General features: G+C 69.4%; 105 protein-coding genes, 3 tRNA genes and 1 pseudogene (2 of these 109 only partly in view). 55 read left to right on the top strand and 54 right to left on the bottom strand.

All coding sequences use genetic code 11. The features are described 5' to 3' along the window. Window positions 1–464, top strand: the 3' portion of a protein-coding gene (locus G6N60_RS26035) for a class I SAM-dependent methyltransferase (protein WP_163742812.1). The gene continues 253 nt to the left of window position 1, outside the view; only the last 464 of its 717 coding nucleotides appear in the window; its start codon lies off the left edge, out of view; the stop codon is at window positions 462–464. A gap of 4 nt (window positions 465–468) precedes the next feature. Next, window positions 469–1,539: an MMP endo-(1,4)-3-O-methyl-alpha-D-mannosidase gene (locus tag G6N60_RS26030; RefSeq protein ID WP_163742810.1), complete on the top strand. Its 1,071-nt coding sequence runs from the start codon at window positions 469–471 to the stop codon at window positions 1,537–1,539. A gap of 18 nt (window positions 1,540–1,557) precedes the next feature. Here the strand turns inward: G6N60_RS26030 and G6N60_RS26025 are convergent, their stop codons facing one another. Next, window positions 1,558–2,553 (bottom strand): GGDEF domain-containing protein, encoded by a 996-nt coding sequence (locus G6N60_RS26025; protein WP_163742808.1) that lies wholly within the window; start codon window positions 2,551–2,553, stop codon window positions 1,558–1,560. 205 nt (window positions 2,554–2,758) lie between these two features. Here G6N60_RS26025 and G6N60_RS26020 point away from each other — a divergent pair, with 205 nt between their 5' ends. After that, window positions 2,759–3,523 carry a DUF2127 domain-containing protein gene (locus tag G6N60_RS26020; protein WP_163742806.1) on the top strand — a complete coding sequence of 255 codons (765 nt, stop codon included), beginning with the start codon at window positions 2,759–2,761 and terminating at the stop codon, window positions 3,521–3,523. Here the strand turns inward: G6N60_RS26020 and G6N60_RS26015 are convergent. Further along, window positions 3,520–4,194: a class I SAM-dependent methyltransferase gene (locus G6N60_RS26015; protein WP_163742804.1), complete on the bottom strand. Its 675-nt coding sequence runs from the start codon at window positions 4,192–4,194 to the stop codon at window positions 3,520–3,522. The genes G6N60_RS26020 and G6N60_RS26015 overlap by 4 nt on opposite strands. 53 nt (window positions 4,195–4,247) lie before the next feature. Between G6N60_RS26015 and G6N60_RS26010 the strand changes: the two genes are divergently transcribed. After that, the gene (locus tag G6N60_RS26010; protein ID WP_163742802.1) at window positions 4,248–4,817 is read left to right on the top strand and encodes a TetR/AcrR family transcriptional regulator; all 570 of its coding nucleotides are present in this window, start codon (window positions 4,248–4,250) and stop codon (window positions 4,815–4,817) included. Here the strand turns inward: G6N60_RS26010 and G6N60_RS26005 are convergent. Next, a complete protein-coding gene (locus G6N60_RS26005) occupies window positions 4,814–5,419 on the bottom strand; it encodes a TetR/AcrR family transcriptional regulator (RefSeq protein WP_163742800.1) in 606 nt (201 codons plus the stop codon). The two genes, G6N60_RS26010 and G6N60_RS26005, sit on opposite strands and share 4 nt — an antisense overlap. Before the next feature lie 100 nt (window positions 5,420–5,519). On the opposite strand from G6N60_RS26005, the gene G6N60_RS26000 reads away from it, so the two are divergent. Beyond that, complete coding sequence (locus G6N60_RS26000; protein ID WP_372510959.1) at window positions 5,520–6,881, top strand: cytochrome P450; 1,362 nt, start codon at window positions 5,520–5,522, stop codon at window positions 6,879–6,881. Between the two features lie 13 nt (window positions 6,882–6,894). Here the strand turns inward: G6N60_RS26000 and G6N60_RS25995 are convergent, their stop codons facing one another. Further along, the gene (locus G6N60_RS25995) at window positions 6,895–7,935 is read right to left on the bottom strand and encodes a bifunctional methionine sulfoxide reductase B/A protein (protein ID WP_170312579.1); all 1,041 of its coding nucleotides are present in this window, start codon (window positions 7,933–7,935) and stop codon (window positions 6,895–6,897) included. 69 nt (window positions 7,936–8,004) lie between these two features. Between G6N60_RS25995 and G6N60_RS25990 the strand changes: the two genes are divergently transcribed. Beyond that, window positions 8,005–8,511 (top strand): nuclear transport factor 2 family protein, encoded by a 507-nt coding sequence (locus G6N60_RS25990; RefSeq protein ID WP_163742797.1) that lies wholly within the window; start codon window positions 8,005–8,007, stop codon window positions 8,509–8,511. Then, window positions 8,508–9,527, top strand: coding sequence for an NAD-dependent epimerase/dehydratase family protein (locus G6N60_RS25985; protein ID WP_163742796.1), 1,020 nt, complete (start codon window positions 8,508–8,510; stop codon window positions 9,525–9,527). The genes G6N60_RS25990 and G6N60_RS25985 overlap by 4 nt, the downstream gene beginning before the upstream one ends. A gap of 29 nt (window positions 9,528–9,556) precedes the next feature. Here G6N60_RS25985 and G6N60_RS25980 read toward each other — a convergent pair. The 3 genes and pseudogenes from G6N60_RS25980 to G6N60_RS25970 all read right to left on the bottom strand — a co-directional run bounded on the left by G6N60_RS25980 (window position 9,557) and on the right by G6N60_RS25970 (window position 13,340). Beyond that, a pseudogene (locus G6N60_RS25980) lies at window positions 9,557–10,024 on the bottom strand (DUF4262 domain-containing protein). Between the two features lie 235 nt (window positions 10,025–10,259). Further along, entirely contained in the window at window positions 10,260–12,815 is a 2,556-nt protein-coding gene (locus tag G6N60_RS25975; RefSeq protein WP_163742795.1) for a DEAD/DEAH box helicase, read from the bottom strand. Window positions 12,816–12,881: 66 nt separating this feature from the next. Beyond that, window positions 12,882–13,340, bottom strand: a complete 459-nt coding sequence (locus tag G6N60_RS25970) for an SRPBCC family protein (protein ID WP_163742794.1) — start codon at window positions 13,338–13,340, stop codon at window positions 12,882–12,884. Between the two features lie 99 nt (window positions 13,341–13,439). On the opposite strand from G6N60_RS25970, the gene G6N60_RS25965 reads away from it, so the two are divergent. Both G6N60_RS25965 and G6N60_RS25960 read left to right on the top strand, forming a co-directional pair. Next, window positions 13,440–13,811 carry a DUF427 domain-containing protein gene (locus tag G6N60_RS25965; protein ID WP_163742793.1) on the top strand — a complete coding sequence of 124 codons (372 nt, stop codon included), beginning with the start codon at window positions 13,440–13,442 and terminating at the stop codon, window positions 13,809–13,811. Window positions 13,812–13,868: 57 nt separating this feature from the next. Then, on the top strand, window positions 13,869–14,729 hold the full coding sequence (locus G6N60_RS25960) for a DNA-3-methyladenine glycosylase family protein (protein WP_179969821.1): 861 nt from the start codon (window positions 13,869–13,871) through the stop codon (window positions 14,727–14,729). Here the strand turns inward: G6N60_RS25960 and G6N60_RS25955 are convergent. Beyond that, complete coding sequence (locus G6N60_RS25955) at window positions 14,726–15,373, bottom strand: DUF2461 domain-containing protein (RefSeq protein ID WP_163742790.1); 648 nt, start codon at window positions 15,371–15,373, stop codon at window positions 14,726–14,728. The two genes, G6N60_RS25960 and G6N60_RS25955, sit on opposite strands and share 4 nt — an antisense overlap. A 78-nt stretch (window positions 15,374–15,451) precedes the next feature. On the opposite strand from G6N60_RS25955, the gene G6N60_RS25950 reads away from it, so the two are divergent. From G6N60_RS25950 to G6N60_RS25935, 4 genes are all read left to right on the top strand, one after another. Then, the gene (locus G6N60_RS25950; protein ID WP_163742789.1) at window positions 15,452–16,009 is read left to right on the top strand and encodes a Dps family protein; all 558 of its coding nucleotides are present in this window, start codon (window positions 15,452–15,454) and stop codon (window positions 16,007–16,009) included. Between the two features lie 165 nt (window positions 16,010–16,174). After that, window positions 16,175–16,333, top strand: a complete 159-nt coding sequence (locus G6N60_RS25945) for a hypothetical protein (RefSeq protein ID WP_163742788.1) — start codon at window positions 16,175–16,177, stop codon at window positions 16,331–16,333. A gap of 367 nt (window positions 16,334–16,700) precedes the next feature. Beyond that, window positions 16,701–21,317, top strand: coding sequence for a glutamate synthase large subunit (gene gltB, locus G6N60_RS25940; RefSeq protein ID WP_163742787.1), 4,617 nt, complete (start codon window positions 16,701–16,703; stop codon window positions 21,315–21,317). After that, on the top strand, window positions 21,310–22,776 hold the full coding sequence (locus tag G6N60_RS25935) for a glutamate synthase subunit beta (protein ID WP_163742786.1): 1,467 nt from the start codon (window positions 21,310–21,312) through the stop codon (window positions 22,774–22,776). The genes gltB and G6N60_RS25935 overlap by 8 nt, the downstream gene beginning before the upstream one ends. A gap of 364 nt (window positions 22,777–23,140) precedes the next feature. Here G6N60_RS25935 and G6N60_RS25930 read toward each other — a convergent pair whose 3' ends face one another. Genes G6N60_RS25930 through G6N60_RS25915 form a run of 4 tightly spaced genes read right to left on the bottom strand, consistent with a single transcriptional unit; the run spans window position 23,141 to window position 27,524 of the window. Beyond that, window positions 23,141–24,094 (bottom strand): DMT family transporter, encoded by a 954-nt coding sequence (locus G6N60_RS25930; RefSeq protein ID WP_163742785.1) that lies wholly within the window; start codon window positions 24,092–24,094, stop codon window positions 23,141–23,143. Beyond that, the gene (locus G6N60_RS25925) at window positions 24,091–25,086 is read right to left on the bottom strand and encodes an N-acetylglucosamine kinase (protein WP_163742784.1); all 996 of its coding nucleotides are present in this window, start codon (window positions 25,084–25,086) and stop codon (window positions 24,091–24,093) included. Before G6N60_RS25925 ends, G6N60_RS25930 begins: the two co-directional genes overlap by 4 nt. Continuing rightward, complete coding sequence (locus tag G6N60_RS25920; RefSeq protein ID WP_163742783.1) at window positions 25,079–26,218, bottom strand: SIS domain-containing protein; 1,140 nt, start codon at window positions 26,216–26,218, stop codon at window positions 25,079–25,081. The genes G6N60_RS25925 and G6N60_RS25920 overlap by 8 nt, the downstream gene beginning before the upstream one ends. Continuing rightward, entirely contained in the window at window positions 26,211–27,524 is a 1,314-nt protein-coding gene (locus G6N60_RS25915) for a D-tagatose-bisphosphate aldolase, class II, non-catalytic subunit (protein WP_163742781.1), read from the bottom strand. The genes G6N60_RS25920 and G6N60_RS25915 overlap by 8 nt, the downstream gene beginning before the upstream one ends. Window positions 27,525–27,622: 98 nt before the next feature. On the opposite strand from G6N60_RS25915, the gene G6N60_RS25910 reads away from it, so the two are divergent. Then, the gene (locus G6N60_RS25910) at window positions 27,623–28,408 is read left to right on the top strand and encodes a DeoR/GlpR family DNA-binding transcription regulator (protein WP_163742779.1); all 786 of its coding nucleotides are present in this window, start codon (window positions 27,623–27,625) and stop codon (window positions 28,406–28,408) included. Window positions 28,409–28,414: 6 nt separating this feature from the next. On the opposite strand, the gene G6N60_RS25905 is transcribed toward G6N60_RS25910, so the two are convergent. Together G6N60_RS25905 and G6N60_RS25900 are read right to left on the bottom strand one after the other, a co-directional pair. After that, window positions 28,415–29,260 carry an LLM class F420-dependent oxidoreductase gene (locus tag G6N60_RS25905; protein WP_163742777.1) on the bottom strand — a complete coding sequence of 282 codons (846 nt, stop codon included), beginning with the start codon at window positions 29,258–29,260 and terminating at the stop codon, window positions 28,415–28,417. A 51-nt stretch (window positions 29,261–29,311) separates the two neighbouring features. Next, a complete protein-coding gene (locus G6N60_RS25900; RefSeq protein WP_246241322.1) occupies window positions 29,312–29,647 on the bottom strand; it encodes a ribbon-helix-helix domain-containing protein in 336 nt (111 codons plus the stop codon). A gap of 337 nt (window positions 29,648–29,984) precedes the next feature. On the opposite strand from G6N60_RS25900, the gene G6N60_RS25895 reads away from it, so the two are divergent. Next, on the top strand, window positions 29,985–30,995 hold the full coding sequence (locus G6N60_RS25895; RefSeq protein WP_163742775.1) for a PHP domain-containing protein: 1,011 nt from the start codon (window positions 29,985–29,987) through the stop codon (window positions 30,993–30,995). On the opposite strand, the gene dinB is transcribed toward G6N60_RS25895, so the two are convergent. After that, entirely contained in the window at window positions 30,992–32,200 is a 1,209-nt protein-coding gene (gene dinB / locus G6N60_RS25890; RefSeq protein ID WP_163742772.1) for a DNA polymerase IV, read from the bottom strand. The two genes, G6N60_RS25895 and dinB, sit on opposite strands and share 4 nt — an antisense overlap. 95 nt (window positions 32,201–32,295) lie before the next feature. Continuing rightward, a complete protein-coding gene (locus G6N60_RS25885) occupies window positions 32,296–32,934 on the bottom strand; it encodes a TetR/AcrR family transcriptional regulator (RefSeq protein ID WP_163742770.1) in 639 nt (212 codons plus the stop codon). 76 nt (window positions 32,935–33,010) lie between these two features. On the opposite strand from G6N60_RS25885, the gene G6N60_RS25880 reads away from it, so the two are divergent. Next, complete coding sequence (locus tag G6N60_RS25880; protein WP_163742768.1) at window positions 33,011–34,480, top strand: flavin-containing monooxygenase; 1,470 nt, start codon at window positions 33,011–33,013, stop codon at window positions 34,478–34,480. An 82-nt stretch (window positions 34,481–34,562) separates the two neighbouring features. Here G6N60_RS25880 and rraA read toward each other — a convergent pair whose 3' ends face one another. From rraA to G6N60_RS25860, 4 genes are all read right to left on the bottom strand, one after another. Further along, window positions 34,563–35,045 carry a ribonuclease E activity regulator RraA gene (rraA, locus tag G6N60_RS25875; RefSeq protein ID WP_163742766.1) on the bottom strand — a complete coding sequence of 161 codons (483 nt, stop codon included), beginning with the start codon at window positions 35,043–35,045 and terminating at the stop codon, window positions 34,563–34,565. Continuing rightward, complete coding sequence (locus G6N60_RS25870; protein ID WP_163742764.1) at window positions 35,042–35,503, bottom strand: hypothetical protein; 462 nt, start codon at window positions 35,501–35,503, stop codon at window positions 35,042–35,044. Before G6N60_RS25870 ends, rraA begins: the two co-directional genes overlap by 4 nt. A gap of 105 nt (window positions 35,504–35,608) precedes the next feature. After that, a complete protein-coding gene (locus G6N60_RS25865; protein WP_163742762.1) occupies window positions 35,609–36,265 on the bottom strand; it encodes a DUF6474 family protein in 657 nt (218 codons plus the stop codon). Window positions 36,266–36,328: 63 nt separating this feature from the next. Further along, complete coding sequence (locus tag G6N60_RS25860) at window positions 36,329–37,018, bottom strand: hypothetical protein (RefSeq protein ID WP_163742760.1); 690 nt, start codon at window positions 37,016–37,018, stop codon at window positions 36,329–36,331. Window positions 37,019–37,022: 4 nt separating this feature from the next. On the opposite strand from G6N60_RS25860, the gene G6N60_RS25855 reads away from it, so the two are divergent. The 3 genes from G6N60_RS25855 (at window position 37,023) to G6N60_RS25845 (ending at window position 39,178) form a co-directional block, all read left to right on the top strand. Beyond that, window positions 37,023–37,496 (top strand): hypothetical protein, encoded by a 474-nt coding sequence (locus tag G6N60_RS25855; RefSeq protein ID WP_163742758.1) that lies wholly within the window; start codon window positions 37,023–37,025, stop codon window positions 37,494–37,496. A 72-nt stretch (window positions 37,497–37,568) separates the two neighbouring features. Continuing rightward, window positions 37,569–38,060 (top strand): ImmA/IrrE family metallo-endopeptidase, encoded by a 492-nt coding sequence (locus G6N60_RS25850; RefSeq protein ID WP_163742756.1) that lies wholly within the window; start codon window positions 37,569–37,571, stop codon window positions 38,058–38,060. After that, window positions 38,057–39,178, top strand: coding sequence for a hypothetical protein (locus G6N60_RS25845; RefSeq protein ID WP_163742754.1), 1,122 nt, complete (start codon window positions 38,057–38,059; stop codon window positions 39,176–39,178). Before G6N60_RS25850 ends, G6N60_RS25845 begins: the two co-directional genes overlap by 4 nt. Before the next feature lie 45 nt (window positions 39,179–39,223). On the opposite strand, the gene G6N60_RS25840 is transcribed toward G6N60_RS25845, so the two are convergent. From G6N60_RS25840 to G6N60_RS25830, 3 genes are all read right to left on the bottom strand, one after another. After that, window positions 39,224–39,622, bottom strand: coding sequence for a helix-turn-helix domain-containing protein (locus tag G6N60_RS25840; RefSeq protein WP_163744574.1), 399 nt, complete (start codon window positions 39,620–39,622; stop codon window positions 39,224–39,226). Between the two features lie 476 nt (window positions 39,623–40,098). After that, a complete protein-coding gene (locus G6N60_RS25835; RefSeq protein ID WP_163742752.1) occupies window positions 40,099–40,632 on the bottom strand; it encodes a peptidase in 534 nt (177 codons plus the stop codon). 130 nt (window positions 40,633–40,762) lie between these two features. Next, the gene (locus tag G6N60_RS25830; RefSeq protein ID WP_179969820.1) at window positions 40,763–41,041 is read right to left on the bottom strand and encodes a S24/S26 family peptidase; all 279 of its coding nucleotides are present in this window, start codon (window positions 41,039–41,041) and stop codon (window positions 40,763–40,765) included. An 85-nt stretch (window positions 41,042–41,126) separates the two neighbouring features. Between G6N60_RS25830 and sodN the strand changes: the two genes are divergently transcribed. Continuing rightward, window positions 41,127–41,549: a superoxide dismutase, Ni gene (gene sodN, locus G6N60_RS25825; RefSeq protein WP_163742750.1), complete on the top strand. Its 423-nt coding sequence runs from the start codon at window positions 41,127–41,129 to the stop codon at window positions 41,547–41,549. Between the two features lie 76 nt (window positions 41,550–41,625). Here sodN and G6N60_RS28210 read toward each other — a convergent pair whose 3' ends face one another. After that, window positions 41,626–41,781, bottom strand: coding sequence for a hypothetical protein (locus G6N60_RS28210; protein WP_170312578.1), 156 nt, complete (start codon window positions 41,779–41,781; stop codon window positions 41,626–41,628). Between the two features lie 384 nt (window positions 41,782–42,165). Between G6N60_RS28210 and G6N60_RS25820 the strand changes: the two genes are divergently transcribed. From G6N60_RS25820 to G6N60_RS25810, 3 genes are read left to right on the top strand one after another with little or no spacing between them, the layout of a single operon-like run. After that, window positions 42,166–42,507 (top strand): rhodanese-like domain-containing protein, encoded by a 342-nt coding sequence (locus tag G6N60_RS25820; protein ID WP_163742748.1) that lies wholly within the window; start codon window positions 42,166–42,168, stop codon window positions 42,505–42,507. Window positions 42,508–42,527: 20 nt separating this feature from the next. Next, window positions 42,528–43,565, top strand: a complete 1,038-nt coding sequence (locus G6N60_RS25815; RefSeq protein WP_163742746.1) for a DUF4328 domain-containing protein — start codon at window positions 42,528–42,530, stop codon at window positions 43,563–43,565. A gap of 4 nt (window positions 43,566–43,569) precedes the next feature. Then, window positions 43,570–44,403 (top strand): glycerophosphodiester phosphodiesterase, encoded by an 834-nt coding sequence (locus G6N60_RS25810; protein WP_163742744.1) that lies wholly within the window; start codon window positions 43,570–43,572, stop codon window positions 44,401–44,403. On the opposite strand, the gene G6N60_RS25805 is transcribed toward G6N60_RS25810, so the two are convergent. Both G6N60_RS25805 and G6N60_RS25800 read right to left on the bottom strand, forming a co-directional pair. After that, window positions 44,400–44,945, bottom strand: coding sequence for a ferritin (locus tag G6N60_RS25805; RefSeq protein ID WP_163742742.1), 546 nt, complete (start codon window positions 44,943–44,945; stop codon window positions 44,400–44,402). The genes G6N60_RS25810 and G6N60_RS25805 overlap by 4 nt on opposite strands. A gap of 136 nt (window positions 44,946–45,081) precedes the next feature. Next, window positions 45,082–46,017: an LCP family protein gene (locus G6N60_RS25800; RefSeq protein ID WP_246241320.1), complete on the bottom strand. Its 936-nt coding sequence runs from the start codon at window positions 46,015–46,017 to the stop codon at window positions 45,082–45,084. Between G6N60_RS25800 and G6N60_RS28730 the strand changes: the two genes are divergently transcribed. Continuing rightward, the gene (locus G6N60_RS28730; RefSeq protein ID WP_246241337.1) at window positions 46,017–46,193 is read left to right on the top strand and encodes a hypothetical protein; all 177 of its coding nucleotides are present in this window, start codon (window positions 46,017–46,019) and stop codon (window positions 46,191–46,193) included. The two genes, G6N60_RS25800 and G6N60_RS28730, sit on opposite strands and share 1 nt — an antisense overlap. A gap of 74 nt (window positions 46,194–46,267) precedes the next feature. On the opposite strand, the gene G6N60_RS25795 is transcribed toward G6N60_RS28730, so the two are convergent. Further along, window positions 46,268–47,038, bottom strand: a complete 771-nt coding sequence (locus G6N60_RS25795; protein WP_163742738.1) for a CPBP family intramembrane glutamic endopeptidase — start codon at window positions 47,036–47,038, stop codon at window positions 46,268–46,270. 27 nt (window positions 47,039–47,065) lie between these two features. Then, window positions 47,066–47,881 (bottom strand): DUF2470 domain-containing protein, encoded by an 816-nt coding sequence (locus tag G6N60_RS25790; RefSeq protein ID WP_163742735.1) that lies wholly within the window; start codon window positions 47,879–47,881, stop codon window positions 47,066–47,068. Window positions 47,882–48,018: 137 nt separating this feature from the next. On the opposite strand from G6N60_RS25790, the gene pheA reads away from it, so the two are divergent. Together pheA and G6N60_RS25780 are read left to right on the top strand one after the other, a co-directional pair. Then, window positions 48,019–48,954, top strand: a complete 936-nt coding sequence (gene pheA, locus G6N60_RS25785; protein ID WP_163742733.1) for a prephenate dehydratase — start codon at window positions 48,019–48,021, stop codon at window positions 48,952–48,954. Beyond that, window positions 48,951–49,631: a histidine phosphatase family protein gene (locus G6N60_RS25780; RefSeq protein ID WP_163742730.1), complete on the top strand. Its 681-nt coding sequence runs from the start codon at window positions 48,951–48,953 to the stop codon at window positions 49,629–49,631. Before pheA ends, G6N60_RS25780 begins: the two co-directional genes overlap by 4 nt. Window positions 49,632–49,637: 6 nt before the next feature. Here the strand turns inward: G6N60_RS25780 and G6N60_RS25775 are convergent, their stop codons facing one another. The 3 genes from G6N60_RS25775 to G6N60_RS25765 are packed head-to-tail and all read right to left on the bottom strand — an operon-like array spanning window position 49,638 to window position 51,724. Next, a complete protein-coding gene (locus G6N60_RS25775; RefSeq protein WP_163742729.1) occupies window positions 49,638–49,841 on the bottom strand; it encodes a hypothetical protein in 204 nt (67 codons plus the stop codon). Between the two features lie 54 nt (window positions 49,842–49,895). Continuing rightward, complete coding sequence (locus tag G6N60_RS25770) at window positions 49,896–50,246, bottom strand: metallopeptidase family protein (RefSeq protein WP_163742727.1); 351 nt, start codon at window positions 50,244–50,246, stop codon at window positions 49,896–49,898. Window positions 50,247–50,251: 5 nt separating this feature from the next. Next, complete coding sequence (locus G6N60_RS25765) at window positions 50,252–51,724, bottom strand: septum formation family protein (protein WP_163742725.1); 1,473 nt, start codon at window positions 51,722–51,724, stop codon at window positions 50,252–50,254. A gap of 102 nt (window positions 51,725–51,826) precedes the next feature. Between G6N60_RS25765 and serS the strand changes: the two genes are divergently transcribed. Genes serS through G6N60_RS25750 form a run of 3 tightly spaced genes read left to right on the top strand, consistent with a single transcriptional unit; the run spans window position 51,827 to window position 54,878 of the window. Beyond that, on the top strand, window positions 51,827–53,080 hold the full coding sequence (serS, locus tag G6N60_RS25760) for a serine--tRNA ligase (RefSeq protein WP_163742723.1): 1,254 nt from the start codon (window positions 51,827–51,829) through the stop codon (window positions 53,078–53,080). Continuing rightward, window positions 53,077–53,889: a DUF5718 family protein gene (locus tag G6N60_RS25755; protein ID WP_163742721.1), complete on the top strand. Its 813-nt coding sequence runs from the start codon at window positions 53,077–53,079 to the stop codon at window positions 53,887–53,889. Before serS ends, G6N60_RS25755 begins: the two co-directional genes overlap by 4 nt. 2 nt (window positions 53,890–53,891) lie before the next feature. After that, window positions 53,892–54,878, top strand: a complete 987-nt coding sequence (locus G6N60_RS25750; protein ID WP_246241047.1) for an MOSC domain-containing protein — start codon at window positions 53,892–53,894, stop codon at window positions 54,876–54,878. Here G6N60_RS25750 and G6N60_RS25745 read toward each other — a convergent pair. Further along, window positions 54,875–55,201 carry a hypothetical protein gene (locus tag G6N60_RS25745; RefSeq protein WP_163742718.1) on the bottom strand — a complete coding sequence of 109 codons (327 nt, stop codon included), beginning with the start codon at window positions 55,199–55,201 and terminating at the stop codon, window positions 54,875–54,877. The two genes, G6N60_RS25750 and G6N60_RS25745, sit on opposite strands and share 4 nt — an antisense overlap. Then, a complete protein-coding gene (locus G6N60_RS25740; protein WP_163742716.1) occupies window positions 55,198–56,742 on the bottom strand; it encodes an MBL fold metallo-hydrolase in 1,545 nt (514 codons plus the stop codon). Before G6N60_RS25740 ends, G6N60_RS25745 begins: the two co-directional genes overlap by 4 nt. 72 nt (window positions 56,743–56,814) lie before the next feature. Here G6N60_RS25740 and G6N60_RS25735 point away from each other — a divergent pair, with 72 nt between their 5' ends. The 3 genes from G6N60_RS25735 to G6N60_RS25725 are packed head-to-tail and all read left to right on the top strand — an operon-like array spanning window position 56,815 to window position 59,140. Next, window positions 56,815–57,582: a lysophospholipid acyltransferase family protein gene (locus tag G6N60_RS25735; protein ID WP_163742714.1), complete on the top strand. Its 768-nt coding sequence runs from the start codon at window positions 56,815–56,817 to the stop codon at window positions 57,580–57,582. A 5-nt stretch (window positions 57,583–57,587) separates the two neighbouring features. Beyond that, window positions 57,588–58,328: a lysophospholipid acyltransferase family protein gene (locus G6N60_RS25730; protein WP_163742712.1), complete on the top strand. Its 741-nt coding sequence runs from the start codon at window positions 57,588–57,590 to the stop codon at window positions 58,326–58,328. Next, entirely contained in the window at window positions 58,328–59,140 is an 813-nt protein-coding gene (locus G6N60_RS25725; RefSeq protein WP_163742709.1) for an HAD family hydrolase, read from the top strand. Before G6N60_RS25730 ends, G6N60_RS25725 begins: the two co-directional genes overlap by 1 nt. Window positions 59,141–59,228: 88 nt before the next feature. Here G6N60_RS25725 and G6N60_RS25720 read toward each other — a convergent pair whose 3' ends face one another. Continuing rightward, window positions 59,229–60,158 (bottom strand): hypothetical protein, encoded by a 930-nt coding sequence (locus G6N60_RS25720; protein ID WP_163742706.1) that lies wholly within the window; start codon window positions 60,156–60,158, stop codon window positions 59,229–59,231. Between the two features lie 174 nt (window positions 60,159–60,332). Here G6N60_RS25720 and glf point away from each other — a divergent pair, with 174 nt between their 5' ends. From glf to G6N60_RS25655, 13 genes are all read left to right on the top strand, one after another. Next, on the top strand, window positions 60,333–61,559 hold the full coding sequence (glf, locus tag G6N60_RS25715; protein ID WP_163742702.1) for a UDP-galactopyranose mutase: 1,227 nt from the start codon (window positions 60,333–60,335) through the stop codon (window positions 61,557–61,559). Further along, window positions 61,556–63,508, top strand: a complete 1,953-nt coding sequence (locus tag G6N60_RS25710) for a glycosyltransferase (RefSeq protein WP_163742699.1) — start codon at window positions 61,556–61,558, stop codon at window positions 63,506–63,508. Before glf ends, G6N60_RS25710 begins: the two co-directional genes overlap by 4 nt. Then, the gene (locus tag G6N60_RS25705) at window positions 63,505–64,026 is read left to right on the top strand and encodes a phosphatase PAP2 family protein (protein WP_163742697.1); all 522 of its coding nucleotides are present in this window, start codon (window positions 63,505–63,507) and stop codon (window positions 64,024–64,026) included. The genes G6N60_RS25710 and G6N60_RS25705 overlap by 4 nt, the downstream gene beginning before the upstream one ends. 5 nt (window positions 64,027–64,031) lie before the next feature. Further along, window positions 64,032–64,946, top strand: coding sequence for a decaprenyl-phosphate phosphoribosyltransferase (locus G6N60_RS25700; RefSeq protein ID WP_163742694.1), 915 nt, complete (start codon window positions 64,032–64,034; stop codon window positions 64,944–64,946). Beyond that, window positions 64,924–66,951: a terminal beta-(1->2)-arabinofuranosyltransferase gene (zomB, locus tag G6N60_RS25695; protein WP_281355782.1), complete on the top strand. Its 2,028-nt coding sequence runs from the start codon at window positions 64,924–64,926 to the stop codon at window positions 66,949–66,951. The genes G6N60_RS25700 and zomB overlap by 23 nt, the downstream gene beginning before the upstream one ends. 220 nt (window positions 66,952–67,171) lie before the next feature. Continuing rightward, a complete protein-coding gene (locus G6N60_RS25690; RefSeq protein ID WP_163742691.1) occupies window positions 67,172–68,152 on the top strand; it encodes an esterase family protein in 981 nt (326 codons plus the stop codon). Window positions 68,153–68,310: 158 nt separating this feature from the next. Further along, the gene (locus G6N60_RS25685) at window positions 68,311–69,207 is read left to right on the top strand and encodes an alpha/beta hydrolase-fold protein (protein WP_246241045.1); all 897 of its coding nucleotides are present in this window, start codon (window positions 68,311–68,313) and stop codon (window positions 69,205–69,207) included. Window positions 69,208–69,277: 70 nt separating this feature from the next. Beyond that, on the top strand, window positions 69,278–69,766 hold the full coding sequence (locus tag G6N60_RS25680; RefSeq protein WP_246241043.1) for a DUF732 domain-containing protein: 489 nt from the start codon (window positions 69,278–69,280) through the stop codon (window positions 69,764–69,766). A gap of 23 nt (window positions 69,767–69,789) precedes the next feature. Continuing rightward, complete coding sequence (culp6, locus tag G6N60_RS25675) at window positions 69,790–70,806, top strand: carboxylesterase Culp6 (protein ID WP_163742688.1); 1,017 nt, start codon at window positions 69,790–69,792, stop codon at window positions 70,804–70,806. Window positions 70,807–70,995: 189 nt separating this feature from the next. After that, window positions 70,996–72,885: a long-chain-fatty-acid--AMP ligase FadD32 gene (gene fadD32 / locus G6N60_RS25670; protein WP_163742685.1), complete on the top strand. Its 1,890-nt coding sequence runs from the start codon at window positions 70,996–70,998 to the stop codon at window positions 72,883–72,885. Window positions 72,886–72,949: 64 nt separating this feature from the next. Further along, complete coding sequence (pks13, locus tag G6N60_RS25665; protein ID WP_163742682.1) at window positions 72,950–78,289, top strand: polyketide synthase Pks13; 5,340 nt, start codon at window positions 72,950–72,952, stop codon at window positions 78,287–78,289. A gap of 4 nt (window positions 78,290–78,293) precedes the next feature. Continuing rightward, window positions 78,294–79,868 carry an acyl-CoA carboxylase subunit beta gene (locus G6N60_RS25660; protein WP_163742679.1) on the top strand — a complete coding sequence of 525 codons (1,575 nt, stop codon included), beginning with the start codon at window positions 78,294–78,296 and terminating at the stop codon, window positions 79,866–79,868. Between the two features lie 268 nt (window positions 79,869–80,136). Continuing rightward, window positions 80,137–82,377, top strand: a complete 2,241-nt coding sequence (locus tag G6N60_RS25655) for an HNH endonuclease signature motif containing protein (RefSeq protein WP_163742676.1) — start codon at window positions 80,137–80,139, stop codon at window positions 82,375–82,377. Between the two features lie 37 nt (window positions 82,378–82,414). Here G6N60_RS25655 and G6N60_RS25650 read toward each other — a convergent pair whose 3' ends face one another. The 9 genes from G6N60_RS25650 to pdxR are packed head-to-tail and all read right to left on the bottom strand — an operon-like array spanning window position 82,415 to window position 99,228. Continuing rightward, window positions 82,415–85,573 carry an arabinosyltransferase domain-containing protein gene (locus G6N60_RS25650; RefSeq protein ID WP_163742674.1) on the bottom strand — a complete coding sequence of 1,053 codons (3,159 nt, stop codon included), beginning with the start codon at window positions 85,571–85,573 and terminating at the stop codon, window positions 82,415–82,417. Then, the gene (locus G6N60_RS25645; protein WP_246241041.1) at window positions 85,570–88,833 is read right to left on the bottom strand and encodes an arabinosyltransferase domain-containing protein; all 3,264 of its coding nucleotides are present in this window, start codon (window positions 88,831–88,833) and stop codon (window positions 85,570–85,572) included. The genes G6N60_RS25650 and G6N60_RS25645 overlap by 4 nt, the downstream gene beginning before the upstream one ends. A 57-nt stretch (window positions 88,834–88,890) precedes the next feature. Beyond that, window positions 88,891–92,112, bottom strand: a complete 3,222-nt coding sequence (locus G6N60_RS25640) for an arabinosyltransferase domain-containing protein (RefSeq protein WP_163742667.1) — start codon at window positions 92,110–92,112, stop codon at window positions 88,891–88,893. 51 nt (window positions 92,113–92,163) lie between these two features. Then, window positions 92,164–93,984, bottom strand: a complete 1,821-nt coding sequence (locus G6N60_RS25635; protein WP_163744562.1) for a galactan 5-O-arabinofuranosyltransferase — start codon at window positions 93,982–93,984, stop codon at window positions 92,164–92,166. A gap of 35 nt (window positions 93,985–94,019) precedes the next feature. After that, window positions 94,020–94,802, bottom strand: coding sequence for a decaprenylphospho-beta-D-erythro-pentofuranosid-2-ulose 2-reductase (locus G6N60_RS25630; RefSeq protein ID WP_163742664.1), 783 nt, complete (start codon window positions 94,800–94,802; stop codon window positions 94,020–94,022). Between the two features lie 3 nt (window positions 94,803–94,805). Next, on the bottom strand, window positions 94,806–96,167 hold the full coding sequence (locus tag G6N60_RS25625; RefSeq protein ID WP_163742661.1) for a decaprenylphosphoryl-beta-D-ribose oxidase: 1,362 nt from the start codon (window positions 96,165–96,167) through the stop codon (window positions 94,806–94,808). 22 nt (window positions 96,168–96,189) lie between these two features. After that, a complete protein-coding gene (locus tag G6N60_RS25620) occupies window positions 96,190–96,585 on the bottom strand; it encodes a GtrA family protein (RefSeq protein WP_163744560.1) in 396 nt (131 codons plus the stop codon). 24 nt (window positions 96,586–96,609) lie between these two features. Beyond that, window positions 96,610–97,797: a hypothetical protein gene (locus G6N60_RS25615; RefSeq protein WP_163742658.1), complete on the bottom strand. Its 1,188-nt coding sequence runs from the start codon at window positions 97,795–97,797 to the stop codon at window positions 96,610–96,612. A 33-nt stretch (window positions 97,798–97,830) separates the two neighbouring features. Then, the gene (gene pdxR / locus G6N60_RS25610) at window positions 97,831–99,228 is read right to left on the bottom strand and encodes a MocR-like pyridoxine biosynthesis transcription factor PdxR (protein ID WP_246241039.1); all 1,398 of its coding nucleotides are present in this window, start codon (window positions 99,226–99,228) and stop codon (window positions 97,831–97,833) included. 49 nt (window positions 99,229–99,277) lie between these two features. On the opposite strand from pdxR, the gene G6N60_RS25605 reads away from it, so the two are divergent. Next, a complete protein-coding gene (locus tag G6N60_RS25605; RefSeq protein ID WP_179969745.1) occupies window positions 99,278–99,718 on the top strand; it encodes a carboxymuconolactone decarboxylase family protein in 441 nt (146 codons plus the stop codon). A gap of 9 nt (window positions 99,719–99,727) precedes the next feature. On the opposite strand, the gene G6N60_RS25600 is transcribed toward G6N60_RS25605, so the two are convergent. After that, on the bottom strand, window positions 99,728–101,128 hold the full coding sequence (locus tag G6N60_RS25600; protein ID WP_179969819.1) for an alpha/beta hydrolase: 1,401 nt from the start codon (window positions 101,126–101,128) through the stop codon (window positions 99,728–99,730). Window positions 101,129–101,264: 136 nt separating this feature from the next. Between G6N60_RS25600 and G6N60_RS25595 the strand changes: the two genes are divergently transcribed. Then, window positions 101,265–102,023 (top strand): class I SAM-dependent methyltransferase, encoded by a 759-nt coding sequence (locus G6N60_RS25595; protein ID WP_163742650.1) that lies wholly within the window; start codon window positions 101,265–101,267, stop codon window positions 102,021–102,023. Here the strand turns inward: G6N60_RS25595 and wzm are convergent. From wzm to G6N60_RS25570, 5 genes are read right to left on the bottom strand one after another with little or no spacing between them, the layout of a single operon-like run. Beyond that, the gene (wzm, locus tag G6N60_RS25590; RefSeq protein WP_163742648.1) at window positions 102,011–102,841 is read right to left on the bottom strand and encodes a galactan export ABC transporter permease subunit Wzm/RfbD; all 831 of its coding nucleotides are present in this window, start codon (window positions 102,839–102,841) and stop codon (window positions 102,011–102,013) included. The genes G6N60_RS25595 and wzm overlap by 13 nt on opposite strands. Beyond that, the gene (glfT1, locus tag G6N60_RS25585; RefSeq protein ID WP_163742644.1) at window positions 102,841–103,734 is read right to left on the bottom strand and encodes a galactofuranosyltransferase GlfT1; all 894 of its coding nucleotides are present in this window, start codon (window positions 103,732–103,734) and stop codon (window positions 102,841–102,843) included. Before glfT1 ends, wzm begins: the two co-directional genes overlap by 1 nt. Then, on the bottom strand, window positions 103,731–104,534 hold the full coding sequence (gene wzt, locus G6N60_RS25580) for a galactan export ABC transporter ATP-binding subunit Wzt/RfbE (protein ID WP_163742642.1): 804 nt from the start codon (window positions 104,532–104,534) through the stop codon (window positions 103,731–103,733). Before wzt ends, glfT1 begins: the two co-directional genes overlap by 4 nt. Before the next feature lie 2 nt (window positions 104,535–104,536). Continuing rightward, window positions 104,537–105,046, bottom strand: a complete 510-nt coding sequence (locus tag G6N60_RS25575; protein ID WP_163742639.1) for a bacterial proteasome activator family protein — start codon at window positions 105,044–105,046, stop codon at window positions 104,537–104,539. 3 nt (window positions 105,047–105,049) lie between these two features. Continuing rightward, the gene (locus G6N60_RS25570) at window positions 105,050–106,996 is read right to left on the bottom strand and encodes a DUF6541 family protein (protein ID WP_163742636.1); all 1,947 of its coding nucleotides are present in this window, start codon (window positions 106,994–106,996) and stop codon (window positions 105,050–105,052) included. A gap of 109 nt (window positions 106,997–107,105) precedes the next feature. On the opposite strand from G6N60_RS25570, the gene G6N60_RS25565 reads away from it, so the two are divergent. After that, the gene (locus G6N60_RS25565) at window positions 107,106–108,302 is read left to right on the top strand and encodes a cysteine desulfurase-like protein (protein WP_163742633.1); all 1,197 of its coding nucleotides are present in this window, start codon (window positions 107,106–107,108) and stop codon (window positions 108,300–108,302) included. Window positions 108,303–108,311: 9 nt separating this feature from the next. On the opposite strand, the gene G6N60_RS25560 is transcribed toward G6N60_RS25565, so the two are convergent. Then, window positions 108,312–109,295, bottom strand: coding sequence for an NAD(P)H-quinone oxidoreductase (locus G6N60_RS25560; RefSeq protein ID WP_163742630.1), 984 nt, complete (start codon window positions 109,293–109,295; stop codon window positions 108,312–108,314). Between the two features lie 44 nt (window positions 109,296–109,339). Here G6N60_RS25560 and G6N60_RS25555 point away from each other — a divergent pair, with 44 nt between their 5' ends. Both G6N60_RS25555 and G6N60_RS25550 read left to right on the top strand, forming a co-directional pair. After that, window positions 109,340–109,852, top strand: coding sequence for a MarR family winged helix-turn-helix transcriptional regulator (locus G6N60_RS25555; RefSeq protein WP_163742627.1), 513 nt, complete (start codon window positions 109,340–109,342; stop codon window positions 109,850–109,852). 19 nt (window positions 109,853–109,871) lie between these two features. Beyond that, a tRNA-Ser gene (locus G6N60_RS25550) sits at window positions 109,872–109,958 on the top strand. A 3-nt stretch (window positions 109,959–109,961) separates the two neighbouring features. Here the strand turns inward: G6N60_RS25550 and G6N60_RS25545 are convergent. From G6N60_RS25545 to G6N60_RS25530, 4 genes are read right to left on the bottom strand one after another with little or no spacing between them, the layout of a single operon-like run. Beyond that, complete coding sequence (locus tag G6N60_RS25545) at window positions 109,962–110,786, bottom strand: crotonase/enoyl-CoA hydratase family protein (protein WP_163742624.1); 825 nt, start codon at window positions 110,784–110,786, stop codon at window positions 109,962–109,964. 33 nt (window positions 110,787–110,819) lie between these two features. Continuing rightward, complete coding sequence (locus G6N60_RS25540; RefSeq protein WP_163742621.1) at window positions 110,820–111,179, bottom strand: hypothetical protein; 360 nt, start codon at window positions 111,177–111,179, stop codon at window positions 110,820–110,822. A gap of 17 nt (window positions 111,180–111,196) precedes the next feature. Next, window positions 111,197–111,682 (bottom strand): DUF4334 domain-containing protein, encoded by a 486-nt coding sequence (locus tag G6N60_RS25535; protein WP_163742618.1) that lies wholly within the window; start codon window positions 111,680–111,682, stop codon window positions 111,197–111,199. 16 nt (window positions 111,683–111,698) lie between these two features. Continuing rightward, the gene (locus G6N60_RS25530; protein ID WP_163742615.1) at window positions 111,699–112,760 is read right to left on the bottom strand and encodes a pyridoxal phosphate-dependent aminotransferase; all 1,062 of its coding nucleotides are present in this window, start codon (window positions 112,758–112,760) and stop codon (window positions 111,699–111,701) included. Between the two features lie 118 nt (window positions 112,761–112,878). Between G6N60_RS25530 and G6N60_RS25525 the strand changes: the two genes are divergently transcribed. The 5 genes from G6N60_RS25525 to G6N60_RS25505 all read left to right on the top strand — a co-directional run. Next, window positions 112,879–112,970: transfer RNA gene (locus G6N60_RS25525), tRNA-Ser, on the top strand. 40 nt (window positions 112,971–113,010) lie between these two features. After that, a tRNA-Arg gene (locus G6N60_RS25520) sits at window positions 113,011–113,086 on the top strand. Window positions 113,087–113,275: 189 nt separating this feature from the next. After that, window positions 113,276–113,527 (top strand): hypothetical protein, encoded by a 252-nt coding sequence (locus tag G6N60_RS25515; RefSeq protein ID WP_163742612.1) that lies wholly within the window; start codon window positions 113,276–113,278, stop codon window positions 113,525–113,527. Between the two features lie 26 nt (window positions 113,528–113,553). Then, window positions 113,554–113,943 carry a nuclear transport factor 2 family protein gene (locus G6N60_RS25510; protein ID WP_163742608.1) on the top strand — a complete coding sequence of 130 codons (390 nt, stop codon included), beginning with the start codon at window positions 113,554–113,556 and terminating at the stop codon, window positions 113,941–113,943. A 40-nt stretch (window positions 113,944–113,983) separates the two neighbouring features. Then, window positions 113,984–114,242, top strand: partial view of a metallophosphoesterase family protein gene (locus tag G6N60_RS25505; RefSeq protein ID WP_163742605.1) — the 5' portion only. Its footprint extends 233 nt past the window's final position; only the first 259 of its 492 coding nucleotides appear in the window; it begins with the start codon at window positions 113,984–113,986; its stop codon lies off the right edge, out of view.

The raw sequence follows: 114,242 nt of genomic DNA, 5'->3' as shown, positions 1-114,242 counted from the left end.
GCGCGTTCGACTTCGTCATCGCCTCGGAGATCCTCGAGCACGTCCCGCAGGACGACCGTGCCATCGCCGAGTTGGTCCGCGTGCTGAAACCCGGTGGGCGCCTTGCCGTCACGGTCCCGCGCTGGCTGCCGGAGAAGGTCTGCTGGCTGCTGTCGGACGAGTACCACGCCAACGAGGGCGGCCACATCCGGATCTATCACGCCGACCAGCTGCGCGACAAGATCACCGCGCGGGGACTGCGATTCGACCATCAGCACCACGCGCATGCGCTGCACGCGCCGTTCTGGTGGCTCAAGTGCGCGGTCGGCGTCGACAAGCCCGACCATCCCGCCGTGACCGCCTACCACCGAATGCTGGTGTGGGACATGATGTCCCGACCATGGTTGACGCGCCACGCGGAATCCGTGCTCAACCCGCTGATCGGCAAGAGCGTGGCGCTCTACTTCGAGAAGCCGGCGGCCTGAGGTCGTGCGGCGTCCCGAGATTCCCGGCGTACCCGGCGTTCTGACGCCCGAGCAGTGCCGTCAGACGGCGGAGTCCATCGCCGCGACACAGGAGTCGTCGGGTGCGCTGCCGTGGTTCCCCGGTGGTCACACCGACCCCTGGGACCACGTCGAGAACGCGATGGCCCTGACCGCCGCCGGACTGTGGGAACCGGCGCGCGCCGCGTTCGACTGGTGCGTCGATCAGCAGCGGGCCGACGGCTCGTGGCCCATCCAGCTGCGCAACGGCGTGCTCGAGGACGCCAACAGCGACAGCAACTTCTGCGCCTACGTGGCCACCGGGGTGTGGCACCACGTGTTGATCACCGAGGATCGCAGTTTCGCCGAGGCCATGTGGCCGGTCGTCAGCCGCGCCATCGACTTCGTCCTGACCATGCAGCTCGATGGCGGCCAGATCGCTTGGGCCAGAAGCGAAGCCGGCATTCTGCCCGAAGCGCTGCTGACCGGGTGCGCCAGCATCTACCACAGCATCAGGTGTGCCTTGGCGCTCGCGAACTACCTCGGCGAATCGCAGCCGGAGTGGGAGGTCGCCGTCGGTAGTCTCGGCCATGCGATCGCCGCGCACCCGGAGTCGTTCCTGCTCAAGGATTCTCACTCGATGGAGTGGTACTACCCGGTGCTCGGTGGCGCCGTACGGGGAGAGGCGGCCAGGGCGCGGATCGACGCGCGCTGGGACGAGTTCGTCGTTCCCGGTCTCGGCATCCGCTGCATCGACCACCGGCCGTGGGTGACGGGAGCCGAGACCTGCGAGCTGGTGCTGACGCTCGACGCGATGGGTGATTCGGTGCGCGCCCACGAGCAGTTCGCCGCGATGCACCACCTGAGGGAGACCGACGGCTCGTACTGGACGGGTCTGGTGTTCGCCGACGGCAAGCGGTGGCCGGTCGAGCGCACCACGTGGACGGGTGCGGCGATGATCCTGGCCGCGGACGCGCTGTCGTCGACGACGCGCGCCAGCGGCATCTTCCGCGGCGACGACCTGCCCCGCGGTCTCGAGGGCGAGTTCGACTGCGCGTGCGCCTCCAGCGGTCGCTGACCGTTCTCCCCGGGGTGTTCAGTCCAGCCGACTGAAGTGCTGAAACCTGTTGCCGCCGCTGCGCTTTGCGCGGTACATGGCCTTGTCGGCAGCGCCGACGAGATGGTCGAGCAGCGCCTGATGCTGGCGGGTCGGGGTGCCGTCGAGCGGGGCGCAGGCCGTGCCGACGCTGGCGGTGATGGACACCGGCAACTCGGCGATGGCCCGGCAGATCCCCTGCGCGAGGGGGGCCGCGTTCCCCTCGGGCGACGTGTCGGCGACGATGAACTCCTCGCCGCCACTGCGCGCGATGACGGCGGAGGCGGAGGTGCACGACCGCAGCGCGGCGGCCACCTCGACCAGCACGCGGTCGCCGGCCAGATGCCCGTGGCGGTCGTTGATGGCCTTGAAGTCGTCGAGGTCGATCACCGCGACGAGGAGGAAGGCCTCCGAGGTGGGACGGGCCGTCACCAGGGCGAGCGCCTCCAGCTGAAAGGCCCGCCTGTTGCAGAGATTGGTGAGCGGATCCAGGTCCGCCCGCACCAGGTCGTTGCCCAGCGCGCGGATCATCACCTGGATGGCCAGCGGCACCGCCATGTTGACCTGCAGCACCAGGAACAGGTCCACCCCGGCCAGCGCCAGGTGACCGTGTGCCGCGAGCCGGACCGCCGCGTCGAGCGCGACGCCCGCCGCCACGACGAAGTTGTACACCACGTACTTGGAGGTGTGGAAGAAGGCGATGTAGCCACCGCTGGTCGCGAAGGCGATGCAGCCCATCATGGCGGCCATCGGATCCGGGTGTGCCAGACAGGCGAGGGCAATGGACGTGTTGGTCGCCATGGCGAACGCCTGAGATTGGCGCGGAGTCGGCCACCGCGCGCTCCACAGCACGACGCCCGCCACGCCCCCGGCGAATGCCGTCCACGTCATCGCGACGGGCACCGCGCCGTGCGGGCCGTCGACACTCATCAGCAGCGCCACCAAACACAGTGCTAGCGACGCCGATATCCCTGCCATCATGATGCGGGTGGCCATGCCGAGGCCACGCGCGTGGAGGTATCCGCTGAGCCAGTCATAATGACTGGGCTGCAGCCACCACCGTCTGAATGGCGTAGGCAAATCGACTCCCGATGTCGTTGAGCAAATTATGCATGATCGTCAGTTCTTAGGGGTGCGGCGTTGCGGACCACCAGCGCGGACGGGGCTCGGTAGCGTCACTCGAAAAAGTGAGGAGCACACGATGGCCGAACGTCGGAACCGCAACCGGTGGGAGTTGTGGACGTGTGCGCGCCGCGGCCACGTGACCTACGCGCCCGACGACGAGCGGCTGGCGCAGCGGCTCAGCGGGACGACCGGCCTCGGCGAGGTCTGGCGCTGTCTGCGCTGCGGTGACTTCGTCGTGGGCAGCCCGCACGGCCGGGGGTCCGCCGACGACGCGCCCCTGGTCATCCGCGGCAAGGCCCTGCGGCAGGCCCTCATCGTGCGGGTGCTGGCAGTGGAACGCTGGATCCGGGCGCTGCTGATCGCGCTGGCCGCGTGGGCGGTGTGGAAGTTCCACGGTGCGCAGGGGTCGATCCAGGCGACGTTCGATCGCGACCTGCCGTTGCTGCGCAACGCGGGCATCAAGGTCGACCAGATGACGGCCATCCACGAGTTGGAGCGGGCGCTGGCCGCCAAGCCGTCGACCCTCACCCTGCTGACGCTGGCGTTGGTCGCCTACGCCGTGATCGAACTGATCGAGGGCATCGGTCTATGGCTGCTCAAGCGGTGGGGCGAGTACTTCGCCGTGATCGCGACGTCGGTGTTCCTGCCGCTGGAGGTGCACGACCTGCTCAAGGGCGTCACGCCCACGCGCGCACTGACGTTCGCGATCAACGTGGCCGCGGTGGTCTACCTACTGGTCTCCAAGCGACTGTTCGGCCTGCGCGGCGGCCGCGCGGCATACGATGCCGAGCGACGCGGGGAGCAACTCCTCGACGTCGAGAAGGCGGCCGCGGGGTCCTAGTCCAGCGCCTCGCCAGGGGTGCCGGACGTCCGCTCCAGGATGCGCATCGATCCCATCGCGGAGACCTCGCGGAACGCGCCGGTGTCCAGGGCCCGGCGGTAGACGCGGTAGGGCGCCTGGCCGCCGTCGTTCGGGTCGGGGAACACGTCGTGGATGACCAGCGCGCCGCCGACGCTCACCCACCGGGCCCACCCGTCGAAGTCCTGCTGGGCCGCGGCATCGGTGTGGCCGCCGTCGATGAACAGGAACCGCAGCGGCGTGCGCCACGACCGCGCGACCACCGACGACTTGCCCACCACGGCGACGACGTGATCGTCGAGGCCCGCGGCGTCGAGGGTGTGCCGCAGCGTCGGCAGCGTGTCGAAGAGTCCCGTCACGGCGTCGACCATCGAGGTGTCGTGGTACTCCCAGCCGGGTTGGTGTTCCTCGGACCCGTGGTGGTGGTCGATCGTGTAGAGCACGCCGCCGGTCTGCTGTGCCGCGGCGCCGAGCATGACCGTCGACTTGCCGCAGTACGTCCCGATCTCCACGCCGACGCCGTCGCGCAGGTACCCGACCGCGGCGTCGTAGAGCGCGCGTCCCTCGTCGGCGGGCATGAACCCGGTGACCTGCTCGGCGAGCGCGAAGAGTCGCGCGGCGGGCGGCGGCAGGGCAGTGTCGGGAGCGGTCATGACGGTCAACTTACCGTTGCTGGTCACGGGCGGTTGTAGTAGCGTCCGGACATGTGTCCGATCCGGCTCTGGAGTCGACTCGGCGCCGTCTGACCGCCAAGCAGGCCGACACCGTCGACCGCCTCGGCCGAGCCGCGGTCGACCTGCTCAACCGGGAGGGCTTCGCCGGGCTGACCGTGCGCCGCGTCGCCGCCGAGGCGGGGGTCGGAGCGGCCACCGCGTACACCTACTTCTCGTCGAAGGAACACCTCGTCGCCGAGGTCTTCTGGCGTCGGCTCGCGGGTGCGCCGCCGGTGCCGCACGCGTCGGAGGACCGCGCGGCGCGCGTGATCGACGTCCTCCAGCACGTCTCGCTGCTCGTCGCCGACGAACCGGAGTTCGCGGGTGCGGTGACCAGCGCGCTGCTCGGCAAGGACCCGGACGTCGAGGTGCTGCGTCAGCGCATCGGTACCGACATCAGGGCCCGTCTGTCGGCGGCGTTGGGCCCCGAGGTCGACGACGACGTCCTCGACGCCCTGGAGATGCTGTACTCCGGTGCCCTGGTCCGCGCCGGCATGGGATACGCGACCTACCCGGAGATCGCGCGGCGGCTGGAGACGTCGGCGCGCCTCATCCTCGGCTAATCGGCCGGCAGGCCCAGGATTGCGCGCGCCGCGGTGACGGCCGGCGCGACGATGCCGCGGACGTCCTCGCCCTCCTCGACGAGCAGGGCGGTCAGCTCGCGCAGGCCGCCCAGCAGAATGAGCGCCAGCGGCCGTGAGATCGGTGCGAGCCCGGCCCGCGCGAACCCCGGGCTGGTGCTGATCGCGACTAGCATGTCCGTGAGTTGTTGCATCGCAAGACGATTCAGCGGGCGGGCCAGGTCGCCGAGGGCGGGTGCCTCGCGGATCCAGCTCAGCGTGATGGCGGGCCGCGATTCGATGTGCGCGACGTAGGCGCCGACCGCGGCGTCGATCTGGTCCGGTGGCGTGCTGTCGGGCGCCACCGCGGCGGTGATGCGGGCGACCAGGTCCTCGTTGTTGGCCCGCAGGAGTTCGACGAAGGCCTCCTCCTTGCTGGCGAACTCGTCGTAGAAGGTCCGCTTGGAGGTCTTGGCGTGGCGCACGACGTCGGCGACCGTGCTCGCCCGGTAGCCGCGCTCGGTGATGGAGTCGGCCAGGCCGTCGAGCAGTCGGCGCCGGAACGCGGGCGTCGCATCCTGCATGGCGGCAGCCGCGGTGCTCATCCGACGTCGCCTCCCACTCTTGCGCAGCTCTGGTACCAAGCGGTACCGTACTACTTCACGACCTGGTACGACGTAGTACCGAGACAGTCTGGAGCGTGCAGTGTCCGAAACCACCCTCACCGCCGGCCCGTCCGCCGGTTCCTCGGGCGGGTCGCGCCCGGTTCGCCTGCCGCCCAAGGCGCGATTGCCCGAGTTCGTCGTCGCGGCATGCTTCGTCCTGTCGCGACGCCGGACGGTGGACTGGATGACGCGCCGTCACGGGGAGGTCTTCTCGCTCAAGGTCCCGGTGTTCGGGGCCGCGGTGACCGTCGCCGACCCGCAGATCGCCAAACAGCTGTTCTCCGCCAACGTCGACGACGTCGGCAACATCCAGCCCAACCTGAGCCGTCTGCTCGGCTCCGGTTCGGTGTTCGCCCTCGACGGCGCCGAGCACAAGCAGCGGCGCAAGTTGCTGACGCCGCCGTTCCACGGCAAGAGCATCAAGAACTACGAGGCGATCTTCGAGGAGGAGACGCTGCGGGAGGCGGCGTCGTGGCCGCAGGGCCGGGAGTTCGCCTCGCTCGAGCCGATGATGCGGATCACCCTCAACGTCATCCTGCGCGCGGTCTTCGGCGCCGACGGCGAGCAGCTCGACGAGTTGCGCCGCATCATCCCGCCGTGGGTGACCCTGGGTTCCAAGCTCGCCGTGCTGCCGTCACCGTCGCGCACCTACGGCCGCTTCAGCCCGTGGGGCAGGCTGGCGCAGTACCGGCGCCAGTACGACGCCGCCGTGGACCGGCTGATCGACACCGTGCGCGCCGACCCGAACTTCGAGACCCGCGACGACGTCCTGACCCTGCTCCTGCGCAGCAGCTACGAGGACGGCTCGGCGATGTCGCGCCGGGACATCGCCGACGAGTTGCTCACCCTGCTCGCCGCGGGGCACGAGACCACCGCCGCCACGCTCGCCTGGACGCTGGAGCGCGTCACGCGTCACCCCGAAGTGCTGCACCGGCTCGTCGAGGAGGCCGCGACCGACGACAACGAGTACCGGCAGGCGACCATCCTCGAGGTGCAGCGGTCGCGCACCGTCATCGACTTCGCGGGCCGGCACGTCTACGCGCCGACGTTCGAACTCGGCGAGTGGGTGATTCCGCGGGGCTACTCGATCTTCGTCGCGATCGACCACATCCACGCTCGGGCCGAGGACTTCCGCGACCCGCTGCGCTTCGACCCCGACCGCTACGTCGGCCAGCGCCCACCGACGTTCGCGTTCATCCCGTTCGGCGGCGGGGTGCGACGCTGCGTCGGCGCGGCGTTCGCCAACGTCGAGATGGACGTCGTGCTGCGAACGGTGTTGCGCCACTTCGTGATCGACACCACCACCGCGCCCGACGAAAAGGTGCACTCGCGCGGCGTGGCCTACACGCCGAAGGCCGGCGGGCGCGTGGTGCTGCGCCGCCGGCCAACGCCGCTCGCGTGAGGCGCCCGCCGGACTACTGCGACGCGGTCTCGCGCTTCGGCAGCTTCCAGCCCGCCCGCGGGAAGTGGCACGTGTACCCGTTCGGGTAGCGCTCCAGGTAGTCCTGGTGCTCGGGCTCGGCCTCCCAGAACTCCGCGGCCGGGGTGACCTCGGTGACGACCTTGCCCGGCCACAGACCGGAGGCCTCCACGTCGGCGATCGTGTCCAGCGCGACCGCCTTCTGCTCGTCGTCGAGGTAGAAGATCGCCGACCGGTAGCTGCTGCCGACGTCGTTGCCCTGCCGGTCCTTCGTCGTCGGATCGTGGATCTGGAAGAAGAACTCCAGCAGCGCGCGGTAGTCGGTACGAGCGGGGTCGTAGACGATCTCGATGGCCTCGGCGTGCCCCGGGTGCTTGCGGTAGGTCGGATGGTCGTTCTGCCCGCCGGTGTAGCCGACGCGCGTCGACACCACGCCGGGCTGCTTGCGGATCAGATCCTGCATGCCCCAGAAGCATCCGCCTGCGAGTATCGCGGTCTTGGTCGTCATTCCCGTGCCTCCTGTGTGTCCCCGGTCAGCGGTCTCCCGCCCACCGGCTTGGTCTGCGAAGAGCGTCCGGTATTCGCCGTAGCCCTCGGCCTCGAGGTCGTCGAGGTGGATGAATCTCAGCGAAGCCGAGTTGATGCAGTAGCGCAACCCTCCGGCCTCGCGGGGCCCGTCCTTGAAGACGTGCCCGAGGTGACTGTCGCCGTGCGTCGACCGCACCTCGGTGCGCAGCATCAGATGGCTGAAGTCGCGCTTCTCGACGACGTGATTCGAGCCGTCCGGGGTCTGGATGGGCTTGGTGAAGCTCGGCCATCCCGATCCGCTCTCGAACTTGTCGGTCGAGGCGAACAACGGCTCACCCGACACCACGTCGACGTAGATACCCGGTTCGTGGTTGTCCCAGTACTCACCGGTGAAGGGGCGCTCGGTGCCGTTCTTCTGCGTCACCTGGTACTGCTCGGGAGACAGGGCGTGCACCGCCGCGGGGTTCTTGTCGTATTGCTTGGCCACTGGTCCTCCTAGTGTTGGCATTCGTACAACCCCTCGCACCGCCGGGAAGTTCCTCGACAAACCCCGGTAGAACGTGTTCTAGTTCTGGACGTGACGGTGAGTGCGTACAGCCGCGACGAGCTGATCGCGGCCTTCGCCGGGTTCGAGGCGACGGTCGATCGTGCGGCCCGGACCCGCGACTGGGATCCATGGGTCGACCAGTACAGCGACGACGTCACCTACGTCGAGCACGCGGCGGGCACGATGCACGGCCGCGAACAGGTGCGGTCCTGGATCTGGAAGACCATGGAGACGTTCCCCGGTAGCTACATGACGTCGTTCCCGTCGCTGTGGACCGTCGTCGACGACGCCCGCGGCCGCGTCATCTGCGAGCTGGACAATCCGATGCGCGACCCCGGCGACGGCACCATCATCAGCGCCACGAACATCTCGATCGTCACCTACGCCGGTGACGGTAAGTGGTGTCGGCAGGAGGACGTCTATAACCCCCTTCGCTTCGTCGCCGCGACGGTGAAGTGGTGCCGGAAGGCCGAAGCGCTCGGCACACTGCCCGACGAGGCGGCGGCGTGGCTACGCCAGTACGGGGGCGACCGGTGACGGCACTCGTCATCGGGGCCAACGGCTACCTCGGCTCGCACGTCACCCGTCGGCTGGTGGCCGACGGACAGGACGTTCGCGTCATGGTGCGCGCCGGCGCCAACACGATCGGCATCGACGACCTGTCCGTCACCCGCTTCGTCGGCGACATCTGGGATGACGCGGTCCTTCGCGAGGCCATGACCGGCTGCCAGGTCGTCTACTACTGCGTCGTCGACACCAGGGGTTGGCTGCGAGACCCCGCCCCGCTCTTCCGCACCAACGTGGAGGGCACCCGAAACGTGCTCGAGGTCGCCTGTCACGACGACGTGGCGGCCGGTCTCGAGCGCTTCATCTTCACCAGCAGCTACGCGACGGTGGGACGTAGGCGGGGCCATGTCGCCACCGAGGCCGACCGCATCGTCGACCGCGGGCTGACGCCGTACGTGCGGTCGCGGGTGCAGGCCGAGGACCTCGTCATGCAGTACGTCCGCGACCGCGGGCTGCCCGCCATCGCGATGTGCGTGTCGACGACCTACGGCGCCGGCGACTGGGGTCGCACGCCGCACGGCGCGATCATCGCCGGTGCGGCCTTCGGCAAGCTGCCGTTCGTGATGAGCGGCATCGAACTGGAGGCCGTCGGGATCGACGACGCCGCCGCGGCGCTGGTCCTGGCCGCCCAGCATGGCCGCGTCGGCGAGCGGTACCTCGTCTCGGAGAAGATGATCAGCAATGCCGACGTGGTCCGCATCGCCGCCGAAGCCGCGGGTGTTCCCGCGCCGACCCGGTCGATTCCGCTGGCCATGTCGTGGGTGCTGGCCGTGCTCGGCAGCGCCAAGGCACGGCTGACGAAGACCGACGAGCGCCTGTCGCTGGACTCGTTGCGGCTGATGCGCGCCGAGGCGCCGGTGGACTGCACCAAGGCCAAGCGCGAATTGGGTTGGCAGCCAAGGCCGGTCGAGGAATCGATCCGCGAGGCCGCGAGATTCTGGGTGGGGCTCCGGGATACCAAGCGCGGGAGCAGCCAGACCGGCTGACCGCGCAGCCGCTCCGATGCCCGGCCTCGTCACGGCTGCCCGGCCCGGATGCCCAGGACGGGTTGGATCCGGCACCCGTCGTCGAAGTTCGGCGCCCACGGCCATCTGCCGCGGTCGTCGGCCCACACCAGTTGCAGCGCGGTGATGTCGCCGCCCTCGATCGCCGTGGCCATGCCCATGTGCGCGTCGGGTCGGCCGACCTCGGTCAGCTCGACACGCGTACCCGCGGGCAATGAGACCCGTTAACCTGCAACGGGACTGGGTCCGCGCAGCGTGCGCTTGGCGAAGGTGTCCAGTAGCCACTGCGCCTGCCGGGGTTCCAGACCGGTGACGAGCAACTCGGGCAGGCTCCGCGCGTGCAGTCCGATCGTGTACGCGAAGGAGTGCCTGCCGCCCTCGACGTATTGCACGACCCATCCTCGCCGCCGGATCTTCGCGCGAAGGAGGTCGAGATAGTCCCCGAGCGTCCTATCGGGGTGATCGCACAACCAGCACATGTCCTGCCCGCCTTTCCGTAAATGACTGGCCTGAGTCTCGGTCTCACCTCCGACGCCGACGGGCCCGACGACGGCGCGACACGGAATCCATCCACAGGCGGTCGTTCATCCACAGGTGCTGCCGCCGGCGGGCCGATCGGACGGCACGGCGGTGGTCGTCGGCGGTAACTTCGCCGCCGTGTTCAGTCGTCTTCTGAAGTCACTGGCGGATCGTCTCCGTCGGCGAGATCAGCGCTCAGCCAAGCAGTCCCGCGTCGACGAGGCGGATGACCGGGACGCCCTCGTCGTCGGAGCGCGCGAGATCGACCTCGACGTCGAGACCCCAGTCGTGATCACCCGCGGGGTCGTCGAGGATCTGCCTGATCCGCCAGACGTCCGGATGCCGATCGATGATCAGCAGCGCGGGACCTCGGGCGTCGGCGCCGGTACCGACCTCGTCGTGCTCGGTGAAGTACTCCTCCCCGACGTCCTGCCACCGCTCGGAGGTCCACCCGGAGGCGCCGTCGAGTTGGCCGAGGTCGTACCAGCGGCGCCGGGCGAACAGCTCGACCCGCCGGAAGAGCGCATTGCGCACCATGGCGGTGAACGCGCGCTGGTTGCCGGTCAGCGGCCGTGGCCGGGCGGGCACCGCGACGGGCGCGTCCAGCGGCTGGTCGGGGCTGGTCAGCTGCTCCCACTCGTCGAGCAGGCTGGAGTCCACCTGACGGACCAGCTCGCCGAGCCATTCGACGACGTCGGTGACCTCCTCGGTCCTGGCGCCCGCGGGCACACCGGACCGCAATGCCTTGAACGCGTCGGACAGGTAGCGCAGCACCGCACCCTCCGACCGGGTCAACCCGTAGACGCTGACGAACTCACGAAAGGTGAACGCGCGCTCCCACATCTCGCGCACGATGGACTTGGGGGACAGATGCCCGTCGGCGGCCCACGGGTTGCTCTGCAGGTACACGTCGAAGGCCTGGCCGAGCACGTCCTCGAGCGGCTTGGGGTACGTGACGTCGTCGAGCAGCGCCATGCGCTCGTCGTATTCGATCCCCTCGGCCTTCATGGCCGCCACGGCCTCGCCCCTGGCCTTGTCCAACTGTGCAGCCAGAATCTGCCGGGGATCCTCCAGAGTCGCCTCGATCACCGAAACGACGTCCAGCGCATGGGTTTCCGAGCCGGGGTCCAGTACGTCGATCGCCGCGAGCGCGAACGTCGACAGCGGTTGGTTGAGAGCGAAGTCCGGCGGCAGGTCGACCGTGAGTCGATAGCGCCGCCCATCGGGCTCGGGGTGGTCGAGCCGCTGCAGCACGCCGGCCTGCAGCAGCGAGCGGGCGATCCCGACCGCCTCGCGGATCAAGCGCAGCTGGCGTGCGCGCGGTTCGTGGTTGTCGGTCAGCAGCCGGCGCATGGCGAGGAACGGGTCACCGGGTCGGGCCACGACGTCCAGGATCATTCCCGTCGAGATGCGCATGTGGCTGACCAGGGGTTCGGGGGTGGCCGCGACGAGGCGGGTCATGGTCGACTCGCTCCACGGCACCATGCCCTCGGGTACCTTGCGGCGCACCAGCTTTCGACGCTTCTTCGGATCGTCGGCAACCTTGGCGAACTGCTTGAGGTTCTCCACCTCGTGCTCGGGCGCCTGCACGACGACGGTGCCCGCCGTGTCGTAACCCGCTCGGCCCGCCCGGCCGGCGATCTGATGGAACTCACGGGCGTTGAGCAGCCGCGTGCGGGTGCCGTCGTACTTCGACAGCGCGGAGAACAGCACGGTCCTGATCGGCACGTTGATGCCCACACCCAGGGTGTCGGTGCCGCAGATGACCTTGAGCAGCCCGGCCTGGGCCAACTGTTCGACGAGGCGTCGGTACTTGGGCAGCATGCCGGCGTGGTGCACGCCGATGCCGTGGCGGACCAGGCGCGACAGCGTCGCACCGAAGGCGGACGAGAAGCGAAAGGCGCCAATGAGATCGGCGATGGCCGCCTTCTCCTCCCTGGTGCTCACGTTGACGCTCATCAACGCCTGGGCCCGCTCCAGCGCCGAGGCCTGGGTGAAGTGCACGACGTAGATCGGCGCCTGCGACGAGTCGAGCAGGTCCTGGATCGTCTCGTGCATCGGCGTCGTCGCGTAATAGTGGTGCAGCGGAACGGGCCGTTCGGCGCTCGCGACCAGGGCCGTGGGTCGGCCGGTTCGCCGGGTCAGGTCCGCCCGCAGGAAGGTGACGTCGCCGAGCGTGGCGGACATCAGCAGGAATTGGGCGCGCGGCAGTTCGAGGAGCGGCACCTGCCAGGCCCAGCCGCGGTCGGGGTCGCCGTAGAAGTGGAACTCGTCCATGACCACCAGCTCGACGGGCGCGTCGGCGCCCTCCCGCAGGGCGATGTTGGCCAGCACCTCGGCGGTGCACGCGATGATCGGCGCTCCTGCGTTGACCGACGCGTCGCCGGTCAGCATCCCGACGTTGGCCGCACCGAACACGTCGCAGAGCGCGAAGAACTTCTCGCTCACCAAGGCCTTGATGGGCGCGGTGTAGTAGCTGCGGCGGCCATCATCGGAGGCCCGCGCCAGCGCGGCGTACAGCGCACCCGTCGCCACCAGCGACTTGCCGGAACCGGTCGGCGTCGCCAGGATGACGTTCGCGCCGCTGACCAGTTCGATCAGCGCCTCCTCCTGTGCCGGGTACAGCACGGTGCCGTTGGCCTCGGCCCAGGCGGCGAAGGAGGTGAACAGCTCGTCGGCGTCGTCCCCGATCGCGCGCACCTGCGACAGGTCGTGGGGATCGAGGAGTGGGTGCGCGGGCGGGCTGGACATCGTGGGTACCAGCGTGCCCGACGGTCCGCGCCGTACCGGGGTCGACCCGGCCCGAGCGCGGGTCGGTCAGCCCTCGGCCCTGGCCTTGAGCCGCTGCAGCGTCAGCTCGATGTGCTTGGCGTTGGCGCCCGTCCGGTCGCTGACCCCGGTCGCGATGCCCGCCGGCTTGCGGAACCATCCCGGTCGGCGGTCCCAGGTCTGCTCGGTGACCCGGCAGCCGCCGTCGACGGGCGTGATGTCGTAGCGCCAGTGGGCGACCGGGACGACCGTGTGGGTGACGTCGAAGGCGAAGACCCGCCCGGGTTCGGCGTCGGTGACCGTGCATCTAGTGGTCCACGTCTTGCGGCCGTTGGCGTTGCGGCCCTTGAACACCGCGCCGGGCCGGGCGGCGTCACCCTTCGTCCACTCCATGGCGTCGGTCTCCTCGGCGAGCGTGGCCATCGTCGTGAGGTCGGTGATGAGTGCGTACACGTCGGCACAGTCGGCGGCGATGGTGACGGAAGCCTGTGCCGAGGGGGCGCTCATGGCGTGATCGTAGCTACCGCCAACCGCCGATCCGGGCGCTTGCCGGGAAATGTTCTCGGCCCGGGTAAGGACGGGCCCGCCGCGCGCGTTGACTCCCACATGTCCGAACGCACCGTTCTTCAGCCCACTGCCGAGCACCCCATCACCGTCACGCCGACGGGCCGACACGTCGTCGTCCGCGTCGGCGGCCAGGTCGTCGCCGAGACCGACCACGCCCTGACACTGCAGGAGTCGACCTACCCGGCCGTGCAGTACGTCCCGCTCACCGACGTGGTGTCCTCCGCGTTGGTCAGCAGCGACACCACCACGTACTGCCCGTACAAGGGCGAGGCGAGTTACTACGGCGTCACCGCGGCGGGTCAGACCGTCGACGACGTCATCTGGACCTACGAGCAGCCGTATCCCGCGGTCGCGGAGATCGCAGGTCACGTCGCGTTCTATGCGGACAAGGCGGACGTCGCGGTCGGTTAGCCTGGGCCGGTGTCACGGTCTGCCAGCGTCACCTTCGCCGGGCCCGCCAGCCCGACGATGACGCTGTCCCCGCAGCGCCGCGGTCCCGGTGATCCCTGCTATCAACTCGTCGACGGCGCGATCTGGAAGACCAGCCTGCTGCCGAGCGGGCCGGTGACCGCGCGGATCGACCGCGTCGGCGCGCGCACCGTGACGTGCGAGGCGTGGGGCGACGGCAGCGCCGAGTTCCTCGACCGGCTGCCCGCGTTGCTCGGTGCGTTCGACGACGCGGCGGCATTCACGCCCGCGGAACCGACCATCGCCGCGGCCCATCGCCGCGTCCCCCATCTGCGCCTCGGGCGCACCGACCGCGTGCTGGAGGCGTTGGTGCCGGCGGTGCTGGAGCAGCGGGTGGCGGGCAAGGACGCCTTTCGTGCGTGGCGGTTGCTGGTCACCAAGTTCGGCGCTCCGGCGCCAGGTCCGGCTCCCGAGCGGATGCGGGTCCCACCGCCCGCCGATGTATGGCGCCGCATCCCGTCCTGGGAGTTCCACCTCGCGAACGTCGACCCGGGCCGCGCCAGGACCGTGGTCGGCTGCGCGCAACGGGCCGACGCCCTGGAGCGGTTGTCGGCGCGACCGCCGGAGGCGGCACGGTCGGCGCTGATGACCCTGCCCGGTGTCGGGGTGTGGACGGCGGCGGAGGTCGCCCAGCGCGCGTGGGGTGACGCCGACGCCCTGTCGATCGGCGACTACCACCTGTCCAACGTGATCGGGTCGACTCTGCTCGGGCATCGGATCGACGACGACGAGATGGTCGAACTGCTGGAGCCGCTGCGTCCGCATCGCTACCGGGCGGTGCGCCTCCTCGAGGTCAGCGGCATGGCGCGCAACCCGAAATTTGATGCGCGCCAAGCAATTCCGAACCTGCGCGCGATCTAGTCGCCGAGGCGTTCGGCGACCCACTCGACGAGTGACCGAGTGGCCTTCCAGTCCGCGCGGACCGCGTCGAGGAGATCCGCGGTGTGGATGATCGGGTCGAAGCCGTAGTCCCTGCTGACCGTCAGGGTGCGGTGCCGCAGGAGCTCGATGCGGGGATGGTCGGCGTCGTAACCCCGGGGTGAGGTCTTCAGTCGGTCACCGCCGACGGTGAAACCCGCCCGCACCAGCTTGGCCAGGATCTTCTCCAGCCGGTCCCCGGTGAGCTCGTTGGCGATCGACGCCCGGATCCGGGCGAGGTCCGCCGAGCTCGCATCGTAGAAGCCCGCCCCGGTGCGCAGGCCGCGCGCCGCGATCTCGACGTACCACCCGCAGGTACGCCCGACCGCGACGTACGCCCCCTGGTGCGTCTTGTACGGCGTCTTGTCCTTCGCGAACCGGACGTCGCGGAATGGCCGGAACACCTTGCCCGTGCCGAAGTCCGGCTCGAGCGCCGCGATCAGGGCGGTCATCGGCGCCTTGACGCTGGTCTGATAGACGGATTCGTGGGCCTTCCAGAAGGACTTGGTGTTGTCGACCTCGAGATCGTCGTAGAAGTCGAGCGCGGCCTCGGGGAACCCGTCGAATCCCGGTGCGATCTCGCTCACGCACCGAGCCTAACGGGGTGTAGGTCGCGGCGGACCCGGGTACGGCACTAGGCAAGCAAGCAAAGAGGAGGCAGTTCCATGGCAGGTTTCACCATTCCCGGGATCTCGGAGAAGGACGCCCTCGAGGTGGCCAATCTCCTGCAGAAGCAACTCAGCACCTACAACGATCTCCACCTGACGCTCAAGCACGTGCACTGGAACGTGGTGGGCCCCAACTTCATCGGCGTCCACGAGATGATCGATCCGCAGGTCGAGCTCGTGCGCGGCTACGCCGACGAGGCCGCCGAGCGCATTGCCGCGTTCGGGGTGTCGCCGCAAGGCACTCCCGGCGCCATCATCAAGGACCGGACGTGGGACGACTACTCGGTCGGCCGGGACACCGTCCTGGCGCACCTGTCCGCTCTCGACCTGGTCTACACCGGAGTCAACGAGGACACGCGCAAGGCGATTCACACCCTCGAGGACCTCGACCCGGTGTCGCAGGACATGCTCATCGGCCACGCCGCGGAACTCGAGAAGTTCCAGTGGTTCGTGCGTGCGCACCTCGAGAACGCCGGCGGCGAGCTGGCCAACGAGGGTGCCTCCACCGAGAAGTCGGCAGCGCGTTCGGTCAAGGAAGACACACCCGCGCAGTAACCATCCATAGATTCGGACCCGCATTCCCGTCAGGGGTGCGGGTCCGTTTCGTTGTGGGCCGTTGGGTCCCGAGGTTGCGGCGGCGCTGCCGTCTGAGAGATAGGTCTCGTGCCCGACGGGCTCCGTGGGCTGGCGCGCGTCCGCCGCGTCGGTCGGCACCGCAGAGTGACGCTCGAAAACGCCTGCAGCACAACCACCTTCGACGACGAGCAGATCCAGGAGCCGGTTGTCGCCGTCGCCGGCCGGGCGCAGCCGCCCCAGGCGACCGCCGGCCCGGTGTCTAAGAATCCGATCAGGCTTTTCAGCAAACAACTGATTCCGTAGACAACCACATCGAGACCGTGCAAAACGCGGACAGCAAACAACTGACCGGCACTGGCGCAAATGTGCGTCGCAGGGGTGCCCAGACCCTTTACGGGGGCGCGTCACCACTACGGCACGGCCGCAAGTGTTTTCGTCATCACGAACTGCTGTCGCGCCACGGCCCGAATCAGACTGTGCAGCCCGTGGTTAGGTCGTACTAAGTTGGCATGTCAGGCGGGGTTTGTCATATCGTTTCAAGCATTCGAGGCGAGTGGGGCAGTCCCGTCGTTCAGTGCTGCACGCAGACACTCCGTCGCCCGCCGGCAGTGGCCGTCCCAGACGGTCGCCAGCATCAGGCGTTCATGACGGTGTGAAGGGGCAGGTGGGAATGGCGCCCAGCAACCAGGGGTCCGGGCAGGGCCAGGCGCAGGGGTTGTACAACCCGGCGTACGAGCACGATTCCTGCGGTGTCGCGATGGTTGCCGACATGCACGGGCGGCGCAGCCGCGACATCGTCGACAAGGCCATCACCGCGCTGCTCAACATGGAGCACCGCGGCGCTCAGGGCGCCGAGCCCAACACGGGCGACGGTGCGGGCATCCTGCTGCAGGTGCCCGACGAGTTCCTGCGCGCGGTCGTCGACTTCGAACTGCCCGAGCCGGGCAGCTACGCCACGGGCATCGCCTTCCTGCCGCAGTCGTCCAGGGACGCCGCGGCCGCCTGCGAGCAGGTGGCCAAGATCGTCGAGGCCGAGGGCCTGACGTTCCTCGGCTGGCGTGACGTGCCGATCGACGACTCCTCCCTCGGGGCGCTGGCGCGCGACGCGATGCCGACGTTCCGGCAGGCGTTCATCGGCGGCGCGTCGGGCATGGATCTGGAGCGGCGGGCGTACGTCATCCGCAAGCGGGCCGAGCACGAGCTGGGCACCAAGGGTCCGGGCCAGGACGGTCCCGGCCGCGAAACCGTATACTTCCCAAGCCTTTCCGGTCAGACGTTCGTCTTCAAGGGCATGCTGACCACGCCGCAGCTGAAGGCGTTCTACCTCGACCTGCAGGACGAGCGGCTCACCAGCGCGCTGGGCATCGTGCACTCGCGGTTCTCGACCAACACGTTCCCGTCGTGGCCACTGGCGCACCCGTTCCGCCGCGTCGCCCACAACGGTGAGATCAACACCGTCACCGGCAACGAGAACTGGATGCGGGCGCGTGAGGCCCTCATCAAGACCGACGTCTTCGGTAGCCACTCCGACGTCGACAAGATCTTCCCCGTCTGCACGCCGGGCGCCTCGGACACGGCCCGCTTCGACGAGGTGCTCGAGCTGCTGCACCTCGGCGGCCGCAGCCTGCCCCACGCGGTGCTGATGATGATCCCCGAGGCGTGGGAGCGGCACGAGTCCATGGACCCGGCCCGCCGGGCGTTCTACGAGTACCACTCGTCGCTGATGGAGCCGTGGGACGGACCCGCCGCGGTCTGCTTCACCGACGGCACCGTGATCGGCGCCGTGCTGGACCGCAACGGTCTGCGCCCCTCGCGCATCTGGGTGACCGACGACGGTTTGGTCGTGATGGCGTCGGAGGCCGGCGTGCTCAACCTCGACCCGTCGACGGTCGTGCGCAAGATGCGCCTGCAGCCGGGCCGCATGTTCCTGGTGGACACCGCGCAGGGCCGCATCGTCTCCGACGAGGAGGTCAAGGCCGAGCTCGCCGCCGCGCAGCCGTACCGAGAGTGGCTCGAGGCGGGCCTGTTCCACCTCGGCGACCTGCCGCCCGGTGACTACGTCCGGATGCCGCACAACCGCGTCGTCCTGCGTCAGCAGGCGTTCGGGTTCACCTACGAGGAACTCAACCTGCTCGTCGCGCCGATGGCCCGCACGGGCGCCGAGGCGCTGGGCTCGATGGGCACCGACACCCCGGTCGCCGTCCTGTCCGCGCGGCCGCGGATGCTCTACGACTACTTCCACCAGCTGTTCGCCCAGGTGACGAACCCGCCGCTGGACGCCATCCGCGAGGAGGTCGTCACCAGCCTGCAGGGCACCGTCGGCCCGGAGGGCGACCTGCTGAACCCGAACGCGGACTCCTGCCGGCAGATCGTGCTGCCGAACCCGATCCTGCGCAACGCCGAGCTGTCCAAGCTCATCTGCGTCGACCCGGACCACGAGATCCGCGGCCACAAGCACGGTCTGCGGGCCGCGGTCATCCGCTGCCTCTACCCGGTGGCGCGCGGCGGGCAGGGACTCAAGGAGGCCGTCGACGACGTGCGCGCCAAGGTGTCGGCCGCCATCCGCGACGGCGCCAGGATCATCGTGCTGTCCGATCGCGAGTCCAACGAGTCGCTGGCGCCGATCCCGTCGCTGCTGAGCGTCGCCGCCGTGCACCACCACCTGGTCCACGACCGCACCCGCACGCAGGTCGGCCTCGTCGTCGAGGCGGGTGACGCCCGCGAGGTGCACCACATGGCTGCCCTGTGCGGCTTCGGCGCGGCGGCGATCAACCCCTACATGGCGTTCGAGTCCATCGAGGACATGTGCGACCGCGGCGTCATCGCCGACATCTCCAGCGACCAGGCCAAGGCCAACTACACCAAGGCCGCGGGCAAGGGCGTGCTGAAGGTGATGTCGAAGATGGGCATCTCCACGCTGGCGTCCTACACCGGCGCGCAGCTGTTCCAGGCCATCGGCATCAGCCAGCAGGTGCTCGACGAGTACTTCACCGGCCTGTCCTGTCCCACCGGCGGCATCGACCTCGACGACATCGCCGAGGACGTCGCGGCCCGCCACGCGCTGGCCTACCTGGACCGGCCCGACGAGCGCGCGCACCGCGAACTCGAGGTCGGCGGCGAGTACCAGTGGCGCCGCGAGGGTGAGTACCACCTGTTCAACCCGGACACGGTCTTCAAGCTGCAGCACGCGACCCGCACCGGCCAGTACTCGATCTTCAAGGAGTACACCAAGCTGGTCGACGACCAGAGCGAGCGCTTCGCGTCGCTGCGTGGTCTGTTCACCTTCCGTACCGGTGACGACGCCCTGCGACCACCTGTTCCCATCGACGAGGTCGAGCCTGCGACGGAGATCGTCAAGCGCTTCTCGACCGGCGCGATGAGCTACGGCTCGATCTCGGCCGAGGCGCACGAGACGCTCGCGATCGCGATGAACCGCCTCGGTGGCCGCTCCAACTCCGGTGAGGGCGGCGAGAACGTCAACCGCTTCGCCTACGACGAGAACGGCGATTGGCGCCGCAGCGCCATCAAGCAGGTCGCGTCGGGCCGCTTCGGGGTGACGAGCCACTACCTGACGAACTGCACCGACATCCAGATCAAGATGGCCCAGGGTGCGAAACCCGGTGAGGGCGGCCAACTTCCGGGTCACAAGGTGTATCCGTGGGTGGCCGAGGTCAGGCACTCCACGCCGGGCGTCGGCCTCATCTCGCCGCCGCCGCACCACGACATCTACTCGATCGAGGATCTCGCACAGCTGATCCACGATCTGAAGAACGCCAACCCCAGCGCCCGCGTGCACGTGAAGCTGGTGTCGGAGAACGGCGTCGGCACCGTGGCGGCGGGCGTGTCGAAGGCGCACGCCGACGTGGTGCTCATCTCCGGGCACGACGGCGGCACCGGCGCCACCCCGTTGACGTCGCAGAAGCATGCCGGCGCACCCTGGGAGCTGGGTCTGGCCGAGACGCAGCAGACGTTGCTGCTCAACGGACTTCGCGACCGCATCGTCGTGCAGGTCGACGGCCAGCTGAAGACCGGCCGCGACGTCGTCGTGGCGGCGCTGCTCGGCGCCGAGGAGTTCGGGTTCGCGACGGCTCCGCTGGTGGTCGCGGGCTGCATCATGATGCGGGTGTGTCACCTCGACACGTGCCCGGTCGGCGTGGCGACCCAGAACCCGCTGCTGCGGGAACGCTTCACGGGCAAGCCGGAATTCGTCGAGAACTTCATGATGTTCATCGCCGAAGAGGTCCGGGAACTCATGGCGCAGTTGGGTTTCCGCACGATGAACGAGATGGTCGGCCAGGTCGGCGCATTGAACACCGCGCGGGCGGCCGAACACTGGAAGGCCCACAAGCTGGACCTGTCGCCGGTGTTGCACGAACCGAACTCGGCGTTCATGAACCAGGACCTGTACTGCAGTTCGCGTCAGGACCACGGTCTCGACAAGGCGCTCGATCAGCAGCTGATCGCCCAGAGCCGCGAGGCGATCGACCACGGCACCCCGGTGCGGTTCTCCACGACGATCGCGAACGTCAACCGCACGGTCGGCACCATGCTGGGTCACGAACTCACCAAGGTGCATGGGGGGCAAGGCCTTCCGGACGGCACCATCGACATCACGTTCAACGGCTCGGCAGGCAATAGCTTCGGGGCGTTCCTGCCCAAGGGCATCACGCTGCGGGTGTACGGCGACGCCAACGACTACGTCGGCAAGGGTCTGTCGGGCGGACGCATCGTGGTGCGGCCGTCGGACGACGCGCCCGCCGACTTCGTCGCCGAGGACAACATCATCGCGGGCAACGTCATCCTGTTCGGCGCGACCAGCGGGCAGGCGTTCCTGCGCGGTCAGGTCGGCGAACGCTTCGCGGTGCGCAACTCCGGTGCCCACGCGGTGGTCGAGGGCGTCGGCGACCACGGTTGCGAGTACATGACGGGCGGCAAGGTGGCCATCCTCGGCCCGACCGGCCGCAACTTCGCCGCAGGCATGTCGGGCGGTATCGCGTACGTGTACGACCTGCACGGCACGCTGAACGACAACCTCAACGCCGAGATGGTCGATCTGGAGCGCCTCGACGCCGACGACGTCGACTGGCTGCAGGGCATGCTCGTCGCGCACGTCGACGCCACGGATTCCGCCGTGGGTCGACGGGTGCTGTCCGACTGGGAGTCTCAACTGAAGCACTTCGTGAAGGTGATGCCGCGCGACTACCGGTCGGTGCTCACCGCGATCGCCGAGGCCGAACGCAATGGCGAGGACGTCGATACCGCGATCATGGCGGCGGCTCGTGGCTGACCCGCGCGGCTTCCTCAAGTACACCCACCGCGAGACGCCTCAGCGCCGCCCGGTGCCGCTGCGCCTGCGCGACTGGAACGAGGTCTACGAGGACTTCTCCCACGACGCGCTGCGCGACCAGGCCGCCAGGTGCATGGACTGCGGTATTCCGTTCTGCCACAACGGATGTCCGCTGGGCAACCTGATCCCGGAGTGGAACGACCTGGTCTTCAAGGACCGCTGGCGCGAGTCGATCGAGCGGTTGCACGCCACGAACAACTTCCCCGAGTTCACCGGGCGGCTGTGCCCGGCGCCGTGTGAGGCGTCGTGCGTGCTCGGCATCAACCAGGACCCGGTGACGATCAAGCAGGTCGAGGTCGAGATCATCGACAACGCCTTCGACAACGGCTGGGTGGTCCCGCTTCCGCCGGACCGCCTCACCGGCAAGAAGGTCGCCGTCGTCGGGTCCGGACCGGCCGGCCTGGCTGCCGCGCAGCAGTTGACCCGGGCCGGGCACACCGTCACGGTGTTCGAGCGGGCCGACCGCATCGGCGGACTGCTCCGCTACGGCATCCCCGAGTTCAAGATGGAGAAGCGCCACATCGACCGTCGGCTCGAGCAGATGCGGGCCGAGGGCACGCACTTCCGTGCCGGGGTCAACGTCGGCGTCGACGTCACGGCTGCGCAGCTGCGGCTCAACTACGACGCCGTCGTGCTCTGCGGTGGTGCCACCGCGTTCCGCGACCTGCCGATCCCCGGTCGTGAACTCGCGGGCATCCACCAGGCGATGGAGTACCTGCCGTGGGCCAACCGCGTGCAGCAGGGCGACGACGTCCTCGGCGACGACGGCGAACCGCCGATCACGGCGAAGGGCAAGCGCGTCGTCATCATCGGTGGCGGTGACACCGGCGCCGACTGCCTCGGCACCGCGCACCGCCAGGGTGCGGTCAGCGTCCACCAGTTCGAGATCATGCCGCGGCCGCCCGAGGAACGCGCCGACTCGACGCCGTGGCCGACCTACCCGCTGATGTACCGGGTGGCCTCCGCCCACGAAGAGGGCGGCGAGCGCGTGTTCTCGGTCAACACCGAGGAGTTCGTCGGGTCCAACGGTCACGTCGAGCGCCTCAAGGTGCACGAGGTGGAGATGCAGAACGGCAAGTTCGTCAAGGTCGAGGGCAGTGACTTCGATCTGGATGCGGACCTGGTGCTGCTCGCGATGGGCTTCGTCGGGCCGGAGAAGCCCGGTCTGCTCACCGACCTCAGCGTCGAGCTGACCGATCGCGGAAACGTGGCGCGCAACAAGGACTTTCAGAGTTCCGTGCCGGGCGTCTTCGTGGCGGGCGACATGGGCCGCGGTCAGTCGCTGATCGTCTGGGCGATCGCCGAGGGCCGGGCCGCCGCCGCGGGCGTCGACCGCTACCTGATGGGTCAGACGGCGCTCCCGGCGCCGATCAAGCCGACGGCTGCACCCCAGCGCTAGGTCTCATTAGCCACTTCAGTCACACCAGAAACATCTGATCTTTTTGCGGCGCGCCTTCGCGTGTTAGCCAGATCACAGGTGTCTAATGGTCCCCGGGGTTCGTGCGCTAGTGTGGGCCCACGGTGATGCCAGACGCCAACCGCAGGAGTTGACACCGTGTACAGCAATCCGATCGTTCGGTCTCGAATGGGCCGTATCGCCTGGTCGATGCTTCGTTATCCCGTTCGCAACCGTGACTATCCCGCCAAGCTCGAACGGCTGGTGACGGCGGACGAGCTCGTCCGCTACGGCTTCTGAGTCGCCCGGTTCGAACCGCAATCATCGCCCGCGATAGTTTGCCGCGGCGATTACGTCGCGCGAGGGTTCAGGCCCGGCTCTTCGGCTCGGCCGCAGCCGGATCCAGGACGGCCTCGGTGAGGGCCTCTCCGCGCTTCTCGTCGCTGTAGACCATGAGCGTCGAACCGACCAGGGCCAGCACGATGCCTGCCGCACCGTAGGGGCTCGGGAGGGTCTGGTAGGCGATCAGCGACACCACGATCGTCAGCGCAGGCGCCAGCGCATTCGTGGTCGGCGCCACGATCGAGGCCTTGCCGCGGCTGAGCGCCATCACCAGGAACAGCGCGCCGACGGCGTTGAGCAGCTGCGTGCCGGCCGTCAAAGCCGGTGCCTGCCAAGGGAAGTCGGTGGGGATGCCACCGAGGGAGAACAGCGCGACGGGAATCAGTGCCAGCCCGCTGATGGCCATCCACCCGAACGTGGTGGCGTCGTTGACCCCGATCGTGGCGGTCTTTCGCATGAAGTAGGCCTGCACGCCCCATGCCACACAGACCAGGATCGCCAGCGGCAGCCACGGTCCCTTCGAGACGTCGGAGTCGCCACTGGTGATGCTGAACAGCACGATGGCGGCCAACGCCGCGATCAGCCCGACGACCGCCAGACCCGACACCCGTTCGCGCAGCAGCACCATCGCCATCACGACGGTGATCGCCGGGGAGATCGAGACGATCGGGAAGATGAGGTAGGCGGGTCCCATCGTCAGCGCCTGGAACAGCAGCAGCTGACCACCCGCGCCGGTGAGCCCGATGAGCAGGCCGTAGGCGGCGGCGCGCGGGCGCCGGTCGAAGCGCTGCCCGCGCAGCGCGAACACCGCGGGGATGATCATGGTCAGCGCCCAGATGCTGTAGATCATCTCGTCCGGGTAGCCGTACTTCGTGGAGGGCAGCGCGGAGAACGCGCCCCACACGCCCCAGAACAGGATCAGCAGCGTGGCGTAGAAGATCCAGCTGCGGGTGTGGCCGGCGGTCGGGTTCGTGGTCATGGTGTCTTCACCTCTCGAGAACTGGCGGGCGTGGTGGCGAGTTGGTGCACGGCTTCCGGGCTGAGCGGATGGCCGGTGAGCTTGGCCGCGTAGAGCGCGGCGCCGACCGCGGGGTCGAGCAGCGGCCGCCGTACGTCGTAACCGCCTGCGCGCGAACCGAGTTCGGCGAGGAAGGTGGCGAGGAAGCCGGGATCGGAGAACATCCCCCCGGAGTAGGACACCGGCACGGTGTCGGACTCGGTGAAACCGACCAGCGCCCTGGTGGTCTCGATCAGCGCGACCAGTTCGGCCGCGGCCGCGCTCAGGATGCCGACCGACACGGGGTCCCCGTCGCGGGCGGCGTGACAGACGGTGGTGGCCAGGGCGGCGATGGAGCTGCGGTTGCCCTTCCACGTGTCGATGACCAGGCTGACGGCGTCGAGATCGCCGGCCAGCTGCAGCCGGTCGCGCAGGTGCTCGTAGAGCGGACTGCGGGGCCTGCGGCCGTCGCTCATCCGGCTGAATGCGTTGAGCCCCTGCGTCGCCACCCAGTACGCCGAACCCTCGTCGCCGAACAGTTCGCCCCAGCCGCCGACGCGGTGACCGACGCCGGCGCGCTCGCCGTAGGTCATCGACCCGGTACCGCTGATGACGTTGATGCCGTCCGCGCCCGCCAGAGAGCCGGCCCATCCGCACACCATGTCGTTGTCGCAGCCGTAACGGTCGTGTCCGAGCACGCGGCCGGGGACGGCGTCGAGCTTGGCGACGTCGGCACTGGCCTCCCCGTAGCCGGGGATGCCGAAGAACGCGCCGTCGATGTCGGAGCGGTCGATGCCGGCCTGCTCGCAGATGGCGGAGATGCCCTGCGCGAGAACGCGTTCGACGACGTCGAACCCGTCGTTGAAGTAGTACGACGTCGGTGCGGTCGCGCGGGCCAGCACCACCCCGTCCGCATCGACGAGGACGAACGCGGTCTTCGATCCGCCCCCGTCGACGCCCAGAAACCTAGGCATGTCCGTCCCCGTCCATCGGGTGGATGGTGACGCCCTTGACGACGCGGCTGACCTCGCCCGACGGGAACGGATCGTCCGGCGTCTTGCCGTATTCGAGGGACGTGAACAGCGCCAGGTACTGCGCGAACACCAGATAGGGCAGCGCGACCAGGGCGTCGTCTAGCCCGTCGAGGCCGGGCAGCACGACGGCGGGTCCGAGGGCGGCGGGGATCGGTGCGGTGCTGAGCACGGTGACGGCGTCCTGCCCCAGCTGCGCGCGGATCTCGGCGACGATGTCGAGGTCGTAGAGCCGGGTGTGCGGATCGGTCGACAGGTACACCACGACGAGGGTGTCCGCGTCGAGCACCGACTTCGGGCCGTGCCGGAAGCCCAGCGGGGAGTCGTAGTACGTCACGACCTCACCGGCCGTCAGCTCGAGGAGCTTGAGGGCCGATTCCCTGGCCAGTCCCTGCAGCGGGCCGCTGCCCAGGTAGACGAACCGCTGGCGCTTGGTCTGGGCGAGCGCCCGGGCATCGGCCTTGCGGTTGATGACGAATTGTGCTGCGCGCGCCAGTGTTTCGCCGTCGTCGGCCCTGGCCGGCCCGAGCAGCAGGAGACACGACAGCAGCATCGAGGTCAGGCTCGACGTCATCGCGAAGCCGACGTCGTTGGTGCGCTCCGGCATGTCGACGACGAGGGAGTTCGCCCGACCCCGGTGGGCGCGCCCGAGCTGCCCGTCGCGATCGCAGGTCAGCACCAGATGCCAGACGTCGTGCACGAGTTCGTCGGCGAGCACCGTGGTCGCCAGGCTCTCGGGGCTGTTGCCCGACCGGCCGAACGACACCAGCAGCGTGGGGACGTCGGGTTCCAGGTAGTCGCGCGGGGACGCGACGATGTCGGTGGTGGCGATGGCCTCGACGCGTCGGCCGAGGTGGCGCCGCAGCGCCGGTGCGGCAATCTCGCCCGCAAAGGCCGAACTGCCTGCGCCCGTGAGGATCACGCGCAGATCGGGACGATCCAGCACATCGCGCAGGAACGTCGTCGCGCTCTCGGTGATGCCGGTGGCGACCTCGCGCCACGCACCGGGCTGCTGTTCGATCTCGAGAATCGTGGCGCCGCCGTCTGCTTGGGCGGGGACGGGGGTGTTAGTCATGAACCTCTCCAGTGCTGCGGCACGCGTGAGCGTAGGGACGTAGGGCGTCGCGGACCCGGTCGAGGACCAGGGTCTGCGGGGTGGGGGTGAGCTCGCCGGCCCGGACCCGGTGGTACTGGTCGGGTAGGAACTGGCTGATCAGCGGCAGCGGGATGCCCACGCGATCGAGGTTGTCCAGCAGCGTCTTTCGCGCCGCTTCGACCTCGGGGTCGGCCCAGTAGTAGCGCAGTCGGTCGCTGTAGCTGTAGCGACGGGCGACGCGCTGGGCGAGCGCATCACCGGTGTAGTACCCCTCCCAGTAGCCGGGCTCGGCGAGCATCCTGCGCTCGACGACGTCGACGAGATGGGATCGCAGGGCGGTCTCGACGAGTTCGTTCTCGATCATCGCCAGCGCGAACAGCGCCTCGCGCATCGCGAACGTCAGGCCGGGGCCGACCTTGAGGATCGCCCAGTGGTCCTCGACGAGCTCCCGAAGACGTTCTGGCCGTTGATAATCGGTGGAGTGTGCCTCGAAGACGAGTCCCTCGCCGTCCAGGACCCGGCGCAGTTCGGCGGTCGCCGTCCTGTCGTAGTCGATGACCTGCTGGTGGTCGAATTCGACGCCGGGCTGCACCACCAGGGCGATCACCCGCGGCCAGACTGACTCGAGCCCGAGCTCGGCGAAGGCGGTCCGGTGGGCGGCGATGGTGGTGCGGGCGCGATCGGCCGGGGTGGGCACGAGCTGGCCGAGGGTCTCGTGGGCGCCGCCGGGCACGGGCACCTCGGTGCCGATCACGTAGACCGGGGCCGTTTCAACGCGCCGCGCGCTGTCCTCGGCGACCCGCAGCAGCCGCGCCGAGCGGCTCGCGACGATCTCGTCGGGCAGGACGTCGGGGTCGTCCGCGCAGGACATGCTGCAGTCGAGGTGGATCTTGCGGTACCCGGCCTCGACGTAGGCCGCGATCAGCACCTCGGCCTTCTGCATTGCCGCATTGGATGATTCACCCTGCCAGCGGTTGGGTCCGAGGTGGTCGCCACCGAGGACGACCCGGTCGCGGGGAAAGCCCCGCTCGTCGGCGATGCGGTGCACCAGGTCGCGGAAGTCGGCGGGCCGCAGCCCGGTGTAGCCGCCGAACTGGTCGACCTGATTGGACGTCGCCTCGATCAGCACGTAGCCGCCGTCGGCCGCGGCCTGGTCGATGGCGGCCTGCACCACGGTGGGATGCGCCGAGCACACCGAGTAGACGCCCACCGGTTGGCCGAGTCGATGGCGCGCGATGGTGTCGGCCAGTCGGTCGACTACCGGTGCGTGTGACGTGGGGGACATCGTTCGATCATGAGAAGCTCGCTCAAAGCGCGCAATGCATGGCGCCAAAGCGATCAGGAAAACTGATCGCGGCCACCATCGTCTGAGGGAGTTCCGCGATGTCGATCAAGCGCACGGACCGGATGCGCGAGGTGCTCTCACGGCTGCGCGACCGGGGCGAGGTGGCGTCCCAGGTGCTGTGCCGGGAGCTCGGCGTCTCGCCGGCGACGTTGCGACGCGACCTCGCCGACCTCGAAGAACAGGGCCTGCTGCTGCGGACCCACGGCGGCGCGAGGGCCCTCGATCCGAGCGGCAGCGAGATCCCGGTCCGGTTGCGCGACCACCGCATGGTCGCGATCAAGCGCCGGATCGCCCAGCATGCCGCCGCGCTGGTGCCGGCGGGACCGCAGGCCGTGGCGCTCACTGGCGGCGTCACGACCGGCGAGGTGGCCAGATCGCTCAAGGGCCGCGCGCACATGACGATCGTGACGAACTCGCTGACGATCGCCGCGGACTGCGCGGTCGACGCCCACCTGAAGGTGATCATCACCGGCGGGCTGGTGCGCGCCAACTCCCTGGAGGCCGTCGGCCCCATGTCCGAGCACGCGTTTCAGGTCATCACCGTCGGGACCGCCATCCTCGGCGCCGACGGGATGTCGGCCGAGATCGGCGCGACGACGTTCGACGAGGCCGAGGCCCGCACCGCCATCGCCATGGCGGCCAATGCCCAGCGCGTCGTCGTCGCCGTGGACGGCTCCAAGATCGGCAAGGTGACCCTGGCGAAGATGGTGCCGCTCAGCCGGATTCACCATCTGGTGACCGACTCCACGGCGAACGACGAACAGCTGCAGGCGATTTCGGCAGCGGGCGTACGCGTCCACGTGGTGGACGTCGCCGGGGTGTGACGGGGCTTAGGTCAGCCCGGAGTCGCGAATGGCCTCGGCCAGCGGCTCCAGCACGGCCGGGTCGTACGGCGGCGGCAGGTAGATGATCGCCAGATCGAGGCCCTCCTTGCCGAGCGCGCCGGCGTCGGCGACCACCTTCGCGTAGTCGCGGTCCTCGCCGAGCCGCACGTGGGCCGAGAGGGTGATCTCCTTGGGATCGCGGCCGATGTCGGCGCAGCGGGCGTGCAGCACGTCGCGCTTGTGCGCGAACTCCTCCGGGGTGCCACCGACGAAGTTCCAGTGGTCGGCGTACTTCGCCGTCAACGGCAGGGTGCGCTTCTCGCCGCTGCCGCCGATGCAGATCGGCGGGTGCGGCTGCTGCGGGCCCTTCGGCTCGTTGCGCGCGTCCTTGAGCTGGTAGTACTTGCCGTCGAACGTCGTCGTCTCGTTGGTGAGCAGGCTGGTCAGCACCTCGCACGCCTCCTCGAAGCGGTCGAAGCGCTCCTTGATGCTGCCGAGTTCGATGCCGTAGGCGCCGGATTCCTCCTCGTTCCAACCCGCACCGATGCCGAGCTCGAGGCGGCCGTGGGAGATGACGTCCAGCGCGGCGGCCATGTTGGCCAGCACTGCCGGGTGCCGGTAGTGGATGCCGGTGACGAGCACGCCGACGCGCAGGCGCTTGGTGGCCTGCGCCAGCGCGGTCAGCGTGATCCACCCCTCCAGGCAGGGCCCGGTGGAGTCGGAGAAGATCGGATAGAAGTGGTCGAACGTCCAGCCGGACTCAAAGACGTCGATGTCGTCGGCGGTCTGCCAGATCGGCAGCATCTCGTCCCAGGTGGTGTTCTGCGGTGAGGTCTTGAAGGCGAATCGCACTCTGTCGAGCCTAGCCCCGGATCCTGGACGGCGCCCGGAAGCGACGTCGACTCACCTCGTCAGGTATTCGATGAGTGCGCGGCGCATCGTTTCGCCTCGGCTCACGCCGTCGATCGCGGCGCGTTCGTCCACCAGCGCGGCCAAGTCGTCTGGCAGGCGCACGGAGAACGTGCTCGAGGCCTCCGGTCCAATCGATGGCCTGCCCCGGCGGCGCAGCTTCTCCTCTGGGATGCCCTCTTCGGCTTCGGTCACCAACCGGTCGATGGTGGCCTCGTCCACATCCGCGTGACCCATCGGCTTGATCATCCAGCTCGCGGGCTGCACCGGAGTAGGGCGCGAATTGTCGGCCGAATTCTTCGCACCGGCCTTGTTGGTTTGCTTGGCCATGATCAATGTCCGCTTCGAGCTCGCAGGGCTTTCGACAATTCAGATGAGCGTGCCTTCATGCAGTGAATCACCAGATCACCGCGGGCGGTATGCAGCACGATCAACTCCAATAGGGTGGCGTCGGGGGCGAACCCAAACACCCAGGTGCGAGGCGGGTCGTCGTCGACTACGTCGTAGTCGATGTGTACGTGCTCCAGTGCGTGAAGGATGTCACCCTCGGAGTACCCCCGCTTGAGCGCCGAGGAATGGACCCTTGCTCGATCCACGCCGAATATCGTAACACGAAAATAGCGCCGCCCCCGGCGCCGCGTCGCCCCCTAGCTGACACACTGGACCCATGGATCCGGTGACGGCGCTGCGTCAGATCGCCTACTACAAGGACCGCGCCCGCGAGGACTCGCGCCGCGTGATGGCCTACCGCAACGCCGCGGACGTCGTCGAGCGCCTCGACGACGCGCAGCGCGAGAAACACGGCAAGGCCAACAGCTGGAAGTCGCTACCCGGCGTCGGGCCGAAGACCGCGACCGTGATCGCCCAGGCCTGGGCCGGCCGCGAACCGGACGCTCTCGTCGAATTACGTTCGGCAGCACAAGATCTCGGTGGCGGGGAGATTCGCGCCGCGCTCAAGGGTGACCTGCATCTGCACTCCAACTGGTCCGACGGATCGGCGCCGATCTCGGAGATGATGGCCGCCGCGAAGGCCCTCGGCCACGAATACTGTGCGCTGACCGACCACTCGCCACGGCTGACCGTCGCGAACGGCCTGTCACCGGAGCGGTTGCGCGAACAGCTCGACGTCATCGACGAACTCCGAGAAACGTTCGCGCCCATGCGCATTCTGACCGGCATCGAGGTCGACATCCTCGACGACGGCAGCCTCGACCAGGAGGACGAGCTGCTCGAGCGGCTCGACGTCGTGGTGGCCAGCGTGCACTCCAAGCTGAAGATGGACGCGCCCGCGATGACGCGCCGCATGGTGGCCGCGGTATCGGGCGGCCAGGCCGACGTGCTCGGCCACTGCACCGGCAGGCTCGTCGAGGGCGGCCGGGGCACCAGGCCCGAGTCCACGTTCGACGCCGAGAAGGTCTTCACGGCCTGCCGCGACCACGGCACCGCCGTCGAGATCAACTCCCGGCCCGAACGCCGCGACCCGCCGACACGCCTGCTGAGGATGGCGTTGGAGATCGGTTGCGACTTCTCCATCGACACCGACGCCCACGCCCCGGGGCAGCTCGACTTCCTCGGGTACGGCGCCCAGCGCGCGCTCGACAACGACGTGCCCGTCGATCGCATCGTCAACACCTGGCCGGTGGAAAGGCTTCTGGCGTGGACGAATTCGCGACCCTAGTCGGGAAGCGTCGGCATCTCGAGGCCGGGGTCGCGGCCGAGGAGCACCCCGCGCGTCAGTGAGCCGTTGCCGAAGCGCTGGCGCACCTCGTCGACGGCGGAGTCCAGCGCGAGCCGATCCGGTTCGGCGTCGAACGACAGCTCCAGCTGCTGGGCGCCCTCGCGGTCGATGTTGGACACCGCGAACCCGACGAGCGTGAGGCCGCGCTCGGCGATCAGCGGTGCGGCGGCGGCGACGAGGGCCCTTGCGGCCGAGAGGATGACGTCGGTGGCGGCCGTCGCGCGCGGCAGGGTGTGGGAGCGGGTGACGCGGCTGAAGTCGTCGAAGCGCAGCCGCAGCACGACGGTGCGTCCGGTTCGGTCGGACTTGCGCATCCGGCGCGTGATGCGGTCGACGAGGTTGACCACGACGGCGTCGATCTCACTGTCGGACATGGTGTTTCCCGCCCGGCCGAGTGCCCGCTGCGCACCCACCGAGCGGCGCCGCACGCCGGTGACGACGCGTCGGCGATCGATGTTGTGCGATAGCGCGAACAGCTGGTGCCCCATGCCACCGCCGACGATCGAGCCGAGCATCGACTCGCTGAGTTCGGCGACGTCGGCGACGGTGCGGATGCCGTGCGCGTGCAGCTTGTCGGCGGTCTTGGCGCCGACCCCCCAGAGCCGGCGCACGGGCAGCGGGTGCAGGAACTCCAGCTCGCGATCGGGCGGCACGAGGAGCAACCCGTCGGGCTTGGCCTCCTGGCTCGCCACCTTGGCGAGGAACTTGGTGCGCGCGATGCCGACGGTGATGGGCAGCCCGACCTCGTCGAGCACGCGCTCGCGGAGCCGGGCGCCGATCTGAACGGGTGTGCCCGACACCCGGCCCAGACCGCTGACGTCGAGGAACGCCTCGTCGACCGACAGTGGCTCGACCAGGGGAGTGGTGTCGTGGAACACCTCGAAGACCGCCGCGCTGGCCTCGGAGTAGGCCGCCATCCGCGGCGGCACCACGATGGCCTGCGGACACAGCATCTTGGCCTGCCGTCCGCCCATCGCGGTACGCACCCCGAAGGCCTTCGCCTCGTAGCTCGCCGCGAGCACCACACCGCCGCCGACGATCACCGGCCTGCCGCGCAGCGAACGGTCATCGCGCTGCTCGACCGACGCGTAGAACGAGTCGAGGTCGGCATGCAGGATGTCCGCTGCGTCGGATGACACGAACACATGTTCGCATGCCCGTGCGACGAGGAGGGTGCCGAGACTGAATCTGGCGACGAAGATCGCCGTCAAACGTCGTCGGGTTCAGTCTCGCGAGGGGCCTACTGCGCCGCGCCGTAGATGCTGGTCATCCAGATGTGGACGAGCGTGTCCAGCACGCGCTCGGCGGGGATCGACGGCACCTCTCCCGCGAATGACGTCAGCATGACCTTCTCGTTGAGCAGGTTCAGGGCGGTCGACAGCTCGACCGCGGGCAGCGTCTGTGGCGCCGCGCCGCGGGCCCGCTCGACGTCGATGATGGCGGCGCTGTGGGTCACCCACTTCTGCATGAATCGCGACCAGAGTTCGCTGATCTCCTCGGTGGCCCGCGACCGCTCGGCGGCCAGGGAGACCGCGCGGTGGGTGCCGAACGTTCGGACGAAGACGTCGATGCCGTGCCGCCACAGCGCCTTGGGTTCGGCGGGCGGATCGGCGGTCAGCGCCTCCAGCGCGGAGTCTGCCTCGATGATCACGCGCTCGAACAGCGCCAGCAGCACGGCTTCCTTGGAGGGGAAGTAGAAGTAGAACGTGGGCCGCGAGAGTCCGGCGCCCTTGGCCAGGTCGTCGACGGAGATGTCGGCGAACTTCTTGTCTGCCAGCAGCCGTTCGGCGGTCGCGAGAATGGCGGCCTCGCGGTCGTCGCCGGACGGGCGGGTCGAACGGCGGGCTCGTCCGGACTTGGCCGCACTGGTCGTGGTCACGGCGTTGACTTTACTGCATGTCGAATTTTTCAACACACTGTTGACCAATTCAACACGCTGTTGATAACGTGTCGCCATGACCGAACACCTCGACGTTCTCATCGTGGGCGCTGGCATCTCCGGCATCAGCGCCGCCTGGCACCTGCAGAATCGTTCGCCCTCGAAGACCTACGCCATCCTCGAACGACGCGAGAACATGGGCGGTACCTGGGACCTGTTCAAGTACCCCGGCATTCGCTCCGACTCCGACATGTTCACCCTCGGCTTCCGCTTCAAGCCGTGGACGTCGGCCAAGTCGATCGCCGACGGCCCGTCGATCCTGAACTACATCAAGGAAGCCGCCGCCGAGAACGGCATCGACCAGAAGATCCGCTACCGCCACCAGGTGACTGCCGCGGAGTGGTCCGACGCCGACAACCACTGGATCGTCACCGTCGACACCGGCACCGAGGAGAAGACGCTCACCTGCTCGTTCCTCTTCGCCACCACCGGCTACTACAACTACGACCAGGGCTACTCGCCGACGTTCCCCGGCGCCGAGGACTTCGCGGGCACCATCGTGCACCCGCAGCACTGGCCCGAGGACCTCGACTACACGGGCAAGAAGATCGTAGTGATCGGCAGTGGCGCAACGGCTATCACACTCATCCCGTCACTGGTCAAGGGTGGCTCCGGCCACGTGACGATGCTGCAGCGCTCGCCGTCCTACATCGGCGCGCTGCCCGCCGTCGACCCCATCGCCGAACAGGTCAACAAGTACCTGCCGGAGAAGGCCGCGCACTTCGTCAACCGCTGGAAGGCCATCATCTTCAGCACCGCGCAGTACCAGCTCGCGCGCAAGTTCCCGAAGTACATGCGCAAGACACTGCTCACCATGGCGCAGCGCCGACTGCCCGAGGGTTATGACGTCGAGAAGCACTTCGGCCCGCGCTACAACCCGTGGGACGAGCGACTCTGCTTGGCGCCCAATGGCGATCTGTTCAAGACCATTCGCAGCGGCGATGCCGACGTCGTCACCGACACCATCGACACGTTCGTCCCCGAGGGCATCAAGCTCAGCTCCGGTGAGGTGCTCGAGGCCGACATCATCGTCACCGCAACGGGTCTCAACCTGCGCCTGTTCGGCGGCGCGGCGATCCGGCGCAACGGCGAGCCCGTCGACCTGACGAAGTCGATGTCCTACAAGGGCATGATGCTGTCGGGCATGCCCAACATGGCGTTCACCATCGGCTACACCAACGCGTCGTGGACGCTGAAGGCCGACCTGGTGTCCGAATTCGTCTGTCGCGTCCTCAATTACATGGACGCCAACGGTTTCGACACCGTCGTGCCCGAGCACCCCGGCAACTCCGTCGACGAGCGCCCGCTGATGGACTTCACCCCCGGCTACGTGCTGCGGGCGCTCGACGAGCTGCCCAAGGCCGGCTCCAAGGCGCCGTGGAAGCTCAAGCAGAACTATCTGCTCGACGTCCGCATGATCCGCCAGGGCAAGGTCGACGACGAAGCGCTGCACTTCACCAAGCACCGCGCGCCCGTCGGGGTTTAGTCCCTCCCGCGAACAGACGCAAAGGGCCCTGAATCACGGCGATTCAGGGCCCTTTGCGTCTGTTCGCGGTGAGGGGGCGGCGTTAGGGGGCGACGACCACGATGCCGTCGTCGTCGCAGTAGGCGATCTCGCCGGGATTGAACGTCACCCCGCCGAACGTCACCGGCACATCGCGGTCGCCCGCGCCGGTCTTGCCGCCCTTGCGCGGGTTGGTGCCGAGCGCCTTGATGCCGATGTCCATCGTGCGCAGCGTGGCCGCGTCGCGGACCGCGCCGTGCACGATCAGGCCCGCCCATCCGTTCTGCACGCCGAGTCCGGCGATGACGTCACCGACGAGCGCGGTGTGCAGCGAACCGTCGCCGTCGATCACCAGCACACCGCCGTCACCGGGTTCGGAGAGGATCGACTTCAGCAGGGCGTTGTCCTGGAAGCAGCGCACGGTGGTGATGGGCCCGGCGAACGACGTCGTCGCGCCGAAGTTCTGCAGCTGCAGGTCGCAACTCCGCACGTCGGGATGGATGTCGTCGACCAGATCGGCGGTGGCGCGGGGGGCGACGGCGGTCATGACTCGTCCGAGCTACGTCGGACCAGGAGCACCACCAGGATCGCCAGAACACCCGCGGCGACGGCGGCGGCAATCGGCAGTCGCGACGGCTCGGGACCCGGCGTCGGGATGGCGGTCGGCGCACTGGCCACGGCCGACTTCGCCAGTGCGGCAGCCTCCTTGGCGGGTGAGGGAGCGGAGCCCTCACCATCGACCGGGGCGACGGCCTCGGGTTTGGCGGCGACGGGCGGCGGAGTCGGAGCGGCCTGCGGGGGTGTCGCCTTGGCGGGCGCCTTCTTGGCGGGCGCCTTGGCCGGTGCCTTCTTCGCCGGCGCGGCCTTCTTCGCCGCCGCCTTCTTCGCTGGCGCGGCCTTCTTCGCGGGGGCCTTCTTGGCCGGTGGCGGGGGCGTGGGGACGGCGCCCGCGTCCGGCGACTGATCGGTGGGCGGCACGCCCGGTCGATCCCGTTCGTCGGCCATGGTGGCTGCTCCTTTGCACTCGACAGAGGTGCCCATCATGCCATCCGGTCGACGTAGCCAACCGGTGACGGCTGACGCCGACGGTCTAGGCCGGGGCCCGGAGGATCAGAGCACGCCGAGGCGGGCGACGAGATCAGCGTCGACCCCGTCGAGTTGCTCGGCGATCGCCGTGTGGGCGGCCCGTCGGCGCGGCGTCGGCATATTCTCCGCAGCCGTGACGGCCGCGGACAGATCGCGCAGCCGGTCGGTCATGGCCGCGACGAACTGCTTGGTCTCGGCGTCCTTCGGCTTCTTCGCCGCCACCTGCGCCAGGGTCTGCTCTGCTCCGGCGATGCGGGCCGAGAGCGCGCCCCCGACCCCGGAGTACTGCCCGACCTGACTCAGCGGCACGCCGAGCTGGTCAGCGCGTCGCTCGTCGATGAAGCCGCGGGCGGCGATGGCGACGCGGTAGGCGACCGGCACCACGACGGGCGCCAGCATGCGCGCGATCGTGAAGGTTCGGCGAATGCGCGTCGGGGACAGCAGCTTTCCCTCGCGCACCGCCTTGAGCTGCGTTTCAGCAACCTTGATGGCCGCTCGGTCGCTGGCCCGCTGCGCCTTGAGGCCCGCCTTGAGCGCCTTGACCTCGCGCTTGCTCTCGGCCTTGATGCGGCGGGTCTCGTTCCGTGCCGAGAGCCGGGCCTCCAACTTGGCCTTGGCCTTGATGGCCTTCGCTTCCGCGCGCCGGGTGGCCCGGCTCTTACGCCGTGTGAACACGCCCATCCCGGCTGCCTCCCGGTATCTCGTCGCAATCTGGTGATCGCGGCCGCTCTGTTGCAGCCAACCCTAATGCCGGTCGCGCCGACATCCCGTTCCGCCCCGTCCGAACGAAGTCGGTTCAGCGCTCCAGCAAACAATAGCGCCGCCCTGTGCGAGAATTGCGCCGGACGGGTGACGCCGCAATGCCGGCGCCACCGACGCAGCCTCGGTGGCACGGTGAGGGGTGGTGCGCATGGCGACGCAGATGCGCATCGCGGCGGCGACCTGCATGGTCATGTCCGGCCTGATCATCGGCGGTACCGGAGCCGCTCTTGCCTTTGCCGACCCCGATCCCGGACATTCCGCGGAAACGGGTGCCGGGCAGGCCGGGCAGCCGGACGGGGGAGCGGGCGCACCGGCCACGGCGCACGCCTCCACACCTCTTAAGACCGCGTCGCCCACCACGGCCACAGTGTCCCAGAGTTCGGTCACCACGCGGTCGACCGTCTCCCCCAGCAAATCTTCTGCCACGAATACCAAGACACCGTCGCAAACCACGCCGGTGGCAACTGGCGAAGAAGGATCCCCGTCGAGCGCGACGTCGAGCCAGCCCCCGACCAGCGCGACGACGAGCCAGGACCCGACCACCACGCCGCGCACCACGTCACCCAGCACGCCGCCCACCACGACGCCGACCACGACGACGGGCGCGCCGGCGCCGGGGGGCCCGTCCACGTCCACGGGCACCGGAAACGGTCGCGGCGGAATCGGCGCCATCGGCGTGCCGACGGTCCTGCCGCCGCTGCAACTCCCGGGCCTCCCGGCAGCGCCGCCGCTGCCTGCCGTCGTGCCCGAATTCGCCACGCCCGCAATCGAATTGCCGCTCGCACTCCCGGTTCCCGTGCCGCCGGTCGGGGCCCCGGGAGGCGCACCCGGACAGGTGCTGGCACCGCAACCGCCGTCGGCTCGCCCGACGCCGGGCCGTCCGGAGATCACGAGCCCACCGGCGCAGCAGGGGGTTCCGCCGCCGTCCCCGGCCGCGATCGGTGCGAGCGATCGGGTCCTCCCCCCGTCCTACCGGGCCGGTTACGGCGACTACCTGCGGACCGCGGGCGTCGGACGGATGGCCGCGGTCGCGGTCCCCGGAGTCACCGGGATCCTCGCGCTCACCGGCGCCGGCGGCCTCGTCGGCTACCGACAGGCCCGGGCTGGGCGCCTGGTGCGGGTAAACGGAACGTCACGCTTCACCGGTTGAGGGGATGGGTGGCGCAAACAAATGTCACGATGGAGGGACACGGGATAGTGGACACATCGAGAGGGGGTTCGAATGCCAGCCAGCCGTCGCGTCACACGTGCCGTCAGTGAGGTCCTCGACCTTGCCCCACGCCGGGGCGAAGTGTCGCTGGCCCGCCTGATCACCTCCGTCGCCGAGAGTCGGGGCAGGCCGATCGAGCTGACGATGGCCGACCTGCCGCCGGGAGTCTGCGGCCAGTGGCGCCAATACGCCGACCGCGACGTCTTCCTCATCCAGCACGGGTTGCCCGCCGGCGACCGCACGCTGGCGCACGAACTCGGCCATCTCGTCCTCGGCCACGAGGGCATCTCCGTGGTGGAGGCTGCCCGCGACCAGACCGAGTTCGCTAGCTCCGACCTCATCGGCTACATGCTCAACCAGCGGACCGGATGCATGGGTCCGAGCGGTGAGGAGCTCGAACAGGAGGCCGAGGACTTCGCGGCCCTGCTCATCTACCGGCTCGGCCGCCTGCCCTCCGATCGCGCGTCCATCGTGCAGGTGCGGCTCGGAGAGGCGTTTGGTTGATCATCTGGGTGATCGCCGGTCTCCTGGGACTGGCCACCGGGCTCCGCATCGGCTGGGCACTCGTCAACAAGCAGTCACTCGTCAGCGCCGCGATGATCCTGGCCCTGGGCAGCCTCGGGTTGGTGGCCGCTCTGAACTGGCAACCCCTGACGCTGCTCATCGACACCCTGGTCCGCTGGCCCAACGTCTCGACGGTCCTGAGTCAGGTGGCGCTCATCTCGTGTGCCGCGGGCAGCTGCGTGATGATCACGTCGGCCGCCTCGGAGCGGAAACCCGCGACGATCAGGCGCATCGCGATGGTCCAGTACGGCGTCGCCGCGCTGATCGCGGTCGTGACGCTGGTGGGTTTCTTCAGCGCGCCGCAGCAACCCGAGATGTCACCGGAGGAGTACCTGCGGCAGAACCTCGGAGCGGGTGCGATGAACGTGTCGTGGCTGCTCCCACTGCTGTACGTCATGCTGGCGCTGACGCTGGTCGTGTGGGCGGGCGTGCGGCACTCCAACCGCACGCGACGCGGCAGGGCGCTCTTCGTGTTCACCCTCGGGGTCGTTCTGATCGTCCTGGCCAGCGCGTTCTTCCTGCTGCGCGCGGTGGGGACGACGGACCTGATCGGGGTCGGCACCGCGGCGACCCTGCTGGGCTGCGCGATGCTGGTCGTGGCGAGTGGGTCGCTGCTGCCCAGCGTCGAGGACTGGTTCGGGGCCAAGCGTGAGCTGCGGGTCATTCAGCCCCTGCTCGACGAACTGAGCCGTCGGCATCCCAACGTCGGAATCGGCGTCCGCCCCCGCGGGCCCCTGCTGTTCCGCGTCGCCGAGCAGCTGTCCCTGATCTCCGACGCGCTCTACCTGGAGGCCACCCGCGCGCTCGACGACGACGCTGCGACCCTGCCGGGTGAGGTGTGCCAGGACTCCCCGGACGTGTCGCCGGAGGATCAGTCGCTCCGCATCGCCGAGTGGATCCATGCGGGCCGTGGCACCGACGGCGAGTCCGCGCACGCGAAGTTTCCTGGACCGCATTGGCTGCGCCAGCCGCCGTCGTACTCGGACCGTGAGTGGATCCTGGCGATCGCCGATCAGTACCGCGCCCTGAACGAGAAGACCGCGGTCACGGCCTCCTGACCATTCGCGAAACGCCGTCGAGAGGTCCGTCGGCGATCGGGTGAGCTAATCGTCGAGGTGCTCTTGGCGACGGAGCTCGTCGACCTTCTGCACGAGGTCCTGCTGGGCCTCGGGAGACAGTCCGACCGTACGCGCCGCAATCCGCCGGATGCCCTCGTCACGCATGCTCGCCAACCAGGTGAGTTCCTTGTCGAGCTTCTCGTAGTACTCGTCGTCGGTGAAGTACGCCGGCTTGATGCGGAAGAAGTTGGCAAGCGCCGCCATGGTGGCGACCGAAGGGTTGGTGCGGTTGCCTGAACGCAGCTGGGAGAGGTAGGGCGCTGACATCGTCACCCCTTCCGCCTTCAGGGCAGCGATGACTTCGGCCGACGTATGCGGCCCGCGTCCCGGCGGGTAAACGGTGTCGAACAGGCGGTTCAGCCTGGCGGAAAATGTCATGCTCATCGGTCTGTCCTCCACTTGGCGTAACGAGCGGTCCTGCTCGGTGGCGCATTTGCTGATCATCGTAGCGAGAGTTCTGCTGACAACCAAGTGCAAACCACCGGAAAGTCAGTTGCACACCTCTTGCGCACCTACCGCAGTGCCGTTTAGCAGCAATGGGCGCCTCGGCCGACCTCGCCCAAGTGCAGCGCGGCTAAGCTAAAACTAACGGAGCAGTTGTTTTGCCCCAAGCACGAGTCCGTCCGCGAGCGGCTCCAGCGATCCCCGCCAGAGCCCCCGGCAATCAGTCGGCGATCCTCGCTCGACGGCATCAGTTATTTGCTCGGTAACGAAACCACACACGCCGTGTCAGCTGGCCTTTGGGCTTTCGCGCACGTCAAATCCGAGTGCGAGCCCATGCCGGGGTGCTGTCAGTCGTTTGGCTGACAGTAGCCAATGGTTGATTACCAAGAACGCAGCGACGAATCGCGCCGCGTTGGTCAGGCCGCGAGCAACATCGCCAACACCGCGGTGTCGGGATGGGTGATGGGGTCGACGCCCACCCGGCTGACCATCGAGGTGATGGTGCCGTCGGACTCCGCCTCGACCCACGCCGCGCGGTGATCGAGGCCCAGATGCGGCAGCCCGGGAAGGAGCACGCACCCGGAGGCGGCACCTGCACACTCGGGGAGCGACGGCATGGTCTCCGACGGCGGGTGCAGCATCAGCAGGGCCGGCGGCTGCTTGAAGGCGAAGTATCCGGGCGGGATCGCGGAGTCACCCACGACGGTGCCCTCGGCCATCACCAGACCGACGGTGCCGGGGGCCGGTTCGTCCGGCAGCTCTTCGCGCACGCCGAAGATGGTGGTGGTGGAGAGCAGCCCCGGCAGCGACGCCACTCGGACCGCGACCATGAGCAACTGCGCCCACTCCTTGGTCGAATCCGGCCACCGCCCGGAGACCACGAAACCCTTCAGTGATCCACCGGAGTGGAACGGCGCGACCTCGATGGCCCCATGAGATCCGGTGTCCATCCTCGCCTCCAATCGGTGCGCTGCCTTGCCGCCCGACACGGCTGTGGGTCGATTAGGTGAGGATGCGACAGGAGGGCGCTAGCACGCAAGCGGACACGACTGCCAGTAACGCAGTGGTCATACGGCAACGTCAGCGATCCCGGCGTCCGGGCACCGTCCACACGACGCGGTAGGTGCCCGCCGCCGGTATCCAGCCGAATTCGTGGGAGTCGACGACGCCGGGTGCGTGGCGATTGTCCGACACCGCCTCGAAGATCGTGCCGTGCGAGGAGTTGAAGACGTCGCCGACGCGCTTGACGAGCCAGCGCGTCGACAGCCGCGGATCGCGGAAGAGCCGGTACTCGCCGCGTCGGGGCGCTCCGCCGCGCAGGGTGAGGAGCGCATCACCCGGCTGCAACCCCGGCCGCATCGAATCCTCGACGACGCGGAACACCCGCAACGGGCAGCCGCGAGAAGCATGGTTGTCGCCCACCCCCAAAGGGTAGGTTAAGGGCATGCTTGATCGACTCTTCCAAAACGCCACGCCCGCCCACGCTCACTGCGACCTGTACTGCGGTGTCTACGACCCCGCGCAGGCGAAGATCGAGGCACTGTCGTGCCTGAAGACGCTGAAGAAGTACCACGACTCCGACGACGAACACTTCAAGACCCGCGCCATCCTCATCAAGGAGCAGCGCGCCGAAGAGGTCAAGCACCACCTGATGGTGCTGTGGGCCGACTTCTTCACCAAGGATCACTTCGCGCAGTTCCCGAACCTGCACCAGCTGTTCTGGGACGGCGTGCACGGTGCCGGTGACGTCAAGAAGTCACTCGACGTCGCCGTCGCCGAGAAGTTGCTGTCGACGATCGACGAGATCTCCGACATCTTCTGGCAGACCGAGAAGGCGAAGGACATGGGCGTCTACCCGCCCGCCTGATCCCGACGACCTCCATCGAACGAAGGCCGACTCCGCGCAGCAGCGCCGGGTCGGCCTTCTTCGTGGGACGGGGAGGTCAGGTCAGGACGATGAGGGCGAGCACGCCGAGCAACACCAGGGCGATCACGCCGGCGCGCAGGCACGCCATGAGATGGCTGTGCGTGTAGACGCCGGCGGAGGTGTGCCATTCAGACGGGGGTACTGCACCGGGCCCCAGCGGATGCGATGCCATCAACAGCTCCTGACCTGCGCGATCAACCTTGTTCCCCCAGTGAGATCTGTCACAACCGATAGTCGTGAGCGCGATCATAACCCCTCTCGTGGGCAGCGTGAAATCGGCTGAGCAGCACGCTTCGACCTGCCAACGCGCCGGGTGCTGCGCTCACCGAACAATGGTTAGCTGACCGACGTTTTTCGCTCGCGGTGGCGAGGCCTGTTGATCACTGTGCGCGCGACCACAGCGTCATCCCCAGCCCAGTACAGCGCCGTCACAGATTGCGCGGCTCAGGGCGGTTTCCGCAGCTGTGCGCCTGTGGATGAACCTGTGCAAACTGTGCATAGGCCTCCTGTTGCTAGTTTTGCAGGGTCGGTAGGAGCGGACGACGAGAGGTGGATCATGGGTGACGATCAGGTCGGCGAGGCTCACATCGGGGACGTTCCCGTGACGTTCGACGACACGGTGGTATTGCTCGACGTGCGCGAGGACGACGAGTGGCAGCGCGGGCACGCCGAGGGGGCTCAGCACATCCCGATGGGTGACGTGCCCGCCCGCATCGCCGAGATCGACACCGACGCCACGCTCTACGTCGTATGCCACGCGGGCGGGCGGTCGCTGCGGGTGGCTCAGTACCTCGCCCGCAACGGCTACGAACCGATCAACGTCGCCGGGGGCATGCTGGCGTGGTCCCAGGCGGGTCGTCCCGTGGTCACCGACGACGGGTCCGCGGGCAGCGTCTGAGAAGACCGTAGGCTGTTTGCGTGATCCAGGTCTGTTCACGGTGCGGCACGCGATGGAACGTGCGCGACCGGCAGCGCGTCTGGTGTCCCCGGTGTCAGGGGACCCTGCTCGCACCGTCGGCCGAACCGGAGCGGCAGTGGGCCGCGCGGCCGGCCGGCGCCCCGGCGGTCACCCAACCTCCCGCCGCCGGAGTCACCCCGCCGCGACTGCCTGCGGGATACCGCTGGATCGCCGTGCGGCCGGGAGCCCCGCCGCCGCCGCGCCGGGCGAAGCAGCCGCTGGGGCCGACGCCGCGCTACTTCGGCATTCCGCGCTGGAGCCTGCAGGATCACGTCGTCGCGCCGCCTCCCGAGACGCAGGAGCACGCGGCGCCGCGGGTGTCGACGCGTATGGTGCGGCGCACGCTGGCGGTGACCCTGGTGGCGTTCGCCGCCGCCGCGTTCGTCGACGTCGTCAACTACGCGCTGTTGCTCGTCAACCGGTCCAGGCTGCTGAACCCGATTCTGGCGGGAGCCGCGACGTGGGCCGGGGTGGCGGTCAGCGTGGTGGCGTTCTTCGCGATGATCGCGACGGCCATCGTGATGACAAACTGGCTGATCGCGCGGCGGTCGCTCGCCCATGCCCGCCACGGCGTGACGGATCCGCGGCCGGTGTGGCAGCTGTGGCTCGGCTGCCTGATCCCGGTGATCGACCTGTTCTGGGCGCCGGTGTTCGTCATCGAACTGGCACGTCTCGAGGGACGCCTGACCTGGCTGCGCACCCGCATCGCCGTGTGGTGGGTCGCGTGGTGGGTGAGCTTCGCCGTGTCGGTGTTCGCCTTTGCGACGAGTTTCACCGACGATGCGCAGGGCATCGCCAACAACACCGTCGCCACGACGATCGCGTACTTGGCGGCGCTGGCGGCGCTGCTGCTGACGCTCAAGCTGTACCGCGGTTTCGAGCACGTGGCGGTCGACCGGCCCGCCAAGCGCTGGGTGATCGTTCCGGCGGATTCCCCCGACGGTGAGACGCAGTCCCCGCCTCGGGTTGAGTCCGAGCGGGACGAACCGGCAGCATAGGGCCATGACTTCCGGCGACGGGACGCTCAGCGGTCACCCGTTCGTGGTGGCCCATCGCGGAGCGTCGGCGCAGCGGCCCGAGCATACGATCGCCGCCTACGAGCTCGCGCTGCGCGAAGGCGCTGACGGAGTGGAGTGCGACGTCCGCCTCACCCGCGACGGACACCTGGTGTGCGTGCACGATCGCAAGATCGACCGGACGTCGACGGGATCCGGCGCGGTCAGTGACATGACGCTCGCCGAGCTACGCGAATTCGATTACGGCAGTTGGCATTCCAGCTGGCGGGCTGACGGTGGTCATGGTGACACCGGGCTGCTCACGCTCGACGATCTGATCTCGCTGGTCCTCGACTGGAAGCGACCCGTGAAGATCTTCATCGAGACCAAGCACCCCGTGCGGTACGGCGCGCTGGTGGAGAGCAAGGTGCTGGCGCTGCTGCACCGCTACGGCATTGCGTCCCCCGCCTCCGCCGACCTGTCCCGCGCGGTCGTCATCTCGTTCTCGGCGGCCGCGGTCTGGCGCATCCGCCGGGCCGCGCCCATGCTCCCGACGGTGTTGCTCGGGGACACGTCGCGATATCTGGGCGGCAGCGCCGCGACGACGGTCGGGGCCACGGCCGTCGGACCGTCGATCGCCACGCTGCGTGAGCATCCCGAGCTGGTCGACCGCGCCGCCGCGCACGGCAGGGCGCTGTACTGCTGGACCGTCGACCACTACGAGGACGTCCGCTACTGCCGCGACGTCGGGGTGGCGTGGGTCGCCACCAACCACCCCGGCCGCACGAAGGGCTGGCTGCAGGACGGCCTGACCGAAGCCGGCCGCGACCAACCGGACTAGAGCGTGCCGCCGGCGGCCTTGGGTGCGGTCGGGTCGGCGGTCACCGCGCCGAGTTCGCGGGCCACGAAGTCCTCGAGGTGGAACAGGTCCGCGCCGGCCCGTTCGCTGACCCGCACCAGGGTCGTCATCAGCGCGACCTCCTCGACCTGCTCCTTGAGGAACCACTGCATGAACTGCTCGCCAAGGTAGTCGTGCTCCTCGCGGGCGACGCTGGCGAGCCGGGAGATCTGCTCGGTGACGGTGCGCTCCTGCTCGAGGGCCAGGCGCAACGCCTCGGTCGGCGAGCCGAAGCTGTTGCGGACGGCGTCGATGCCGGGGATCTCCACCTCGACGTCGCGATCGACGAGGTACTGCACGAGCATCATCGCGTGGTTGCGCTCGTCGAGGGCCTGGGCATAGAAGTGCTTGGCCAGCTGCGGAAGGTCGGCGGCGTCGAAGTGCACCGCGATGGCGGTGTATTGCTGCGACGCCGTGAACTCGTTGCGGATCTGCTCCAGGAGCAGGTGGTGGAATTTCGTGTCGAGTGTCGTGGGGTCGCTCATGCCGGGAACGCTACTGCAGGTCACAGGGCCTTGTCAGCAAAGGTATGACTTATTAAGGCGAGGGTGTCCTAACGCCAAGCCGCCCGTCACCGCTCCCTCGCGCAGTTTGCTGAGCCGCTGGCAAACGAAGGGTCGGCTAAATGTTGCCCGCGGTGAGCACGTCCGCCGGGATGGCCGAATCGGTCGCCAGCGCGTGGAACAGCCGCGCGGCGGCGTCGTCGTCCCACTCGACCACCGAACCGGAGTCGTTGCCAGTGAAGTCTCCGATCGGCACCGTCGTGGTGGTCACGCCGCCGTGCAGCGCCCACGCCAACCGGGCCAGATCCCACACGTGGGTGCCGTCGTCGACGGTCACGGCGCCGGCGGCCGCGCGGGCCAGCGGGTACCAGCGCAGCGGATTGGCCCACACGGCCGGGCTCGCCGACCGGTGCACCAGGGCCGCCATGAACTTCCGCTGGTTGATCATGCGGTCGAGGTCCGCGCGCGGCGTCGCGCGGGAGCGGACGTACCCGAGCGCGGTCCGCCCGTCGAGCGTCTGGCAGCCCGCGGCGATGTCGAGGCCGGCGAGGGGATCGTCGACCGGCTCGGTGGGGCACATCGTCACTCCCCCGACGGCGTCGACCATCTCGGCGAACCCGTCGAAGCCGATCTCGGCGTAGTGGTCCAGGCGCAGACCGGTGGCCTGCTCGACCGTCTGGGCCAGCAGGGGAGCGCCGCCGAGCGCGAACGCCGCGTTGACCTTGTCCTGGCCGTGGCCCGGGATGGGCAGGTAGGAGTCACGCGGAATGGACACCATCGTGGCCGGGGTGCTCGACCCGAGGCCGGGGACGTGCACCAGCAGGATGGTGTCGGTGCGCCCGGCGCCGAGATCGCCCCCGGTGGACAGCTCCGCCTGCTGTGCCGGGGTGAGGTCCTCCCGGCTGTCGGACCCGACCAGCAGCCAGGTGGTCCCGCTGCCTGCGGCAGGCCGGTCGGGCAGGGCGGCCAGCACCGGGATGCGGTGCAGCGTCGTGTCGATCCAGATTGCCGTGCCGATCCCGGCGAGCACGACGACCACCACGAGCGCCACCAATGGCCGTCCCCAGTGCCTCGCCCGTCGGGGTCGGCGCGAGGTCGGCGGCGGTGGGGGTGGCTGCCGGGGCGGTGGCGGCGGTGGTTGGTGCCGGGGCGGCGGCGGTGGCGGCTGCCGGGGTGGCTGCCGCTGCGGTGGAGGTGGCGGCGGCCGGTAGTTGGGGTCGCGGCGGATGACCTGTGACGGTTCGTACGGCGGCCTGGCGCGCCGTGGGTCGGGGTACGTCACGGGCTCGAATGTACGGCCACGATCACCGCAACCAGCCGAGGTGACCGGCGAGCAACGCGTAGCCAACGTACGCGACCGCGTCGATCAGGCCGTGCGCGACGATGAGCGGCCACAGCCGGCGCGTGCGCCACCACGCATAGCCGAACACCAGACCCATCACGACGTTGCCGACGCCGGCGCCGAACCCCTGGTACAGGTGATACGCGCCGCGCAGCAGGCTGGAGACGAGCACGGCCTTGGTCGGTGACATCCCGAGCTGGCGCAGCCGCGTGACGAGGAACGCGACGACGACGATCTCCTCGGCCCAGCCGTTCGCGAACGCCACTGCGAGGAGGACCGGGACCCGCCACCAGGTGTCGCCGAGCTCGGACGGCACGACGGCGACGCCGATGCCCAGTGCCCGTCCCGCCAGGTACAGCCCGAGGCCGGGCACGCCGATCAGCGCCGCGAGGCCGAGGCCGCCCAGCAGATCCGGCCGCCAGCGCCACCGGCCGAGTCCGACGCTGGCCGGACCCGAGCCGCTGCGCCACAGCAGGTACAGCGCGAGCAGCCCCCACGCGACGAGCTGGAACACCGTGGCCAGGTTCAGCGCGAAGTTGATCAGGTCGATGGGGGAGAGCTTGCGGTTGAGGGCCACCTTCTGGCCGGACAGGCCGAGGAGCACCGCCTCGACGAGACTGACGATCGCGGTGTAGGCGGAGAGGCCGAAGGTGACCGCGAGGACGACCGCGATCTCGAGCCGGAGGGTCCGCTTGCCGGGGTCGGGCAGCAGGTCGTCGGTCGGCCCGGTCACCCGAGCTACGGTAGCCGCCGGCCGGGGTCAGATGCGGCGCGCCCGCAGGCCGTTGAGGAACGGGCAGCCCATCAGCATGCGGATGGCCTGGTTCAGACCGGTGGCGTCGTCGACGGGCTTGGGGAACGGCAGCCGGACGTCGTGGTCGCCGTCCGCGGCCTCGACGCGCAGCCGGACGCCGTAGCGGTCCAGCCCGAGCGGCCGGACGCGGCCGTGGCGCAGGGGTGCGGGCAATCGGTCGGCGAGGCGGTCGACGACGTCGCGGTGGGCGGACTCGAGGTGCTGCAGCCAGCACGACTCCAGCGTGGCGAACGGATCGGGGCTGGCGGCGAGCAGGTCGCCGACCCCGATGGACTCCGCGCCCGTCGAGTCGGCCACGACGACGGAGTCGATCTCCAGGCGCACCAGGGCGCAGGGGGTGTCCCCGGCCGTCGCCTCGATCGTGTCCGTATTCACTTGCAGCAGAGCGGGATTCGGGCTGCTGGTGGCGATCGCGTCGAGCAGGGGCGACACGTCGGACGGGTGCACCGTGAACAGTCGGCCGCCGAGCCACACCAGGGAGCGGACGGGTTCGCGCAGGGGCAGCGGGGCGTAGTCGGTCACCTCGAGCACCGCCTGGATGCCCGCGGCGCCCGATCCGACGATGAGACCGTTCAGCAACCCGGTGGCGGGCACCGTGATCGCGAGGGACCCGTCGTCAAGCAGGTGGTGCACGGGGGTCGGCGACGGTTCGAGGCCCTCGACCGCGAGCATGGCCGCGCCGCCGCGGGCGCACGCGCTGCGGATCCGCTCGGCCGTCGAGGGTGCCACCACTGCCGATCCCGCCGCTGCATGACTGCGCATCTGCCCGCCTTCCATCGAATGAGGTAACCCTAACTTAGGCTGCCCTCACTGAATCGCGCAAGCTCTCCGCCGAAGACGCGCAAGCTCTCCCCCGAAGACGTCGAGGCGACCGGTGAGCGAGCCGTTAGGGTTGGCCCGTGCCGCGCATCGCCTATCTGGGCCCCCAGGGGACCTTCTCCGAAGAGGCGTTGCTGCAGATGGTGGCCGGTGGGGCCGTCCCTGCGGCGCCGACGCCCGGTGACGACGACGTCACTCCGTTGCCGTGCGACAGCGCCGACGGTGCGCTCGCCGCCGTCCGCGCCGGAGCCGCCGACTACGCCTGCGCACCGATCGAGAACTCGATCGAGGGGTCGGTGGCCCCGACCATGGACAGCCTGGCGGCCGGCGCACCGCTGCAGGTATTCGCCGAACACACCCTCGACGTCGCGTTCAGCATCGCCGTCCGGGAGGGCACCCGGCCTGCCGACGTCGCGACCGTCGCCGCCTACCCGGTCGCCGCGGCACAGGTGAAGCGGTGGCTGGCCGAACACCTCCCCGCTGCCAGGACCGTGCCCGCGAGCTCCAACGCCGCCGCGGCCCACGACGTCGCGAACGGCCGCGCCGACGCAGGCGTCAGCACCGCGCTCGCCGCGCGCCGGCTGGGCCTGGCGACCCTCGCCGACGGCGTCGTCGACGAACCCAACGCCCGCACGCGGTTCGTGCTGGTGGGTCCGCCGGCGCCGCCGCCGCCGCGGACCGGGGCCGACCGCACGTCCGTCGTGCTGCGGTTGGACAACGTCCCCGGTGCCCTGGTGTCGGCGATGACCGAGTTCGCGATCCGCGACATCGATCTCACCCGCATCGAATCCCGGCCCACGCGAATCGAATTGGGCACCTACTTCTTCTTCCTGGACTGCGTGGGGCACATCGACGACGATCCCGTCGCCGAGGCACTTCAGGCGCTCCACCGTCGTTGTGCTGACGTGCGATACCTGGGTTCATGGTCGACGGGAGCCGCCGTGGGGGCGACTCCTCCGGTGACAGACGAGGCCGCCGGATGGCTGGCCGGACTTCGAGAGGGGCGCGTTCGATGACGGGTCGACTGGTGCTCGTCCGCCACGGGCAGTCTTCTGCCAACGTGGCCAGGGAGCTCGACACCCGGCCGCCGGGCGCGCCGCTGACCGACCTCGGCCATCAGCAGGCGCGCGACTTCGCCGCGCACTGGGAGCACCCGATCGGGCTGTTGGCGCACTCCACGGCGCTCCGGGCGATCGAGACGGCCGCCGACGTCGGCGCGCAGCGTGGGCTCGCCCCGATCGAGCTGCCCGGCATCCACGAGGTCCAGGTCGGCGAGTTGGAGGCCCGCTCCGACGACGCGGCCCACGAGGAGTTCAACGCCGTGTACCGGCTCTGGCACGAGGGCAGTCTCGACGTCCACCTACCGGGTGGCGAGAGCGCCAGGCAGGTGCTCGACCGCTACGTGCCCGTGGTGACCGAGCTGCGGGTGCGCTACCTCGACGACCACGACTGGACGGGTGACGTGGTGGTGGTGAGCCACGGGGCGGCGATCCGGTTGGTCGGCGCGGTGCTCGCCGGGGTGGACCCGGGCTTCGCCATCGAGCACCACCTGGCCAACACCGAGTGCGTCGTGCTCAGTCCCATCACCGACGGCCGGTGGAGCTGCGTGCAGTGGAGCACGTTCACGCCGCCGTTCGAACCCGTCGAGCACCCCGTCGACGACACCGTGCACAGCGGCGACCCGATGGGCTGAGAAACGTCAGGACGCCTGCACGTCACGGGTGACGACGACGGTCTCCACGCAGGTGCACCCGACGGCGTCGCAGTCGATGCTGAACGAGTGCCACCCCTCGGGCGTCACGCAGAACTCGGTGCACTCGACGCGCCCCGACGACGCGTGGTGGATGACGGTGCCGTGGCAGTGGTCGTGGCCCTCTCGGCAGTCGCGGCACGGATCGGTCATGACCCGTTCATACCATTGCCGCGCAACGATTTCCGGTTGCCGCGCCCGTCGGACTCAGGCCCAGCCGAGCTCGTGCAGGCGCTCGTCGTCGATGCCGAAGTGGTGGGCCACCTCGTGGATCACGGTGACCGTCACCTCGTCGACCACGTCGGCCTCGCTGTCGCAGACGTCGAGCAGAGCGTCCCGGTAGATCGTGATGGTGTCGGGCAGGGAGCCGAAGTAGGTGGTGTCGCGCTCGGTCAGCGCGATGCCCTCGTAGAGGCCGAGCAGGTCGGGTTCGTCGGGATGGCGCGCCTCGACGAGCACGACGACGTTGTCGATCGCCTTGGCCAGCTCCACCGGGATCTCGTCGAGAGCGTCGGACACCAGCTCCTCGAACCGTTGCGGGCTCATCCGCACCGCCATCGCGGCTACTGGCCCGGCGTGGATCCGGGCAGCACGGGAGCCGCGGGACCGGGGGCGGGCCCCGGGGCCGGACCCACCGCGGGCGCGGGTTCGCCGGGTGCGGGTGCGCCCTGGTCGCCGCCGGCGGGCGGGGGTCCCTGGGGTCCGTCCTGCGGCTGGCCGTCGCCGGCTCCCGGGGGCGGTCCGTTGAGGAACGTGTTGCCCTGCGGCGGCACCGCGGCTCCCGAGCTGGTCGGCGCCGTGGACGCCGAGGTCTGCGTCGGGCCGGCCTGCTGCTGGCCGGGCAGGTGGTCGTTGCCCTGCGGGAGCTGGCTGCCGGAGCTGCTGGAACTGCTGGAACTGCCCTGTCCGCTCATGTCGATCTGCGTCGAGACCTGCGACGACGTATCCACCGGGGGCAGCGGGATGGGCGGCAGGTCCAACCGCTCCGCGGGGATGTCCGGCACCGGGACCGGGGGTTGCCCATTGATCATCAGCTGACCCTTGGCGCTGTTGAGCAGGGTCGACCAGCCGCCGTTGCCGAGCGTTGCGCCGATGCTGCACGACACCTGCTTGCTGCCCGCGGTCCAGCTCGGCAGCGAGATCGTGCTGTAGATGAGGGTCAGCGTGGTCTTGCGCAGCGCGACCGGGGCCAGATAGTCGTCGGTCAGCTTCGTGCAGGTGTCCTTGACGTACTGGTCCTGGGCGCCGTCGGGCGGGACCGGGCCGGGGAACTTCTCGGCGAGGTTCACCGAGCCGGTGACCTCCATGGCGTGCGGCTTGGCGCAGTCCACCGGGATGTCGGTCGGCTGGTTGGTGGCGGGGTCGATGCCGAGGCAGGTGCCCGCGGGCCACACCTTCGACTGGTCGAGGTCGGCGACCTTGCCCGCGAACGCCAGCTGATGGTTGTCGGGCCCGGCGAGCTGCAGACCGCACAGCATGCGGCGTTCGTCGTCCTGTCGCCACGCCTTGTCCCCCGACCAGACGAGGCTCACGCTGAAGCGGCCGTTCGGGTCGTACTTCGTGCCGAGGTACTGGCGCGCGGCGGCCTGGCACTGCTCCTGGCTGATCTGCTTGATGCGGGCCTCCGACGGCGGCGCGGCGTCGGGGCCATACTCGGTGCCGGGGAAGGTCCGCATGTCGATGGCCTCGGCGACCTCGAAGCGGTGTTCGTCCTTGCAGTCGACGATCTGCGCGGCGTCGGGCACCTGCTCGGGCCAGTTCAGGCAGGACCCGCTCTGCGCATGGTCGAACGTCGCGTTGCCGCGGGCGCTGCCGAGGGACGCCGAGCCGACGTTCAGGCCGATCGGGCCGGGACCGGTGCCGGGCAACGCGGTGAGGAGACCAGCGATGAGGAGCCCTCCGAGCGCGGTCAGCAGTAGCGCGCGCCGGGTCGAGGTGGCCTGCAGACTGCGCCACCACGCGGGGGTGGCGGCCGCGTCACCCGACGGGGTCGTCTCCTGCTCCGCGGTGGTCGGTGCGTCCAACATCGGCTCCATTGTGACAGGCGCGCCACGCCGTGTGACAAGAGATGCAGTTGTAACGTTATGTGGTTGTGCCCCGGCGCACGTCGCGGCCGGGTACGAACGTAGGGTTTCCCCGTGATCGACCTCAGACTGCTGCGTGAAGATCCCGACCGGGTCCGCGCGTCGCAACGGGCGCGGGGGGAGGACCCCGGCCTCGTCGACGTGCTGCTCGACGCCGACGCCGCGCGGCGATCGGCGATCTCGAAGGCCGACGATGCGCGCGCCGAACAGAAGGCGGCGAGCAAGCGGGTCGGGGCGGCGTCCGCCGACGAGCGGCCGGCGCTGCTCGCCCACGCCAAGGAACTCGCCGAGGCCGTCAAGTCCGCCGAGATCGAGCAGGCCGCCGCGGAGGCGGCGTTCACCGCCGCGCACATGGCCATCCCCAACGTCATCGCCGACGGCGTCCCCGCCGGCGGCGAAGACGACTACGTCGTGCTCGACACGGTCGGCGAACCACCGCGGCTCGACGCCCCCAAGGACCACCTCGAACTGGGGGAGGCGCTCGGCATCATCGACATGGAGCGCGGCGCGAAGGTGTCCGGTTCGCGCTTCTACTTCCTGACCGGCTTCGGGGCGCTGCTGCAGCTCGGCCTCATGCAACTCGCCGTCCGGCTCGCCACCGAGAACGGGGCCACCCTGGTCATCCCGCCGGTGCTGGTGCGTCCAGAGGTCATGTCGGGCACCGGTTTCCTGGGCGCCCACGCCGACGAGGTCTACCGCCTCGAGGCCGACGACCTGTACCTCGTCGGGACCTCGGAGGTGCCGCTGGCCGGTTACCACTCCGGGGAGATCCTCGATCTGTCCGACGGGCCGCGGCGCTACGCCGGATGGTCGTCGTGCTTCCGGCGCGAGGCGGGCAGCTACGGCAAGGACACCCGCGGCATCATCCGCGTGCATCAGTTCGACAAGGTCGAGGCCTTCGTCTACTGCCGGCCGGAGGACGCGGAGGCCGAACACCAGCGGCTGCTCGGCTGGCAGCGCGAGATGCTCGCCAAGATCGAGGTGCCCTACCGCGTGATCGACACGGCCGCAGGCGATCTCGGGTCCTCCGCGGCCCGCAAGTTCGACTGCGAGGCGTGGGTGCCGACGCAGGGCGCCTACCGCGAGCTGACGTCGACGTCGAACTGCACGACGTTCCAGGCGCGGCGGCTGGGGACCCGCTACCGCGACGAGAACGGCAAGCCGCAGATCGCGGCGACGCTGAACGGCACGCTCGCCACGACGCGCTGGCTGGTCGCCATCCTGGAGAATCACCAGCAGCCCGACGGCAGCGTGCGCGTGCCGGAGGCCCTGGTGCCCTACGTCGGAAGGTCGGTGTTGACCCCATGAACACGAGCGAGCTGGACTTCGACGAGCTGAAGTCGTGGTTCGGCTTCGGCGTGGCAGGCAACTTCGCCGGCCATCTGGAGCAGGCCGGGGAGGCCGCCGACTTCGTCAACGTCGCGAGCGAGGGGGCCGCGCCCAAGGGCATCTTCCCGTGGTACGCCCCGGGTGCCGGGGGCCTCCTCGGCGAGTTCCCGCTGTCCCACGACGCGATCCTGTTGCCGCAGAGCGACATTCCGCTCAACCTTCAGATCGAGCCCGAGGTGGGGCTGGCCTGCGAGGTGACGTGGCAGGGCGACACCGTGGTGTCGCTGCAGCCGTTCGCGCTGGGCGCGTTCAACGACTGTTCGATCCGGCGCCCCAACGCGGCGAAGATCAGCCACAAGAAGAACTGGGGTCCGGCGTCCAAGGGCGTGGCGGCGCGGTTCTTCGACATCGGCGACCTGACCCCCGACGGACCGACGTCGACGCTGCGCCTGGTCTGTCACCTCAGGACGGCCGACGGCGCGGAACACGCCTACGGCGTGGACAGTCCGCTGCTGGGCTATTCGTACTACGGCGAGGTGCTGCTGGACTGGATCACCGAGCGGTTGGCCCACCAGAAGGGCTCGCCCGACACCCCACTCGAGGACGTCGGGGCGCTGATGGTCGCTGCGGGCCATCCGTCCCGGGTGCTGATCGGCATCGGCGCAACGCGCTACACCGAACTGGGTGAGTCGACCTTCCTGCAGCCGGGCGACGAGGCGATCGTGCGGGTCTACGACACCGAGTCCGACGCCAATTCCGAACTGCGACAAGTAGTTTCGCGGGCCTAGCGGTGAGCACCGTCGCGCAGCTGTGGCGCTTCCCCGTGAAGTCGATGGGCGGCGGCCGGGTCGACCGCCTGCGCATCGACCGGCGCGGCGTGCACGCCGACCGGCTCTGGGCGGTGCGCGACGTCGAGAAGGGCATCACCGCGTCGGCCCGCAGGCTGCCCGCCCTGCTCGGCTGCTCGGCGCGCTATCTGACCGAGCCCGGTGACGACGCCGGGCCCGGCAATGCGCCGGGCGTGGTGATCACGCTGCCGGACGGGCGCGAGCTGACCCACGACGACGCCGCCGTGCACGTCGCGCTGTCCGAGCTCGTCGGGCGCGAGGTGCGACTGACCGCGTTGCCGCCCGCCCACGACAAGAGCCAGCACCGGATGACGACGCGGGATTCCCTCGCGAACTTCTCGGCGTCCCAGGTACGCAAGGACTTCGGGCTCGACGACGCCGAGGCGCTCCCGGACACCTCGGTGTTCTCGCCCCGCGACATCGTCACGCTCGCCCGGTACTCGACGCCGCCGGGCACGTTCGTCGACCTCAGCCCGGTGCATCTGCTGAGCACCGCCAGCCTGCGCGCGCTGTCGTCCGACGGCACGCCGTACGACGTCCGCAGGTTCCGGCCCAACGTGCTGGTCGACGGCACCGATCCCGACGTCGACTTCCCCGAGGCGGCGTGGGTGGGCGGCCAGGTGCGCATCGGAACGACCGTGCTGGACGTGGCGATGCCCACCATTCGGTGCGTCGTCCCCACCCGTCCGCAGCCCGGCGTCGACCTCGACCGTGGCATCACGCGGCAGCTGCTCGAACGGACCAACCGCTTCCTCGGCGTCTATGCCGACGTCGGCACGCCGGGGGTCGTGAGCGTCGACGACGACGTGCACGTTCGGTTTTCGACTCCGCCGGGGCTACTCGAACGCGCGGTGTCCGCGGCGGGCAGGTCGGCGACCAAGGGTGTGCAGCGACTGCTGGAGGCGACGATCCTGCGGGAGAGGGACTAGCCCAACAGCTCGTCGAGCAGGGCCAGGAACTCGCCGGGTCGCACCGGGGTGCAGGCGGGCCGCGGCCGGGCGCCCGCGACGTCCAGCGTCACCAGCGTCGACTTGATCGGGCGCCGGATGTCGAGGGGGAGCCAGCGGCGCGGGTCGGAACTGCCCCACAGTTGAAACCGGTTGACCAGCAGGCCCAGTGACTCGGTCTGGTAGCCGCGGACCGAGCGCAGCGGGATCACCTTCGAGGTGCCCGACGGAAAGTGGTAGCGGCGCAACGTGATCGCGTGGCGGTCCAGCAGGACCAGCCCGTCGTCATACGTCGCGGCCGTCACGCCTTGGCGCTCCTGAGCTCGTGGCCCTTGGACGTCAGGCAGCGGCCGTTGGTCAGGTTCCACGACCAGCCGTGCAGGTTGCAGGTCAGCGTCGTGCCGTCGACGACGCCGAACTTGGACAGGTCGGCCTTCAGGTGCGGGCAGCGACGCTGAATCTCCCAGCCGTCCAACGTGATCGACGCGGAGTCGTCGTGCGCCTCGGCGAACCAGCCGTCGGCGTAGGCGATGCGCTCGTCGGTCAGGCACTTGAAGAACGTGTACAGGTATTCGTTGTAGCCACCGACGCGCCACGCCCTGAAGCGGGTCGACAGGAAGATGGTGTTGACCCAGTCCGGCTCGTCGTCGCGCAGGACGGTACGGACCAGTTCCGGTGCGATCTCGAAGCCGTAGCGGAACTTCTCGTCGGGAATCGCTTCGCGCACGGTGCGTTTCGGGAAGTCCAGCACGACGGACTCCTGGCCGAGACGCAGTTCGACGGGATAGCCGATGCCGTCGCAGATCTGGTCGCTCTGCAGCATGATCGGTTCGAGCCGGGCCCGCAGCGGTTCCAGTAGCGGCTCGCCGGCGGCGGGGGCCCAGCGGGCCTTCTCCGCGGCCAGCACCGGCGCCATCCGCCGCGCGTAGTCCGCGATGTAGTCGGCCTTGCCGGTCGTGAAGATCGACTCGGGGTCGGGCACGGGATGGGTCAGCGAATCCAGTTGGCTGCCCGTGAATTCGGCGACGGAGCCGGGGATCATCAGCAGCCCGCGGTCGTGCCCGTTGCGGCGCAGCTGGTCGAGGAACACCACCTGGTCGGGGAAGATGTTGGCCGGGTCGCCGTGATCGTCGTTGAGCTGGCGCAGGGCGTCGTCCAGGAAGCACGGCGGACCGGCCGACGGCACCACCCACGTGGCGCCGACCGCGGCGACGTACTGGCGGCAGCGGTCCATCTGGCGCTGGCGCTTCTGCACGCCGAACGCCTCCTTGGCGCGGTCGGGCATGTCGTAGACCATCGGGTACCAGATGGCCCCCGAGTACTGCAGCATGTGCACGTCGACGTGCCCGAAGTTGGCGTCGATGACGTCGAGGTCGATGGGCCGCGCGTCGTTCATGTCGAACGCGACGGTCTCGCCGTCCGAGACGATCAGGCCCGAGTCGCCAATGGGACCGTCGGCGGGGGCGCGCAGCGCGATGATCATCACGTCGAGGTCGCCCTTGGGCCCGCTGACGCGGTGCTTGACCGAGTCGGTGGTCTCGAAGAAGCGGTGGAAGCCGAGCGCTTCGAGGGCCCGGCGCAGATCGGGCACCGGGAAGTCGGGCAGCAGGACGACGGCGTCCTTGTTGACGTAGGCGGCCAGGTGCCGCGGGTCGAAGTGGTCGGCGTGCAGGTGGCTGACGTACAGGTACTCACAGTCGCCGAGGGCGTCCCAGTCGAGCTGACTGTTGTCGGGGAACGGGAACCACGAGGCGAAGTACGCGGGGTTCACCCACGGGTCACAGAGGATGCTCCCAGCGGAGGAGTCGATCCGGAAGCCTGCGTGTCCGACACTCGTGACCTGCACTCATCGCCTTCCCTGGGGAGTATGCGCCATTCCGATCCTAACCGTTCCAGCGGCAGCACTAGGCTGACCGTCGTGGAGCCGGTATACGGGACTGTCATCACCCTCGCTCGCTGCGTCTGGCGGCTGCAGGGGCTGACGTTCACCGTGACCGGCGTGGAGAATCTGCCGGCCACGGGCGGCGCGGTCGTGGCGATCAACCACACCAGCTACTTCGACTTCACCTTCGCGGGGTTGCCCGCCTTCCGGCAGGGGCGCGGTCGCAAGGTGCGGTTCATGGCCAAGCGAGAGGTCTTCGACTCGAAGGTCAGCGGGCCGATCATGCGCAGCCTGCGGCACATCCCCGTGGACCGCGACAGCGGTGCGGCGTCGTTCGCCGAGGCCTGCCAGCGGCTGGCCGACGGCGAACTGGTCGGGGTGTACCCCGAGGCGACGATCAGCCGCAGCTTCGAGATCAAGGAGTTCAAGTCGGGCGCCGCGCGGATGGCGATCAAAGCCAACGTGCCGATCGTTCCGCACATCGTCTGGGGCGCCCAGCGCATCTGGACCAAGGGGCACCCGAAGAACATGTGGCGGCCCAAGGTGCCCATCTCCGTGGCGGTGGGCGAGCCCATCGCGCCGACGCTGCCCGCGGCCGAGCTGACGGCGCTGCTGCACTCGCGGATGCAGCACCTGCTCGAGCAGGTGCAGACGGCCTACGGCGAGCACCCCGCCGGGGAGTACTGGGTGCCCCACCGCATGGGTGGCGGCGCGCCGACCCTCGCCGAGGCCAACCGCATGGACGCCGACGAGGCGGCCGAGAAGGCGGCGCGGCGTGCCCGGCAGGGCGAGTCCTCGGGGTAAGTGGCATGGAACCGGTCTTCCGAGCGCTGGAGATCGCGGGCACGACCGCGGTGCGGGTCACCGGCGCGCGGATCGACTACGAGGGCCTGGAGCACATCCCGACGACGGGCGGCGCGGTGCTGGCGATCAATCACACCAGCTACGTCGACTTCCTGCCCGCGGCGCTGGCGGCGAAGCGCCGGGGCCGGCGTCTGCGCTTCATGATCAAGGCGGAGATGCAGCGGGTGCGCATCGTCGACTTCCTGATCAGGCACACCAAGACCATTCCGGTGGACCGCAGGGCCGGGGCCGACGCCTACGCGGCGGCGGTCGCGCGGCTGCGGGAGGGGGAGATCGTGGGGGTCTACCCGGAGGCGACCATCAGCCGCAGCTTCGAGTTGAAGGAATTCAAGTCCGGCGCCGCGCGGATGGCGCTGGAGGCGCAGGTGCCGATCATTCCCCTCGTCGTATGGGGCGCCCATCGCATCTGGACCAAGGACCATCCGAAGCAATTGGGCCACAACCGAATTCCGATCACCGTCGCCGTCGGCGAGGGGTTGCCGCCGGTCGGCACGGCCGAGGAGCTGATGGACGGGCTGCGGGCGCGGATGACCGCGCTGTTGCACGGAGTGCAGCAGTCCTACGATCATCCACGGGGCGCCCACTGGGTGCCTTACAGGCTTGGCGGGAGCGCCCCGACCATGGCAGAGGCGCGCAAGCGCGAGGCGGACGAGCTCGCTGATCGCGCCCGCAAGGAGAATCACTAGTGCTACCCGCTCTGATCGCGACCGACGTCGACGGCACCCTGCTCGACGCTGACGAACTCGTCACCCCCCGCACCAAGGCCGCCGTGCGCGCCGCCGTCGACGCGGGCACCACGTTCGTGCTCGCCACGGGCCGTCCACCGCGCTGGATCCCGCCGGTGGTCGACGCCCTCGGCTTCGCGCCGATGGCGGTGTGCGCGAACGGCGCCGTGCTCTACGACTCGGCGACCGACCGGATCCTCTCGGCCAAGACGCTGTCGGTCGACCTGCTCGCCGAGTTGGCCGAGGTCGCGACCCGCGTCATCCCGGGGGCCGGGCTCGCCGTGGAGCGCGTCGGCCGCAGCGCGCACGACGCCGCGACGCCGCAGTTCCTCAGCTCACCGGACTACGAGCACGCCTGGCTCAACCCCGACAACACGGTGGTCTCGCTCGAGGACGTGCTGAACGCGCCCGCGGTCAAGCTGCTGATCCGCAAGTCCGGCGCCAGCAGCGCGGACATGGCGGCCGCCCTGGCGCCGCACATCGGGCTGGAGGGCGACCTGACCTACTCGACCAACAACGGGCTCGTCGAGGTGGTGCCGCTGGGGGTGACCAAGGCCTCCGGGGTCGACGAGGTGGCCAGGCCGCTCGGCATCGCCGCGGGGGACGTCGTCGCGTTCGGCGACATGCCCAACGACGTGCCGATGCTGCTGTGGGCGGGGCTCGGCGTCGCGATGGGCAACGCGCACCCCGACGCGAAGGCGGCGGCCGACGAGGTCACCACGCCCAACACCGACGACGGGCTGGCGCGCGTCCTGGAACGCTGGTGGCTCTAGCCCCGGTCGATCGGGGTGATGTGGCTCCCACGCGCAACGGCACCGCAGAGCCCGTCGAGGCTTCTGCGGTGCCGTTTCGGCGAGGGTTCTAGGCGCCGGGGACTGCTGCCGGGGCCGCCGCTGCGGCGGCTGCCGGTGCGGCCGCACCCTTCTGGATGGCGCCGGTGATCATCGGCATGACCATGCCCTTGAGCAGGTCGATCGCCTGGCTGGCGCCGAGGCTCTGAGCGGCGCTGCTCAGATCCCCCAGCAACCCGCCGCTCCCGCTGCTCGCGGGGGCGCCGAGGCCGAGACCGGGATCGCCACCGAGGATCGGGTAGGTGCCGCCGGGATCGGCGAGTCCGACGTCCGTCGGCAGACCGGTGCCGAGCCCGCCGGCGCCCGGCAGGCCGAGGCCGGTATTGGCGGCGGGTGTCGACAGCCCCGGCAGCGCGCCCGCCGGGTTGGTGAGCCCGGGGGTGGTCAGACCGGGATTCGTGAGCCCGGCGTCGGCGAGGCCCGGCGTGGTCAGCCCGGGGGTCGTCAGACCTGGCGTGGTGCCCGGGGTCGTCAGGCCGGGGGTGGTCAGACCGGGGGTGGCGCCGGGCGTGGTCAGCCCGGGCACGGCGGCGGCCGCCGGGTTGGTCAGCCCGGGGTTGGTCAGGCCGGGGGCCGTGAGACCGGGGTTGGTCAGGCCGGGCGTAGTCAGCCCGGGCGTAGTCAGCCCGGGGGTCAGACCGGGCGTGGTGAGCGGGCTCGTCAGCGTCGTCGCGGACGGCGCGCCGGCGCCACCGAGAATCCCGCTCGGCAACGGCGGCAGGTTGACACCGAACTGCGAAAGTCCTTGTGTCAGAGCGCCGATGAGCTGATTGGGCAGATCGGTGGACAGGTCGGCCGCAACGAACTCGCGGTGTTGCGGGGCCGCGGTCGTGGTGGTGGACAGGCTGGACAGGGCAACGACTGCGACTGGACTTGCAACGGCCAGGGCGGCGACTGCGCTCATGGCTGTCGAGAGCTTGCGTCGACGACGGTTAGGCACGGAAGTCTCCTCAGTATTTCTTGGACCGTGTACGTGATGGGGAACGAGTTCGATGGTACGGCTGAGACTGCTGTGTCTAGAGTGACGATGCGCAATCGTGAGCGAATCGCGACCTGCCGCCGCGCCCGCATCGATGGGCCGGGTGCCAAGCACCGTCGGCTACCCTTGCTGCCGATGACGGCTCCTACCTCCCAGGTCGCTGCGCACCCCACCGGCCGCTTCGACCTCCTCGTCGTCGGTTCCGGGTTCTTCGGGCTGACGATCGCCGAACGCGTGGCCACCCAGCTGGGCAAGCGCGTGCTGGTGCTCGACCGGCGGTCGCACCTCGGCGGCAACGCGTACTCCGAGGCGGAGCCCCAGACCGGCATCGAGATCCACAAGTACGGCGCACACCTCTTCCACACGTCGAACCAGCGGGTGTGGGACTACGTCCGGCAGTTCACCGAGTTCACCGGCTACCAGCACCGGGTCTTCGCCATGCACGCCGGGCAGTCCTACCAGTTCCCCATGGGACTCGGCCTGGTATCGCAGTTCTTCGGCAGGTACTTCACCCCCGACGAGGCGCGAGCGCTGATCCGGGAGCAGGCCGCGGAGATCGAGAGCGCCGACGCGCAGAACTTCGAGGAGAAGGCGATCTCGCTGATCGGGCGCCCGCTGTACGAGGCGTTCGTCAAGGCCTACACCGCCAAGCAGTGGCAGACCGACCCCAAGGAACTGCCCGCGGGCAACATCACCCGGCTGCCCGTGCGGTACACCTTCGACAACCGCTACTTCAACGACACCTACGAGGGTCTGCCGAAGGACGGCTACACCGCCTGGTTGCAGAACATGGCCGCCGACGATCGCATCGAGGTGCGCCTGGACACCGACTGGTTCGACGTCCGCGACGAACTGCGGGCCGCCAACCCCGACGCACCCGTCGTGTACACCGGCCCGCTCGACCGCTACTTCGACTACGCCGACGGCAAGCTCGGCTGGCGCACGCTGGACTTCGAGCTCGAGGTGCTGACCGACCGCGGCGACTTCCAGGGCACCCCCGTCATGAACTACAACGACGCCGACGTGCCCTACACCCGCATCCACGAGTTCCGGCACTTCCATCCCGAACGCGCCTACCCGACGGACAAGACGGTCATCATGCGGGAGTACTCGCGGTTCGCCGAGGACTCCGATGAGCCCTACTATCCGATCAACGCCGAATCCGACCGCGAACGGCTCGCCACCTACCGCTCGCGCGCCAAGGCGGAGACCGCGTCGGCCGGGGTGCTGTTCGGGGGGCGCCTCGGCACCTATCAGTACCTCGACATGCACATGGCGATCGCCAGTGCGCTGAACATGTACGACAACACGCTGGCGCCACACCTGCGCGACGGTGCGCCGCTGGAAGAGAGCCGAACATGAGTGACATCCCGTCGGGCGCGCTCGACGCCGGGCAGTCCAAGGCGGTCAGCCTGCTGTCGCGCGTCATCCTGCCCCGCCCGGGCGAACCGCTCGACGTCCGCAAGCTGTACCTCGAGGAGTCGAGCACCAACGCCAAGCGGGCCCACGCGCGGACCCGCACGACGCTGGAGATCGGCGCGGAGTCCGAGGTGTCGTTCGCGACGTACTTCAACGCGTTCCCGGCCAGCTACTGGCGGCGCTGGTCCATCCTCGAGTCGGTCGTGCTGCGCGTCGAGCTGAGCGGCAGCGCCAGGGTCGACGTGTACCGGTCCAAGGCCACCGGCGCGCGCATCACGGTGGGTGGCGCCGCGGTGTCGAGCGCCGACGAGAACAGCACCGCCGCAGTCGAATTCGAGATGGAGCTCGACCCGTTCGAGGACGGCGGCTGGATCTGGTTCGACATCACCACCGACACCACGGTGACGGTGCACCGCGCGGGCTGGTACGCGCCGCGGGAGGCGCCCAGCCGCGCCAACGTCGCCGTCGGCATCCCCACCTTCAACCGCCCGTCGGACTGCGTCAACGCGCTCGCCACCCTGACGTCGGATCCCATGGTCGACGAGGTGATCACCGCGGTGATCGTCTCCGATCAGGGCACCAGCAAGGCCAAGGACCATCCAGACTTCGCCGCGGCCGCCGCCGGGCTCGGCAACCGGCTGACGATCCACGATCAGCCCAACCTCGGGGGTTCGGGCGGCTACAGCCGCGTCATGTACGAGGCGCTGAAGAACACCGACTGCGAACAGATCCTGTTCATGGACGACGACATCCGCATCGAGCCGGACTCGATCCTGCGGGCGCTCGCCTTCAACCGGTTCGCCAAGGTCCCGACGCTCGTCGGCGGTCAGATGCTCAATCTGCAGGAGCCCTCGCACCTGCACGTGATGGGCGAGATGGTGGACCAGGCGAACTTCATGTGGACCAACGCCGTCAACACGGAGTACGACCACAACTTCGCCAAGTACCGCCTCAACGACGAAGAGGAATACCGCAGCAAGCTGCTGCACCGCCGCGTGGACGCCGACTTCAACGGCTGGTGGATGTGCATGATCCCGCGGTCGGTCGCCGAGGAGCTGGGCCAGCCGCTGCCACTGTTCATCAAGTGGGACGACTGTGAGTACGGGCTGCGCGCCGGCGAGCACGGCTATCCGACCGTCACGCTGCCCGGCGCGGCCATCTGGCACATGGCGTGGAGCGACAAGGACGACGCCATCGACTGGCAGGCGTACTTCCACCTGCGCAACCGGCTGGTGGTGGCCGCCCTGCACTGGGACGGCGGCATCGGGGGGCTCATCGCCAGCCACCTCAAGGCGACGCTGAAACACCTTCTCTGCCTTGAGTATTCGACGGTCGCCATCCAGAACAAGGCCATGGACGACTTCCTCGCCGGCCCGGAGCACATCTTCTCCATCCTGGAGTCGGCCCTGCCCGCGGTGCGCGCGATGCGCTCGGAGTACCCGGATGCCATCGTGCTGCCGAGTGCGACCGCACTGCCGACCCCGTCGGACAAGCGGTGGCGCCGCAAGGTCAAGATCCCGGTCAGTCCGCTCGCCATCGCGGTGCGGCTGACCCGCGGCGTGCTCCACCAGCTCACGCCGCACGATCCGCAGCACCACCAGCGCCCGCAGATCAACGTCGCGACGCAGGACGCGCGCTGGTTCTCGCTGTCGCGGGTCGACGGCGTGACCGTCACCACCGCCGACGGTCGCGGCGTCGTGTATCGCCAGCGCGACCGCGCCAAGATGTTCGAGCTGCTGCGCGCGTCGCTGCGCCGCCAGGCGTTGCTGGCCCGCAGGTTCAACAAGATGCGCAAGGTCTACCGCGGCGCGCTGCCCGTGCTGGCCAGCAAGCAGAAGTGGGAGACCGTACTGCTCCCCGCCACACCGACGTCAGCAGAAGTCTCCCGGTGACGGACACCCTGCGAGGCGAGGACGCGGCGCTCGTCGCCGTGCAGTCGACCCTCGCCGGGCGCCCCGGAGTGCTGCCCGGCGCACGGGCGCTGTCGCACTTCGGCGAGCACAGTGCGGGCTGGGTGGCCGTGTCGCTGCTGGGTGCGCTCGTGCAGCCGCGGCGACGCCGGGTGTGGCTGGCCGCGGGGTGGGGCGCGTTCGTCGCGCACGGAGCCGCCGTCGTCATCAAGCGCATCGCGAAGCGGGAGCGGCCCCACCACCCGTCGATCGCGGTGAACGTCGCGACGCCGAGCCGGTTGAGCTTCCCCTCGGCGCACGCCACGTCGACCACGGCGGCCGCGATCCTGCTCGGCCGCGCCACCGGACTTCCCCTGCCCTGGTTGCTGGTGCCCCCCATGGCGCTGTCGCGCCTGGTCCTTGGCGTGCACTACCCGTCCGACGTGTTGACGGGTGTGGCCGTGGGAGCAGTCGTCGCCAGGACGGTCGGAGCCGCCGTCGGACCAGAAGGAGACAGGTGAGCAGAATGAGTGAGGAAGCTCCCCCCGTGGCGGGCCCCCCGAGCAACCTGGTCAGCGGCGTCGTCAAGGCCATTCGACCGCGGCAGTGGGTGAAGAACCTGCTCGTCCTCGCGGCCCCGGTCGCGGCGCTGGGCCGCGACGTCCGCTTCGACACCCACGCCATCGTCGACGTCCTGATCGCGTTCGTCACGTTCAGCTTCGCCGCATCGTGCATCTACCTGGTGAACGACGCGCGCGACGTCGAGGCCGACCGCGCCCACCCCACCAAGCGCAACCGCCCGATCGCCGCGGGGGTCGTCCCCGTCACCCTTGCCTACGGTCTGGCGGTGGTGCTGGGGGCCGCGTCGCTCGGCCTCGCGTGGTCCGTCTCGCCGAATCTCGCGCTGGTGATGGCCATCTATCTCGCGGTGCAGCTCGCGTACTGCTTCGGGCTGAAACATCAAGCGGTGCTCGACATTTGCATCGTGTCCTCCGGATTCCTGATCCGCGCCATCGCGGGTGGCGTGGCCGCCAACATCCCGCTGTCGCAGTGGTTCCTGCTCGTCATGGCGTTCGGCTCGCTGTTCATGAGTGCGGGCAAGCGCTACGCCGAACTGCAGCTCGCCGAACGCACGGGCGCCAAGATCCGCAAGGCCCTGGAGAGCTACACCAGCACCTATCTGCGCTTCGTGTGGACGATGTCGGCGACCGCCGTCGTGCTGTGTTACGGACTGTGGGCGTTCGAGCGGGACCGCACCGGCGGCGGGTCGCTGTACGCCGTCACCATGGTGCCGTTCACGATCGCCATCCTGCGCTACGCCGTCGACGTCGACGGCGGCCTCGCCGGCGAGCCGGAGGACATCGCGCTGCGGGACCGGGTGCTGCAGTTGCTCGCCGTGGCGTGGATCGGAAGCGTCTGTGCAGCGGCCTACTTCAGCTGACCGGCTGGATGCGTCCTCGGCGTTCGTGCGCCGGCTCGCCCGCGGGCCCGCCTTCGGGTTCCACCCCACCGTGCGGATCAGCCTGTGGTCGGGCGTGCTGGTGGTCGCGGTCCTGTTCGGCTGGGGCGCGTGGCAGCGCCGGTGGATCGCCGACGACGGCCTCATCGTGCTCCGCACCGTGCGAAACCTGTTGGCGGGCAACGGCCCCGTCTTCAACGCCGGGGAGCGGGTCGAGGCCAACACCTCGACGGTGTGGACCTACCTCGTCACCGCGGGCGCCTGGGTCGGCGGCTCGGTGCAGCTCGAATACGTCGCGCTCACCCTGGCGTTGACGCTCAGCGTCACCGGGATGGTGTTCGTGATGCTCGGTACGGGCCGGCTCTACGCCCCGGGCTTGCGGGGCAGGCAGGCCCTGCTGCTGCCCGCGGGTGCGCTGGTCTACATCGCCGTGCCACCGGCCCGCGACTTCGCCACCTCAGGTCTCGAAAACGGTTTGGTGATGGCCTATTTGGGCCTGCTCTGGTGGATGATGGTGTGCTGGTCGCAGGCGCCCCGGATCAACTCGACCGAGACGTCCCCGAATGCCACCGGTGGCGTCTTCGACGGAACGTTGGCGTTCGTCGCGGGGCTGTCGGTGCTGGTGCGTCCCGAGCTCGCCCTGATCGGCGGCCTGGCCCTGGTGATGATGCTCGTCGCCGCGCACGGCTGGCGGCGCAGGCTGCTCATCGTGGTCGCCGGTGGCCTACTTCCCGTGCTGTATCAGATCTTTCGGATGGGGTACTACGGGCTGCTGGTGCCGGGCACCGCCATCGCCAAGGATGCGTCGGGGTCCAAGTGGGCGCAGGGCTTCGTCTACCTGACGAACTTCAACCACCCCTATCTGCTGTGGGTGCCGCTGGTCCTGCTCGCCGGACTCGGCCTGCTGCTGCTGGGCGTCCGAAGTCTGCTGTGGCGCAAGCGCACTGCGTCCGGTCGCACCCAGGGTCGATGGGCGGGATTGGTCCAGAGCCCCACCGCCGTCGTGGTCTTCATGGTCGTCAGCGGTGTCCTGCAGGCGCTGTACTGGATTCGGCAGGGCGGTGACTTCATGCACGGCCGCGTGCTGTTGGCGCCGCTGTTCTGCGTGCTCGCCCCGATCTCCGTCATCGCCATCGTGCTGCCCGCGGGCATGCGGTCGGTCAAGGGTCCCGGCGCTCTGCTGGCCGGGGCGACGGCGGTGTTCTGGCTGGCGGTCGTGGGATGGTCGCTGTGGGCGGCGAATTCGCCGGGCCTGGGGTACGACGCGACCAGGGTGACGTACTCCGGCATCGTCGACGAGCGCCGGTTCTACTCGCAGGCGACCGGGCACGCGCATCCGCTGACCGCCGCCGACTACCTCGACTATCCGCGGATGCGCGCCGTCATCGCGGCGATCGACAACACCCCCGACGGTGCGTTGCTGCTGCCGTCGGGCAACTACGACCAGTGGGACGTCGTCCCCGCGATGCCGCCGCCGCTGCCGCCACCCCTGCCCGGGTCGGCGCCCGTCATCGTGTCCGTCGGACACGGACCCCACACCGTCTTCTTCACCAATCTCGGCATGCTCGGCATGAACGTGGGCCTCGACGTGCGGGTCATCGACCAGATCGGGCTGGCCAATCCGCTGGCCGCGCACACCGCCCGGTTGGACGACGCCCGCATCGGCCACGACAAGAACCTCTTCCCCGACTGGGCGGTCGCCGAGGGCCCGTTCCTGACGGTGCATCCCTACATTCCGCCGTACCTCGACGAGGACTGGGTCGCGCAGGCGAAGGTGGCGCTGACCTGCCCGCAGACCGACGCGATGCTGACCGCGATCCGGGGGCCGCTGGGTCTGCGGCGCTTCGCCTCGAACGTGCTCAACGCGTGGCACTTCACCAGCTACCGGATCGACCGCGTGCCGCGCTACGAGCTGGCCCGTTGCGGCCTGCCGGTGCCGCCGCCGAAGGCTCCGCCGTACACCGGAATGCCCGCGACGGGACCGTGACGGTGCCCGCCCCGATTTGTCGGGCGACCGGTTCTTCTGCTTTGGTAACGGTTGGGCCACGTTGCGGCGATACGCAGTTCGGCGAACGCCTACTCAATGCCGAGTCGGTGACCAGCTTGGACACCCGCGGGAGAGAAAGTTTGCTCCAGCGTGTGGTTGACTACAGCGGCACGCAGCGGGTCTGTCGTGCGGCATTCAAACAGATGGGATCTACACAGGCATGAGTTTCGTAGGCAAGATGGCGCGCCGCGTCGCGGTCGCTGCCATGGCGGCGGGAACCCTGGCGGGGCTGGTCGGAGTCGTCGGAGGCTCGGCGACCGCTGGCGCGTTCTCCAAGCCGGGTCTTCCAGTCGAGTACCTGATGGTGCCGTCTGCGTCGATGGGCCGTGACATCAAGGTCCAGTTCCAGAGCGGTGGCCCCAACTCCCCGGCGGTCTACCTGCTCGACGGGCTGCGCGCCCAGGACGACTTCAACGGCTGGGACATCAACACCCCCGCCTTCGAGTGGTACAACGGCTCGGGCCTGTCGGTCGTGATGCCGGTCGGTGGACAGTCCAGCTTCTACTCCAACTGGTACAAGCCCGCATGTGGCAAGACCGGTTGCCAGACCTACAACTGGGAGACGTTCCTGACCTCCGAGTTGCCCGCCTACCTGGCGGCCAACAAGAGCGTCAAGGCCACCGGCGGTGCCGCCGTGGGTCTCTCGATGGCCGGTGGTTCCGCGCTGATCCTGTCGGCGCACCACCCCCAGCAGTTCATCTACGCCAGCTCGATGTCGGGCTTCCTGAACCCGTCCGAGGGTTGGTGGCCGGGCCTGATCAACATCTCCATGGGTGACGCGGGCGGTTACAAGGCCAACGACATGTGGGGACCGGCCGAGACCGATCCGGCGTGGAAGTACAACGACGCGATGGTGCAGATCCCGACGATCGTCGCCAACGGCACCCGCATCTGGGTGTACTGCGGCAACGGCACGCCGAGCGATCTGGGCGGCAACAACCTGCCCGCCAAGTTCCTCGAGGGTCTGACGATCCGCACCAACCGCACCTTCCAGCAGAACTACATCGCCGCGGGTGGCAACAACGGGGTCTTCAACTTCCCCGATGCGGGCACGCACGACTGGCCCTACTGGGGACAGCAGCTGCAGCAGATGAAGCCTGACTTGCAGCGGGTTCTCGGCGCGGTTCCCACCGCGTCGTAGGCAATGGCCTAGGAATGGCGTAGCAAAACTCGAACGACAGACGGCGGCGATCCTCTCAGGGGTCGCCGCCGTCCTTCGTTTCCGGCGCGGCCGCTCGCCGCGGTGTGATTCACTACGTCTCGAGCGACGTCGGCGACGTCCTTCGAGTCGATCGACAGATGGGTGACGAGGGTATGAGGCTGTTCCGGACGACGTGCGCGCTCGTGTTGGCCGTCGGCATGTGGCTGGCCGGTCCCCACGCCCCCGCCCGCGCCGCGGCCGTCGAGTACCTGATGGTCCCGTCGGCGGCGATGGGCCGCGACATCCCGGTGGCGTTCCAGGGCGGCGGGCCGCATGCGGTCTTCCTGCTCGACGCCTTCGACGCCGCGCCCGACGTCAGCAACTGGGTCACCGCGGGCAACGCGATGAGCACCCTGGCGGGCAAGGGCATCTCGGTGGCGGCCCCCGCGGGCGGCGCGTGGAGCATGTACACCGACTGGGAGCAGGACGGCAGCAGGCAGTGGGACACGTTCCTGTCCCAGGAGCTGCCCGACTGGCTGGCCGCGAACAAGGGCCTGGCCCCCAACGGTCACGGTGTGGTCGGCGCCGCGCAGGGCGGGTACGGCGCGATGGCGCTCGCGACGTTCCACCCCGACCGGTTCCGCTACGCCGGATCGATGTCGGGCTTCCTCGCGCCGGAGCGGACCGGCGTCGACGGCGCGATCACCGCGGGCCTGGCCCAGTACGGTGGCGTCGACATCCGCAACATGTGGGGGCTGCCGCAGCTCGGGCGATGGAAGTGGCATTCGCCCAACGTGCACGCGCAACTGTTGGCCGACAACAACACCCGGGTCTGGGTGTACAGCCCGGCCGCGACGGACTGCACCGACCCGCCGGCGATGATCGGCTTCTGCGACCAGGCGGCGGGCACCAACCGCTTCTTCTACCAGGAGTACCGCCACGTCGGCGGCCACAACGGACACTTCGACTTCCCCACCGGCGGGCAACACGACTGGGGTAGCTGGGGCCCGGAACTCGGCACGATGTCGAGTGACCTCGTCGCCGCGATCAGGTAGACGTACGCCGCTGCGCAGGTACAGCAAACGGTTGCCGGGGGCTGCCCGGACCAGCCGGTACGTTGGAGGCGTGCATGTGGGCGGACCTCGGACGGCAAGCGCCGCGGTGGCCTGTGCGGCGTTGATGGCCAGCGGGTGCGGCGTCGGCGACGGCGTCATGGCAACGATCGGCATGCCGCCTTCGGAGTCGTCGGCACCCGGCAGCAGCGCGCCGAGTTTCGCGCAGCCGCCGGCGCCCCCGCCGGGCCAGGAACCCGAGATGGTGGTGACTCCCGCGCAGCGGGCCTACCTCGATGCGCTCGGTCAGGCCGGCGTCCGACCGTCGAGCGAGCTGTCGGCGTTGAGCATCGGCTCCTACGTCTGTCAGGCGCGGGCGGCCCACCAGAGCGACCAGGCGGTGTGGGACTTCGTGTTGCCGATGGTGCGCGGTGACGTCAGGGACGCCGACGCCGCTCCCGTTGCCGAGGTACCCCGCTCGGGAGCCGACGCGCCCCCCGCCGGTCAGGTGAACGCCGCGACCGCCGACTACATTCGCATCGCGACCGCCACCCTCTGTTAGCGAGTAGGAGACCACCCCACGCCATGGCCAACACTCGCCGGCGCAAGCGCCACCGCGTCCTCGCCCTCACCGCCGCCGGTGCCGTCGCGGTGCTCGTCGGGCTCGTCGCCGTGGGAATCTGGATCCTGCTGAGGGCGCCCGAGCCGTCACCGCCGACCGCGACGCCCCCGACGGCACAGCCGTCGACCGGCATCACCACGCCGGGCACCACCAAGCCGCGGCCGGAGTCGCAGGACGCCAGCTGCGCGGACGTGATGTTGCTGTCGATCCCCGGCACGTGGGAGTCCTCGCCGCAGCTGGATCCCACCAACCCGACGCAGTTTCCGCTGGCGTTGCTGCTGAACGTCACGAACCCGCTGCGCCAGGCGTTCGGTCAGGACCGGCTGGCCGAGTACACCGTTCCGTACACCGCGCAGTTCCACAATCCGTTCGCCGCCGACAACCAGATGTCCTACAACGACAGCCGGGCCGAGGGCACCAAGGCCGCGGTGCAGGCGCTGAAGGACATGAACGCCCGCTGCCCGCTGACGAGCTACGTGATCGTGGGGTTCTCCCAGGGCGCGGTGATCGCCGGGGACATCGCGAGCGACATCGGCAACGGCCGCGGGCCCGTCGACGCGGACCTGGTGCTCGGGGTGACGCTGATCGCCGACGGTCGCAGACAGATCGGCGTCGGCCAGGACATCGGCCCGAACCCCGACGGGCAGGGCGCCGAGATCACGCTGCACGAGGTGCCGACGCTGTCGGCGCTGGGGTTGGCGATGACGGGTCCGCGCCCGGGTGGCTTCGGCACGCTGAACGACCGGACCAATCAGATCTGCGGGCCGGGTGACCTGATCTGCTCGGCGCCGGAGGGCGCCTTCTCGATCGTCAACCTGCCCAAGACCCTAGAGACCCTCAGCGGGGGTGCCGGCCAGCCGGTGCACGCGCTGTACAACACCCCGGAGTTCTGGGTGCTGGACGGGAAGACCGCGACGCAGTGGACCGAGTCGTGGGCCCAGGGCCTCATCGAGAACGCACCGCATCCGAAACACAGTTGAATCGTGATTTGGCCTGCGCTGGGCCGTCCCCTAACATTAAGAGAAACGTAAGAAGTAGAACGCTCGCCCGAGAAACACGGCGGGGTGTCAGACAGCAGGTCGAGCGGTTACCGACCGCGGCCCCGGTACGATCTTGAGGTTTGGCCTCGCCCGATTTCGCGGCGGGATCGGCTTCGACAGGAGAGTGACATGGGATTCCACAATCCGTTCTTGAAGGACGGCCTCGTCCGGTTTCCCGACAACGGCAACCTCGTCAAACACGTCGAGAAGTGGGCCAAGATCCGCGGCGACAAGACGGCGTATCAGTTCATCGACTTCTCGACCGAGCGCGAAGGCGTCGCCCGCAACCTGAACTGGCGCGACTTCAGCGCCCGCAACAAGGCGGTGGGCGCGCGGCTGCAGCAGGTCACCCAGCCCGGTGACCGCGTCGCGATCCTCTGCCCTCAGAACCTGGACTACCTCGTCGGCTTCTTCGGCGCGCTGTACGCGGGCCGCATCGCCGTCCCGCTGTTCGACCCCTCCGAGCCGGGTCACGTCGGCCGGTTGCACGCCGTCCTCGACGACTGCCAGCCGACTGCCATCCTGACGACCACCGACTCCGCGGAGGGCGTGCGCAAGTTCTTCCGCACCAGGCCCGCCAAGGAGCGCCCCCGCGTGATCGCCGTGGACGCGGTGCCCACCGACGTCGGCGCGACGTGGGAGCAGCCGGAGGTCACCCCCGACACGATCGCCTACCTGCAGTACACGTCGGGCTCCACGCGCATCCCCACCGGCGTCCAGATCACCCACCTCAACCTGGCGACCAACATCGTCCAGGTGATCGAGGGCATCGGCGGCGACGAGGGCGACCGCGGCGTAACCTGGCTGCCGTTCTTTCACGACATGGGTCTGATCACGGCAATGATCTCGCCGGTGGTCGGGCACTACATCACGTTCATGACCCCCGCCGCGTTCGTGCGCCGGCCCGGGCGGTGGATCCGCGAGATGGCGCGCAAGCCCGACGACACCGGCATGGTGATCTCGGTGGCGCCGAACTTCGCGTTCGACCACGCCGCCGCGCGCGGGGTGCCCAAGGACGGCGAGCCGCCGCTGGACCTGTCCAACATCCGGGCGGTGCTCAACGGCAGCGAGCCGATCTCCGCCGCGACGGTGCGACGCTTCAACGACGCGTTCGGCCCGTACGGCTTCGATCCCAAGGCGCTCAAGCCGTCCTACGGACTCGCCGAGGCCACGCTGTTCGTGTCGACGACGCCCGCCGACGAGCCGCCGAAGATCGTGCACGTCGACCGCGAGCAGCTCAACAACCATCGCTTCGTCGAGGTCGCCCACGACGCGCCGTCGGCCGTCGCGCAGGCGTCCGCAGGCAAGGTCGGCGTCGCCGAGTGGGCCGTGATCGTCGACGCGGACACCGCCACCGAGCTGCCCGACGGCCAGATCGGCGAGATCTGGATCAGCGGCCAGAACATGGGCACGGGCTACTGGGGCAAGCCGGCGGAGACCGTCGCCACGTTCCAGAACCTCCTCAAGTCCAGGATCGAGTCGTCGCACGCCGAGGGCGCGCCCGAGGACGCGACCTGGGTGAGCACCGGGGACTACGGCGCCTTCTACGACGGCGACCTCTACATCACCGGCCGCGTGAAGGACCTCGTCATCATCGACGGCCGCAACCACTACCCGCAGGATCTGGAGTACTCCGCACAGGAGGCGAGCAAGGCTCTGCGCACCGGTTTCGTCGCGGCGTTCTCGGTGCCCGCCAACCAGCTGCCCGCAGAGGTCTTCGAGAATGCCCACGCCGGGCTCAAGCGCGATCCCGAGGACACCTCAGAGCAGTTGGTGATCGTCGCCGAGCGCGCGCCGGGCGCCAACAAGATGGACCTCGAGCCGGTCGCGGACGAGATCCGCGCCGCGATCGCGGTGCGCCACGGCGTCACGGTGCGTGACGTCCTGCTGACCCCGGCGGGCGCGATTCCGCGCACCTCCAGCGGAAAGATCGGTCGCCGGGCCTGCCGCACCGGTTACCTCAACGGCAATCTGCGGAGTGGAAAGACGACCAGCGACTTCCCCGACCAGACGGACTGAGCCCGTCGTCACGGGGAGTCACGCGGTGGCCGACTCGCTCGCGCGATGAACATAGGACCTGAAGATGACTGCAGCCGAGAACAATTCGACTTCTGAGAACAAGCCGGCCCGCACCGACAAGACCGTCGCCGAGTTGCGCGAGTACCTGCGCAACTGGATCGCCGACGCCACCGGCCAGTCCCCGGACGCCATCGACGAGTCCGTGCCGATGGTCGAGCTCGGGCTGTCCTCGCGCGACGCGGTCGCGATGGCCAGCGACATCGAGGACCTCACCGGCGTCACGCTGACCGCGACGGTCGCGTTCCGGCACCCGACGATCGAGTCGCTGGCGGCCGTCATCGTCGAGGGCGAGCCCGAGGACGACGAGGCGTTCGACGACGGCGAGGACTGGTCGCGCACCGTCGACGAGGACATGGCGAACATCGCCATCGTCGGCATCGGCACCAGGTTCCCCGGCGACCTGAACACTCCCGACGAGATGTGGCAGGCGCTGCTCGAGGGCCGCGACGCCATCACCGATCTGCCCGAGGGTCGCTGGGAGGAGTTCCTCGGGGAGCCGCGCATCGCCGAGCGCGTCGCCAAGGCGCGCACCCGGGGCGGCTACCTGTCGGACATCAAGGGCTTCGACGCCGAGTTCTTCGCACTGTCGAAGATGGAGGCCGACAACATCGACCCCCAGCAGCGGATGGCGCTCGAGCTGACGTGGGAGGCGTTGGAGCACGCCAGGATTCCCGCGTCGACTCTGCGCGGTGCTGCCGTCGGCGTGTACGTCGGCGCCTCCAACAACGACTACAGCTTCCTGTCGGTGTCCGACCCCGCCGTCGCGCACCCCTACGCCATCACCGGGACGACGAGCTCGATCATCGCCAACCGGGTGTCCTACTTCTACGACTTCCGCGGGCCGTCGATGGCCATCGACACCGCCTGCTCGTCGTCGCTGGTCGCGGTGCACGAGGGGGTCAAGGCGCTGCGCGCCGGCGACGTCGACGTGGTGCTGGCCGGCGGCGTGAACGCGCTCATCACCCCGCTCGTCACGATCGGCTTCGACGAGGTCGGCGGCGTGCTCGCGCCCGACGGCCGGATCAAGTCCTTCTCCTCCGACGCCGACGGCTACGCCCGCTCCGAGGGCGGCGGCATGCTGGTGCTCAAGCGCGTGGCCGACGCCCGCCGCGACGGTGACGAGATCCTGGCCGTCATCGCGGGTTCCGCAGTCAACCACGACGGCCGCTCCAACGGACTGCTCGCGCCCAACCCCGATGCGCAGACCGAGGTGCTGCGCAAGGCCTACAAGGACGCCGGCATCGACCCGCGCAGCGTCGACTACGTCGAGGCGCACGGCACCGGCACGATCCTCGGTGACCCCATCGAGGCCGACGCCCTCGGCCGCGTCATCGGCAAGGGTCGCGCCGCCGACCGTCCCGCGCTGCTCGGTGCGGTGAAGTCCAACCTGGGACACCTGGAGTCGGCCGCGGGCGCCGCGAGCCTGGCGAAGGTCGCGCTGTCGCTGCGCAACGACAAGCTGCCCCCGTCGATCAACTACGCCGGGCCCAACCCGTACATCGACTTCGACAAGATCCGGATCAAGGTCAACGACGGTGTCGTCGACTGGCCGCGCTACAGCGGGCATGCGATCGCCGGGGTCTCCGGCTTCGGCTTTGGTGGCGCCAACGCCCACCTCGTGGTGCGCGAGGTCCTGCCGTCCGATCTGGTCGAACCCGAGGCGGTCGTGCAGCCCGTCGTCGAGGACGTGACGTCCGAGGCCGACGCCGTCTACGTCGGCGGCGTGCGGATGGACGAGTACGGCGAGTTCGTCGACGACGAGATCGGCGTCGAGGCCGTCAGCGCCGAGGCCGACGCCGAGCCCGACCTGCCGGGTCTGACCGACGAGGCGCTGCGCCTGCTCGAGATCGCGCGTGAAGAGCTGGAGTCCGAAGAACCCGCGAAACCAATTGTCCCACTGGCGGTCTCGGGCTTCCTGACCTCCCGCAAGCGGGCCACCGCCGCGGAGCTGGCCGACTGGATCGAGAGCCCCGAGGGACAGTCGGCGTCCCTGGAATCCATCGGCCGGTCGCTGAGCAGGCGCAACCACGGCCGCTCCCGCGCGGTGATCCTCGCCCACGACCACGCCGAAGCGGTCAAGGGACTGCGCGCGCTGGCCGACGGCAAGCAGAGCCCACTGGTGCTCGCCGCCGACGGCCCGGTCTCCAACGGACCCGTCTGGGTGCTCGCGGGTTTCGGTGCCCAGCACCGCAAGATGGGCAAGAGCCTGTACCTGCGCGACGAGACGTTCGCGACGTGGATCAACAAGGTCGACGCCCTGATCCAGGACGAGCTCGGATACTCGATCGTCGAGCTGATCCTCGACGACTCACAGGATTACGGCATCGAGACCACGCAGACCGTGATCTTCGCGATCCAGGTGGCGCTCGGCGAGGTGCTGAAGGCCCACGGCGCGAAACCCGGTGCGCTGGTAGGGCAGTCGCTCGGTGAGGCGGCCGCCGCCTACTTCTCAGGGGGCCTGTCGCTGGAGGATGCCACCCGCACCATCTGCTCGCGCGCGCACCTGATGGGCGAGGGCGAGGCGATGCTGTTCGGTGAGTACATCCGGCTGATGGCGCTCGTCGAGTACTCCGCCGACGAGATCAAGACGGTCTTCTCCGACTTCCCCGACCTCGAGGTGTGCGTGTACGCGGCGCCGACCCAGACGGTCATCGGCGGCCCGCCCGAGCAGGTGGACGCCATCATCGCGCGCGCCGAATCCGAGGGGAAGTTCGCCCGCAAGTTCCAGACCAAGGGCGCCAGCCACACCCAGCAGATGGATCCGCTGCTCGGTGAACTCGCCGCCGAATTGCAGGGCATCAAGGCGCTGCCGCTACAGACGCCGTACTTCTCCACCGTCCACGAGGGCAGCTTCCTGCGCGCAGGCGGCGAGCCGATCCACGACGTCGACTACTGGAAGAAGGGGTTGCGGCACAGCGTGTACTTCACGCACGGCATCCGCAACGCCGTCGACAACGGCCACACCACTTTCCTCGAATTGGCGCCAAACCCGGTGGCGCTCATGCAGGTTGGGCTGACCACGGCCGCCGCCGGGCTGCACGACGGGCAGTTGATCCCCACCCTGGCGCGCAAGCAGGACGAGGTCGACTCGATGACCTCGGCCATGGCGCAGCTGTTCGTCCACGGACACGATCTGGACTTCCGGACGCTGTTCGACAAGGGCGACTTCGCCGCGATCCCGCCGACGCGGTTCAAGCGCAAGCCGCACTGGCTCGACGTCCGGTTCTCCGCGGATGGCTCGAACATCATGCCCGGCAACCACGTCGCCATGCCCGACGGCCGCCACGTCTGGGAGTACGTCCCGCGCGGCGCCACCGACCTCGCCGCGCTGGTGAAAGCCGCTGCGGCAGTTGTGCTTCCGGACGCCAAGCTGACGGCGTTCGAGCAGCGCGCGGTGCCCGCCGACGATGCTCGCCTGGTGACGTCGCTGACCCGCCACCCCGGCGGCGCGACCGTGCAGGTGCACGCCCGCATCGACGAGTCCTTCACGCTGGTGTACGACGCGATCGTCACGCGCGCCGGCCAGGCGTCCGCACTCCCGACGGCGGTCGGCGCGGGTGCGGCGGTGACGGAAGTCGTTGCGCCGCAACCGGTACAGGTTGAGGAGGAGGCCGAGGACGACGCCGCCATCCTGCAGGACCACCTCACCGCGGGCGCGGGTCTGGCGGCCGGGTTCGCGAAGTGGTCACCGGACTCGGGGGAGACCATCGCGCAGCGCCTCGGCACCATCGTCGGCAGCGCCATGGGCTACGAGCCCGAGGACCTGCCGTGGGAGGTGCCGCTCATCGAGCTGGGTCTGGACTCACTGATGGCGGTCCGGATCAAGAACCGCGTTGAGTACGACTTCGACCTCCCGCCCATCCAATTGACCGCCGTGCGCGACGCCAACCTGTACGCCGTCGAGAAGCTCATCGCCTATGCGATCGAGCACCGCGACGAGGTCGACCAGCTGGCCGAGGTGCAGAAGACCCAGACCGACGAGGAGATCGCCGCCGCGCAGGCCGAGCTGATGGGTGGGGCCACCACGGTCGCCGAGCTCGAGGAGATGTTGGCGCAGAAGGCCGCCGAGGCCGCTCCTGCCGAGACCCCGGACGTCCCCGCGCCGCCGAGCAATCCCGCCGGCCCCGGCACGCCACCTCCGCCACCGCCACCGACGAACCCCGCCGGGCCGGGTGTCGCGGCGAGGTCGCCCAACTTGGCGGGCGCCGCTCAGGTGCTCAACCAGCAGGCGATCACCGAGGCGCTGAACTCCGACGTGCCTCCCCGCGATGCGGCCGAACGCGTGACGTTCGCGACGTGGGCGATCGTCACCGGCAAGTCGCCGGGCGGCATCTTCAACCCGCTGCGGTCCCTGACCGACGACGAGGCCGAGAAGATGGCGCAGCGCCTATCCGAACGCGCCGAGGGACCGATCACGGCGGAGGACGTCAAGAAGGCGCAGACCATCGAGGAGCTGGCCACCACGGTGCGCGAGTTCCTCGAGGCGGGTGAGCTCGACGGCTTCGTCCGCACGATCCGCAAGGCCGACTCCGACGACGACGTGCCGGTGTACGTGTTCCACGCCGCGGGCGGGTCGACCGTGGTGTACGAGCCCCTGCTCAAGCGGTTGCCCGCCGGCACGCCGATGTTGGGGCTGGAGCGCGTCGAGGGCACCATCCAGGAGCGGGCGGCGCAGTACGTGCCGAAGCTGTTGGAGCTGAACGGCTGGACGGACGGGGCGAGCGGCAAGCCGTTCATCCTCACCGGCTGGTCACTCGGTGGGGCACTGGCGTACGCCTGCGCCATCGGGCTCAAGCAGCACGGCGCGGACGTTCGCTTCGTCGGACTGATCGACACGGTCCGGGCCGGCGAGGAGGTTCCCCAGACCAAGGAGGAGACCCGCAAGCGGTGGGACCGCTACGCGGAGTTCGCGGCCAAGAACTTCAACGTCGAGATTCCCCCGATCCCGTATGAGGAGCTCGAGCAACTCGACGACGCAGGTCAGGTGCAGTTCGTGCTCGACGCCGTGCAGAACGCGGGCGTCCAGATCCCCGGCGGCATCATCGAGCACCAGCGAACGTCCTACCTGGACAACCGGGCGCTGGAGACCGTCGAGATCGAGCCGTACGACGGGCACGTCACGCTCTACATGGCCGACCGCTATCACGACGACGCCATCAAGTTCGAGCCCCGCTACGCCGTCCGCCAGCCCGACGGCGGTTGGGGGGAGTTCGTCTCCGATCTCGAGGTGGTGGCCATCGGGGGCGAGCACATCCAGGCCATCGACGAGCCGTACATTGCGAAGGTCGGCGCGCACATGAGCGAGGCGATCAACCGCATTCAGTCGGGTCAGAAGGAGAGCTAGCCAGGTGACCGCAGAAGCCGTCGAACCCGTCCGGGCCCGCACCACCGCCGAGAAGCTCGCCGAACTCCGCGAAAAGCTCGAGCTCGCCAAGGAGCCGGGTGGTGAGAAGGCGGCTGCCAAACGGGCCAAGAAGGGCATCCCCAGTGCCCGTGCGCGGATCGATGCGCTCATCGACCCGGGCAGCTTCTTCGAGATCGGCGCGCTGGCGAAGACGCCCGGTGACCCCTCCGCGCTGTTCGGCGACGGCGTCGTCACCGGCCACGGCACCATCAACGGACGTCCGGTCGGGGTGTTCAGCCACGACCAGACGGTGTTCCAGGGCACGGTCGGCGAGATGTTCGGCCGCAAGGTTGCCCGCTTGATGGAGTGGGTCGCGATGGTGGGTTGCCCCATCATCGGCATCAACGACTCCGGCGGCGCGCGCATCCAGGACGCGGCGACGTCGCTGGCGTGGTACGCCGAGCTGGGGCGCCGGCACGAGCTGCTGTCCGGTCTGGTGCCGCAGATCTCGATCATCCTCGGCAAGTGCGCGGGCGGTGCGGTCTACTCGCCGATCCAGACCGACCTGGTGGTCGCGGTCCGCGATCAGGGCTACATGTTCGTCACCGGGCCGGACGTGATCAAGGACGTCACCGGTGAAGACGTCTCGCTGGACGAGCTGGGCGGTGCCGACTACCAGGCGAAGTACGGCAACATCCACCAGGTCGTCGAGAGCGAGAAGGCGGCCTTCCAGTACGTCCGCGACTACCTGGAGTTCTTGCCTCCCAACACCTTCGACTCGCCGCCGATCGTCAACCCCGGCCTCGAGCCCGAGGTGACCCCGCACGATCTGGAGCTCGACACGATCGTGCCGGACGCCGACAACACCGGCTACGACATGAACGAGATCCTGCTGAGGATCTTCGACGACGGCGACTTCTTCGAGGTGGCCTCGCAAGCGGGCCCGGCAATCATCACCGGGTATGCCCGCGTCGACGGTCACCCGGTGGCGGTGATTGCCAACCAGCCGATGTACAACGCGGGAGCGATCGACAACGAGGAGTCGGACAAGGCGGCTCGCTTCGTCCGTTTCAACGACTCCTTCAACATCCCGCTGGTGTTCGTCGTCGACACCCCGGGCTTCATGCCGGGTGTGCAGCAGGAGAAGGCCGGAATCATCAAGCGCGGCGGGCGATTCCTGTACTCCGTCGTCGAGGCCGACGTGCCCAAGGTGACCATCACCATCCGCAAGTCCTACGGCGGCGCCTACGCGGTGATGGGCAGCAAGCAGTTGACGGCCGACATGAACTTCGTCTGGCCCACCGCGCGCATCGCGGTCATCGGCGCCGACGGCGCGGCCCAGCTGCTGGTCAAGCGGTTCCCCGATCCAACGGCGCCCGAGGTGCAGAAGATCAAGGCCGACTTCATCGAGGGCTACAACCTCAATCTGGCGACGCCCTACATCGCCGCCGAGCGTGGCTACGTCGACGCCGTCATCGAGCCGCACCAGACTCGGCTGCACCTGCGCAGCGCGATGCGGCTGTTGCGGGACAAGCAGATTCAGCGCGTGGCGCGCAAGCACGGCCTGATCCCCATCTAGCCCTTGGGTTTTGGGCTGCGTGCGCGGCTTGGCTTGGGGCACCGACGTTTTCGGTTGTGGTGGTCGGGGTTGTCCCGAGGCGGTGCTTGATACACCGGGTCACCCTCGATTGCTTCGTGGACCTGGCTCTGTTGCGCCCGGTGCGGCCTAACATGCGGCACTGACGTTTTCGGACGCGGTGGCCCGGGTTGTCCCCAGGCGGTGATTGATCCACAGGTGCGGGGATTGGTGCTGTCGGGGGTCGACGGGACGCCATAGACTCGAACACGTGTTCGACGACTTGGTGACCACGGCGCTGTGCGCGCAGGGACCGGTCGCCGTCGAACTGTGGACCCGGGTGGAGAACGCCGCCTGCGCGCACCGCCTGCACGCCATGCGGACCATGCTTGAGGCCGCCATGTCCGCCGACGGATCGGTTGATCGTGACCAATGGTGCATCGACAACTGGAGCGCGGTGTGCGCCCACATCGGCGCCGCCCAACGCCTCACCACCCGCTCGGTGTCGGCCACCCTGCTCGTCGCCCTGGCCCCGCGCGAACGCTTCCCCCGCCTGGAGGCCCTGTTCACCGACGGACGCCTGAGCTATCCGATCGTGCGGCTGATCACCACCCGCGCCTCGGCGGTCATCGACCCCGCCGTCTGGGAGGCCCTGGACATCGCCCTGAGTGCACGGTTCACCGGCACCGACTACCCCACCTCGCTCTACCGGGCGCAGAAGGCCATCGACGCCGAGATCTGGCGCCTGGACCCCGCGGCGGTGCACCGCACCCAGACGCGCGCGCAGGGCCGCCGGGTGGACGTCACCATCGACGACGAGACCGGCATCGCCCAGCTCTATGCCAGCCTGTTCGCCACCGACGGCGCCGCCTTCACCACCCGCCTGGACGCCCTGGCCGACACCGTGTGCCCGCACGATCCGCGCACCAAGGACCAACTGCGGTCCGAAGCCATCGGGGCGCTGTCCTACGGCCAGGACCGCCTGGCGTGCTTGTGCGAACGCCCCGACTGCGAGGCGTTCCTGCGCCCACCGTCGACCGGGGTCGTCATCCACCTCATCGCCCACCCCGACACCATCACCGGAGACGGGTCCTCCTCTGATCTCCCGCCGGTGGTGCCACCAGTCGTTGGGCCCCGCGGTGATGCATTGGCGGACCCCGGCATCGGGGCCGAGCCCGAACCCGAGGACGAGACCCACGACGTGCCCCAGGCCGAGGTCGAGCCCGAGGACGCCACCGACGCCGCCGACAGTGCACCGATTGAACCGGAGTCGGTAGTCGAGATCGCCCCCGCGGACGTCGACGCCGAGTGGAGGATCAACGCACCCACTGATCAGGACGCCGACGCCGCGGTCGACGCCGAAACTGAGCTTTCGCCAACGGAATCGGGCTCAGCGGTCGAAGACCTGTCCATCCTCGCGGACCGTCCCACCGCAGAATCAGCCGACGAGGGCGACGATGACACCGGCGCCGAGCTCACCGCCACGGAAGGCGTCACCGACACGGACGCCGTCGCCAACACCACCGTGGACGACGTCGTGATCGACGACACCACGGTCGACGACACCACCGACGACCTCGACGGAGTAGCAGGCATCCACGACCTCGACGGGGACGCCGCAACCGACGCAGCCAACGCCACCGCCGCGGAAACCAACAACACCGCCGCCGCAACCGAACCCACAATCCCCAACCCCACCACCGTCACCGAGCTCGCCCCACGCGCCCCCATCCCGTTCATCACCCCCGAACAGGAATGTGCCGGCCTCGACGGGGTATCGCCCCCGCTCTACGACAAACCCCTCACCCAACTCACCTGGGCCGAACTGTTCCACCCTCGACCCCACCCCGAACACCTCAGCAGTCTGTCCACCGCCACCCTCCTCAACGGCGCCAACCTCAGCGGCACCGTGCTGCCCGGAGCCATTGCGCGCCGCGCCGCCACCGGAGCCACGATCTCGGTCATCGTGCACCCCGGCCAAGCACCCCCCGAACCGCACTACCGCCCCTCACCCACACTCGTCGACTTCATCCGCTGCCGCGACCAAACGTGCCGCTACCCCGGCTGCACCAAACCAGCCAGCACTACCGACATCGACCACACCATCCCCTACCCCTACGGGCCGACGGCTGCCTCGAACCTGAAATGCCTCTGCCGTGAACATCATTTGCTCAAAACCTTCTGGAACGGCTGGCACGACCGACAGCTCCCCGACGGCACCGTCATCTGGACCACCCCGGACGGACGCACCCACACCACCCGCCCCGGCAGCCACACCGACTTCCCCCACCTGTGCGCACCCACCGCACCCATCACCGCCCACCCGCCACCACCACAACACGCCAACGAACTCAAGATGCCCACCCGACGCGCCACCCGCAGACACCAGCGACGCCACCGCGCCCTCACCGAACGCGAAGCCAACCAAGAAGCCCTCGACACCGACCAGCCCACCGCTCCGAACGCCGAATACGAGGCCATGCAACATGACTCAGACCCGCCACCGTTCTGACATGAAGCCCGCGCGAATCAGCATGTCCGCCAATAAATTACGGCTTGATGCGGATCTTCCCCGGCGAGTACAGCCCGCTGTGCGTCGCCTTGCCCAGGTCGAGGGTGGCGGGCTGCGCGTCGACGATGGTGTCGAACCTACGCAGCGAGCCCCAGTCGCGGCCCCAGTCATGCGACAGGTACGTCGACATGAGGTTCTGCCGCAGCAGCAGATCGGTGATGCCGAGCAGACCGCCGTTGAGGCCGTCCTGCCAGGTGTCGGTGTCCTTGCGCTTGGCGTTGTAGTCCGGGGTGATGCGGAACTTCGGCACTTCGGTGACACCGTCGGCATGCAGCATCGGCTGCTGGCACGGGAACGCCAGCCCGACCGCCCAGTCCATGAGCACGGGCTGGGTGGTGCCGAGGTACTGCTGCACGGTCTTGACCTCGGGCACGCGCGGCGGCGTGACGGCAAGCCAGTCGCCGGGGGTCAGCGACAGGTCCTCGGCGACGATGCGGACGGCGGAGGCGTCGGCAGGCATCAGCGAGCGGTCGAACCGCAGGTTGCGCCACGACGGGATCGGGCCGATGTCATAGGGGACCAGCCGCCCCGCGGGCACGGGCGCGCCGCCGGGGCCGGGGCGAGCGAACTCCAACTCGACGGTCTGGCCGTCGGTGTGGCCGTTGAAGACGCTGTTGCCGCTGATGCTGCCCGCAGCGGTGACGACCACGAGGGGGTGCGCGTCGTCCCGGGCGGGCAGCGAATACCACGCCGACGTCAGGCGGCTCTGCTGCTGCGCAGCGCCCGGCTGGTAGGTGCCGGCCAGCGGAACCCGCTTGGGATCCAGGCCGTAGGGCAGTGGCACGGTCGAGCCGTTGACGCCGGGACTGCTCAGCCTGACCGGCTGGGCCCAGTCGTAGTCGGTGCCCGGTGTCGGGAGATCGTTGCGGATGGCCTCGGCCACGATGTGGTCCGGCACGCCGTTCGGGCTGAACCCGACGGGACCCACGCCGCCCAACGGGCCGAGCGGACCGTAGTTCCCGGGCTGAGCGGTGAGGAAGCCGGCGTTGCTGTCCGGCTCGACGAGCACGTCGTCGGCCAAGCCGCAGCCACCGGTGAACGCCGCGAGGTTGGCCGCTCCGTTGGAGTAGGTCGGGTATTGACGCACCACGCCCGCCAGCATGGACCCCACGAACACGACGACCATCAGGCCGGCGGTCAGCGGGATGGGCGCGGCCGTCACCCACCGCACCACCTTGCTCTCGGCGCGGTCGCGGGCGAGGTGCAGCCAGAACGCCCACAGCGCGGCGATGCCGAACAGCGCGAAGAAGATCGTGCTGACGGTCACCCCGCCGACCTTGGGCATTGCGTTGTTGAACGGCACGCCGTAGCTCGACACGTACCACCAGCCGTTGGTGCTGGAGAACGTCAGCGCGACCACGAACAGCAGGGCCGCCACGAACACCATCCGGTTGCGGGCCGACCGCAGCACGAGCGGCGACACCAGCACCGTGGCCACCGCCGCCATCGCGGCGCCCACGGCGGCGAACAGACCGAAGTGGTGCACCCACTTCGTCGGCGCGAACATCAGGAAGAACATGGTCCCGAAGATGATCCCGGCGAGCCGCCACACCGGGCCGCGGGCGACACCGGGAACGCGCTTGCGGCGCAACATGATGAACAGCGTCGTGAAGAGGCACAGCGCGGTGATCATGAAACCGAACCGCCGCGACAGCGACCCGTCGACCGTCGGCAGGATCAGGTAGTAGTAGCGCAGGTTCTCCGTGTACCAGGCCTGGCTGGGTCCGATCGCCGTACGAATCCTGGTGGCTTCCATGACCGTCGAGAACGTCTGGTCGGCGAACACCGCCGTGAGGACGATGGTCCCGGCGGCGGCCAGCGGCAGGACCAACGGCCACACGCCGACGTCCCGCCGCCGGCGCACCAGGATGCGCAGCAGCGGCCGGCCGCCGGCGAGCAACGCGGCGACCGCGATCAGACCCGTCGGCTGAATGCCCAGGGTGAACGCGGCGGCGATGATGGCGAGCGCGGCCGGGGTGAGCCGACCCGAGATGATGGCCCGCTCGATGAGCACGTAGGTGATCAGCGCGCCGGTGGCGATCTGCCCCTCGGGCCGCAGCCCGTTGTTGAACGGCATCCACGCCGCCATCAGGACCAGGCCCGCCGCCCACATCGCCGACCGGCTGGACGCCACCGACGGTCCCAGCCGCGGCAGCACCTCCCGCGACAGCAGCAGCCAGCAGACCAGCGCACAGACCAGGTCGGGCAGCCGCATCCAGATGCTGGCGTCGCTGACGTGGGTCATCAGCGCGAGCACGTTGTAGAACCAGCCGAACGGATCCTCGGGGCTACCGAACCAGCGGAAGTAGTTCGACATGTAGCCGGCCCGCTCGGCAACGCGGGCCATCTGCAGGATGTAGCCGTCGTCGGAGGAGTTCGCCCCGATGACGTGCCACAGCAGGAAGCCGCCGACGACCACGACGTCCGTCGCGGAGAACGTCCGCCAGCGCGACGGGATCAACCGCTGCATGCGCCTGCCGTCACGCTGGTCGAGCCGCCACAGGGCGATCACCGCGATGACCGTCGCGACCAGGGCCACCAGCATCGCGCCGAGCTTGATGGTCGTCGGCGAGGTGGTGAACCGGGTGTCGACCGTGGCGGATAGCGAGAGCCCTTGTGGCGCAGGGCCTTTCAGTCCGGTGAAGACGCCGACGAAGTTGGGTCGCAGGTTGGGGTCGGGGAACCCGGTGCGCAGTTCCTTGCCGTCGGGTCCGGTGAGACCCACGAAGGTCGCGAACGTCCCCGACTCGTCGGACACTATGTCGATGCGCGAGCACCCGGCGGCCTTGGCCCGCGGGACGCTGGCCACCACCACGTTGCGGTCGGTGACGTCGACGCGGGAGGCGGTGACGTTGACGAACAGGGCGTTCAGCGCGGCGTCCTTGCCGTCGGCGGGCGCGGTGCCGAGCACCAGCCCGCCGCTGGGCGGCAGCTGCTGAATCATGCTGCACGGCACGGACACCTTCATCGAGACCGGCGTCAACGAGATCAGCGGCGCAGTCACGCTGTTCAGCTGACCCGCCTGCGGCCAGTTCACCGTCGCGGTGGTCTGCACCACGGGCAACAGCGGAGTCAGGACCGACAGCACGAAGCCGATCAGCCCCGAGACGATCGCTACCCACCGTGTCGTTCTCATGAGTCCGTTTCCAGGGGCAGGGCGCGGATCGGGCCGCGGCGGGTCCAGCCGTACACCGTCTGCACGCCCTGCTCGACGGCGGCGTTCGGCGCGGCGGACGGTGGCACGATGCGGTCGTAGCGCTCGATGGTGCCCCAGTCGCGATACCAATCACCGCTGAGGTAGGTCGGCACGGTCGAGGTGCGCAGCAGGGCCTGAATGTAGAGGAACGGGCCGCCGTCGTCAGCGGACTGCCACTGGTTCGACGACACGACGACCTGCTTGGCGTTGGGCAGGATCCGGTACTCGGGCAGTTCGGCGATGCCGAGGTGCTGCGTGGCCGGGTGCTGGCAGGGGAAGTTCGCACCCGTCGCGATGTCCATCAGCACCGGGGTCGACGACCCCAGGAACTGCTGCGCGGTCTGCAGGGAGGGGACGCGCGGCGGGGTGAAGGCGAACCACTGATCGGTGGACAGGTTCGGGTCGTCGGCCACGATGCGGGCGGCGTTGGCCTCCGGCGGCGCGGCGGCCAGCGGGAAGCGCAGGTTGCGCCACGCCCGCTGCGGCACCAGCGGGTCGATGGGCGGCGCCAGCCCGAGCCCGCGGAACGAGCCGTCCGAATTGCGCACGCCCCATTCGAGTTTCAGCGACTGGCCGTAGTTGAAGTTGCCCTCTTCGTCCGACGACGAGATGGCGCCCGCGGCCGACACGACGACGATGGGACGGTCGGGCGTGCGGGCCGGCAGCGCATACCAGGCCGACGTCGCCTTGGCGGCCGCGGTGTTCTCGCCGTAGCTTCCCATCACAGGGGTGCGCGCCGGGTCGAGCCCGAACGGCAGGAACACCCGCGACCCGTTGACGCCGGGCGGCCCGTAACCACCGCCGGTGCCCGCGGAGAAGCCGATGCCCGAGTTCGGCTTGTCGGGTGAGCCGGGGGAGTTGACGGTGCCGGGGTTGGCGGTGACGGGCTCGGGCGGCAGCAGGGTGTCGCTGACGCCGTTGGGGGTGAAGCCGACGGGGTCCGACCCGCCGAGTGGCCCGTCCGGACCGAACTTCTGTCCCGGAATCGGTTGCAGCAGGCCAGCATTGGGGTCGGCTTCGACGAGGACGGCGTCGGCCATCGCGCAGCTGGTCGGGCCCAGCCCCGACGTGATCGCATCGACGTTGGCCTTGGCCGTGGTGTAGGCGGGGTAGCGGACGACGGCGCCCTTGACCATCGACCCGACCTCGAGCAGCACCATCAGCGTGGCCACCACGAGTAGCGGCGTGGAGGCCAGCACCCGGTTGCGCCGCGTGTTGGCGACCTCGGTGTGACCGGCGTAGTCGATGCGGAAGTGCAGCCAGCCGGTCAGCAGTCCGCCCGCGATGGCGAGCACCAGGAACATCGACGTGACGGGATGGCCCGCGATCAACGGCTGCTTGTCGAACCACGGCACCCCGTAGTTGCCGACGTAGAACCAGCCGTTGATGCCCGACGTCGCCCACGCGAGGACGAACAGCAGGGCCGTGACGTACAGCGCGAGGTTGCGTCGGCTGTGCAGCCCGACGCGGGAGAACGTGAACGCGGTGACGGCGCCCAGCGCGCCGCCGAGACCGGCGAACGCGCCGAACTGCACGGCCCACTTCGTCGGCGTGAACGTCAGCAGCAGCAGGCCGATGGCCGTCGTCCCGAGCAACCGCCACGCCGGCGCGGTGACGATGCCCGGCAACGTGCCACGGCGCAGCAGCACCGCCACCAGACCGAACAGGCACAGCAGCAGGATCAGCACCGAGAAGCGCCGGGTCAGCGAACCGTCGACGCTGTCCTCGACGGTGAGGAAGTAGTAGCGCAGGAACTCCTGGTACCAGGAGATGGTCGGGCCGACGGTGTACTTGATCCGCGCGGACTCGGCGACGGTGGCCAGCGTCTGATCGCGGAAGACGATGACGAAGACCAGCGACAGCGCCGCCGCGTAGCTGGCGATGGGTGCGAGCACCCCGGTGGGCCTGGTCCTGGTGACCTTGACGATGGCCCGGGCGCCGACCAGCAGGGGCGCCAGCGCGATCAGGCCCTGCGGAGCCAGGGTCAGGCTGAACATCGCGACGACGATGGCCGCGGCGGCCGGCCAGGACCGGCGGGCGCTGATCGCGTACTCGACGAGCACCCACGCCGCCAGCGCGCCGAACGCGATCAGCGGCTCGGGCCGCAGGCCGTTGTTGAACGGTAGCCAGCTGGCCAGGAAGACCGCGGCGCCGGTCCAGACCGCCACCCGGTTGGCCGCCAGCCGCCTGCCGAGCCGGGGGATCACCCAGCGGCTGAGCAGCAACCACGTGGCCACGCCGGCCAGCAGCGCGGGCAGGCGCAACCACACGCCGGCCGTGCTGACGGTGGCGAGGTGGCCCAGCACCGACTGGTACCAGTCGAACGGCGCTTCGGTCGCGCCGAAGTAGCGGTAGTAGTTCGCGTCGTACCCGGCGTCGCGGGACACGCGCGCAATCGTGGTGTTGTAGCCGTCGTCGGAGGAGATCGCGCCGACGACGTGCCACAGGACCAGCCCGCCGATGACCGCGACGTCGGCCAACCAGGTCGCCAGCCCGGCCCGCCAGAACCGGCCCCACGCGCCGCGGACCCGGCGGCCCGAACGCCGATCCAGCAGCGCCAGCGCGACGATCGACACGATGGTGGCCAGCACGCCAAGCACCATCACCGCGGTCTTGAGTGCGGTCGGCGCCAGGATGAACCGCGTGTCGACGTCGATGCGGGCCGACAACCCCGGCTGCGCGGCGACCTTCAGATCGGTGAAGACGCCGGTCACCTGGGGCTTCTTCTCGACGGCCTGGGTGCCGGCGGCGCCGGGGATGCCGACGAAGTCCGCGCCGACGCCGGTGACGTTGGCCCAGACGTGCAGCACGCTGCAGGCCCCCGCGTCGACGGCCTGACGTGGCGCGACGGCGGCGACGGAGTCACGGAACGCGACGAGGACGCTGTCGGCGGTGGCCCGGACGAACAGGCCGTTGCGGCCCGCGTCGATGCCGCCGTCGGGATTGGTCGACAGGACGACGCCGCCCGCGGCGGGCAGCGTCGCGACGGCCTTGCACGGGATGCTGACGTCGAGCGCGAGCGGCGCACCGGACACCAGGGGCGCGGTCACGTCGGTGACGAGTCCGTCGGGTCCTGAGCCCGAGGGCCACAGGATGGTGGCCGTCGTCTGCTTGACGGGAAGGAGCGGGGTGAGGGCGCAGAGCAGGAGTCCTGCGATACCCGCGATGATCGCGACGAGTCGAAGGGTCCTGGCGGGCACGAGGCTCGATGCTATGCGACGACCTCGTGTGCATTGCGCCGCCATGCGGGGGAGGGGTCAGCTCAACCGCAAGGGCCCTGGTGTCCACCAGCCGCTTCGGGTCGCGGTGCCCAGATCGAGGCGCGCCGGTTGCGCGCTGGGGTACCAGCGCACCAGCCGCTGCAGCGCGCCCCAGTCGCGGAACCAGTCGTCCCTGAGATAGGTGGGCACCGGCTCGGCCCGCACCAGCAACTCGGTGATGCCGAGCGGTCCACCACCGAGGTAGTCCATGACGGGCGAGTTGGCCTCCGCGCCGAAGCGGTCGGGCAGGATGCGCCACTTGGGCACCTCGGTGACGCCGTTCTGGTGGCCGAACGGACGCTGGCACGGGAAGGCGAGCCCCACCAGCCAGTCCAGCAGCACGGGGTCGGTGGATCCGACGACGTCCTGCAGCGTCTGCAGCTTCGGGATGCGGGGCGGGGTGACGGCGATCCAGTGCTGCGGGGCGAGGTCGTCGTCGGAGACGCTGAGGCGCACCTGGGTGGCCTCCTTGGGGATGGCACTCATCGGGACGCGCAGGTTGCGCCATGCGGGCACCGCGCCGACGTCGCCGAGTCCGGTGCTGCCGCCAGGCTGACCGGCCGCGGCCTGGGCGTCCGTGGCCCACTGGACGAGGACCTCGCCGTAGTCGAAGCGCCCGGCCGCGGCGACCACCAGCAGCGGTCCCGCCTGACTCCGGTCGGGCAACCGGTACCAGGCCGACCGCAGCTGCGCGGGCTGCTGCGGACCCGAGCGCCAGCTGCCCATCACCGGCGTCCTCGCGGGGTCGAGGTCGTACGGCAGTCGCGCACGCGAGCCGTTGATGCCCGCCCTGGCGGTCGTGCCCCCCTCGGTGCCCGGTTCGCCGCCGCTCACCACGGAGCCGTCGGTGTCGGCGAAGTTGCCGCTGCCCTGGGGTTCGGCGACGGGGTCGGCCGACACGTCGGCGGGAATTCCGTTGGGGCTGAAGCCTTGTGCGGTCGTGGCGCCGAGGGCGAGGCCCGCGGGCACGCTCACCGGGGTCAACATGCCCGCGTTGGGGTCCTGCTCGACCAGGACGTCGGTGGCCAGGCCGCAGGTCTTGCCGGTCAACGCCTCGAGGTTGGACCGACCCACCGACCACGCCGGGTACTGCGTGATCATCCCGATGGTGAGCGACGCGACCTCGAAGACCACCAGTGCCCACACGGCGATCGTCAACGGCGCCTGGGCCACCCACGACCACCGCCGCGGCCTGCTCGGCGGGCTGTCGCCGCGGCCGGTGAAGTGCAGCCACGCGGCCAGCAGGAGCGTCAGCACCGACAGCCCCAGCAGGATGGTGGTGAAGCCAAACTTGTACTGCGGGAACGCATTCGACCACGGCACGCCGAAATTGGAGACGTACCACCAACCGTTGACGCTCGCGAACGAGAACGCCGTCATGAAGAGCACGGTGGCCGCGAAGATGGTGCGGTTGCGCCGCGACGTCATCGCCGTGGACATGACGGCGACGGCGGCCAGTGCGCCCAGCGACCCGGCCAGACCGGCGAACACGCCGAAGTGGTGCGTCCACTTGGTCGGGGTGAACATCATCGCGAGGAACGAGATGATCGTGATGCCGATGATGCGACGGCTGGGACCCTGCGCCGTGCCGGGAATTCGGCCCTTGCGCAATGACATCGCCACCGACACCGCCAGGGCGAGCAGCAGGGCGAGCACGGCGAAGCGCCGGGCCACCGACCCGTCGGGGCTGGCCATGAAGAGTCGCTCGTAGCGGATGTGTTCGTCGAACCAGGCCAGGCTGGGACCGACGGCCGACTTGAACAGGCTGGCCTGAACCTCCGCGGTGAAGGTCTGATCGCGGAAGATGAGGAAGATCGTGACGGTGGCCGCCGAGAGGATCGGCGCCAGCAGGGCCAGTCGCCCGAACCGCGACGTATGCGCCGCCACGATCGTCTTGAGCGGACCGATCGCGACCAGCAGCGCACCCACGGCCGCGATGCCGGTGGGCCCGGAGAACAGCGTGAGCGCGCCGATGATGATCGCGATCGCCACCGGGAGCAGGCGGCTGGTGGCGACGCCCCGTTCGACCGAGCACCACGTCAGCAGGATGCCCAGCGCGATGATGGGTTCGGGCCGCAGGCCGTTGTCGAGCGGCAGCCAGAACGCCAGGAACATGCCCGCCGCGGTCCACGCCGCGGCGCGACTGGTCTTCACCGCGTGCCCGAGGCGCGGGATCACCTCGCGGCTGATCACCCACCAGCACGCCAACGCCATGACCAGCGTGGGCAGCCGCACCCAGACGCTCGCGGTGCTGACGTGCGCCCACAGCGCGAGCAGGTCGTAGTACCAGCCGAACGGCGACTCCGGGGTGCCGAACCAGCGGTAGTAGTTGGCCATGTAGCCGGCGTGCTCGGAGACCCGCGCCATCGTCAGGATGTAGCCGTCGTCGGAGGTGTTCGCGCCGACGAAGTGCCACCAGACCAGCACGACGGTGACCACCACGTCGAGCGGCTTCATCGACCACCACCGCGGCGGCAGGAACCGGCGGTGCCGCATGCCGTCGGCGGTGTCGAGCACGTGCAGGGCACCGAGTGCGAGCACCGTCATCGCGATGCCGACGATCATCGCGACCAGCTTGAGCAGCGTCGGAGAGGTGCTGTATCGGGAATCGATGGTGGCCGAGAACGTCAGACCCGGCGGCGCGGGGCCGGACAGGTCGGTGAAGACGCCGACGATCTGCGGCCGGAAGTCGTAGCCGCTGCGTTCGCCCCGCAGCGGATCGCCGGGCTTGGCGCCACCGTCGGCGTCGGGTCCCTGGACGAGGCCGACGAATTCACCCGTGACCCGCTCGGCGTGCGCGGTGAACGTCAGCCGCTGACACGCCGGGCTGAGCACCTGCGTCAGCGGCGCCGTGACGACGGGGGTGTTGCGCACGATGACCAGGAGGTCCCCGCCGACGCGTTCGATCAGCAGGCCGCGGTCGACGGCCTTGGGCGCCTGCTTGGGCACCGTCGACAGCAGGACGGTGCGGGGTCCGACGAGACCGGCGGCGGCACGGCACGGGATCGACACCTGCAGGTCGGTCGGGACGTAGCCGATGAGCGGCGCGTCGACGCTCTGCAGGAGCCCGTTCTGCGGCCAGTTCAGCTGGGCGGTGGTCTGCGTGACGGGCAGGAACGGGGTGGCGATGGCCAGCGCCGCACCCAGCAGGCCTGCGACGATCGCGATGAGCCGGGCGGTCCGGTGATGGCCTCCCGCCGTCGCTCCGTCGCCGCTCACGGGGCTAGATGTTAACGGCCCACCGGGGGGCGCCTTACTGGTCACGGCGTCTTACCGTCGGATTGCCAGGACGAAGGGCCCGATGTCGGACACCGCCCAGTGCGAATCGTCGAACAGCGCGGCGTCGAGCGCCACCTGATAGCGCCGCACGTTCGGCTGGTTCGGGTAGACGTCGCTGGCCAGCCGCAGCGTGTAGGTGTCGTTGGCGCCGTGCCGCATGAGGAACACCGTCGGGGGCGCCCACGGCAGCGTGTCGAGCGCGGCGACGAAGTCGGCGGGCCTAGTGATGGTCGCCCAGCCCTCGATGGCCGCCGAGCGCTCCTTGAACTGCGCGAGTGGATTGGCGTAGTGCGACGTCAGACCCTGGAACCCGTAGTAGGGGTAGTAGGCGAGGAAGCTGTAGTCCGCGGTCATCACGACGGTCTGGTCGCGGGGCCTGCCGGTCACCCGGCCGATCGTCGCATCGACGTCGCGGTAGTACTGCTCGGCCCCAGGGGGTCGGCGGTCGGCGCGTTGGCCGGTGCCGTCGGTGTCGGTGTAGGCGACCACGATGTCGGGGCGCAGGACGTCGGGGATGTCCTGGGTGAACGTCATGGCGCCGAGGGCGCCGACCGCAGCCCCCGCCGCCACGATGCGCCGCCCCGTCTGCGGGCGGTACCGCGCGGCGATCGCCAGGATGGTCTCGACGACGCCGAACGCACCCGCGGCGGTGAGCAGGACCGTCAGCGTCGGCACCAGCCGGAAGGACAGCAGCGTGGTGCCCAGCAGCGTGGTGAGCATCGACAGCAGCGACCAGCCGTAGACCGCGAGGACGGCCACGGCCAGCGCCCCGGCCCGCGTCGAACTGCGGGCCCGCACGACGAGCCACAGCGTCCCGATCATGCAGAGCGCGCCGAGGAGGGTGAAGTCCAGCATCGGAAACGTCAGCTGCGCACCGTCGCTCGGCAGGTAGTGCTGTGCGGTCCCCTTGTCGGCGGGGCTGCCGTGCGCGGCGGCGAGCAGATACGGCCCCCAGCCCACCAGCGCGATGGCTCCTGCGATGAGCGCGACGACGAGGAGGCGCAGCACCGGGTCCCACCGGCGTCTGGCCACGGCCAACAGCACCGCCATGATGGCGAGCGTGAACGCGGCGTAGCCGAACAGCAGCGTGTAGAACAGGGCGGCCAATCCGAGGAAGAGCCCGGCGCCGACGACGGCCGCCCAGCCGCCGGATCGGGTGCCGCCGCCCAGCCCCGACCACGCCAGGACGAACACCGGCGGCAACAGCACCGTGATGATGGCCGAATAGGGCTCGGCGGACGCGTAGGCGAGGGTGGCCGCCGCCGTCGCGGTCGCGATCACCAGGGCCAGTTCGAACCGAATCATGGCCGCCCACACCACGAATGCGACGACGATTGCCGCGGTGATCGAGATGATCGACCACGGTTTGAACGCCTCCCAGGCGGGCGTGCCCGTCAGGTGGGCGTACCTCCCCCCGAGCCAGAACCAGCCGGGCGGGTAGTACGGCGGCAGCCCGAGGTACGTCATGTCGTGCGGCACGGCGGTGTCGGTCAGGCGGGTGAGGTACTCGGTCCGGAACTGCTGGTCGACCGAGACGCCGAACAGGTAGAGCTTGGTCGCCCCCAGCGGCATCGCCAGCGTGACGGCCGACAACCCCGCCAGGAACACCACCGCACCCGCGCGCGCCAGCCAGCGCCACCCCCTGCGCCACAGCCAGCCGGCCGCGAATATGCCGACCAGACAAGCGAATTGGCCCACGGTGGTGAGGGCATGGAGTTGATTGGACGAGTTGAACGCCGGCCAGTTCACCCTGGCGATGGCGCGCAGCGCGATCCCGGTCACCGCAGTGGCGATCACCACGGCGACGAGCATGGCCGCCGCCGACCGGCCTGCGGTGGTGCGCACGGTCAGATCGGGAGCTTGCGGAAGATCGGCCGCGGCACGTGGCGCAGCACCATCATCACGTAGCGGAACGCCCCTGGCGCCCACACCAGTTCCTTGCCCTTGGCCGACGAGGTCACCGCCAGTTCGGCGACATACTCCTTGTCGACGGTGAACGGCGCCTCCTTGGCGCCGGTGGCCGCCAGGTAGTCGATCGTCGTCTTGGTGCGCACCTGGCCCGGGCGGATCACCAGCACGTGAACTCCGTACTCGCGCAACGCTTCTCCCAGGCCGAGGTAGAAGCCGTCGAGCCCGGCCTTGGTGGAGCCGTAGACGAAGTTGGACCGCCGCACGCGCTCACCGGCGGCACTGCTCATCGCGATGATGCGCCCGGACCCCTGCGCACGCATCCGTTCGCCGAGCAGCACGCCGACGGATACGGCGGCCGTGTAGTTGATCTGGGCGATCTGTACGGCCTTGCGCTGGTCCTGCCACAGGTCCTCGGCCTCACCCAGCAGACCGAACGCCACGATCGCCACGTCGACGTCACCACCGCTGAAGGCCTGCTCGATCACCGCGGGGTGGGTGTCGGCCGCGACGCCGTCGAAGTCGACCCATTCGACGGACTTCGCGCCCGCCGACGTCATGGCGGCGATGGCGTCGTCCTTACGGGGATGGTTCGGCAGGTCGGCGAGGATGACCCGGGCCGACGCGTCGCGCAGATAGCGCTCGGCGATGGCCAGCCCGATCTCGGACGTACCGCCGAGGACGAGGATGGCCTGCGGATTGCCCACGGCGTCGAAGACCATGATTTACAGAAGCTCCAAACGTCGGGCCATGTCGGAGGCGAAGATCCCCGCGGGATCGACCTTGCGGCGCACCGCAATCCACTCGTCGATGCGCGGATACATGGCGTGGAAGGTGTCGGCCGTGGTGCGGGAGTCCTTGGCGGTGTAGAGCCTGCCGCCGAATTCGAGCACCCTGCGGTCGAGCTCGGTGACGAACTCGCTCAGCCCGGCCTTGATGGGGAAGTCGACGCAGATGTTCCAGCCGGGAATCGGAAAGCTCAGTGGCGCTTGGTTTCCCGCACCGAACAGCTTGAACACGTTGAGGAAGGAATAGTGTCCCGAGCGCTGGATGTCGCCGATGATGCGCTTGAACTCCTCGACCGCCTCGACCGGCACCACGAACTGGTACTGCAGGAAGCCGGCCGAGCCGTACCCGCGGTTCCACTCTCCGAACATGTCCAGCGGATGGTAGAACTGCGTCAGGTTCTGGACCTTGCCCCGGTAGGTGCCCGACTTGCGGTACCACAGCTCGCCGATGGGCCCGAACGTGTACTTGTTCGCCAGTCCGTTGGGGAACACGTCGGGGAACGTGAACAGTTGCGGCGCATCGAATTTCAGCGGATCCTTCTGCAGCTTCTCGGGCAGCTGGTCCAGCGTCGCCAGCGAGCCGCGGGAGATGGCGGCCCGGCCCAGCTTGGGCGGTGGGCTGATCGCGTCGAACCAGGCGCTGGAGTAGGTGTAGTCGTTCTCGCTGCCGTCGCTGTGGAAGGCGATCGTGTCGTCGAGGGTCGGGGTGACGTCACCGTCGGCGATGAAGTACGCCGTCTCGGTCGGCGTCATCGCGATGGTGGCCCGCAGGATGATGCCCGTCAGACCGTTGCCGCCGACGGTGGCCCAGAACAGGTCCGCGTCGGGACCGTCCGGGGTGAGGTGGCGGATCGCGCCGTCGGCGGTGAGGAGGTCCATCGACCGGACGTGGTTGCCGAAGCTGCCCGCGCTGTGGTGGTTCTTGCCGTGGATGTCGCAGGCGATCGCCCCGCCGACGGTGACCTGGCGCGTGCCGGGCAGCACCGGCACCCACAGCCCGAGCGGCAGCGCGGCGCGCATCAGCTGGTCCAGGTTGACGCCGCCGTCCACGTCGACGAGGTGGCTGTCCCGGTCGATCGAGTGGATCTGGTGCAGCGCCGTCATGTCGATGACGAGACCGCCACCGTTCTGGGCGTTGTCGCCGTAGGACCGGCCGAGCCCCCGCGCGATGACGCCGCGGCCGTCGGCGTCGCCGACGGCCTTGATGATCTCGTCGGGGTCCGGGGTCGACAGCACCTGCGCCACGGTCGGCGCGGTGCGGCCCCAGCCCGTCAGCCGCTTGGTGGTGGTGTTGAACATCGTGACGAGGGTACCGCTCCCGCTACAGCTTGAAGATCACCGCGCGCTGGACGATGAAGTTGATGACGGTTGCGGTGCCCTGCGCGATGACGAAGGCGATCACCACGGCCGCCGCCGTGTAGTGCAGCAGGTGCAGGAAGAGGTGGTTCAGGCCGACCTGGACGGCGAACGTCACCGCGTAGAGCCCGACGACCGCGACGAAGCGCGCGGTGCTCGGCGGTGCCTGGAAGGTCCAGCGCCGGTTGATGAGGTACGCCGTCGTGGTGCCGGCGATGAAGCTGAGCGTCTTCGCGACGTCCGGGTTCAGACCGGCGGCCTTGTACAACAGCACGTACAGGCCGAAGTCGACGATGGCCGACAGCCCGCCCGTGACGACGAAGCGCCAGGCCTGGGTCAACAGGCTCAGACTGGGCGACATGGGGGGTTCGGCCACGCGGGCAGCTTAGCCAGGGTGGCTCGGGGTGCCCACCAGGCCGACGATGGCGGCGATGACGACGAGCCACGTCGCGATCGCGACCGGCAGCAGTGCCATCAGTTTCAGCGCCGTCACCGCCGGTATCACGACGACGGCAAGCAACGCGATCGGCGTCAACGCCCGCAGCCACCACGTGACGAAGTCCCCGCCCGGGATCCGACAGCTCGCGACCAGGATCACGATGTACAGCGCAATGAGTACGAACTCCCCGACGGGGGCGGTCGACGCGCTCAGCATCCCCGCCGCAACCGTCGCGACCGCGGCGAGCGCCGCAACGATGGCGAACCAGCGGCCGCGGTCGAGCACGTCGAACGCACCCCGCAGCACCGCGAGCAGCCCGGCCGCGACGATCGCCACGGTGGCGACGTGCAGCCAGCTACCCGCCGAGGGGCCGAACAGCGCGGAGGCCTCCTCCGCGAGGTAGTAGCCGCCGAACGCTCCGTTGCCACCCCGGCCGGTGGCGTACCACACGACGGCGGCCGCGACGACGACCACGGCCATCGCCAGCCCCATCGATCTGCCCAGCGACCGCACCCGGTGCAATCGGGTCGTGGCGACCTCGAACGCGACCATGGCCAGTCCCAGCTGGGCGAGTTCGGCGTACACCCCCAACCCGTCCGGCTCGCCCGGCGGGTTCGGGGTGGGGTCGTTCGCGAGGGGCGCCGTCCCCGTCTCCGAGAGGACGTGGACGGCGACGGCCGTGCCGAAGTAGAGGTAGGTCGCCACCCCGGCCAGCGCGAGGAGAGCAGCGAGCGCGATGAACGCGCCATCCGGAAGGACGCTCGCCACCAGTGCGGCGACGACGACGACCGCTGCCGCCGACAGCGACCACGGCCATTCGTCGAAGCGCTGGTCCTGTTCCGTCATCAGGGAGGCGAGGCTCTGAGCGGATTCGACCGCGACGAGCGCGTACCCGGTCACCTGCAGTGCCTTGGTGAAGCCTCCGGCCTGGGGCCCGCAGGTGGCCGCGACCAACGTCGCCGTCGACGTGGCGTTGGGGGCGTGTGCCCGCAGCCGGGCCAGCGCGTAGATCACCGGTGCGAACATCGCGGCGCCGAAGAGGGCGCCCAGCCCCGTGCTGGCGCCCGCGCACACCGCTGCCAGGCACAGGGCCGTCGTCCGCCAATCGGCCAGGGACATCCGCGTCGTGGGCACGGGCGCGCACTATTCCAGCCGCCCGGCGCGAGGTCAGATCGTCATTTGCACATCCGAAAGCACGCTGCACAGGGCGTCGACGGCCCCGGCGAACGCGTGCTCGGCAGGGGTGCCGAAGTTGACGACGATGCCGTCCGGCCCTGGTCCCGCGCCGGGATGTCGCATGCGTGCCAGACCGGCCAGCGCCACGCCGGCCTCGGCCGCCCGCCGCACCACCTCGGGCTCGGTGCCGTCGGGCAGCGTCAGCAGGAGGTGCAGACCGGCGGGGAGCCCGGTGACGGTGACGTCGTAGGGGCGCAGGGCGTGCACCAGGCGGTCGCGGCGGCGCCGGTAGCTCAGGCGCATTCGGCGAATGTGCCTGTCGTAGCTGCCATGGGCGATGAAGTCGGCCATCGTCAGCTGCGTGATCGCGTCGACGTAGAACTGCTGCCCGCCCATCGCGGCGAGCACGCGGTCCACCAGATGGTCGGGCAGCACCATCCACCCCAGCCGCAGCGCGGGCGCCAGGCTCTTGCTCGCCGAGCCGAGGTAGACGACGCGGTCGGGGTCGAGGCCCTGCAGCGCGCCGACCGGTTGGCGGTCGTAGCGGAACTCGCCGTCGTAGTCGTCCTCCAGCAGGTAGCCGTCGGTGCGGTGGGCCCAGTCGACCGCCGCCTTGCGGCGCGCCGGGTGAAGCGGGACGCCGTGCGGAAAGTGGTGGGCGGGGGTCAGGAGCGCGGCGCGGGCGGTGGTGTGGTCCAACTCGTCGACGATCGCGCCGTGCCCGTCGACGCCGATCGGCGTCGTCGCCACGCCCCGTGCGGCCAGCGCGTCGCGAAAGAGGAACAGGCCGTAGGCCTCGACGGCGATGGGCGTGCCGAAGACGCAGCCGAGGATCTCGACGGCGTGCCTGGTGCCCGCGCACACCACGATCGATTCCGATGACGCGCGCACGCCGCGGACCCTGCCGAGGTAGGCGGCCAAGGCGTCGCGCAGCTCGGGACGACCGCGGGGGTCGCCCATCCGCAGGGCCTCGCTCGGGGCGGTGGACAGTGCCCGCCGGGTGGCCGCCAGCCAGGCGTCGCGGGGGAAGGCCGAGACGTCGGGGGAGCCCGGCATCAGGTCGTGCGTCGGCACCTCCGGCGCGGTGCGCCGACGGATCGGTGCCGGGGAGGCCGCCGTGTCGACGACCCACGTGCCCGCCCCCTGCCGCGACGCCAGCCAGCCCTCGGCGACCAGATCGGCGTAGGACTCGGCGACGGTGTTGCGGGCCACCCCGAGGTCGGCGGCCAGCGCGCGCGACGGCGGCAGCATGGTGCCCGACGCCAACCGGCCGGAGCGCACGGCGTCGCGCAGTGCCGTGGTCAGCAGGTCGCGGGCACCCCGGGCACCGGGGGTGATGGCACCGCGCAGATCGAGGTGCAGATCGCGTGAATTGGCCCATGAACTCACCGGCGAATTCAACCATGACGGCGGTTCTTTGGTGGCTAGCGTGGAGGACATGACGCGACTGAAGATGTACCAGGCCGCCCCCGAGGTCTACGACGCGATGATGCAGCTCACCCGGGCGGCGGCCAAGGACGTCGACCCGACGATCGCCGAGCTGGTGAAGATCCGCGCCTCGCAGATCAACCGGTGCGCCTTCTGCCTCGACATGCACACCGCCGACGCCCGCACGAACGGCGAGACCGACCAGCGCCTCGCGCTCGTCGCCGCGTGGGCCGAGGCGGGTGCGCTCTTCACCGAGCGCGAGCGCGCGGCCCTCGAATTGACCGAGGCCATCACCGAACTCGACAGGGGCCACGTACCCGACGAGGTTTACGAGAAGGCCGCCGCGGTGTTCACCGAGGAGGAGCTCGCGAAGGTCATCGCCATGGCCGTGACGATCAACGCATGGAACCGGATCAGCGTCTCGACCAGGGTGCCGGTGCCGCGCCGCTGAGGCGGTTCGTCACATCGGCGCCGGCCCGGGCGCAGGCACGTGCACCCGGCCCGCCAGCCACCCGAAGCCGTCGGAGAAGGCCCGCGCCGCGAACTGCCAGGTGTGGTAGCCCGGATACACCCGCAGCGTGCATCCGACGTCGACGGCTGTCGCCGCCGCACACAGGTCGGGCAGCGCGCCCTTCTCCCTGAACTCGTTGGCGTCGTCGTGCCCGCCGAAGCCCACCGGCGCGGCGCGCTGCTGCGGGCGGTCGGGGAGGTTCCTGGTCTTGTCGTCGGGCGGTTCCTGGGAGTCGTCGAAGTAGCCCGCGACGCCGGTGTACGGCCCGTGCCTGGCCATCACCGTGCGCGGATCGAAGGCGTCCCACGCGGCGGCGTCGCCACCGTAGAGCCGGTCGATCGTCTGCTGCTTGGTGCCGGAGTTCGGTCCCCGGTCACCGCCGATGTCCTCGAACGTGGCGAACAGGTCGGGGTGCATCACCGCGAGGTCGATCGCGCACGTGCCGCCCATCGACCAGCCGACGACGCCCCAGTCCGCCGGTGCCGTCGACGTGCCGAAGTGCGCGACGACGTAGGGCCGCACCTCGTCGGTCAGATGTTGCGCCGCGTTCCCCCGCGGGCCGTCGACGCACTCGGTGTCGTTGTTGAAGCTGCCGCTGGAGTCGGGGAAGACGAGCACGGGCGCCTCGCCGCCGTGGTCCTTGGCGTACGCGTCGACCACCGGGATCGCATTGCCGGTCCGGATCCAGTTGGTCGGATTGCTGAATTCCCCCGCGATCATCATGACCGCGGGCAGCTGCGGTGCGACGGGACCGGCGAACCACGCCGGCGGCAGGTACACCCATTCGCGGCGGTGGCTGAACCGACTGCCGCCGTCGGGGATGTCGACGCCGACCAGCTTGCCGGTGTCCTGGTGCGTATTGCGAAGCGCCGCAAGCCCTTCCGCGTCGATCTGATCGGGCAGCGGACCCGCGATCAGGTCACCCCACGCGCGTTGTAGCGACGGGTAGTAGCCCACCCACTGGTCGAGCACGAGCAACGCGCACACCATGGTGAGCGGAATCGCCAGCACGCTCAAGCCCCGGCGCAGCCAGTGGGCGCCGCGAAACCCGAACAGCGCCACGGCAATCGACGCCGCACACCCGGCGGTCCAGATCCACAGCCGCAGGGGCGCGGGGTCGCCCGCGAGCCCCTCGGAGTTCAGGTAGGTGCGGGCCGCCAACGCGGTGACGACGCCGATCGCGATGGCCAGTGGCAGCCACAGCAGCCGCCACCGGCGGGTGCGCCAGCCGACGGCCGCGATCAGTACGACGACCGTGACGATCTCGACGGTGAGGGGAAACCAGCCGCCCAGCAGCGAGACGCCGTGGCCCCATCGGTTGAAGTCGACGTCGGGCAGCGGGGGCATCATGATCGGCGCGGGCGGCGTCGGGAGGGGGCTCGGCGGGCCTAGCGGAGGCACCTCGCCAGTGTGCGAACCGTTCCTTCGGAAAGTCTGTCAGCGCACGCGCAGCGGCCTCACATCCGGCGCGGATACCGTCGGGCACATGCCACCCCGGTTGGACATGTTCAAGAATCGGCAGCGGGCCAATTCCTTTGGCAGCCAGGCCGATGCCTACGACGCGTACCGTCCGCGCTACCCGGACGTCATGATCGACGACCTGCTGGCCGGCGGCGGCCGCTCGATCCTCGACGTCGGGGCGGGGACCGGCATCGCGTCCCAGCAGTTCGTCGAGCGCGGGGCGACCGTGTTGGCGCTCGAACCCGACCCGCGGATGGCGGCCGTCGCGCGCCGCAAGGGCATCGAGGTGGAGATCGACACCTTCGAACGGTGGCCGTCGCACGGTCGCACGTTCGACCTGGTGACGTTCGCCGCGTCGTTCCACTGGGTCGATTCGTCGGTCGCGCTACCGAAGATCCGGGAGATCCTGCGGCCCGGCGGTCGGCTCGCGCTGATGTGGAACCGGCTGGCGCCGACGGGTGCGATCCGCGCCGAGCTGAACTCGATCTACGCCGGCTACTGGGACGTCGGGACCGCCGACCCCAACAGCGGGTCGACGGAGGTCGTGGCGGCCCTGACCGCGGGAGGCTACGACGTCGCGACGCACCAGTACCCGCAGACGCGGCAGTATTCGCGCGAGCAGTGGATCGACTTCGCGTTCACCCACTCCAACTATCTGACGCTGAGCGCCGAGCGGGCCGCCGAGCTGCGGGCCAGGCTGTGGGAGCTGATCGGACCGGAGGGCGTGTCGGTCTACGGGAACTCGCTGGCGATCGTGGCCACGCACATCGCTCAGACCCAGTAGGGGACCCTAGCGCGGTACTGCCGCATCGCGAACGCCGTCACGGTCCACCCGAGGATCGTCAGGACGATCACCACGACCCAGTGCCGCATCTCCTGGTCGGCCCCCAGCAGCGGCGCGCGCACGATGTCGACGTAGTGCAGCAGCGGGTTGAACTCGATGATCTTCGCCCACGTGCCGGCGCCCTGCTGCCGCAGCGTCGCGTCGTTCCAGATGATCGGCGTCACGTAGAACAGCAGCTGCACCAGGCTGAACAGCAGGGGGCTGATGTCGCGGTAGCGGGTGGCCAGGATGCCGAAGCACAGTGCCACCCACACGCAGTTGATCGCGATGAGCGCCAGCGCCGGGATGAACGCCAGATCGGTCCACTTCCACTGCTGCGGGAAGATGATCGCGATGATGACGAAGATGACGATGTTGTGCCCGAACAGGATGATCTGACGCCACACCAGCCGGTACACGTGTACCGACAATGGCGTCGGAAGTTGTTTGATGAGGCCCTCGTTCGCGACGAACACGTCGGCGCCCTCGAGGATCGACGCGTTGATCAGGTTCCAGATGATCAACCCGAGCGTGACGTAGGGCAGGTGCTCGGCGAGCGGCAGGTGGAACAGCGTGGAGTACAGCGCGCCCAGGGCGACCGCCATCGTGCCGGTAGCGATGGTGATCCAGATGGGGCCGAGCACCGAGCGGCGGTAGCGCTGCTTGATGTCCTGCCAGCCGAGGTGCAGCCACAGCTCGCGCCTGCCGAAGCCCGTGGTGAGGTCGGCCCAGGCGCGGGCGAATGTCTTGGACTGCGAAGCCGCGTCGGTGAACGTCACTATCGAGAGAACCTTTCGCGTCGGCCGACCCTGCGCAGCCGGATCCATTCGGCGAACCCGGCGGGGTCACGACGGGTCACCAGGAAGAACCAGCCAAACCGCACCCACTCCTGCGGGATGAGTCGCCGCAGACCGGGCTGCGACTGCAGATAACCGCGGTTGCGGTAGGTGAAGAACCGCTTGGTGGCATCGCCGGGATACTGCGTGTGCATCCGCCCGCCGAGGATGGGCTTGAACTCGTCGGACCCCTGCGGATGCAGGTACACCGCGTCCAGGCACGTGCCGAACGGCAGGCCCGACCGCACCAGGCGGCGGTGCACCTCGACCTCGTCACCGCGGATGAACAGTCGAATGTCCGGCACGCCAACGGCTTCCAGCGTCGACGCGCGAAACAGCGCCCCGTTGAACAACGAGGCGATGCCGGGAAGGAGATCCCCCGCGCCGTCGACGCGCAGTTCGGCGACCCAGCGCCGCCAGACCAGGCCGCGTCGCAACGGGAAGGCCAGCCGCGCCGGATCGTCGAGGTCGCACACCATCGGTGACACCTCGGCCAGGGAATGCGTTGCCGCACAAGCCAGTAGCGTCTGCAGCACCGAGGCGTCGGCGGGTCTGCCATCGTCGTCGGCGAGCCACACCCAGTCCGCCCCGAGGGCGAGGGCCTGCAGGATGCCCAGCGCGAAGCCGCCGGCTCCGCCGAGATTGCGCCGCGAACCGACGTACGTGCTCGGAATGGGTTGAGCGGCAACGAGTTCACGCACCCGGTCGTCGTCGTCGTTGTCGACGACGATCAGGTGGTCGGGTCTGCGGGTCTGGTTGGTCACGACGTCAAGGGACTTCGTCAGCGGGTCGACGCGCCGGTGGGTGACGACGACGGCGCAGACCACCTCGGTCACATCGATCCTTCGCGCTGGTTCTCCTCGAGGATCTCCCTGACGTGGTGGGCGGCGTCGTCACCCTCGTAGGCGCGCACCACGTCCTCGATGCCGCCGGTCATCCTGATGGTGCCGTGATCGATCCACATCGCGGTCTTGCACAGTCGCGCGAGGAACTCGTTGGAGTGGCTGGCGAAGACCAGGATTCCCGACCGCGACACCAGGTCCTGCAGTCGCGTGCGGGCCTTCTTGAGAAACTCGGCGTCGACGGCGCCGATGCCCTCGTCGAGCAGCAGGATCTCGGGGTCGATGCTGGTGACCACGCCCATCGCCAGCCGCACCCGCATGCCGGTCGAGTAGGTGCGCAGCGGCATCGACAGGTAGTCGCCGAGTTCGGTGAACTCGGCGATCTCGTCGACCTTGGCCGCCATCTGCTTGCGGGTCTGCCCGAGGAACATGCCGCGGATGACGATGTTCTCGTAGCCGGAGATCTCGGGATCCATGCCGACGCCTAGGTCGAACACGGGCGCGACGCGACCGCGGACCGTCGCCGACCCGCGCGTCGGCTCGTAGATGCCCGACAGCAGCCGCAGCAGTGTCGACTTCCCCGCCCCGTTGTGCCCGACCAGCCCGACGCGATCACCGACGTCCAGCGACATCGTGATGTCGCGCAGCGCCTCGATCACGACGACGTTGGACTCGTTGCGACCGATCGCGCCGCCCGCCTTGCCGAGGAAGGCCTTCTTCAACGACCGCGACTTGGCGTCGAAGATCGGGAACTCCACCCACGCGTCCCGGGTGTGGATGTGCGGGTCGCCCACGGCTAGAGGTACTGCCCGGTCCCGGGACTCGACGGTCCGCGCTGCCCGGGGACGCCGACGCCCGGCGGCAACTGGCGCATCTGCTCGAGCTGCGCGCGGGCGGCCATCTGCTGGGCGAACAGCGCGGTCTGGATGCCGTGGAACAGGCCCTCGAGCCAGCCCACCAGCTGCGCCTGCGCGATCCGCAGCTCGGCGTCCGAGGGCAGGGTGTCCTCGCCGAACGGCAGGGCGAGCCGTTCGAGTTCCTCGCGCAACTCGGGCGCCAGACCCTCCTCGAGTTCCTGGACGCTGCGGGCGTGGATCTCGCGCAGGCGCCCGCGGCTGGCGTCGTCGAGCGGTGCGGCGCGCACCTCTTCGAGGAGCTGCTTGATCATGGTGCCGATCCGCATGACCTTTGCCGGCTGTTCGACGAGATCGGTCAGCGACTTGCCGTCGGCGTCGTCACCCATCGTGGACGCGTCACCGAGGATCTCGACGTCCTCGGCGGTGCCGTCATCGGCGCTACTGGTCATCTCCTACTTTCCCTGCCACTCATAGATGTGGTCCTCACCGTTGTCGTAGATCTGCTTCCACGACGTCGACTTGTCTAGCGAGACTAGTCCGTCGGGCATGACGAACCCGCGCACCACCGGCGTGCTGGTGAGGACGTAGCGAATGTTCAGTGCGTGCACGGCCGCGGCGACCCTGGGATCGGTGTCGGCGTCGTCGGCGAACGCCCAGAAGATGAACCGGTGATAGCCCGGGCCCTGCTGCTGCGGGTAGTCGTAGTGCGTCCACAGCGGGTGCAGGCCCGCGACGGCGTACATCCACGCGGTGCCGTCGACGTTGGCATTGCCGATCAGGGTGTCGCGGGCTCCCGGCAACGACTCCAGGTAGGCGAACGCCTGGAGGTCCTTGTCGTCGATCATCACCGAGTCGTACTTCTCGCCGATCAGGTAGCGGTGCCGCGGGAAGTAGTGCCACGCCATGCCGACGGACACCGCGACGACGAGCACCGCGGCGGCGACGTAGCCCGTCCGCGCACCGAGGCGGGGCATGACGCGCCGCAGCCCGGTCAGCGCGGCCCAGACGATGGTGAACAGCGCGATGCCCGCCATCGGCGCCAGCAGCAGCGTGACCACCCCGGACAGCCGGCGCGGGTCGCTGTAGAACAGGTCGGTGAACAGTGCGCTGACCCTGCCGACGAGACCGCCGAAGGGTGCCGAGGAATGCACGATCGCGTAGACGAGGAGTAGCCACACCGCGGCGGGCCACCACATCCTGCGCACCAGCAGGATGACGAAGCCGATCGCCGAGAGCAGGATGAGCGCGTTCTGGATCGGATAGTCGTTGAGGTGGCGGGTGTGCTGCACCACGGCGTCGAACAGCGCCCGCTTCTTGCCCTGATGGGTGTCGAACTCGTGGCCCGCGATGATCTCGGCCTGCTGCAGCACGCCGACGAACTGCGGCAGCAGGAGCAGCAGGGTCGGCGCGCCCATCGCGACCAGGCCGAGGAAGTCGGCGAGCCTGCCGCGCACCGGACGCCACAGCCCCTCGAAGAGCCACCACCCCGCGACGAAGAGCACCGTCACCACCCCGCCGGTGATGTGGACGGAGAAGACGCCGAGCAGGGCCAGCACCGCCAGGGGTATCCGCCTGCGGTGTCGCAGCGCCGAGACGACGAGGATCATCGTGGGCACGGCGAGCCCGTAGGCGACGAGGTTGGGCATCGACGCGGTGTCGAACTCGACGTAGGGCACCGAGGTGAAGGACGCGGCGAGCGCGCCGGCCGCGGCAGCCGACCCGGCGGTGCGCCACTGATCGACACCGCGGGACCGCAGCAGGTGCCACGCCAGCGCCGCCGCACTCACCGGGAACAGCCACACCGACGCCGCGAGCGAGTTCAGCGTGTAGGCGGCGGTGGCGCTTGCTCCGGTCAGCTCGCACTGGATCGCGGCGAGGGCGTGGAACGCCGACGGGTAGTACAGCGCGGCGTGGGTTTCGACGTTGCGCAGTTCGCCCATGTGGGTCGGCGAGGCCTGCCCGGTGTCGACGATGAAGCGGATCTCGTTGGCGTGCCAGACGGCGTCCCAGGTGCTGGGAATGGATTGCCAGTGCGGCATCCCTCGGATTGCTGCGAAGGTGATGAACGCGGCGCCGAGCACGACGCCCGCGGCGACGACCAGCGCGGGGCCGACCGTGATGGGATGGCCCGCAGGGGGCCGGGTCGCACGCCGTCCGAGCACTGCCTGCAAACCCGCGACGGCGAGCGTGACGACCACGAGCGACACCACTGCGGTGAGCAGATTCCAGGGGATGCCGAGCGCTCCGAACGGCAGTATTGCCAGCGCAACGGTGCCGTAGGTCAGGGCCGGACCCAGGGCGACAGCCACCGGCCACGTTAGCTGGGCCGTCCGCGCGATGATTGCTCCCGGGACTACTAGCAACAGCAGCGCGACTAGCACTCCGGACGCCAAGCTCACTGCACTAGTATGACCGGCTAGGTGAGTTGGTCCGCACGTGCGTGGGCACGGCGGGCGCCACCGACATCGAAGCGGTTCGCGGTACACATACGGCTCGAAGGTGGCTGGCATGGCTTACGACGTCGCCCGGGTGCGGGGGTTGCACCCGTCGCTGGGCGACGGCTGGGTGCACTTCGACGCGCCGAACGGGATGCTGCTTCCCGACTCGGTCGCGACGACCGTGTCGACCGCATTCCGCGGTGCCATGACGACCGGCCGGGGTCCACACCCGGCGGCCACGCGCAGTGCGGCGGTGTTGCAGGCCGCCCGCCGGGCGGTCGCCGACCTCGTCAACGGCGACCCGCGCGGTGTCGTCCTCGGCGCCGACCGCGCGATCCTGCTGACGTCCCTGGCCGACGCGGCGTCCTCGCGGGTCGGGCTCGGCCACGAGCTCGTCGTCACCCGCCTGGACGACGAGGCCAACGTCGCCCCCTGGCTGCGGGCGGCCAATCGCTATGGCGCCAAGGTCAAGTGGGCCGAGATCGACATCGAGACCGGCGAGCTCCCCGGTTGGCAGTGGGAGTCCCTGATCGACAAGCCGACCAAGCTCGTCGCGGTCACGTCCGCGTCGTCGGCCATCGGCACCCTCACCGATCTGCGCCCGGTCACCAAGCTGCTGCACGAGAACGGCGGCACGGTCGTCGTCGACCACTCGGCCGCCGCGCCGTACCGACTGGCCGACATCCACGAACTCGAAGCCGACGTCCTTGCGATCAACACCGTCGCCTGGGGTGGCCCCCCGATCGGCGCCCTGGTGTTCCGCGATCCGGCTCTGATCGAGACGTTCAGCTCGGTGTCGCTGGATCCGCACGCGACCGGGGCCGAACGTCTCGAGATGGGCACCCATCAGTTCGGCATGCTGGCCGGCGTCGTCGCGAGCGTCGAGTACCTGGCCAACCTCGACGAGTCGGCGTCCGGTACCCGGCGCGAAAGACTGGCCGTGTCAATGCAATCGGCCGGCGCCTACATGGACCGGCTGTTCGACTACCTACTGACGTCACTGCGGTCGCTGCCGCTGGTGATGGTGATCGGGCAGCCCGAGGCTCGCATCCCGGTGCTGAGCTTCGCGCTGCACGGCGTTCCCGCCGAACGGGTGGTGCAGCGCCTCGCCGACAACGGGGTGCTGGCCGCCCTCAACACGACGTCGCGGGTGCTCGACGTCATCGGCGTCAACGACATCGGCGGCGCCGTCACGGTCGGGCTGGCGCACTACACGACGATGGCCGAGGTCGACCAGCTGGTGCGCGCGCTGGCCTCGCTCGGCTGACCGCTTTCGTCAATTCCGCACGCGCAGAAGCACTTTCCCGTGCACGTCGCCGGACTCCAGTAGGCGGTGCGCCTTGGCCGCCTCCTCGATGGGAAGCTCGGCGCCGATGACGGGACGCACCCGGCCGTCGGCGATCATCGGCCAGACGTTGGCGACCACCGCGTCGACGACGGCCGCCTTGCCCGACGGGCCGTGCACCGGTCGCGACCGCAGCGCGGTCGAGATGACCCCGGCCCGCTTGGCCATGAGCTTGCCGAAGTTGAGTTCGGCCTTGAGGCCACCCTGGAAGCCGATGGTGACGACGCGGCCGTCGGGCGCCAGCGCATCGATGTTGCGGTCCAGATAGGACGCCCCCAGCAGATCCAGGATGACGTCGGCCCCGCGGCCGTCGGTGTCGGTCGTGATCCGCTCGACGAAGTCCTCGTCGCGGTAGTTGATGAGGATGTCGGCGCCCAGGGTGCGGCACACCTCGAGCTTCTCGGCCGAGCCCGCGGTGACCGCCACCAAGCAGTCCATCGCCTTCGCGACCTGGATGCCGTGGGTGCCGATGCCGCTGGCGCCGCCGTGGAACAGCACCGTCTGCCCGGGCGCGAGGTGCGCCGTCATGCCGAGGTTGGACCACACCGTGCACGCCACTTCGGGCAGACCGGCAGCCTCGTGCAGCTCCACCCCGTCGGGGATCGGCATGACCTGACCGGCGGGGACCGCGACTCGCTCGGCGTAGCCGCCGCCGGCCAGCAACGCGCACACCGGCTGGCCCACGGACCAGGCGTGCACCCCCGGGCCGAGCGCCGACACGTGGCCGGACACCTCGAGGCCGATCGTCGGGCTCGCCCCCGGAGGCGGCGGGTAGTGCCCCGCAGCCTGCAGGAGATCGGCGCGGTTGACGCCGGCGGCAGTCACGTCGATCACCACCTCGCCGTCACCTGCGGTCACGTCGGGGACCTCCAGCCAGGCCAGTTCCGTGCCGGATTCGGCAACGATCGCACGCATGCCATAACGCTACTACCCGGCGGTAACACGCCTAGAATGCCGACATGGAGGGGACCATTGGGGGACGAACCCCGAGCTCGATGCCGGGACTCGACATCGCAGAACAACGCGCGTGGCAGCACTTCCTCGACGCGGCACTGCGGCTGTACGGGACGTTGAACCGAGAGCTGTCCGACGTTCACGGGCTGACCCTCAACGACGTGCGGATGCTCGACGCGCTGGCGAGTTCGCCGAACGGCTCGGCGCGGATGGGGGATCTCGCCGAGGAGCTGATGTCGTTGCCCAGCAGGGTAACTCGGCAAATTCACCGCCTGGAGCGACAGAACCTGGTCCGGCGCTGCTCGACCCCCGAGGACGGCCGCGGCGTGCTGGCCACCATCACCGACGAGGGCCGGGCCCTGCTGCGGCAGGCGATGTCGACCTACGGCGACGGCGTGCGCAACCACTTCCTCAGCCGGCTGTCGCGGCCGCAGACCGCGGCCATGGGGGAGAACTGCCGGCGCATTGGAGTCGCCTTGAAGGCCAACGACGCGCCCGCGAGGGTCGGCCGGGTCTGACTCGCTTAGAGTTGTCGGCGGTGGCGTGGCAGAGCGGCCTAATGCACTCGCCTTGAAAGCGAGAGACGGCTAACACCGTCCGGGGGTTCAAATCCCTCCGCCACCGCTCTCACTCGCCGGTGAACTCCGGCGGCCGCTTGCCGAACATCGCGCTGATGCCTTCGCCGAGATCCTTCGACGGCAGGAACGCCGAATTCCAGGCCGCCACGTAGCGCAGGCTGGACGTGACCCTCGCGATGCTCTGCTCGTCGAGCACGTCCTTGATGCCCCGCACCACCAGGGGAGGGTTGGCGGCGATCTCGGCCGCCGTGGCCCGGGCTGCGGCCAGCGACGCGTCGGCATCGGGAAGGACCTCGTTGACGAGTCCGATCCGCTCGGCGCGCGCGGCGTCGAAGTCCTTGCCCGTCAACGCAATCTCGCGCAGGTGCCCCTCGGACAGGATGAGCGGCAGGCGCGCGAGGCTGCCCACGTCGGCGACCATGGCGAGCTTCACCTCACGCACCGAGAACCTGGCGTCGGCGCTGGCGTAGCGGATGTCGACGGCCGAGATCAGGTCGACGCCGCCGCCGATGCACCAGCCGTGGACCGACGCGATCACCGGCGTGCGGCAGTCCGCGACCGAGGTGATGGCGCCCTGCATCGCCCGCAGTGTCGTGTGGAACTCGGAGCGGGGCTTGGCCAGCGCGCCCTCGGCCAGCACCGGCGCCAGCGTGCCGCCCATCGCGGCGAGGTCGAGGCCGTAGCTGAAGTTGCGACCCGAGCCGGTGAGCACGATTGCGCGGACGTCGGGATCGGCGTCCAGGGCGGCGAACGCCACGGGAAGCTCGGCCCAGAACGCGGGCCCCATCGCGTTGCCCCTGCCGGGCCCGGTCAGGGTGACCAGCGCGACGTGGTCTTCGGTCTCGACGGTGAGGGATTCGTATGCATCGCCCATGCCAGGAAGGCTACGGCCGCAGGGGGCGGGGGCCTAGGGAGGGGTCTCGCCGAGCAGGATGTCGGCCACCGAACTCTGCGGCAGGAACGTGCACACGGCGTCGGCGAGCGTCTTGGCGACCGCCGCGTCGCCGGGGCTGAGCGTCGAGGTCCCGTTCTGCAGGATCTCCTGGATCAGCTCGGTCTGGGTGCCCACGTCGAGCTGGAGGTACTGCGCGCAGGTCACGCTCAGGGCGCTACCGGGAGGCAGGGACGGGGAGGACGGGCTCGAGGCGTCGGCGTCGGGCCCCAGCTCGGTGGTCATCGCGACGGTGCCGGGGATGGTCCGCGCACACCCGGCGAGGCTGCCGACCGCGAGGACGGCCGTCGCGGCGAGCAGCAGGGGCGTCCTCATCCTGGCAACGATAGGACCTAGACCCGCTCCAGGTAGAAGTACAGGTGACGCGGTGCACCCGATCTGGTGTCCATGGCGCCCTTGCCGTTCATGATGCCCATGACGGTGTCGTCGTCCACCTTCTTGAAGTGGTCGTGCACCGGTTTGCCGTCGTACACCATCGACGCCGTCACCTCGCCGCGGAACTCCTCGAGCCACAGGCTCGCCTCGCCGTTCATGGCCTCGGTGTTGGAGAACTTGTTGCCGTCGGCGTCCAGGCACACCAGCGGCTTCGCGTCGGACGCCGAATGGAAGGTCTTGCCGAACCAGTTGAGCCGCTTCATGAATCCGTTGGCCTGGTGGCCGGTCTCGAATTCGCCGCCCTTCCACTCGCCGACCATGAAGTCGATCGTGGCTGGTTGCAGGGTGTCCCAGAAGGCGTCGAGCTCCGCGTCGGGAATCTCCCCGTCGCGTTCGGTCAACGCGGTGAACGTCTTTCGCGCCGCTGTCGTCACGGGATTCATCGTGTCACGTCGCCCCTCAGGTGGTGATCCAGCGGGTGGCAAACTCCAGGAAGGCGTCGTTCTCGTGCGGCGCGGCGACGGTGACGCGAACGCCGTCCTGCCCGTAGGGCCGCACCAGCAGCCGGTCGTCGGCGGCGCTGTTGACGAAGTCGTTGGTGCGCTCGGCCAGCGGCAACCAGACGAAGTTGGCCTGCGACGGCGGCACGGTGAAACCGGCGTCGCGCAGCGTCGCGGTGACCCTGGCCCGCTCCGCGACGACGGCGTCGGTGCGGGCCAGCAGCTCGTCGGCGGCGTCGATCGAGGCGATCGCGGCGGCCTGCGAGACGCTCGTCGCGGTGAACGGGACGTAGACCTTGCCGAGGGCGGTGATGACGTCCGGGTCGCCGACGGCGTAGCCGATGCGCAGTCCCGCCAACCCGTAGGCCTTCGAAAACGTTCGCAGCACAACGACATTGCGATGTTCGCGGACCAGGCCGAAGCTGTCCGGTGCCAGCCCGTCGCGGATGTACTCGACGTACGCCTCGTCGAGGGCGATCAGGATGTCGCTCGGCACCGCGGCCACGAAGCGGGCCAGCGCCTGCGGGTCGACGACCGTGGACGTCGGGTTGTTCGGGTTGCAGATGAAGATCAGCCGCGTGCGGTCGGTGATTGCGGCCAACATCGCGTCGAGGTCGAAGGCGTAGTCCTTGAGCGCCACCTGCCGCGGCGTCGCGCCGGCGGTGCGCACCTGCAGCGGGTAGATCTCGAAGCTGCGCCAGCCGAACATCACCTCGTCGCCGACGGATGCCGTGATCTGGATGAGCTGCTGGCAGAGGCTGACCGATCCGCTGCCCACCGAGATGTGCTCCGGGGCGAAGGCGCCGTCGTCCAGATGCTTGGCCAGGCGCTCCTTGAGCTCGACGTAACCGTTGTCGGGGTAGCGGTTGATGGAGTCGGTGGCCTTCGCGATGGCCTCGCGCACGCTGGGCAGGGGGCCGTCGACGGTCTCGTTGCTGGCGATCTTGATGGCGCCGGGCACGGTCTTGCCGGGCGTGTAGGCGGGCAGATCGGCCAGCTCGGGGCGTAGACGGGCAGTCACGCCCATAGTCTAGGGGTGGCCGCGAGGGCGCTTTGCCTTCCGCTCGCCTTGCTGTGTACGCTTTCTCCTCGGCGGTTCTGGGGTTCAGATGCGAGTCCGGTACCCTGTGGAGCGGTCAGGAGGCGTGCCAGAGCGGCCGAATGGGACTCACTGCTAATGAGTTGTCCGTCTTAAAGCGGACCGGAGGTTCAAATCCTCTCGCCTCCGCCACGGCTGGTTCGCCCCAGCCGTACAACTGAATGCACGACACGCGCCCGTAGCTCAACGGATAGAGCATCTGACTACGGATCAGAAGGTTAGGGGTTCGAATCCCTTCGGGCGCACCAGAAGACAGCGGGCTCAGATCACGGTCGAGCCGGATGCCGTATCACCGCACCTGTGGTTTCCATGACTGCTGCACTCGAATTCGCTGTGATCACCGACGATCGCGTGTCCTATGGCACCCCAGTGGGAACTGCTCTGCCACGAAGTTCCGACGAAGCCCACGAAGTTCCGACAGAGCAATGAGGAGCCCCATGCGATCGCTCAGTTCTCGGCGTCGAATGATGGCCACCGTCGCGGCGGGTGTCGGGGCCGTCGCCCTCGCGGCGTGCGGCACCGCCGGCCAGATGAACGCGGACTCGACGACCACGCCGTCCTCGGCGGCGAGCAGTTCGTCGTCCTCGTCGAGCGCGCCCGGTCCCAGCACGTCCGCCTCGCCGCCGCCCTACACCTCCGTGACGCCCAACGCGCCGTCGGTGTCGGTGTCACCCACCGCGACGCCCTAGCCACCGGTTCCTGCCAGACTGGAGGCATGACCCCTCCGGTGATCGAACGCTGGCATGCCTTCCTCGATGGCGGCCACGACCCGGCAGCCCTCGACGCGCTGCTGGCCGACGACTGCGTGTTCTACTCACCCGCCGTGTTCTCCCCGCAGGAGGGCAAGGCCAAGACCACTCTCTACCTCACCGCTGCCGCAAAGGTGTTCGGCGACACGGACTTTCACTACGTCGAGCAGTGGTACGGCGAGCGGTCGGCGGTCCTGGAGTTCGCCGCGACCATCGACGGGAACTACGTCAACGGCATCGACATGATCACGTGGAACGACGACGACCGCATCGTCTCCTTCAAGGTGATGATCCGTCCGTTCCGGGGGCTGCAGACCATCATGCCCAGGATGGCGGAGTTGCTACAGCCGACCTGAGCCGTCGCCCGCATCGCCCCGACGCCGATAACGTGGAGGCATGCAGCTGTTGCTGATCGCCGACACGCATCTGCCGAAACGAGCCCGCGACCTGCCGGCCGCGGTGTGGGCGCAGGTGGACGCGGTCGACGTGGTCATCCATGCCGGGGACTGGGTCGAACCGCCCCTGCTGGACGCGCTGCAGGCGCGGGCCAAGCGGGTCATCGGATGCTGGGGCAACAACGACGGCGAGGAGTTGCGACGCCGATTGCCGGAGCGCGCCGACGCCGTGCTCGACGGGGTGCGCTTCACCGTCGTCC

This window comes from Mycolicibacterium madagascariense, from assembly GCF_010729665.1.
Lineage (GTDB): Bacteria > Actinomycetota > Actinomycetes > Mycobacteriales > Mycobacteriaceae > Mycobacterium > Mycobacterium madagascariense.
The sequence above is the reverse complement of the archived record's forward strand: the minus strand, read 5'-3'. Positions and strand labels throughout refer to the sequence as shown.

Bases quoted from the DNA above. Each gene is read 5' to 3' on its own strand.
- G6N60_RS26025 (WP_163742808.1), bottom strand. From the start codon at position 2,553: ATGGCCACCCGCATCATGATGGCAGGGATATCGGCGTCGCTAGCACTG.
- G6N60_RS26020 (WP_163742806.1), top strand. From the start codon at position 2,759: ATGGCCGAACGTCGGAACCGCAACCGGTGGGAGTTGTGGACGTGTGCG.
- G6N60_RS26015 (WP_163742804.1), bottom strand. From the start codon at position 4,194: ATGACCGCTCCCGACACTGCCCTGCCGCCGCCCGCCGCGCGACTCTTC.
- G6N60_RS26005 (WP_163742800.1), bottom strand. From the start codon at position 5,419: ATGAGCACCGCGGCTGCCGCCATGCAGGATGCGACGCCCGCGTTCCGG.
- G6N60_RS25995 (WP_170312579.1), bottom strand. From the start codon at position 7,935: ATGCCAACACTAGGAGGACCAGTGGCCAAGCAATACGACAAGAACCCC.
- G6N60_RS25975 (WP_163742795.1), bottom strand. From the start codon at position 12,815: ATGTCCAGCCCGCCCGCGCACCCACTCCTCGATCCCCACGACCTGTCG.
- G6N60_RS25970 (WP_163742794.1), bottom strand. From the start codon at position 13,340: ATGAGCGCCCCCTCGGCACAGGCTTCCGTCACCATCGCCGCCGACTGT.
- G6N60_RS25965 (WP_163742793.1), top strand. From the start codon at position 13,440: ATGTCCGAACGCACCGTTCTTCAGCCCACTGCCGAGCACCCCATCACC.
- G6N60_RS25960 (WP_179969821.1), top strand. From the start codon at position 13,869: ATGACGCTGTCCCCGCAGCGCCGCGGTCCCGGTGATCCCTGCTATCAA.
- G6N60_RS25950 (WP_163742789.1), top strand. From the start codon at position 15,452: ATGGCAGGTTTCACCATTCCCGGGATCTCGGAGAAGGACGCCCTCGAG.
- gltB (WP_163742787.1), top strand. From the start codon at position 16,701: ATGGCGCCCAGCAACCAGGGGTCCGGGCAGGGCCAGGCGCAGGGGTTG.
- G6N60_RS25930 (WP_163742785.1), bottom strand. From the start codon at position 24,094: ATGACCACGAACCCGACCGCCGGCCACACCCGCAGCTGGATCTTCTAC.
- G6N60_RS25925 (WP_163742784.1), bottom strand. From the start codon at position 25,086: ATGCCTAGGTTTCTGGGCGTCGACGGGGGCGGATCGAAGACCGCGTTC.
- G6N60_RS25920 (WP_163742783.1), bottom strand. From the start codon at position 26,218: ATGACTAACACCCCCGTCCCCGCCCAAGCAGACGGCGGCGCCACGATT.
- G6N60_RS25915 (WP_163742781.1), bottom strand. From the start codon at position 27,524: ATGTCCCCCACGTCACACGCACCGGTAGTCGACCGACTGGCCGACACC.
- G6N60_RS25910 (WP_163742779.1), top strand. From the start codon at position 27,623: ATGTCGATCAAGCGCACGGACCGGATGCGCGAGGTGCTCTCACGGCTG.
- G6N60_RS25900 (WP_246241322.1), bottom strand. From the start codon at position 29,647: ATGGCCAAGCAAACCAACAAGGCCGGTGCGAAGAATTCGGCCGACAAT.
- G6N60_RS25895 (WP_163742775.1), top strand. From the start codon at position 29,985: ATGGATCCGGTGACGGCGCTGCGTCAGATCGCCTACTACAAGGACCGC.
- G6N60_RS25880 (WP_163742768.1), top strand. From the start codon at position 33,011: ATGACCGAACACCTCGACGTTCTCATCGTGGGCGCTGGCATCTCCGGC.
- rraA (WP_163742766.1), bottom strand. From the start codon at position 35,045: ATGACCGCCGTCGCCCCCCGCGCCACCGCCGATCTGGTCGACGACATC.
- G6N60_RS25870 (WP_163742764.1), bottom strand. From the start codon at position 35,503: ATGGCCGACGAACGGGATCGACCGGGCGTGCCGCCCACCGATCAGTCG.
- G6N60_RS25865 (WP_163742762.1), bottom strand. From the start codon at position 36,265: ATGGGCGTGTTCACACGGCGTAAGAGCCGGGCCACCCGGCGCGCGGAA.
- G6N60_RS25860 (WP_163742760.1), bottom strand. From the start codon at position 37,018: ATGGCGCCGATTCCGCCGCGACCGTTTCCGGTGCCCGTGGACGTGGAC.
- G6N60_RS25850 (WP_163742756.1), top strand. From the start codon at position 37,569: ATGCCAGCCAGCCGTCGCGTCACACGTGCCGTCAGTGAGGTCCTCGAC.
- G6N60_RS25840 (WP_163744574.1), bottom strand. From the start codon at position 39,622: ATGAGCATGACATTTTCCGCCAGGCTGAACCGCCTGTTCGACACCGTT.
- G6N60_RS25835 (WP_163742752.1), bottom strand. From the start codon at position 40,632: ATGGACACCGGATCTCATGGGGCCATCGAGGTCGCGCCGTTCCACTCC.
- G6N60_RS25830 (WP_179969820.1), bottom strand. From the start codon at position 41,041: ATGCGGCCGGGGTTGCAGCCGGGTGATGCGCTCCTCACCCTGCGCGGC.
- sodN (WP_163742750.1), top strand. From the start codon at position 41,127: ATGCTTGATCGACTCTTCCAAAACGCCACGCCCGCCCACGCTCACTGC.
- G6N60_RS28210 (WP_170312578.1), bottom strand. From the start codon at position 41,781: ATGGCATCGCATCCGCTGGGGCCCGGTGCAGTACCCCCGTCTGAATGG.
- G6N60_RS25820 (WP_163742748.1), top strand. From the start codon at position 42,166: ATGGGTGACGATCAGGTCGGCGAGGCTCACATCGGGGACGTTCCCGTG.
- G6N60_RS25810 (WP_163742744.1), top strand. From the start codon at position 43,570: ATGACTTCCGGCGACGGGACGCTCAGCGGTCACCCGTTCGTGGTGGCC.
- G6N60_RS25805 (WP_163742742.1), bottom strand. From the start codon at position 44,945: ATGAGCGACCCCACGACACTCGACACGAAATTCCACCACCTGCTCCTG.
- G6N60_RS28730 (WP_246241337.1), top strand. From the start codon at position 46,017: ATGGCCGTCCCCAGTGCCTCGCCCGTCGGGGTCGGCGCGAGGTCGGCG.
- G6N60_RS25790 (WP_163742735.1), bottom strand. From the start codon at position 47,881: ATGCGCAGTCATGCAGCGGCGGGATCGGCAGTGGTGGCACCCTCGACG.
- G6N60_RS25780 (WP_163742730.1), top strand. From the start codon at position 48,951: ATGACGGGTCGACTGGTGCTCGTCCGCCACGGGCAGTCTTCTGCCAAC.
- G6N60_RS25775 (WP_163742729.1), bottom strand. From the start codon at position 49,841: ATGACCGATCCGTGCCGCGACTGCCGAGAGGGCCACGACCACTGCCAC.
- G6N60_RS25770 (WP_163742727.1), bottom strand. From the start codon at position 50,246: ATGGCGGTGCGGATGAGCCCGCAACGGTTCGAGGAGCTGGTGTCCGAC.
- G6N60_RS25765 (WP_163742725.1), bottom strand. From the start codon at position 51,724: ATGGAGCCGATGTTGGACGCACCGACCACCGCGGAGCAGGAGACGACC.
- G6N60_RS25755 (WP_163742721.1), top strand. From the start codon at position 53,077: ATGAACACGAGCGAGCTGGACTTCGACGAGCTGAAGTCGTGGTTCGGC.
- G6N60_RS25730 (WP_163742712.1), top strand. From the start codon at position 57,588: ATGGAACCGGTCTTCCGAGCGCTGGAGATCGCGGGCACGACCGCGGTG.
- glf (WP_163742702.1), top strand. From the start codon at position 60,333: ATGACGGCTCCTACCTCCCAGGTCGCTGCGCACCCCACCGGCCGCTTC.
- G6N60_RS25710 (WP_163742699.1), top strand. From the start codon at position 61,556: ATGAGTGACATCCCGTCGGGCGCGCTCGACGCCGGGCAGTCCAAGGCG.
- G6N60_RS25700 (WP_163742694.1), top strand. From the start codon at position 64,032: ATGAGTGAGGAAGCTCCCCCCGTGGCGGGCCCCCCGAGCAACCTGGTC.
- G6N60_RS25690 (WP_163742691.1), top strand. From the start codon at position 67,172: ATGAGTTTCGTAGGCAAGATGGCGCGCCGCGTCGCGGTCGCTGCCATG.
- G6N60_RS25685 (WP_246241045.1), top strand. From the start codon at position 68,311: ATGGGTGACGAGGGTATGAGGCTGTTCCGGACGACGTGCGCGCTCGTG.
- culp6 (WP_163742688.1), top strand. From the start codon at position 69,790: ATGGCCAACACTCGCCGGCGCAAGCGCCACCGCGTCCTCGCCCTCACC.
- fadD32 (WP_163742685.1), top strand. From the start codon at position 70,996: ATGGGATTCCACAATCCGTTCTTGAAGGACGGCCTCGTCCGGTTTCCC.
- pks13 (WP_163742682.1), top strand. From the start codon at position 72,950: ATGACTGCAGCCGAGAACAATTCGACTTCTGAGAACAAGCCGGCCCGC.
- G6N60_RS25650 (WP_163742674.1), bottom strand. From the start codon at position 85,573: ATGAGAACGACACGGTGGGTAGCGATCGTCTCGGGGCTGATCGGCTTC.
- G6N60_RS25635 (WP_163744562.1), bottom strand. From the start codon at position 93,984: ATGCTCGTCGCCGTGGTGATCGCCACTGCGGTGACCGGGATCGCGCTG.
- G6N60_RS25630 (WP_163742664.1), bottom strand. From the start codon at position 94,802: ATGGTCTTCGACGCCGTGGGCAATCCGCAGGCCATCCTCGTCCTCGGC.
- G6N60_RS25625 (WP_163742661.1), bottom strand. From the start codon at position 96,167: ATGTTCAACACCACCACCAAGCGGCTGACGGGCTGGGGCCGCACCGCG.
- G6N60_RS25620 (WP_163744560.1), bottom strand. From the start codon at position 96,585: ATGTCGCCCAGTCTGAGCCTGTTGACCCAGGCCTGGCGCTTCGTCGTC.
- G6N60_RS25605 (WP_179969745.1), top strand. From the start codon at position 99,278: ATGACGCGACTGAAGATGTACCAGGCCGCCCCCGAGGTCTACGACGCG.
- G6N60_RS25600 (WP_179969819.1), bottom strand. From the start codon at position 101,128: ATGATGCCCCCGCTGCCCGACGTCGACTTCAACCGATGGGGCCACGGC.
- G6N60_RS25595 (WP_163742650.1), top strand. From the start codon at position 101,265: ATGCCACCCCGGTTGGACATGTTCAAGAATCGGCAGCGGGCCAATTCC.
- G6N60_RS25575 (WP_163742639.1), bottom strand. From the start codon at position 105,046: ATGACCAGTAGCGCCGATGACGGCACCGCCGAGGACGTCGAGATCCTC.
- G6N60_RS25565 (WP_163742633.1), top strand. From the start codon at position 107,106: ATGGCTTACGACGTCGCCCGGGTGCGGGGGTTGCACCCGTCGCTGGGC.
- G6N60_RS25560 (WP_163742630.1), bottom strand. From the start codon at position 109,295: ATGCGTGCGATCGTTGCCGAATCCGGCACGGAACTGGCCTGGCTGGAG.
- G6N60_RS25555 (WP_163742627.1), top strand. From the start codon at position 109,340: ATGGAGGGGACCATTGGGGGACGAACCCCGAGCTCGATGCCGGGACTC.
- G6N60_RS25545 (WP_163742624.1), bottom strand. From the start codon at position 110,786: ATGGGCGATGCATACGAATCCCTCACCGTCGAGACCGAAGACCACGTC.
- G6N60_RS25540 (WP_163742621.1), bottom strand. From the start codon at position 111,179: ATGAGGACGCCCCTGCTGCTCGCCGCGACGGCCGTCCTCGCGGTCGGC.
- G6N60_RS25535 (WP_163742618.1), bottom strand. From the start codon at position 111,682: ATGAATCCCGTGACGACAGCGGCGCGAAAGACGTTCACCGCGTTGACC.
- G6N60_RS25515 (WP_163742612.1), top strand. From the start codon at position 113,276: ATGCGATCGCTCAGTTCTCGGCGTCGAATGATGGCCACCGTCGCGGCG.
- G6N60_RS25510 (WP_163742608.1), top strand. From the start codon at position 113,554: ATGACCCCTCCGGTGATCGAACGCTGGCATGCCTTCCTCGATGGCGGC.